This window comes from Pauljensenia sp. C0170B4 (genome assembly GCF_056590235.1).
This window is the reverse complement of record NZ_JBWPVS010000001.1, coordinates 1-115,343: the sequence shown is the minus strand read 5'-3', so window position 1 is coordinate 115,343 and position 115,343 is coordinate 1. Positions and strand designations below refer to the sequence as shown.

Here is a 115,343-nt window from a genome sequence, read left to right as displayed (position 1 = left end):
CATCATCCCAGCAGGTCTCCGATGTGACGGTGGCCGGACGCTACTACTCGGTTCCTTATGGTTCCACGGTTGGCCTACACCTGTGGATGCCGTACATGAACCTTGCTCTTCAGGGTGCGGAAGTCCAGCCCCTGCCGAACGCCAACCTGAATGGCACACGTCAGGTTCAGAACAATGCCAACTCGAACAACCAGAACCAGAATCGCGACGGGAACGCAGGTAACAACGCGAACTCCTCGTCCACTAGTTTGTCCACCGACGGCCAGGTTGACCTCAGTAATATTGATCTTGACAGTTTGAATCTGAAGCCCGGCGAAAGCATCGAGCTTCCTGACGGCACGATTATTGAGCGAGAGAGATAACGATGAGTGAGTTCAACGCGCGCCAGTCGTTGGCTGCGACGGATCCTCGCATCTTGCTCAATGCGTCCCGTCAGCCATCGGTTCTGCCACCCCGCCTGATCGCAGCGGGCCGCGCGTTGGGCCTGGCCACTGCGACGGTCGCGGGCCTGGGGGTCGCTTCGCTTGCCTGGGGTCAGTGCGAGCGACGATGCCCGACGGTGCGGCACTTCTCGATTCCAGTGCCTGCACTGCGCCAGGGCGAAGAGCTGCGCATCCTGCACATCTCCGACCTCCACCTGTATTCCGGTCAGGACTTCCTCGTCGATTTTCTTGACCACGTGGCCCGAACCGAGGATTTCGACATGGTGATGTCGACGGGCGACAACTTCGGCAATGCGACGGGAGCTTCGCTTCTGCGTGAGGCCTACCGGCCGCTGTTGGCTTACCCCGGAGTGTTCGTGCTGGGTTCCAATGACTATTACACGTCGTCGACTTTCCGCCCCTGGACGCACTATCTGCGCCGCGATGCGCACGCCGTTCACGACACGTCCCGCCTGGCGCGTCTGCCGTGGCGCGATTTCGTTCAGGAATTGACGAGGGCGTCCTGGGTTGACCTGTCGAATCGGTACGATCAGCTGACGGTGCGCATGGCGCACGGCGACCGGTCGGTGGCGGTCAATCTGGCAGGTGTTGACGATCCTCACCTTGAACGCGACCGCATGCCGAAGCTGCCGGAAAGATGGGATGATTCGGACACCATCCGCATCGGTGTCACTCACGCACCGTATCGCAGGGTCCTCGATGCGTTCGTTGATCGAGGTGTGGATCTGATCTGCGCGGGACATACTCACGGCGGTCAGATTGGCCTTCCAGGGTGGGGGGCGCTGGTGACGAACTGTGACCTGCCGCAGCGTTACGCCAAGGGTGTGCACACGTGGAGGCATGAGGGCGCGTCTGCTCCCCTGCATGTCAGTGCCGGACTGGGCACCTCACCGTGGGCGCCGGTTCGTATCGCCACGCGCCCCGAGGTGTCCATCCTCCACCTGACCGGCCCGGAAGATGTGACCGAAACTTCAGAGGGATGAGCCACTTAATTTTGTGCACTCTGCTCCCTCGTCGCTATACTTGAACGGTCGCACGGGGTGTGGCGCAGCTTGGTAGCGCGCTTCGTTCGGGACGAAGAGGTCGTGGGTTCAAATCCCGCCACCCCGACCATGTGATGTGTCGGGACATCGTTGACAGTTTGTTGGCGATGTCCCGATCTGTCTGTATACGGCCGCCTTTCAGTACACTGCCGGCGTTTCCACATCTTGCTGGCCTTTCTGCATCTCACCGCCTTTTTGGGGTTAATGCCCGAAATGTGTGTATGGGGTGGGCGTGTCGCGGGGTGTTTAGTGTCCGGCCCAGCCTTTTTGGGTGTGTCATGACCGCAGATCCTTCGGACGGGGATGCCACTGCTGTCCTGCCGCGCGCACCAACACGTGCACATACCCCTAGTTCCAGCCCCGCCTCGTGCACATACCCCTAGATTTAAGCCCTCCGCGTGCACATACCCCTAAAAAGTCTTGTAAAAATGCACAATCCCCTAGATTTAACGCGTGAGGCTCGAGGCCGCCGGAAGCTACTGACGGCTGACCTGCGGAAATAGGTTTTGTCCTTTTGGGGTGCCGACTTTAGCTAGGGGTATGTGCAATATTCGCGTCAAATCTAGGGGAATGTGCATCAAAACAGGGAAGATCTAGGGGTATGTGCAACGCAGGTAGCCAGCACGTATTTCAATCAAGTCGGCGCTTTGTTCCACGACGAGGCATCGACGAAACAGAGGAGGAAGCCTCTGGCACGTGGAGGTGAGTGAGCACCGCGGCGTGGCACAATGGAGCTTTCAGAACTTCTGTTCACTGATCGGAGTGTTATGGACGGCATCACCCAGTATCTTGACTATGTTTTTGATCAGGTTGCCGACAGGGACGCCCCTCAGGTCCAGGCTACGCGCACACAGATCCACGATCAGATGAGCGAACGGGTACAGGCACTGGTTGACTCCGGCGTTGACGAGGATTCGGCACTGTCAACTGTGATCAGCCAGTTCGGCACGCCAGATGAGCTCGCAGCCTCATTCGGGCTTGAAGCGCTGTCACCCTCGACACCGAAACGCGACGTGGTTCCCGAAGAATTCACCGTGGTGGATCTGCAGTGTGCCCAGCGTGTGCTGGACTATCGCCGCGAACGAGGCCAGCGCATTGCCCTGGCGTCAGCTCTGTGTGTCATCGCATTCATCCCGATCATCGTGCTTGAACTGCTCGCAGGCCAGGACGGTGCCGTGACCGTGACACTCGCGTTGAGCATCGGCGGTGCGGCTGTGATTGTGTTCTTCGCCGTTGCGGCATACCTGTTCATTGCGGATCCGCATCGCCGTGAGTTCTCAGAGTGGAAACGGACCCGCTGGATCGCTGATGCCGAGGCTCGTGCGCATGTTCGTGAGCAGCGCGACCGCTTCACCCCTACTTTCAGCACGATGACAGTCAGTGGAGCAACGGGGTGTGTCATCGCCACAGTCCTCATCGTATTGACAGGGTTCATTGACCCCGCCCGACTGCCCTACGCTCTGCCGATCTGTTTTGGCGTGGCAGGTGTGATCCTGACGGTTTCCATCTACGTTCTGGTGCGGGCGCAGTCATTCAGGAATGCGCTCAACCTGATCGTCCCGGATGAATCCTAGATGGCAGATTGCGTATAAGGCTTGTAGTCCCACCGGACGTCGATCACGTCCGCAAACCTTTCAATCATCGCCCAAATCGCGTCGGTGCACATTTCGACCGAATCGATCGCATCCTGACCACCTGAACAGATCGCGATCTGAACAGGCTCGTCAGCGCTTCCTGCACCGAAACGCAGCATGGAGGCTCCGCCTCCGTAGGCACCGAACCCCTCGGGCACGCCCTGAGCGGGAGTTTTGTGCGCGAATCCCTCTCTCAATGCGCGCCGCAGGTCGGCGCACACCGTCTCATCACCGTCCGTGACGGTAATGCAGACAAGCATGTTGAGCAGCTGGTTTTCATTTTCCCGGCCATAACCCCAGTCATAGTCGGGTGTCCACGGTTGAGCTGTCATGACGTGTCCTTTCCGGATGGGGTCGCCCTCGTCGATGCTTGTTTAGTCTACGTCGCCAAGGCTGCGGCGGCGGAAGAAAGCGGCGAGGATTCCGCCGGACAGATTGTGCCATACGGAGAAGACGGCTGCCGGCAAAGCGGATTCGGGAGTGAAGAACTGGGAAGCGAGGCCTGCGGCCAGACCGGAATTTTGCATGCCCACCTCGATGCAGGTGGTGCGGGCAACACGCTCTCCGCCTCCGGTGGCCCGCCCTGCGAAGTATCCCAGCAGGTGTCCGAGGACGTTATGCAGCATCACGACGAGGAGGACGAACAGGCCAGCATGCACAATGCGATCAGCTGACTTACCGACAACAGCGATCAGCACGTATGAGATACCGAGGACAGACACCCACGGCAGGAACGGCAGCACTTTCTGCACGGCGCTTTCTGCCAGGCGTCGAATAATCAGGCCGGCCAGAATCGGCACAAGGACGATCTGCACAATCGTCTTCGCCATCGACCACGCGTCAACAGGCAGGTATTGGCCGGCCAGCCACTGCGTGAGCAGCGGAGTCATGATCGGCGCAAGCAGAGTCGACACGGATGTCATGGCGACGGACAATGCAACATCACCTTTGGCCAGATAGGAAATCACGTTCGACGCAGTGCCGCCCGGCGCGCATCCCACCAGGATGACGCCCACGGCAAGTTCGGGCGGAAGGCTGAATACCTTCGTCAAGACGACGGCCAGTGTGGGCATAATGACGAACTGTGCAATCACACCGACGATGATGGGGAGCGGACGCTTGACGACCAGGACAAAATCGGATGCCGTCAGCGTCAGGCCCATGCCGAACATGATGACGGCGAGCGCAATGTTGACGCCTCCTGCCAGGCGCGCCGCTGGCCCGGGAATCAGCAGTCCCACGATGAAGGCGATAATGATGATGAGCGGGAAAACGGTCGCTGCGCGGCGAGCCGAGCGGTCCTCCGGATTCAGACGTGCCGATGAGTGATCCTGCTGGGAGTCGAGCACGTTGGTAGTGCTCTCATTATTGTGTTCATGGGACATAGATGTACAGTGCTCCACCGCATGCCACAGATGATTCGGCATCTCACCTTTTGGCCGAAGTGTCCATATGGCGACCACGTGCGCCACTTCCGTACACTGATCGTCATGACGAGCCGCCCAACCGACCATCCGCGCATCCGACGCCCGCGTTCTTCTTCGCGCGTGCGCGCACTCATGCGCACCGGCTGGCTGCCTGACCAGCACGGCTCGTGGATGATGGCGCTGCTGCCTTTCCTGGTCGGTGCCACGCGCGGAGGCTGGCGCCCTCTTCACCTGCTGGTTCTGGCTGCGTGGATGGTGGCGTTCATGTTGTTTTCTGCGGGAAGCTGGTGGATCCGCTCCCCCAAGCGTCAGCGTTTCGCAGCGGCCACAGGCACGTGGGCCGTAAGCACCGTCCTCCTGGGCGGAGCGTCGGTCCTGTGCGCCCCGAAACTGCTGTCGTGGGCACCGATTTTCGCACCCCTCATCGCGATCGCGCTGGTGCAGAGTCTGCGACGGCGCCAACGGTCCATACTCGCGCGACTGTCGCAGGTATTTGCTTCTGTGTTCATGTGTCCTGTTGCGGTGGATATCTCGACCGCTTTCCGGCGCACACACTGGTTCCCCTGGCAAGGCGGCGAGCTGTGGCCTCAGGCCTGGTGCGCGTGGGCAGCGTTGGCCGGAGTGCTGGTCGGGTCCGTTCTGCATGTGCGCTGCCTGATCCGCGAGCGCGGAAACCCCACTTGGATTGTCGCCTCAGTGATCTGGCATGCGCTGACTGTCGTCGGGACTGCGTGGGCAGCTGCGGCCGGGCAGCTTCATTGGCTCGTACCCTGCACCTTCGCGCTCGCATTCACGAGGGCGACTTTCATGCCGTGGAAGCATCAGCGCACCACGATCGCCGTGAAATACATCGGGCTGGCCGAACTGGTCGTCATGGTGGCTGTGGGAGCTTCCCTCATGGTGGCGCCTTAGCGGTGGTCTGGCGGCAGGCATCATGAGACGATGTACCTATGAGGTTTCTTGTACGTTCCCTTGCCAATCTGGTCGGAATCTGGGTGTCCACCCTGATCATCAGCTCCGTGAGTTTTGCTCCCGAAGCGTCGGTGTGGAAATCTCTGGGCACGATGATTCTGGTGGCTTTGATTTTCACGGCGGTGAACTCACTGGTTCGCCCACTGGTCAAGGTTGTCACCTTCCCGCTGTATATCCTCACCTTCGGCTTGTTCGCACTGGTCACAAACGCGTTGATGTTCATGCTGACAGGATGGCTCAGTGAGCAGGCGAATCTTGGTTTCACGGTTGGAGGCTTCTGGCCGGCAGTGGGTGCGGGTCTGATCACGGCTGTTATTTCCGCTCTTGTTGTCGCCGCGCTGCCACGCAGGTCAGAGTCGTAGCTATTCATCTGCAAAGATGCGGCGAGTGTTGAACAGCTGCGAGGTTGTCACAGTCTTATCGCTCAGGTGCAGTGACTGTTCGCGATGCCTGGACCATTCGCGCACTTCCGGGGGCGCCGCATACGCTGACGGATCATTCAAGGCGTCGAAGGCTTTGGTGTACGGTTCCAGGCCGTGCGGCGTGATGTCCAGCCCCTCCCCGTCCAGCGGTCCGACCAGGTCGCCGTCAAAGGAAACAGTCACCGCATCGTTGACATCCATGTTGGGGGAGCCGTCAAGAGGCGGGACGATGTCGCGCGTATTCTCCATGAACAGGGTGTGGACGCCCTCGGGCATGACGTAATTTCCTGTCGGAGACCCGGCGGTCAGACTGGAGACGACGGTGTACTTGCGCGTCGTGTCCGGGTCGGCAATGAGCTGCGTATTTGTGATACCCGACTGGGAGTGTCCGACGAATTCAACGGGCTCGTCGGGTGCGATCCCCGCCATGTCCATCGCTTCGAGGGTTGCAGCACTCAGGTCGTTATTATCATGGCCGACCGCCTGCAAGTTGCTGAGCATGTCCTGCGGGTTGGTCTGTCCGGGTGTCCACTTTTGCGTACCGCGCACGACGACTGACCATGATCGCTTTGTCGACCCGTCGGGCTGCGGCGTTTCATGTTTGAGGATCTCAAGCTGGCCGAACGTGTCGCTGCCGCTTTCAAGCTGACTGACGCGGCCCAACAGTTCACTACCACTGCGAGGCGTCGGTACGGTGCGGGGTAGGCGGGGAGTTGGCGCATACCTGTTGGATACGCTCACGTCGCTGGCTCGACTCGACGCATTCACCGCACTTCGCGCCGTCAACCACAGCGGCGGCACACCCGCCAATGCAGCCACACCTGTTTTCGGGATGCTCGGATCAACGACACGGATCTGCGAGGATCGCTGGGGACGCCCCGATCCTCCCGCGTCACTGATTTGCGAGGTGGTGATTTGCAGGCCTGCCAGCGGTCCCGTCGCGCGCTGCCCGACCGTGAAGAAGAGCTGACTGGCAACGCGTGCGGCGTCAACGGTTTGAGTGCGCGGACTGCCCCACCATGCCTGCTGACCGGCATCGGGACGGAAACCGTACAGATCCCTTCTGGTGGACAGGGAATTCACTGTCGTCCCCAACGTCGCCATGTCGAATTCGACACGGTATCCCAGGGTAGGGTCGCTGTGCATCTTGCCGCTGAATTCATTCGCATACCCGTAGACTTGCCCCGCTGTCAGCCCTGTTGTCAGTGGCGAAAGCGGTGTCCACGACACTCGCCCGTCCACCAGCAGCATGCGTGCGGTGACAAAACGCTGGGCATCACCTTCTGCACTGAGATACTTCATTGCCGCTGCGGTCAGGCGGTTACTCAAAGATTCCAGACGCACAACGAGCGCACTCACAGCAGTCATCGCATCCTCCACCGCGCCGATGAGGCGGCCGGAGTCGACCCCCAGCATGACGGCCGAGGACGCCATGAGCTGAATAACCATCAGATTCGCATAACAGTTCTGCGCCGTCTCTTTCGCCATCATCACGCCGAGTGCCGCTCCGATCAGCTCATCTGTGTCAACACTGGTGTGTGCGCTGGTGGTGACAACGGAGTCATAGAAGCCTGGATCTACGCTCTGCTCACTCACGCGTTCCTCCTATCCCCCAACCGGACACATCAATACGGAGTTGCGTGCCGCATCGCCCACAACCTGTTGCGCCCACATCGCATCCGCCACAACGGCGTTGAATTCCCGGCGCGCCAGGTCCGCAGTGGGTCCTTGCCAACTGGGACATTTGATGGCGCTGAGGGTTGCGACAAGCCCATCCATGTCCTCGCTCACGCTCCACAAGCTCCTCAGTACCGCGTCGATTTCGCCACTCATATGCTGCCTCCTTCACATCAATGACGGTGTCACGGTAGCCAGCCTCATCGCCTCGTGCGCATGCCGTTCGGCCGCCTGTGGATTGGCGAGGGGAGGCGCGCGAACCTGTGGAAAACCTCTCCGCTCCACCATTCGCACTTGACCGAATGATTGGATACAGTGTGGTCACCCCACGCGCATGATTTTTCTTCGGGAGATGACCGGATGTACGTCGATCCCACATCCAACACCAACGCTTCGAACCTCAGGTGGATTGCGCCCTACTGCCGCCCCGACGTTCCGCGCGTCCTTGCCGCACTGGTGCTGTTCGTCGTCGACAAGATCCTGATCATGCTGGTCCCGATCCTTGCGGGAATGATCGTGGATCTCGTCATCGTTGACCGCCACCTCGATCAGCTCCTGCCCCTGTGCGGCGCGATGGTGGGTGTGACGCTTGTACGCACCTGCGCCCGCTACGGCTACCAGATGCTGATGGAACGCTTCGGACAGAACTCGATTTACCGCCTGGTGTCCGACCAGTACGAAAAACTGCATTCGCTGGATTTCACGTACTTCAACCACACGCGCACCGGCGACATCATGAACCGCCTGACCGCAGACACCGACGCGATCCGGCACTTCCTGTCGTGGGTGACCTACAACGTGGTCGACTGCGTGTGCCTGTTCATCGGCTCACTGGCCGTCATGTTCACGATCGAATGGCGCCTCGCGCTGGCCCTGCTGGTCATCACCCCGTTCCTGGCCTATTGTGCCCGTCAGCTGGCCAAACATGCGCGCCCCCTCTTCCTGTCGATGCGTGAATCCCTGGCTCGTCTCAATTCGATGGTGGAGGAAAACATCGAAGGCAACCGCGTGGTCCAAGCCTTCGTGCGGGAACCTTACGAGATCCGCAAGCTCGATGAGCACAACGCTGCCGTCGACCCACATGTGTGCCTGGTAGTCGACTGCTCCACAGTTGAGGATCACACGCTGCCCGGACCCGCGCACCGCGCTGATCTCAGCGTCCGTCAACGCGCGGTAGTACCAGCAGATCGGGTGAAATGACGGGTCATTGATGCCGGAGGCTTCAGATTCGGGCGGGTACGGCACGGTGATTGTGCGATCGAAGATCTCAGCCGGATTGTCACGAGGGCGCTCTCAATGCTCGCTCAGGCCGCGATCCTCATCATCGTATGCGAAGAGCCACTGACCGGTGAGGTCGAGCCACTCCTAGCGGCATAGCTGTGGGTGCTGTTGCGCCACAGTGCGCTCCTCGAAAAACAGATGAACAGTGTCTCGTTCTGATTGTACGGTGGGGGCATGGGTACTTTTCGCAAGAGTGATCAGCGACCAGGCAGGATCCTGTACGAGGTGGCCGGTCTCAAGTGGCTGGCTAACACGCCACCCCAGGCTGCGCCCGTTGTGCCGGTGAGCGATTACGGCACGACATGGCTGGAGGAACCCGAGCTGGAAACGACGCGGCCAACCAGGCAGACTGCCGAGGATTTTGGTCGCGCACTGGCCCACACACATGCGGCCGGCGCACCGAATCTGGGTGCGCCGCCACCGGCCAAAGAGGACGCTCAGGGATGGATGGGTCTGACACCCCTGCCGCTCCTGTCCAAAGTCGAAGCACCTACGTCATGGGGCGAGTTTTACGCCGAATATCGAATCCGCCCGTACCTCAAAGCCAAAGCCTTCACCGCAGATGAGCGCGCCACACTCGAAGCTTTGTGCACCAGGCTTGAAAGCGGCGCCCTCGACCATGACCAGCCGAAACTGGTCACAACGCCTGCGGCCCGCACGCACGGGGACCTGTGGTCGGGCAACGTGATGTGGACCCCGAACGGTGCGACGCTGATCGACCCGGCTGCTCAGGGCGGTCATGCGGAGGAAGACCTGGCGGCACTTGCCGTATTCGGCGCGCCCTTCGTGGAGCGGATCTGGGCGGCTTACGACGAGGAATCGCCCCTTGCTGACGGCTGGCGCGAACGCATTTCACTGCATCAGCTGCATATGCTCGTCGTACACTGCGAGCTGTTCGGACGCTCCTACGTGCCCGAAACGCTCGCGATCGCGCGGCACTGGGTGGGTTAAGCCGTCAATCCGTCCAGAGCGGCATCAAACTCGGCGTCGATCTCATTGTTGCGCCGATAGGTTGCCATCGACACTGCGACGCTGACCAGAAGGTTGAACACGAATCCGGGGACGATTTCGTACAGGTCGAAGATGCCGCCTGACAGGTTGCCCCACACGGCCACGGTCACGGCTCCGACGATGATGCCGGCGCATGCGCCTTGCCAGGTGAGTTTGCGCCAGTACAGGCACAGAATCACGATCGGTCCGAATGATGCACCAAAACCTGCCCACGCGAAGGCCACCAGGCCGAGGATCGTGTCCGAGGGACTCCACGCCAGCACCGCTGCCAGTACGGACACGGCGGCCACGGCCAGGCGTCCCAGTAGCACGCCGTTGGTTTCCGACAGGTCTCGTTTGGACAGTGCCTTGTAGATATCCTCCACGATTGCCGAGGATGTGACCAGCAGCTGCGATGAAATTGTTGACATGATCGCCGCCAGAATGGCGGCCAGCATGAACCCGGCGATCAGGGGGTGGAACATCAGCTGTCCCAGCGTGATGAAGACGGATTCGGGATTCGGCAGCTGTGATTCGTCGTGCTGGTAGTAGGCGACACCTGCCAGAGCAGTCATACCTGCGCCGATGACTGCCAGAGCCATCCAGCCGATGCCGATGCGACGCGCAGCCTTTGCTTCTGCGGCTGAGCGCAGCGCCATGAAACGCACGATGATGTGGGGTTGACCGAAGTAGCCCAACCCCCATGCCAGTGCGGAGATAATGCCTATCACGGCCGTCGTGCTCAGCGTCCCGCCCGATGGATGCAAAATGGTGGGATCCACGCGATTGATGGTCTGCACCATCGGGCTGAAGCCGCCGACGTGAATAATCGCCACGGTCGGTACCAGAATGAGCGCACCCACCATCATGAGGCCCTGAACAACGTCCGTCCACGATACTGCAAGGAAGCCGCCCACCAGGGTGTAGAGCACGACGATCCCGGCCACCAGTGTCATGCCCAGGCGGTAATCCATACCGAAGGATGATTCAAAAAACGAGCCGCCGGCTACCATGCCTGATGACACGTAGAAGGTGAAGAACACCATGATGACCAGGCCGGCGACGATGCGGATCACGTTGTGAGGGTCTTTGAGGCGCGAGGACACGAACGACGGCACAGTGATCGAGTTGGAGGAAACCTGACTGTATGACCTGAGCCGAGGAGCTGTGTACTTCCAGTTCAGCCATGCGCCGATCGTCAGGCCAACCGCGATCCAGCCGTTGATCAGACCTGTCGCGTAGATTGCGCCAGGCAAACCCATCAGCAGCCAGCCCGACATGTCGGATGCGCCGGCCGACAACGCTGCCACACCTGGGGACAGCGACCTGCCACCCAACATGTAGTCGTCAAGATTGCTCGTCCGGTTGTAGGCCAGCAGGCCGAGCATAATCATGACGACGAAATACACAATCATCGCGATAGCCTGATACGTCATTTCACTCATTATGGCCCCCTTCGGTCTCGAGGGAAAAGAACAGCATCAGGCTACGTGATGATGTGAGGTAGTCGTCTCCTAGAAGGCTCCCAGTGGGATGGCGATAACGATGACGCACAGCAACGCGACCACCGACAGGATCGTTTCCATCAGCGACCACGTTTTGAACGTCTCACCCACCGTCATGCCGAAGTATTCCTTGACCAGCCAGAATCCAGCGTCGTTAACGTGTGAGAGGAACACGGATCCGGCGCCGATGGCAAGCACCAGCAGTGCAGCGGCAACGGGAGAAATGTCGGCTGCCATAGGTGCCATGATGCCGCCAGCGGTGATCGTGGCAACTGTGGCCGAACCCGTGGCCAGACGCACGGCGACTGCCACCAGCCAGCCGGCGATCAGGATCGGCATTCCCATCTGCTCAATCCACTGGGCGATGACCTCGGCAATACCGGATTCGACCAGCGTTTCCTTGAAACCGCCGCCCGCACCGACAATGAGGAGGATGGATGCGACCGGGGCCAGCGAGGAGCCCACGATGTTGGTGACTTCCTGTGTGGTGCGACCGCTCATGCGCCCCAGAACGACAATCGCATACAGCACGGTCAGCAGCAGCGCCACGATCGGTTCACCGACGAATGTCAGCAGTTTGAAGATGATGGAGTCCTCGTGCCCCATCATCACCATTTCGACCACGGTGCGCAGCAGCATCAAGATCACGGGCATCAAAACCACGGAGATTGCCACACCGAATGATGGGCGGTGCCCTTCGCGCTTTTCGGTTTCAGAGGCATCGCCCAGGACACTGGTGGCTTCGCGCGGCACCCACTTGACCATCACTTTCGCCGCCAGTGGGCCGGAAAAGATGACTGTGGGCACAGCGACGAGGAGGCCCAGGCCGAGTGTGATGCCGATATTCGCATTCAGTGCGTCAATCGCGATGAGTGGCCCGGGGTGCGGAGGCACGAGTCCGTGCAGTGCCGACAGGCCAGCCAGTGCAGGAATCCCGACCGCTACGACCGGCAGTTTGGCGCGGCGCGCAACGAGCATGACCACTGGGATCAGCAGCACGATGCCGACTTCAAAGAACAGCGGGATACCGACGACGAAGGCGACCAGTGCCATAGCCCACGGCAAGCGGTGCGGAGCTGTCTTTTCAAGGACAGTGTCAACGATCTGGTCAGCGCCGCCTGAGTCGATCAGGAGCTTGCCGATGATGGCGCCAAATGCGATCAGGACGCCCACGCCACCGACGGTGGATCCGACGCCCTTGGTAAATGCGGTGAACGTGTCGGTCAGCGGGATGCCTGCAATCAATGCGAGGACAGCGGATCCGAGTGTCAGCGCGAGGAATGGGTGCATTTTGCGCCAGACAATCAGCACGATGATCGTGGCGATACCGGCCAGTGCCGCTACCAGCAGCTGCGCCACACTGTCCGTGTGTTGCACACCGTCCGCGGCTCCTGCCATGGGGATGAGAATCTGATTCATCGGTTTGGCCCCTTAATCAATCAGACCCTGCTCGCGCAGGGCATTCACTGTGGCATTGAAAGTCTCGTCGATATCTCCCAGCGCTGAGATCACTATGCCGTCCTCGTCACTTTCGAGGTCTTCGAGCGTGGCAAACTGTGAAGGCAGCATATTGGGCTTCATGAAGTGGTCACGGGTCGCCATGCGCTCTCGGATGACATCTTCCGGCACTGTCAGATGCACGAAAAAGACGCGTCCTTGCGATTCGCGCAGCAGGTCACGATAGCTGCGTTTCAACGCGGAGCAGGTGACGATCGTGGATTGTCCCTTACTGGCGTGATCGCTCATCCAGTCGCGTATCGTACGCAGCCACGGCCAACGGTCCTCATCGGTCAGCGGTGTGCCCGCACTCATCTTGTCGATATTCGCCTGGGGGTGGAAATCATCCGCCTCGGCTGCTGGCCATTTCAGGAAGTCGGCCATCTGCTGAGCTGCAGTGGTCTTTCCGCATCCGGCAACTCCCATGAACACCAGGTGCACTGCCTCGTTACTCATCTTCCTCCACCCCATTGTCTGTGAACAATCGTTCAGAACTAGCCTACTGATTCTACTGTTCTTGCAACGATTAAACGTGTGTATTGCGGGCAATACGTCGATTCGGTGCGATTGCGTAGAATAAGGCCATGAGCGATACGTGGTCAACTCTTTTCAATCCGGAATCCGGCTATACCGACCTTGCGGTGGACACACCCCTGTCCCCTCTGGATGGGCGCTACCGCGCAGCCGTCGCCCCTCTGGCAAACACGCTGTCTGAGGCAGCGTTGAACCGTGCGCGCGTCCATGTGGAAGTTGAATGGCTCATCTACCTGATGGACCACGAGGTTCTGCCCGGCGCTCCCACACTGACCGATGCGGAACGCGCCTATCTGCGCCGCCTGGCCGTCGATTTTGGGCCGGAAGACATTCATCGTCTCGCCCGCATCGAAGCTGAAACGCGCCACGATGTCAAAGCGGTCGAATACCTGATCAAAGAGCACTTGGATCAGGCGCCAGACGAGCTGGGAGATTCCACCTGTCTGCCGGACCTGCACGAAGTGGTCCACATTTTCTGCACCTCCGAAGACATCAACAACCTCGCGTACGCGCTGACTGTCGCCGCGGCTGTCACACACACGTGGCTACCGGCAGCCCGCCAGCTCATTGAGTCACTGCGTGCCGTTACGCGCGACGGTGCCGACGCGCCGATGCTGGCACACACCCACGGTCAGCCCGCCACTCCCGTGACAATGGGCAAGGAAATGGCGGTCTTCATTCACCGCCTGAACCGTCAGATCGACCGCATTGAGAAAACCGAATACCTCGGGAAGATCAATGGTGCGACCGGCACGTGGGCGGCACACATGGTGGCCGTTCCCGATGCCGACTGGCCGGCGCTGGCTCAGGGATTCGTCGAGTTCCTCGGCTTGACATGGAACCCGCTGACCACGCAGATCGAATCGCACGACTGGCAGGCCGAGCTGTACTCGGACGTCGCCCGTTTCAACCGCATCGCGCACAACCTGGCGACGGATTGCTGGTCGTACATTTCGATGGGCTACTTCCACCAGAACCTTGCTGCCCAGGGGTCTACCGGCTCGTCCACCATGCCCCACAAGGTCAACCCGATCCGCTTTGAAAACGCCGAAGCGAACCTGGAGATTTCGTGCGCGCTCTTCGACACGTTGGCGGCCACACTGGTGACATCGCGCATGCAGCGCGACCTGACGGATTCAACCACGCAGCGCAATATCGGTGTCGCTTTCGGACATTCGCTGCTGGCACTGGATAATCTGGTGCGCGGCCTGGCCGGACTGGACATCAACCGTGAGCGCATGGCTGCTGACCTGGATCAGAACTGGGCTGTGCTGGGTGAAGCCGTCCAGCAGGCGATGCGCGCTGCTTCCATTGCGGGCGCAACCGGCATGACCAACCCGTATGAGCGCCTCAAGGAGCTCACCCGCGGGCACACAGTCGGCGCCGACGAAATGCGCACATTCATCGCCGGCCTGGGATTGCCAGGTGAGGTCGAACAGCGCCTCCTGGACCTGACCCCCGCCACCTACATTGGCCAGTCCGAAAAGATGGCGGGCTGGGAGTAGTCCGCCCACGGTTTACGGCCGCCAGGCCGGGTCAGCGTCGGGTGCGCCGAAACGCGCATACAGGGCCGAGGGTGTCGCGGTTTCCTCGCTGAATCCAACACTGGTGACGTCGCATCGCACTTCGCCTGCTGAATCCGTGACGCAGGCGCGCACCGCCACGGGAGCCAGCTCCGGGTTGTCCCATGCGCACCGCACCGCATCCTCGAGCTGTTGGCGCGCCTGATCTTCACTGTCGTCATCACACACGATGCGCATGTCAATCAGAGGTGAACGGCCGAACCCTTCGTGCACACGCACATCCAACGACAGGTGCGCTCCCATCATGTCCGGCATGCGCTCAGTCAGCCACTGCTGCACGCGCTCCCCTCGACCCGCCCGTTTCGGCGGTTTAAGAACATCCAGCGCGGCGCTGACCCCCCGCGCTCCGGCGGTGAGCACACTGATCAGCACAGGGTTGTCGATCTGTGGCAGACGGCCGCGTCGCCCTCGTCCATGCCCCTTATTGACGGGGGTGGGTGAGCCTTTTCCTTTACGCCTGCGCATGTGTCCTCCTCAACGCTGAAAAGTCGATCAATGGGTTGGGCTGCCACTGCCAGTCACTGCCCACCAGGTCAGATTCGGGTGCGTCGAGCACGACGTACTGGTCCCACGTCGACTCTTCGACGGTTTCGAGTACGTCCTGCCACACCTCATGGAATGTGGTGTGCACGGATTCCCCCTCGCGCGGCAGGAATTCCTGCAGGCGGTCCACGCATTCCGAGGGGTAGCCGTGTCGCACGACGCTGGCTCGCCGCTCCAGCAGACGCACCGTGTCGGTGTAGATCGTCGATGAATGCGCGTAGTACAGGGGTGACTGGCGCGGCCGCACCAGGGTTCGGTGGATCGTCACCCGCTGGTCGGGGGTCAGTGCGGGTGTGCCGTCCAGGGCTGGAATCACGTCCTGGTCGTGAGCAATCGACACCATCGTCACATCGGGGCGAATTTTGATGCGCCGGCATGGTGATCCCATCGTCATCACGCCGCTCACGCGCATACCCGCCTCATCCGGGTCCATCGACGCCAGGGCTGCTGCCACCATGCCGCCCTGAGAGTGGCCGCAGATCAAGACGCGTTCGGCCGGCCAGTCATCCTGGTCCACGCCGCTGCGTCGCATCGCTTCATGCACCGCCTTGACCGCTCCGATCCGCACGGCTGAAGGCAGGAAGAGGACTTCGCGGATATTCGATTCCGTGTCGGCAGGGTTCGGAGTCGATGTCGGGTCAAGGTGCATGGTGCCGGGGATGGCCACGATCCAGCGTCGCGCGTCGCCCTCGCCCACGCGCACCACCTTGACCATCTGCCCCATCGACCCGCAGTAGTACATGTCGTCGATGTCGGCGGCGATGTCACCCAGTGACGAGGGTGGCTGCGTTCTGCGCAGTTGCGGTGTGGGGTGGCCGGGCGGAACGGTCGGCGTACCGTCGTCACTATCGAGGATCACCGCAGTGTGAACCGCTCCGCCACGAAAACATCCGGTCGCTGTGCCAACAGTCAGTGCGATCACCATCAACGCTTCATATCCGCGACGCGGAACCAATGGCAGCATGGCGCGCGCTCGGCCGTCGCAGTCGGTGTGCGTGGCGATCCGCGCCTTCAGATACAGTCGGCCAGCGTCGGCCACGCGGCGCGCAGCAGCGGCTCCTGCCCGCACCAAAAGCGTGTCCAGGCCCGGTTCATCGAAGAAGATCCGCTGGAAGCGTTCAAGTATTTCCGACCCCATGCGCTCGGAGGCGACCCTCAGCACTTTCTGTGCATCCTTCGGCACGAAGCGCGCATCGGAGAGCAAGTCGGCACCGGCTGCCAGAGCAATGGCCGGAATCATCGGCACGAGTTTCATGCGCACGTAGGTCGGCGGATAAGACTGCGGCACACGTTTGAGTGGATACCACCTGTCTTCGCTGCGACCCATATGTGTAGTCTGGCACGTCCCATTTATTGATGCCTGCCGAATCGTACAATGGGGTCAGGCTACGAATTCAAGGAGAATCATGCTCATTCTGATCGATCACGCCAATATTGACCTCATTCGTGAGACTCTCGATTACCTTCCCATCGACGGCGTGACTACGAACCCCACCATTCTGGCGAACGAGGGAGGCGACCCGCTGGAGGTTCTCCGTAAAATCCACTCGGTTTTGCCGGAAGGCTCGCAGCTGCACGTGCAGGTCGTGTCCCATGATCGCGAATCCATGGTGGCCGAGGGGCGCGCGCTGCGCTCGGAGTTCGGCAAGCACCTGCATGTCAAGATTCCGGTCACCCATGAAGGCTTCGCCGCGATCAACATGCTGGCCTCGGAGGGTATCCCGGTCACGGCAACGGGCGTCCACTCCACCCTGCAGGGCTTCATGGCTGCTCAGGCCGGTGCGCGCTATGTTGCGCCGTATGTGAACAGGATGGATAACTTCGGTATCAACGGTGTGCGTGTAGCAACCGAAATTCATCAGATCCTGCGCACCCATCACCTGCATGCGGATGTGCTGGCCGCTTCCTTCAAGAACTCCGATCAGGTGCTGCGCCTGGTTGAGGCCGGTATCGGCGCGATCACTGCCGCTCCGTCCGTGCTGGCTGCGTTGGTGGCCAACCCGATCACGGATGTGGCGATCGCCGCTCAGGATGCTGATTTTGCCCGCCAGGTCGGCGGCGAGGAGACCTTCAGTGATCTGATTGCTCTGGCTCACCAGCGTGACCAGCAGTCGCTCAAGGTCGCGCAGCCTGAGCTGTAACCTTTTTCCTTCACGCGCGCCGTGACCGTCAGTGGTCGTGGCGCGCGTTTTACTATCGGCGCACCCCTTGACACTAATACCCCCTAGGGGTATTCTCGTGCTGGTAGACCTGAGAGGAGACCTCAATGCGCGGATACTCGGCATCAACCCAGCAGTACCTCACCCGGCTTCGCCGTATCGAAGGTCAGGTGCGCGGCGTCCAGCGCATGGTCGAGGAGCAGGACTACTGCATTGACGTACTCACGCAGATATCTGCCATTCAAAGCGCCCTTGATTCAGTCGCCCTCGGCCTCGTTCACGACCATCTGGGCCACTGCGTCCTCGACGCCGCCAAGCACTCTCACGAAGCTGGCGAAGAAAAAATCACCGAAGCGATCAACGCAATCGCACGGCTCGTCAAATCCTGAAAGGACTCATCATGGCACTCGATCGAACTGTTGAACTCTATGTCGACGGCATGACCTGTTCCCACTGCGTCGCATCCGTCACCGAAGAACTCAAAGAGGTCGAAGGCGTATCCAACGTGGAGGTCATTCTCAAGGCCAACAAGACCTCACTGATCACCGTTCACACGCAGACCGGCGTAGACGACGACGCCCTCAAAGACGCCATCAGCGAGGCCGGATACACACTGACTGAAATCAAGCGAGACTTCTAAGGAGCTATATGCACAGCGCGCTGGATCGCGCACAAGACCTCAGGCGCCGCCTCATCGTCACCGCGCCGCCCACACTGGTCGTTGCCACCGTTTCGATGTTCCACAGCCTGCATTTTCCGGGCTGGCAATGGATGGTGGCCATCCTGTCACTACCTGTCGTCACATGGGGCGCGTGGCCTTTCCACCGCTCAGCCATTCAGGGTCTGCGCCACGGCACCACAACAATGGACACACTGGTCTCCCTGGGCGTGACCGCTTCAACTGCGTGGAGCCTGTGGGCACTGCTGTGGGGCGGCGAATCCGCGATGCTCTATTTCGAGGGCGCCTGCGTGATCGTCCTGTTCCTGCTGATCGGGCGCTATGCGGAGGCGCGCACCAAGCATCGGGCCGGCGACGCGCTGCGCTCACTGCTCTCAATGGGCACCACCACAGCGCACCGCATTCTGCCTGACGGTACGCGCGAAGACGTCGACAGCACCGACCTGCAGGTCGGAGACATTTTCGAGGTTCGCCCCGGCGAATCCATCGCAACCGATGGACGCATCATCTCAGGCGAATCCGCCATTGACACGTCGATGCTGACCGGTGAATCCGTTCCGCGAGATGTTGCTCCCGGTGACGATGTAGCAGGTGCCACGATCAACACGTGGGGCGCTCTGGAAGTGGAAGCCCGCCGAGTTGGATCCGACACCGCGTTGGCCAAAATCGGTCGCATGGTCAGCGAAGCTCAGGCCACGAAGGCACCGATCCAGCGCCTGGCCGACACGATCAGTTCGGTTTTCGTGCCGGTCGTGCTTGCGATTTCCGCGGCAACACTGATCGGCTGGCTCATCTTTTCTGGCGACGTTCAGACCGCGGCCACCGCCGCCGTTGCCGTGCTCGTGGTGGCCTGCCCGTGCGCGCTGGGACTGGCCACACCCACCGCCCTGCTGGTCGGATCAGGGCGCGCCTCCCAGCTGGGCATCGTGATCCGCTCAGCTGAAATCCTCGAAGAAACCCGCAAGATCGACACGATTGTGCTGGACAAGACCGGCACGGTCACAACCGGCAACCTGGCCGTCGAACACGTCGAGTCAAGCGATCCCGACGTCACGCTCGCCCTCGCAGCCGGTATCGAGGCACGCTCTGAACACCCGATGGCGCGCTCAATCGTGCGCGCCACACAGTCCCGCTCACTCACGCCCGTTGCGACTCGCCGCTTCGTCAACCATTCCGGCATGGGTGTCTCAGCTCTGATCGACGGCGGTTTGGCTCTGGTGGGCAGGCCCGAGTGGTTCACGGGGCTGGGTATCAGTATTCCCGAGGACATCGTGCGCACTGCCCGATCGCGTTGCGCAACGCCCGTCGTGGTGGCCAGCGTTCCAGGGTGGGATGAGTCGCCCTCGACAATCCACGCCGACGAAAGCGACGCTGAGAGCCCGGTCCGTGTCGACATGGCGGTGGGCGGCATGACGTGCGCGTCGTGTGTGAATCGTGTGGAACGCAAGCTCGGCAAGCTTGAGGGGGTGGAGGCACACGTGAACCTGGCGACCGAAAGCGCGTCGATTCTGCTCACCCGCGACCACGGTGACGATGAGTTGGTGCACGTTGTGGAAGCTGCCGGGTACCAGGCGCGTGTGCGCTCGCGCGCCAGTGAGACTGCCGAGCCGTCTGCACCGAGTATGGGCCGCCAGCTGGACGCACCGCTGACCGGGGCGCAGGTGCATGGTGTGATCGTATTGCGCGACCAGGTGAAGGACTCGTCAGCTGAGGCAATCGGCCTGTTCCGCAACTTGGATATTGAGCCGATCCTGCTGACCGGCGACAATCAGGGTGCCGCTGACGTGGTAGCCGACCAGGTCGGAATTACCCATGTGATTGCTGATGTGCTGCCTGACGACAAGCGCGACGTTGTCAAGCGCCTGCAGGATGAGGGACGCGTTGTGGCGATGGTGGGTGATGGCGTCAATGACGCTGCGGCGCTCGCTCAGGCGGGACATCGCGGGCTGGGTATGGCGATGGGATCGGGAACAGATGTGGCGATCCAGGTTGCTGACATCACGTTGGTGTCCTCGGATCTGCGCGCAGCTGCCACGGCAATTGACCTGTCGCGTCGCACCCTTCGCGTCATTCGGCAGAACCTGGTGTGGGCTTTCGGCTATAACGTGGCGGCAATTCCGCTGGCTGTCGCAGGACTGCTCAACCCGATGATCGCAGCCGGCGCGATGGCGTTGTCATCGGTGTGCGTGGTGACTAATTCTCTTCGTCTGCGTCGGATTTCTCCGCTGGGGTCTCGTCAGCGCGATGCGGATACGGGTCACCCAGCTTAAACGCGCGGCTCTCGGAGCGCCTCAAAGGCGAACGCGTCAGCACGCGTGGCCCGCGTTCAGTCAGCGCCACCAGCGTATCGATCAGCTGCTGTGGTTTGTTGAGTTCACCGAGGGTGCGATCTCCACCCAAGTGGACGAATGCGCACGGCAGTTCCACCATGGTGAACCCCTGCATCAGCAGGTCGATGGTCATGGCGGGTTCCAGCCCGTACCCGTTGGCGAAAGGCATGATGGCTGTCAGCGCTTCGCGCGTGATGCAGCGATTTTCGGACATGGGCGATTCAGGTGCCCACCCTGTTGCGCGCCGGATGGCTCGTCGCGCTATCCGTGCGGCGGGCAGGCGGCGACTGGATTTCTCACTGGCGCAGGCACAGTCCGCCATCCCGGTCATCACTGCTTCGACCAGCACGGCGGCTTCGACGGCTGATTCGCCCAGGTCGGATGAGAGGAAGAGCAGGAGGCGCGGTGGCCAGTCGGCGCGGTCACGCATCGCTGCGACTTTCACGCCTGTCTCCATCGCGGATGCGCGTCCACGCGGCACTGAGTGTCGAACAACGACGGCACCTGCCATTCGCGCGTGCGCGCCTGTTTCGTCAGTGGAGCCGTCATCGACGACTATGAGCAAATCGACTGCGGGAATGGCGCGGCAGGATCGGACTGTGGAGGCAATGTCATGAGCATCGTCGTGCGCCCAGATGATCGCGGCAACGCGTTGGGGTCCCGAATCGTTCACGCCCACAACTTTACTCCGACTTTGCCTCTCCTTGCAGGGCTAGCGAATGGTGACCTGCCGGGACACGAGCCCCTGTTTGGCTCGACGCTCATCATGTGTCAGAGCTTCGGTCGCATTGAGCGCGTCCTCAAGCTTGCTGATGAAGGTTGTCGCTGGCGCGGAGACGTCCTCGGCACTGATGCTCTCGGCCAGTTCGAACACGGGGATGGCCAGCCCGCAGGCGCGGAAGGCGCCAACAAAGCGGGAACCCTCCCCCACGTGGGCATCTCCGGCCACCTGCATACGTGCCAGCGCGGTAAAGAGCTTGTTTTCGTCCTCGTCGGTCACGTAGCGCACGAAGTTGCGGTTCATTTCGCACCAATACATGCCGGGCGCTCCCGGGACTTCCTGCGTGGGGATCAGTTCGTTGCGTGTCTGCTCCATCGTGGAGCGGATGTCCTCGGACATTTCTTCGGTCGGGTCGAACCAGAATGAGAAATCGTCGCACAGTTCCATTGGCTCGGCGCTTTCCAGCAGTTCCTGCAGCCTGGGTGCGGGGTCACGCACGTCAAAGGCAACGATACCTTCGTCTTTCGCGTCGAGGGCGGCTTGCAACGCGCCACCCACATCGTGAGACAGGTCGCCGGAATGGAAGCGTGTCTGCATGCCCACCATGATTCGGCCGTCACCGCGCACCATGGCTCCCTGCCCGTCTGGCAGCAGTGAGACGATGTCGAATTCAACGCCGTCCTTCGTGCGGGCGTTCATGCATGCACATGGAATGATTTCCCTCATGGCAACCAGGTCGCTTTCACATGAGAGCCCTTCAAAGGGTCGTTCCACGAAGCGGATCGGCGGACGGTACGTGCTGCGTCCGGGTTGTACTTTTTTACGACGGCTTGCTTTACCCATACGCACAACAATACTGGCTAACAGTGTGCGAGCGCATGTGCCATTGCATCGTGTTCCGCTCTGGTCACCGTGAGTTTCCACTTGGCTTTCACCGCGATCTGCCGCGTCACGTATTCGCAGCGGAAACTGCGGTCAGGTGGCAGCCACTGATCAGCTGAAGCATCCATCTTGTCCTGGTTGGCCTGTCCGTCAACTGCCAGCAGGTTGTCCGGGTCGTTGGCGAAGGCCTGCCTGCGGGCTGTGTCCCATTGCCAGGCTCCCGATCTCCATGCGTCGGCAAGTGCGACGACATGATCGATCTGCACCAGTGTCGACGTGTCCTGACCTCGCTGAAATTCGACGACCTTGCCCGTGTAGGGTTCTGCCAGTGTTCCGCTGAGCACCACACAGTCGCGGGTATGCGGCTTAAATGTGGGTCGGGCGAGGTCACGGGCCAGAATGTCGTTACGAGTGTCGCACCCGTTATGGTCCTCATCGGCCCACTTCTGACCAAACTGGTCCCGGTTGTAGTCAGGGGCGCCCTCGTCACTGCGTACGATCAGTGTGCGCAGTTGGTCACCGGCGGGACCGGCGGGAGCTTCGACTCGTGGGGCGGGTATGAACAGCCACAACACCCACGCCAGCAACGCAATGACTGCCAGCGCGATGATGAAATCGCCGATGCTGATTCGCCCACGCACCTACTCATTATGAGCATCACGTCGGCATCTGCCCGACTTATCCACAGGGCTAGCGCCGCGCCAGCTTTTCGCGGATCCAGTAGATCCCCATGATGATCAGCATCAAGCCGAGCATCGAGATTAACTGCGGGCGCGCAGAGGGGCTCAGAGCCATGAGCACGCCCATCACCGCCAGGCCAGCCAGAGCCAGATACCCCGTCCACGGCCAGCCGGGCATGCGGATCGGCAGATCATGATTTTCGCGCAGAAGCGGACGCAGACGAATCTGCGAAATGATGATGAAGACCCACGCAATGAGCAGCACCATGCCGATCGCGTTGATCAGGATCCCCAGGATCGCTTCCGGCAGCCACCAGTTCAGACCGACTGACACCAGGGCGAGGATGACTGACAGGCTGACGGCTCGGCGCGGGGTTCGCCCTCGTGCAATATCACCGACTGCAGTTTCTTCCGCCATGACAGCCTCAAGATCACGTTTCGAATCGCCGGTCACGACATGGGCGAGGGCGTCCGGCGAATCCGATGCGGTTGCCGACCCGCCCAGCAGCCACGGTGAGCCCATACCTCGGGCACACAGTGAGTAGGCCATGCGCGACGACGAGTAAACGTTGGCTGAGAAAGCACTGACCAAAGCCACGAACACGATGATTTCCATGATGCGGCCGACAGCTGGGATACCCGCCATGTTCAGCACCGTTGCGAACGGGTTGAGCACCATGTCAGGCGAGTTCCACGGCAGCAGGCAGATCAGCAGAATCACTGATCCGACGTAGAACACCAGGATGCGCCACAGTACTGAGCGAATCGCCTTGCTCATGGCGCGCTGAGGGTCTTCCGCTTCGGCAGCCGCAATCGTCACGATTTCAATGCCGCCGAACGATGTGATGATGGCGAGCAAACCGGTTGCGATACCCGCCATACCCAAAGGCGCGAACCCACCGTTGCCAAGGACCGTTTCCATCACCGGGGCGGTCTTGCCGGGAATGAAGCCGATCAGCAAACCGACGCCGATCAGCAGGAACATAATGATGGCTGCGACTTTGATTCCGGCCAGCCACGCTTCAACCTCACCGAAGTCACCGGCTGCCAGCAGGTTCACGCCGCCCAACACCACCACGATGACGAGGGCGACGACCCACTGCGGCACTGCCGGGAACCACTGCACGAAGATCTGCGCGGCACCGGTGATTTCCATGCCGAGCACCATGATCAGCATGAACCAGTACATCCAGCCGACCGTGAACCCGGCCCACCGTCCGATGCCGGCTTCCGCGTAAGTTGAGAACGACCCGGTCGACGGCAGCGCGGCGGACAGTTCCGCCAGCGAGTACATCACAGTGATCGCGATGAGCGCTGCAATCAGGTACGACACAAGAACGGCCGGTCCGGCCGATGCGATGGCCTGCCCGGTCCCCAGAAAGAACCCAGCACCGATCGCTGAGCCAAGAGCAATCATTGACAGGTGGCGCGTTTTGAACCGGCGCGGTTTTCTGGTTTCAGTCATAGTCATGATTCTCACACTTTCCGTTCGTGCGCTGTCATGCGCGCTCAAGTGGTGAGATCAGCGACGGGTCGTTATTCTTCACCGACCCGACTTCCCGGCCCACACGACGCGGCAACAGGTGTGGCTCGGGAACAGCGTCAATCAGTGAACGCACCTCATCCGGACGGTCCAGGTGCGGGTCAAGCCACGCGCCCCACAATTCCTTGGGCACGATCAGCGGCGTGCGGTCATGAATAGTGCCGAGAGCGTCCGGTGCGCTGCGTGTCAGGATCGCGCATGTCCAGCTGTCACAGATGCCTGCAAAGGCCATGAGGGGGTCGCCCTCGTCGGCGGACAGAAACCAGGGCTGCTTGCCTTGCCATTCGTAGTATCCGTTCGCGGGAACGAGGCAGCGGTGGTGCCGGACGGGCCCGCGGAAGGAAGGTTTTTCCGTGACTGTTTCAGCACGTGCGTTGATCATGGGGCGAAAACCAGGTTTGGCCCAACTTGGCACAAGCCCCCATGTCGCATCGGTCATCACGCGGACACGCTGGTCGGCGTAGTGCTCCATGATGACGCGGATCGGCTGGGTGGGCGCAATGTTGTAGGACGGAACGGTAAGCCCCAGCAGCTGGTCGAGTTCGAAGAGGTCCTGCATGTCGTCGTCGTTACCGAACAGGACGAACCGTCCGCACATTATTGCTCCTTATCGAGTTCTTCACGAATCTGGTTGAGCGCGTCGGTCGCTGCCTGAGCTGCAGCTTCAGCGGTCACGGCGGCGGTTTCCACGCGGTTGCGGCCCCACAGGTGCGCAAGCGACCATTCCGAGTTGCGAGGCAGCTGCCATGAGCGCTGGAAAGCAAGGAATGTGAATGCTGACCCGACTATGATTGCGGTCGCCATTCCGATGGTGTCGAGGTGCCAGTTCCAGAAGGCCACCATGATCGCGGAGGACACCAGTGCAGGCGTGGCGTACAGGTTGTTTCCTCCGAACACCATCGGCGTGTTTCCCGCTGCGATGTCACGGATCATGCCGCCGCCGATTGCGGTGGTCATCCCGAGGATCAGTGCCGGCATGATGCCGAACCCTGCTTCGAGTGTTTTCGCGGCTCCGGTTGCTGCCCAGCAGCCCAGTACCGTCCCGTCAGCAAAGGCGAGGGCGATCTGCCAGCGCCGTGAATCAAACGTGAACATGTAGGCGATGATGGCTCCAACCAGCGCCGCTGCCAGATAGAACGGGTCAGTGAGCGCTGCCGGTGGGCCCACCTGCAGCATGACGTCACGCAGAATACCGCCGGCCAGTGCAGACATCACGGCGAGGACGCCGAACCCGACGATGTCGAACCTTTTCATGCGTGCCAGGCGGCCACCCAGTACGCCGTTGAGCACCACGCCGATCAGGTCGATGGCGCGAAAAATGTCGGGAAGCGCATCGTTGAGCGAATGGAGCACAGAAGTCACATCGTCGATTTTAAAGTGCTGTTGTACCGAACAACCAGCCCAGAGCGTATGTCACGGCGGCTGCTCCAAATCCGATTGCCAGCTGTCTGAATGCGCGAGGCATGGGGTCCTGACCAGAAAGCACACCCACCATTCCGCCGGTCATCAGCAGCGCAATTCCCACCAGCGCGGCGGCAATAATGACAGCGAGCAGGCCATCGGCTGCGAAAATATACGGAATCAGCGGGATGAACGCGCCAGCGGCAAAGAAGATGAAGGAGCTGATTGCGGCGCGCCACGGTGTCCCCACTTCTTCACCGGCACCGCCAGAGTCGTTGCCACTCAGCGCTGTGCGCACGGCGATCGGTCCGGATTGGCCTGATGGATGGGCGGCGACTTGCTGGAAGACGCGGTGCGCGTGTTCGGCTGCATCCTCAGGCGTTTCGCCGCGAGCGCGGAACACCAGCGCCAGTTCGTTCGCATCCACGTCGAGGGCGGGCACTGACTGGTGGGCCTGCGAGTCGGGCCGGGATGCGTCGAGCAGTTCACGCTGACTGGACACGCTGACCCATTCCCCTGCTGCCATTGAGAGGGCGCCGGCGAGCAGGCCGGAGATGCCGGTGACGAGGACAATCCTGGAGCTCACGCCGGTTGCCGCAATGCCCAGGATCAACGCCAGATTGGACACGAGGCCGTCGTTGGCACCGAACACTGCCGCGCGGAACGTGCCGGCCAGAGACTGGCGCGATCGTGCGGTCAGGCCTCGGATCACTTCGCCGTGTATGTGTTCGTCGGCTGCCATCTGCGCGGTCGCGTCGTCGTCCCGGTCGTACGCCGTGCGTTGTTCGGATCGTTGAGCCATCGCGAGAACGAAGATTGTTCCGAACATGCGTGCGAGAAATGCGCGTGCCCGGGCGCGAAACGAAGGCCTGGGTTCAGGGTAGGCATGAGGGCCAAGCAGGTCGAGCCAGTGTTTTTCGTGACGTTCTTCCGCGTCTGCCAGTGCGTTCAGCACCTGGCTGTCGCCGTCTTTTCGTCGAGCGGCGAGATGGCGGTAGGTCGCCTGTTCCATGCGTTCTTCAGCCAGGTACCTGCGCCACCGGCGTATCTGTTCGCGGGTCGGAGTGTGTTCAGACGTCACGGTGACTACAGTGGCACTCCCACCGGCGCGTTGTCCACGAGCGTCGTCGAAAGAGGACGTTCGGGCGTCCGGAATTATTCTTCTTCCACCTCAACGTCGACATATTCGTAGGTACTGGTCGGTGTGCCGAAAAGGCGTTCCTTCACAGCATCGGCAACTTTGTCGGTCACACGTTCGCCGCCGGTGCGCACCGCTTCGGATACCCGCTGGCCGGCATTGTCGAGGGGACGCGACACGAAGGGCTGTTCACGAAGCTTGTGCGCTGCGGCTTTGATTTTCTCGTAGCGTTCACGTCCGGCTCGTGTTCCGAGGACGTACCCCACTCCCAGGCCGAGGGCGAGTCCAATTTTCATTCCCATTGACGATCTCCTCTCGCGTCGACACCCAGTGTATTTTCCTTATGGCGAATTGTCTCACGCTTTTGCCACAGAACTGACAAAAATAGCTAGGTTGGAAGGTATGAGTGAGGTCTTGATTGAAACACCCCGCGGGCTCAGCCTGTCGGGTTCGTTCGTCAACCCTGTGGACAGCACTGACTGTGCCGTGCTGTTTTCTCACTCGTTCCTGTCCGATCGTCACTCCGGCGGGCACTTCGATCGCCTCGCCGGGCACTACCGCACGGCGGGGTATGCGACGCTGGCATTTGACTATTCGGGACATGGGCTGTCTGACGATGACATCATCACTCTTGACTCTCACGCGGAGGATCTGCGTGCCGCATCAGGCTGGCTGGCTGACCAGGGTTTCCATCGCCAACTGATCCACGCGCACTCCTACGGCGCCACCGTCGCCATGAACGCTGCTCCACCTGCAGCGACAACTATGGTGCTGTCCGGGGCGGTACTGGGTCCCGTGTCGTATGACTGGCAGGCTATTTTTTCTTCCGAGCAGCTTGATGAACTGGAGCGTCACGGCGTTACAACCATCCCTGACGATTCACCCGGCCCTCGCCAGAACTTCACGATTTCCAGGCAGACTCTGGTGGATCTGTCGCTGGTCGACACGAAAGCGACAGTGGATCACCTGACCATGCCGGTTCTGATCATTCACGATGCCGACGATGAGGAGATCGGCCTGGTGGAAATGACTGAGGAAGTCATGCCGGAGCTGCCGCTGGGAAGTTCCGTCCAGGTCATTCACGGCTCGCATTTCGGCGCAGGTGAAGATGCTCAAACGCTTGTGGATCTGTCGCTTGAGTGGTCACGCACGCACGTTCCGATTCGTCGATAGTCGGCAGGCCTATTCGCGCTGAGGTCGGCGGTGTCCGCGGTATCGACTCTTGCCGTGGGTGACGCTGTAGCGGTACCCCAGCGGAGATGTCCACTCGTATATTCCCGGTCGGTGCTGAGTCAGGTGCCAGCGTGAATGCGTCTTGGCGCGGTGCACGGTACGTGAGAGCGGACCGAGATTGCCGAGGTGGGTCTGGCCCTGTGGTCCGTGCGGATCATACGGAACGGTATGGTCAAGGTCGCATGCCGAGGAGCGCATCGTGGAGTACGGGAAGACTTCGACGGGCTCGCGAATATGCATCGCATGGCGCATCAAGGGCGGTGGGTCATGTCGGTCGACCGCACGGTTGCTGTTGAGGTCAAGGACGGGACGCACTGTGACGTGGCAGTGAGCCAGCAGGTCGGAAAGAGCCTGCGCCGGGATCGTGCCGCACCTGTCACCGTGTACCAGTCGCGGCGACGCAGCGTTGATATGCAGGTGAAGCGTGGCAGGCGGGCGGGTGCGATCAAGCGCCTTACCAGTGGCGCCTTCCAGGCGCGCAAGCGCATAGGCGGGCGTCGCCAGAATTCCCAGGGCGCGGGACTTGCGCTCGTCCAGAGATTCGTCGGGGTGTTCGCTCACGAGCGTGCGCGCCAAAGCGTTGACCGTTCCTTCCAGAAGCTGCGCGTCGGTCACGCTCAAGGTGGCATCGAGATACACCAGATCCGTCGAGCTCTCACGGTCGAAGGCGACTCGGCGGTGCGACTTCTTCAAGTCGAAGCATCGTTCGATGCGTTCGGTGTCAACCTCGGCAATCAGCTCGTTGATGTGCCGGATGGTGCGCTCTTTGCTCCACGTGCCGATGTCACCGATTCGGCGATCAACTTCCTTGCACACGTCCAGCGACAAACTGGTGGTGCGCATCGTGATAGCGCGCGCTTTCCACACGGGCACGTCCAGATCCAGTATGCGCTGCCACAGGCGCGGCATGCGGAAACGCAGGTCAAGCAGGTCTGAAATAAGGTTCAGCGCCACGTGCGGGGAGCACCCCAGAGCAGCTGCCACCTCCAGGTGAGCGAACTCGGCAATCAGGGGTGTACCCGCGCCACTGCGAATGACACGCTCTTCATCTGCAGGAGCTGCGCGGCTGACAGCCAGGACAGCGTCGACGACAAGGCGGGCACGATCAGCTTCGGCCTGTTTCCAGCGCGTATCCGCCTCACGCAGGGCATCGATGCGAGCTATGGCATCGTCCTGCGCGAGCTGCAGAACACTTACTTCGTCGAACATGTGTTCTATTGTGGCAGCACCCACTGGCATCTGCGTTCCACACACAGCCAACAACCATCCTGATTTAAGTGATGTACGTCACATTGTCGACCGGCGTCACGACCCCACCACTACCCGTTACCAGCTACCAGCGATCGACCACGCGAATATCGCGCTCCTCCAGTGCTTCCAGCCATTGTGAGTCAACGACGAGCCGCGCCTCCCACTGCCGCTTGGCATCATCAACACCGGGATGCACAAACACTTCACTGACTCCGACAGGCACATCATCCAGCATCGCAATATAACTGTCCCGCAGCTGCTCGTAGCTGGCGAGGTCTTGATACGGCGTCGTATTGGTGAGCATCACGTCCGGCAGAGCCACTCCCAGGCGGTCTGCTGCTGCCACGGCTTGCGCATGAAGGGCACGCATGGGCGAGTCGCCCTCGGCAAAAAACTGTGTGGGGAAGGTGCGCGGCATGCGGAAAGCCAACGAAAAGTGGGTGCAGAATTCGAGCGCGGCGGGGAGCGCCTCGGGCGTATACAGTGCGCCGCAATGCGAATCAAGCCGTATGACGTCCATCCCGCAGTCAGTCAAGCGCGAATGCTGTTCGCGCAGCTCATCGGCGATCTCACCTCCGGTTGCTTCGTGATGCAGGCCGACGCTGCTCAGTCCGGCGTCTCGCAGCATGTTCAGCTGCGCGGGCAGGTCGTCAGAATTGGCGAGGGCGGTCACGGCACTGACACGGCCGCTGGCGACAAGGTCGCACACGATGCGCGAGGACGCGGGGTTCATGCCAAAGTCATCAGCGGTAATGACGATGCGACGCTCGGCACTCATGCTTCGTCGGCTTCCGGAAGGCGAATGAAGCGCGAGATCAGCGTGCCGATCAGCATGATTACCAGCGGATAGATGGCCATGTAGACGCGCCACGCCATCGCCGGGTCAGGGCCGGGCACCTCCCCGGAACGATATCCGAAGAACCAGCCCAGCGACAGCAACGCAATGGAGGTCGGGATCGCATTGAGACGGCCGAGCACGCCGAATGCCGACAGGAAGATCCCTTCGCGATGGATGCCAGTCTTGCGGGCATCCTCGTCAAGAACGCGGGCGAAGATCAGGTCGTTGGTGGCGAGCATACCGGACCAGCCGAACGCCACGCAGATTCCGCACAGGATGCCGGTGATGAGGTTGTGGGCAAAGAACAGTGGCACAAAGGTCAGTGCGCATACCGGCAGGGCCAGGCGCCATGTCCACGCCGCGCCGCGTCTGCGCACGATCGAGGTCCAGATGGCGAGTGATCCCAGTGACGTGAAGATGACGACACCTTGCATGATGGTGGCTTCCAACGCGCCGCCACCCAGCGCGTAGTCCACGTAGAACTGCAGACCACCCATGAGCATCGCCATCGACGCGCCATACAGTGCTGAGACCACGCCGATCGTCCAGAAGTAGCGGTTGGTGACGATGTCGCGGATGGATCGCAGGAACGTCGGGCGTTTTTCTTCGACGTCGCCGTGGCGTTCGTGGATCCCCAGCGCCATGAAGATGATGACTGCAGCGGCGATAACACCGTAGATGACGGCGAGGCGCTCGTATCCCACGGTCGGATCAGCACACGCTGCATCCCTGACGTCACATCCCAGGATGTTGCGGGCCAGCAGTGGGGTAAGGCCGAGGGAGAAGATCATGGCGACCAACTGGAATCCCTGTCGCAGCGAATTGGCGAGGGCGCGTCGCTTTTCCTGCGGGAACAGTTCCGGCAGCAGCGACCCGTAGGCCGCGTTGATCATGGAATCGGCCGCTTCGGACAAGATGGCGAACGTGGCGAACCAGGCGACCAGCGATGTTGTCTTCGCCGCGACGACGGCGTCAGGCACCCAGAACAGTGCGATCATGCCGATCAGCAGCACCAGTGCGCCGACGATGAGGTAGGGACGGCGCCTGCCCCAACGGGAGCGCGTGCGGTCGGAGAAATAGCCGAAGATCGGGTTATCGATGGCGTCAATAATCCCGTAGACCGTGTAGACGGCGGCGTAGATGGCAGCATCCATACCGAGGACCGACACGTAGAAATACAGCATCGACCCTTTGATGACATTGATCGGAATCGATGTGCCAAACATGCCGATGGCGAAACGCCACGGCGGCGTCTGTCGACGCTCAGGTGAGATGGCGGTCACAGCAGCATCGTAGCACGCCTCATTATGCATACATTTTACGTTTGAGGATGATTCATGATCCATTCCCTCTTCAAATACATCAATAATGATGGATAATAGAGAGGAACACATCACAATTCGAGCCAAAGGAGCCTCATGTTCGATGAAAGTTCACGCACCCGCCGCCAGGTGTCACGCGTACTGCGCGACTGGCTCACCCCGGGTGTCACGATCGAACGAGCAGATCTGACCCTTACCGCATGGGAAGTGCCCGACGAACCCGTCCCCTTCGACGAGGCAGTCACACAGGAATACTCCGACATCAGCCTGCCCTACGCATGGTCGCACCCCTGGGGCACGACATGGTTCCACGTCAGCGGGCGCGTACCGCAGGAATGGGACCCTGCATCCGACCAGCGCCGCCACGAAATCATCGTTGACCTGGGATTTTCCGACGCCGGCCCCGGTTTCCAGGCAGAAGGCGCAGCATATCGGCCAGACGGCACGATGATTAAGGCGCTCGAACCACTCAACCGTTACATTCCGATCGAGGCAGCGCCCGGTGAAGAATTCGAGCTCTACATCGAAGCGGCCGCCAACCCGAATGTCATCGAAGGTGACTGGGTGACACCACCGACGATGGGCTCGAAAGAAACAGCCGGCACAGAGTCGATCTACACAATGACTACGTGCGAACTGCGCGCCATCGACACCACGGTTGAAGCACTCCAGGCTGACCTGACCGTGCTGAACGACCTCGTGACCGTCGTCGACTCACCCAGGCGCGAACAGATCATCCGCGGACTTGACCGCGCGTTGGACGCCCTCGACTATGACGATCTTTCGGGCAGCGCACACGAGGCGAGGCAGATGCTCAGCGATGTTTTGAGCGCTCCGGCCTCCGCGTCAGCGACCACCGCATACGCGATCGGACATGCGCATATCGATTCGGCATGGCTGTGGCCGCTGCGAGAGACGCGACGCAAAGTAGCGCGCACGTGGTCGAATGTCCTGCACCTGATGGACGTCGACCCCGACGTCATGTTCGCCGCCTCCTCAGCCCAGCAGTATCAGTGGCTGCGTGACGAGCACCCTGACGTGTTCGAGCGCCTGCGTCAGCGCGTTGCCGAAGGCAGGTGGGTAGTCGTCGGAGGCCAGTGGATCGAATCCGACCCGTACATGATCGGCGGGGAGGCAATGGTTCGACAGTTCCTGGAAGGCCAGCGATTCTTCCAGCGCGAATTCGGCGTCATGCCCGAACACGTGTGGCTGCCGGACTCCTTCGGATACTCGGCAGCACTGCCGACCATCGCACGGCACATGGGTATGAAATGGATGCTCACGCAGAAGCTGTCGTGGAATGAGACGAACACGTTCCCGCATCACACACTGTGGTGGGAAGGAATCGACGGGTCGCGTATCTTCACGCACTTTCCACCCGTTGACACCTACAACTCGACGCTCAGCCCGACCGACCTGCATCACGCTGAAAGCACATTCCGCGACAGCGGCGGAGCATCCAGGACGCTGGTGCCGTTCGGCTACGGTGACGGTGGCGGCGGCCCGACCAGGGAAATGCTGGCCAACGCGCACAGGCAAAAAGACCTGGAAGGCTCCCCGCGCGTGCGCATCGCCTCACCGACCGACTTTTTTGCCGACGCGCAGACCGAATATCCCGATGCGCCGACGTGGGTGGGCGAACTGTACCTGGAGAACCATCGCGGCGTGCTCACCTCGCAGGCGCGCACCAAGCGTGGGAACCGACGCTGCGAGCATCTGCTGCGCGAGGCCGAATACTGGTGGACGCAGGCAGCGGTGCGCACCGGTGCCGACTACCCCTACGATGAGCTGCACGAGATCTGGCAGGAAGTCCTCCTGCTGCAATTCCATGACATCCTGCCCGGATCCTCAATCGCGTGGGTCCACCGCGAAGCTGAAGAAACCTTCGAGCGCCTCATGGAGCGCCTCAACACCCTGATCAATGACGCGCTCAGCATTGTTGCCGGCAACGGTGAGACCCCGCTCACCGCGAACGCCTCGTCCGCCGAGCAGCGTGGCGTGGGTGCCGGAGTGATCGCACATGTCAGCGCGCAGGCTCCCTCGTCCATCACCATTGACGAGGGCGACGACGGCTGGCAGATCTCGAACGGCGTGCTGAACGTACATGTCACGCGGGACGGTTTGATTGACTCGTTGGTGGATGCGCGCCGTAATCGTGAGGTTGTGCCGGCAGGACAGGTGCTCGGCAGACTCAACGCGTACCGCGACATTCCGGTGGACTGGGATGCGTGGAATATCGACGGTGATTACCGTCGCCACCCGAACCCGATTGACTCGGTGGACGCTCTGGATGTGCGTGAAGAAGACGGTGCTGCCGTCGTGACGTGTGAGCGGTCCTGGGGCACGTCGACGTTCGTTCAGACGATGCGCATCGCGCCCGATTCTGCGACGGTTGATTTCACGACTGAAGTCGAGTGGCATGAGCGCCGGCGGATGCTCAAACTGGAGTTGCCGGTGGACGTGTTGACCACAACCGCCCAATCCGAAATTCAGTGCGGACATATCACGCGCCCCATTCACGAGAACACGTCGTGGGAGCACGCGCGCTTTGAAACTGTGGGACTGCGGTGGGTGCGCGTGGCAGAAGATGATTTCGGCGTGGCCGTGGCCAACGACCGCACCTATGGGCACTCGTTCGTACGCATGCGCAGCGACGAGGGCAGGCCGTTCGTACAGATCGGTGAGTCACTGCTGCGCGCGCCGATGGCTCCGGATCCGGATGCCGATCAGGGCCACCACGTCCTGCGCACCTCCCTGACCGTCGGAGCTGAGATTGACGATGCGATCGCGCAAGGACAGCGCATGAACCTGCCGGTGCGCGAAGTGCGAGGCGACCATGACGTGCCGGCACTGGTGACACTGGACAGCGGGCATGCCCTGATTGAGGCAGTCAAGCTGGCTGATGACGAATCCGGTGACGTGATCGTTCGCTTCCATGAAACAAGAGGCGGGCGCACCACGGCGCGATTCAGTGTCGATATTCCCCACCTCGCGTCAATTCACCTGGTGGATGGACTGGAGCGCGAGTGCGAGGACGAGGCTGACCTTCGCGCCGATGAAAGCGGCTTCGACGTTGATCTCAAGCCATTCGAACTGGTGACAGTTCGTATGCATCGCAACTAACTAGGAGTAGAAAATGAGAAAGAAGTATGCGGCAACCGCAATCCTGTGCAGTGCAGCGCTGTTGGGGATGGCTGCATGTTCCGGTGGAAGTCAATCTGGACAAAGTGGTTCAGCTGGAAATGGCGATCCCAACACACTGACCATCGCGTATCAGAAGACTGCTGCCTTCCACCAGCTTGAAAACATGCTGGAAAAAGCGAAGACCGAATTTGAAGCGTCCCATGAGGGCATTACTGTCAACATGCAGCCTATTGAGGCTGATCAAGATCAGTACTTCACCAAGCTCGCGTTGATGAACGGCTCGCCTTCGACCGCACCTGATGTCATCTATGAGGACACATTCCAGGTCATGCCGGACGCTGAAGCGGGGTACCTGTACCCGATGGATGAGTTCCTCGATCAGTGGGAGGACTGGGATCAGTTCGACAAATCCGCGCAACAGGCCGGTGTCGCAACCGACGGAAAGACGTATGGAGTCTCCTTGGGAACAGATACACGCGCACTCTACTTCCACAAGGACGTCTTCAAAGAAGCCGGATTACCCGAGGACTGGCAGCCGAAGAACTGGAATGAGATTCTTGACGCGGCTAGGACGATTAAACAAAAAACTGACGCCATTCCGCTGGCGATTTACGGCGGCAAAGCTGCTGGTGAAGCATCAACCATGCAGGGCTTTGAAATGCTGCTGTACGGCACAGATGACACGCTGTATGACGAAGAGTCCCAAAAATGGATCACCGGGTCGAAAGGATTCCGCGATGCTCTGGGATTCTATAAGACAGTGACTGACGAAGAACTCGGATTGCCACTCGATATTGCGTTAGAATCTTCCGTTGGAGACAAGACATCGCATGAGCTCCTACCCGCAGGCAAGGTTGGTATCGTCATGGACGGTTCGTGGGTACCGGGAAGCTGGATCGAAGGCGAACAAGAGTGGGACGAGTGGGCCGATAAGATCGGCTTTGCGAAGATGCCGACTCAGAATGGTCAGAAACCAGGATTCACGTCCATGTCGGGTGGATGGCTCTTGTCCATCGGCGCGTCGACCGCCAACCCGCAGGCAGCGTTCGACTTCATTTCCATCGCCACAAATATGGAAAACTCCAAGCTCTATGACACCACCGAGTCTCAAATTGCCGTGCGCCGGGATGTTCAGGAAGACCCAGAGTATTTGAACTACAACGAGTCTTTCGAGTTCTTCTCCGGTCTGGTGCAGTACACGCATTTCAGGCCGGCAACACCGGACTACTCCCAGATTTCTTCGAATATCCAAGTGGCAACCGAGTCGATGGTCACCGGCGAAGCCACTCCGGAGCAAGCTGCTGAGCAGTACGACCAAACATTGATCGGCATCGTCGGAGAAGAAAACACACAGGCAGCTCAATGAGTACTGGTCATTTAGAACGTGAGACTGTCCGGGCAGGCGCATCGTTGGGACAAACCCGATCGACTGCCCGGCGTCTCGCCGAGTTCGGCGCGCTGGCACCGGCACTGCTGCTGATGGCAGTTTTTCTGGCCGGACCAATCGCCTATTCACTGTACGGATCCCTGACAAACCAAGCCATGACGGGAATTCGCGCGGCTGAGCCACAGTTCGTGGGACTGGATAACTACAAGGCTCTTCTGGGCGCGCCTGAATTCTGGAAGTCAGTGCTGCTGACAGTCGTATTCGTCCTTGCCTCCGCAGTTATCGGCCAGAACGTCCTGGGCATGTCGCTTGCACTGCTGATGCGACGCGTCCCCAGATGGGTGGCGACATGTGTGGGCACCATTGTCATTATCGCGTGGGTTCTGCCTGAAATTGTCGCCGCGTTTGCCTTGTACGCATTCTTCCAGAAAGACGGAATGCTCAACTCCTTCCTGGAGATGATCGGCCTCCATGGCCCCTCGTGGCTCATTGGCTTCCCGATGCTGTCGGTCATCATCGCCAACATCTGGCGCGGAACAGCTTTTTCCATGATGGTGTATGCGGCAGCTCTTTCGAACGTGCCAGCTGATGTGCAGGAAGCCGCCATGATCGACGGGGCAGGCGGATGGCAGAGACTGATCCACGTGACAATACCGATTATCAAGGGATCGATTTCAACCAACCTTCTGCTCACCACGTTGCAGACTCTAGGTGTCTTCACACTGATCTGGGTCATGACAGGTGGCGGGCCCGGGACCCAGTCATCAACTCTTCCTGTTCTGGCGTTCCAGCGCGCATTCAAGTTCTCCCAGGTCGGATACGGCACCGCAATCGCCACCGTGACCCTGATCCTCGGTGCCCTGTTTGCGCTGGTCTACATCAAGGTCCTCAAACCGGAGGTGGACTGACATGGCGCCCTCTGTTGCACAACCGAAACAATCCTCAACAAAACTGTGGGCGTCGGTCGCCCTGCTGGTCGTCAGCATCGCGTTCCTGGTGCCTCTGGCCTGGCTGCTGGTGTCCGCAGTGCATCCATCTCCAGGAGTGTCACTCTCCATCCCGTCGTCAGTGACAATGGAGCATTTTTCTGAAGTAGCCGACTGGGATCTCACGTTCCGTCCGCTGCTCAATTCCATGATCCTGTCACTGGGCACGGCACTGCTGACCGTGGCCGCCGGAGCGCTTGCCGCATACCCGCTGTCACGCTACAAGTCGCGATTCAAGCGCTCCCTCATGTACACCATCCTGTTCGGCACCTGCCTGCCGATCACCGCAATGATGGTGCCGGTGTATTCACTGTTCGTCCGGATGGATCTGCTGGATTCTCACGGTGCCATCATCTTGTTCATGGCGGCAACGTCACTGCCGATGGCCGTGTGGATGCTAAAGAACTTCATGGACGCTGTGCCTGTGTCACTGGAGGAGGCAGCCTGGGTTGACGGATCATCTGCGATGGGCACGTTGTGGCGAATCGTTCTGCCGCTCATGCGTCCCGGACTGGTCGTTGTGTTCATCTTCGTGTTCACCATGACATGGGGGAACTTCTTCGTTCCCTTCGTGCTGATATTCGATTCAGCCAAGCAGCCCGCAGCCGTCGCAATCTTCAACTTTTTCGGAGCATACGGCACCGTTGCCTACGGGAAACTTGCAGCATTCTCACTGATGTATGCAGCCCCCGTGCTGGCACTGTATGCCATCTCCCAGAAAGTCTCGGGCGGCTCATTCGCAATGGCTGGAGCAGTCAAAGGCTAATCGACATAGACTGGGCCGGTGCCCCGACGACCACGTAAACATTCAGCGTTCAAGCCGTTCACACCTGAACAGCTTGCGCAGCGCGTCGCCGCCATTCCGGTGATCACATACCCGGATTTGCCGGTAAGCGACAGGCGCGACGAGATCGCCGCTGCGATTCGGGATCACCAGGTTGTCGTGGTGGCCGGGGAAACCGGCTCAGGCAAGACGACCCAGCTCCCGAAGATCTGTCTGCAGCTGGGGCGCGGTGTGACCGGCATGATCGGACACACTCAGCCCCGACGCCTCGCCGCACACACTGTTGCTGAACGTATCGCCCACGAACTGGGGCAGAAAGTGGGGCGCGAAGCCGGCCAGGTTGTGGGCTACCAGGTTCGTTTCACTGACGAGGTCGGCCCGACGACGCTGGTGAAACTCATGACGGACGGCATTTTGCTGGCTGAGATCCAGTCGGATCCACTGCTGCGCCGTTACGACACTCTGATTATCGACGAAGCTCATGAGCGTTCCCTCAACATCGATTTCATCCTGGGGTACCTCTCCCGCCTGCTTCCTGCGCGCCCTGATCTGAAGGTCATCATCACCTCCGCCACGATCGATTCGCAGCGCTTTGCCCGTCACTTCGGCACACCGGAGGACCCCGCACCTGTCATCGAGGTGACCGGACGTACCTACCCGGTCGACATACGCTACGAACCGCTTTTTGACGACGAGGGTGACCACATCGACCAGGATGAAGGTATCTGCCGCGCTGTCGACGAGCTGCGTACGGAAGGCCCCGGCGACATTTTGGTGTTCCTGCCCGGTGAGCGCGACATTCGTGACACGCAGCAGGCGCTGGCTGACCATCTAGGAAGCATTTCTGACATTGACATCCTGCCGCTGTATGCGCGGCTCACATCGGCCGAACAGCACCGAATCTTTGAACGTCATTCGCGTCGCAGAATTGTCCTGGCCACGAACGTTGCCGAAACGTCACTGACTGTGCCGGGGATCCGATACGTCATCGACCCGGGTCTGGCGCGCATTTCCCGCTACTCGAACCGCACGAAGGTGCAGCGCCTGCCCATCGAACCGATCTCGCAGGCTTCAGCGAACCAGCGGGCAGGACGCTGTGGTCGCGTCGCCAACGGCGTGGCGATCAGGCTGTATTCCGAGGATGACTTCGACGCGCGCCCCGAGTACACCGAGCCGGAGATTCTGCGTACCTCACTTGCCAGCGTCATCTTGCAGATGGTGTCACTGGGGTTGGGTGACGTGCAGCGCTTCCCGTTCATCGACCCTCCCGCGCAGCGTGCCGTTCGGGATGGCCTGCAGCTTCTGGTGGAAATCGGGGCACTGACCGCTGACCACGGGCTGACGGCGATCGGCCGCTCCCTGGCGCATTTGCCGATCGATCCGCGGCTGGGCCGCATTCTCATTGAAGGTGACCGTAACGGATGCGGCTCCGATGTCCTTGTCATCGTGGCGGCCCTGTCGATCCAGGATGTCCGCGAGCGCCCTCTGGACTTTCAGCAGGCTGCCGACCAGGCGCATGCGCGCTTCGTGGATCCGCATTCAGATTTCATCACCTACCTGAACATCTGGCGCTACCTCAACGTGCAGTCACGTGACCTGTCCGGCTCCGCTTTCCGCCGCATGTGCCGCGCAGAGTTTCTGCACTATCTGCGTTTTCGTGAATGGCGTGACGTGGTCGGGCAGTTGCGGGACATGGCGCGCCCCCTCGGCCTGGATACTCACCGCATCGGCATTCCCAGCCCGAAAGAAGTGGCGTTTGCTGCCAACAGTGGCGGAATCGCAAACGCCGCTGCGCGCGCAGCCGTTGCCTACACGCGTTCAACGTCCTCACCTGATGCTGACGAAATCCACCGCTCGCTTCTGGTTGGCTTACTGTCAAACCTGGGCAACTGGGATCCGGCGAAGAAGGAGTATGCGGGCACTCGCGGCACACGATTCACCATCTGGCCCGGCTCCGGCCTGACCCGCAGCCACCCCGAATGGGTGATGACGGCGGAGCTGGTCGAAACTTCGCGCCTGTTCGCCCGCACGGTGGCGCGCATCAAACCCGAGTGGATCGAGCCTCTGGCCGGCCCTCTGCTCACCCGCGTCTATTCCGAACCATACTGGTCATCAGGCAAGGGCGCTGCGATGATCCACCAGAAAACCATGCTGTACGGGTTGACGCTGGAAGCTGACCGTACGGTCCTGCTCGGCAGGCTCGACATCACGATGGACGAGGGTGGCCCACGCCGTTCCCGAGTAGCGCGTCCGGGAACACTGGCTGGTATTGCGCAGGGTCTGCGCGGCCATGAGGGGCCAAGCGTGTTCGCTGACGCACTGTCGGACGCCCTGGGAGAAACGACCGTTGAGGAGGACTCCCCCGTCAGCGTGGAAGAGGTTGAGCCGCTGACTGCACGCCAGTTGGCGCGCGAAATGTTTATCCGCCATGCGCTGGTGCGTGGCGAATGGCGTGAGCACCACCGTTTCATGGCACAGAATCGTGACCTGCTGGAGCAGGCTCATGAGGTGGAGCAGCGTTCACGCACGAGCGGACTCGTTGCAGGCGAAGACTCCCTCGTCAATTTCTTTGACGACCTGCTGCCTGAGGGCATCATCTCTGCCCGCCACTTTGACCGGTGGTGGGCCAAAAAGCGCCGCTCGAAGCCTGACCTGCTGACGTACCCGCCACAGCTGCTGTTGCCGCGCGGCTCGGGAACGGATGCCGACGCATTTCCTGACACGTGGAACGAGGGCGACCTGGAGTTTCCCCTGTCCTACGAGTTTCACCCCGGTGCCGCCCGTGACGGCGTGACGGCGACGATTCGTGTAGAAGAGCTTCCGCGCGTGACGGGACGCGGCATGGACTGGCTGGTGCCTGGGTTGCTGGACGAACTGGTGATTGAGACGATCCGTGCGCTGCCTAAAGCGAAACGGCGTCTGCTGGCTCCGGCTCCGGAAGTGGGAGTGGATGTGGCTCAATGGATTCGTTCACGCATCGGCGGGGACGATGAAGTCGTGAGCGTTGAAGTGGACGAGCCTGAGGATCCTCGTTCCCTGAACGCCGCGATGGATCGCCTGGCCGAGTGGGGGGCGACCAGCGGATCAGTCAGGCGCAACAGGACGGCATCTGCGCAGTTGCAGCCAGAGCCAGACCATGCCCCGGTCGTGAAGCGCTCGGCCGGCATTGATCCCGATCCCGCCAGGCGTCCGCCTTTTGAGGAGGTGTTCGCTGATGCGGTGCGTCAGATTCGTGGCGTTGACCTGGGTGCAAAGGATCTGGCTCATGCGCGTGAGAATGTTCCCTCCCATGTTGTGATGACGCTGCGAGTAGTGGATCAGGATGGTCGTGAGCTGGGTTCGGGTCCGTCATTGACGTACCTGCAGCGCACGTTGGCACGCACAGCCGACGATGCCGTGCGCACCGCTGTTCGCGGGGCTGTGGCCGAAGCGTTTGCACGGGCGGCTGCACCCTCGCCTGCGCTGACACCGGAACCTGTCACGGAGTTTCCCGACGATGTGCCCTGGTCGGTGGAGCCAGATGCGACGCAGGTGGCATTGCGCGGTTTCCCGGCGCTTGTTTCTGACAAAGATGAGGTGCGTCTGCAGATCGTGGCGAATCCCGATGAGGCGAACCGTCTGCACCGCGTGGGGGTGGCGAGGCTATTGGTGCGCGAAGTTCAGCTGGCGACTGCGCGGGTAACGACCCGGTGGAGTGGCCGGCAGGCAATGATGCTGGCTGCCTCCCCGTATGAGTCGACGCAGGCGCTGGTTTCTGACGCGCAGTGGGCCTCCGCGTTGAGCCTGGTGGACCAGCTTTCCGGTGATGACGGGCCGGCAGCGATCCGCAGCCGCACCCGTTTCGACAGCCTGGTTGCGCAGGCCCGCGACCGGCATGAAGACCGTGTTTACGAGATCCTTCAGCATGTGATCCGCACGCTTGAGGCTTCCAGCGAGGTGGCGGACAGTGTGCGTACTCATCAGCACGCGTCACTGAATGAAGTTCGCCAGGAGGTGCGTGATACGACTGAGGCGCTGGTCTTCCCCGGTTTCATTTCAGCCACACCGTTTGAGGTTCTGCCTCACCTGGCCAGGTATGTGCGTGCCGGTGCCGTGCGCCTTGACCGTGCGGCGCGAGGGCGACCCATGCTCGATCAGGACGCGCAGAATGCGCACGTGATCGGTGATGTTGAAGACGCCATTGAGCAGGCGCAACACGCATTGGATGAGCATCCGTTCAATGCGAAGCGGGCGCGCACGATCAGCGAGGCGCGCTGGTTGCTCGAAGAGCTGCGCGTCTCACTGTTCGCTCAGCAGCTGGGCACTCCGCGGAAAGTTTCAGCCAAGAGGATCTACTCCCTGCTCAGGCACTGACTGGCCATACGTGCGCCAGGCGCACTGATCCGCGTGACTGCTCGACCGACACTGTGATGCTGGCCAGTTCGACCGGATCGAACGAAATGATGCGCTGGTAGCCCACTGAGTTCGCGCCGCCTAGATCGACGATGGAGCCATCTGGCCGGGTTCCACGCACCGAGACTCGATCGATGCGCTGGCCTTCAGCGATGGCTTCACGGATAATGACGGCGCTAACAGTCGTGGACCGGTCGAAGCTGATGGTCAGCGTGGGCGCTGAGTCTCCCTCGTCCGGCTGCCAGTACGGGGCGGTCAGCAGGGCGGGAATGAGGGGGTCGTACGAGTCATCGAACGGGGTGCCCGCCTGGGCGGTGAGCGTGTCAGGCACGGTTGACGTGGACGCGTCCACGGTGACGGTGCTGATGCGGCGCGCGTAGAAGTCGCGCACCAAATCTCCCAGCCCCTTCAACGAATCGATGTCGGGTTGGGCCAGGACGCCCTTGCGGGTGGGTGGCACGTTGAGCAGCAGCGAGCAGTTCCCGCCGACGCTGCCGCGCCAGATGGCGAACAGTTCATCAGGGGTGCGCACGTGCTCATCTTCGGCGGCGTGGTGGAACCATCCGGTTCGGATCGACGTGTCCACTTCGGCCGGGTACCACACGAGCGGCCCGTCGTAATTGGCGAGGGCGGCTCGCGATCCGAGGTCCTCGTCGGTGGATTTCACTTCGCGTGAGAATGTGCCGTCATCTGCTTTTTGAGAGTGTTCCTGTGTGCGTTCGGCGGACTGGAGTTCTGCTGGAAGGACGCTCCATTCTGCCGGCCTGGCAACGCCGGCCTCGTTCCCGCACCAGCGCACATCGGGTCCGCAGATGTTGATGACTGCTTCGGGCTGCAGGGCGCGGATCAGGGTGAAATATCGTTCCCAGTCGTAGTACTGGACCTTGCCGTTCTCTCCTTCACCGTTGGCGCCGTCGAACCAGACGGAGAAGATCGGGCCGTAGTTGGTGAGCAGCTCGGTGAGCTGGTTGATGAAGAAGTCGTCGTAGGCGACGCCTTGCCCGTAGGTGGCTTCGGTGCGATCCCACGGGGACAGGTAGACGCCGAATTTGAGGCCGAAGCGGCGGGCTGATTCGCTGGCTTGTGCGACGATGTCACCCTGGTAGGGGCTGGAGGCGACGCTGTGGTCAGTGTAGGCGCTGGGCCATAGGCAGAAACCGTCGTGGTGTTTGCAGGTGAGGATCACGCCTGTCATTCCGGCGTCCTTGAGGGCGCGCATCCACTGATCGGTGTCAACGTTGCCGGGGGTGAAGAGTGCAGGATCTTCGTGCCCCTCGCCCCATTCGCGGTCTGTCATCGTGTTCATGCCGAAGTGGATGAAGGCGTACATTTCCATCTCCTGCCAGCGGAGCTGACGGAATGATGGTCGAACATTGGACAGATAATTCAGTGCGTCACCCGCATGCATGATGGAAAGTCCTTTTCTTTGTATCTGACAGCAGCGATTAAATGTTACATAACACTCACTAACTTGTGATAGTTTGGCACCCTTTCTGATGTAGATTGTTATGAGGTTCTTTTCCGGCCAGCTGACAGTAAATGTCAATGACCCGGAGACTTGGATTCTGACGAATTGAGGATGCCGATGTTGTCACGCTATTTGGCGGAGCACCCTCACATCCTTTCTTTCAACTCAAAGAGGATCAACTATGTCAACGACAAATAGGCGAAAGCGCAGGTCAGCCGAGCTTCAGCGCAATCAAAGCATCTTCGGTATTGCGTGCGCACTCCCGACGGCCATCCTGTTCACTGTCTTCATCGTCGTTCCGACGATCAACATTTTCAGAATGTCACTCTACAAATGGAGCGGTTTTTCTGGTGTTCCCGAATTCGTTGGGCTGAACAACTTCAAGATTTTGTTGGGTGACATGAATTTCGTCCACTCGCTACAAAACACCCTTCTACTACTTGTTGTCGTGACATGTATCACGATGCCCGTTGCCGTGATCTTTGCTGCAATGCTGATTCAAACGAAGATTCTCGGAGCAAATCTGCTCCGCTTCGTGATGTATATTCCGTCGATTCTATCGGCAGTTGTCATCGCAGCAATGTTCTCCGTCATTTACGACCAGGCTGATACTGGCCTAGTAAACGGTACCTTGCACATCCTGCGTCTTGACTGGCTTAAGCAAGTCTGGCTCGGCGACCACAAGATCGTCATTTTCTCAATCGCATTCGCAATGGTATGGCAGTCCTTTGGCTACTACATGGTGATGTATATGGCGTCCATGACTGGCATCGATAAGAGCCTGTACGAGGCAGCATCATTGGACGGAGCCGGCCAGATCCGCACCCTGGTGAGCGTGACGGTGCCACTGATCTGGAGCAACATCCGAACGACATTGATTTTCTTCATCCTAGGGTCGGTCAATCTGAGTTTCGTCCTTGTTAAGGCAATGACTGACGGCGGTCCAGATAACGCATCCCAAGTCATTCTGGGATACATGTACGACCAGGCCTATACAAACTCCTCATACGGTTACGGCATGGCGATCGGAGTAGTGATCTTCCTGTTTAGCTTCATCTTGTCATTGATCGTCAGCCGCGCGACCAAACGCGAACCAATTGAGCTGTGAGGGAAGAAAAATGACACCAACAGTTTCAGTTTCTCCAAAGAAGCCTTCTGTCAAGAAGATGCGCAAAGCCTCAGGAAGTGTTGCCGACAGGTGGACTCCGCATCGCATCTTCAACCAAGTCATTCTCGTCTTGGTTTCCCTGACGATCATCATCCCGACGATCTGGGTTTTCCTTGCCTCCTTCAAGCAGAGAGACGAGTTTTACGGAAACCCGTGGTCCCTACCTCGCAGCCTTTACCTACAGAACTACGTCGACGCCTTCACCGACGCCAGAATCGGCGACTTTTTCTTGAATTCTCTGTTCGTCACTGCTCTGGCAATGGTGCTAGTTGTCGCTATCGCGCTGCCTTGCGCTTACGTACTGGCACGATTCGACTTCCCTGGCCGCAGGATCTTGCAGATGGCCATCCAAGGCGGACTGTTCATTAACGTGAACTATATTATCGTCCCAATCTTCCTGATGCTGGTCGGATTCGACTCATCGGTATACCAGTGGTTCCCCAACGGCCTGTTCATTAACAACCTCGTGGTACTTGCCATTGTGTACGCCTCAACTTCACTGCCCTTCACAGTGTTCCTGCTCCAGGACTTCTTCGCGCGCATCCCTGAAGATTACGAAGAAGCTGCCTTGCTTGATGGCGCCAACCAGTTCACCGTCATGGTTCGCATTTTCTTCCCCATGGCGACACCAGCCATATCCATGGCAATGCTCTTCAACTTCCTGAGCTTCTGGAATGACTACATCATTTCAATGACGCTGATGACCGATTCATCCAGCCGCACCGTCCAGGTCGGTCTGCTCAACCTGATGGCAACGCAACGGGCAGCCACCAATTACGGCCGCCTGTACGCAGGCATGGTCATCGTGATCGTTCCAGTGATCATTTTCTATTCACTCGTTCAAAAGCGTCTACTCAACGTCACCAATGCTGGAGGTATCAAGGGATGAGCGACCGCGCACTACGAATTATCGGCATGATCGGTGCCGCTTTGATCTTCATATTCTTCGTTGCACTGGTCGTCATCGGTCAACGTACAACCAGCTGGGGTAGCCTCGGCATCCAGCTAATCGGACTGGCTGGCGTCCTCGGCATGCTCGCTTTCTACAACCATCAATACCGCTAACTAGAAAGAGGTAATCGTGAAACATCACACCAAACGCACTTTGTTGTGCGCGGGAACCTGCCTTGCGTTGACGGCAACGCTAGGCGCATGCGGCGCCGGCGGATCTCAAAGCGCATCAGACGGCAAATCGACGTTGAACCTGGCGTTCTTCGATGGCGGAAACGGCCCTGAACCCTACCAGGAGGTCGTGGCAGCCTACAAGGAACTGTTCCCTGACGTGGAAGTCAACCTTGTGACGTCAACGGAAATCGAAGACGAAATCATGCCTGGCATGAAAGCGGGCAGGTACCCGGACTTGGTCCAGCGTGGCCTGAATGCAAAGGCCGGGCTCGTTGAAACCATGCTCGGTGACAACGCAATTGCCGATGTCACCGATGTCCTGTCGATGCAAATTCCCGGCGAGGAAGTCACCGTTGGCGAAAAGCTGATCGACGGCATCATCGGACCCTACACGAACCCAAATGGCGACGATCGTACCTTCCTGCTGCCGACGTTCTACTCACCTGCCGGATTGGTCTACAACAAGACCCTGCTGGAAGAGAACGGCTGGGAAGTTCCGCAAACATGGGATGAAATGTTCGAACTAGGCAAGAAGTCCAAGGAAAAAGGTATCTCGGTCTTCACCTACGCAACCTCAGGCTACTTCGATTCGCTCGTGGGTGCCTTGCTCGCAGACGCTGGCGGCGAACAGCTCTTCCAGGACGTGATGTTCTATAAGAAGGACGTGTGGAAGTCGGACGAGGCCCGCAAAGTCCTCGACACGATCGGCAAGATCGTCAGCCCCGATTACCTGCACCCGGACACACTGGGATACGCAAACGTGCAGGACTCAAAGAAGAATCAGCAGACGGTTCTCAATGGTGATGCAGTGTTCATGCCCAACGGAACTTGGATCCGCAACGAAATGAAGGACGCCCCGAAGACTGAAAACTTCAAGTGGGCGCTCTCACCCGCTCCCGGTTTTACTCCCGACGAGCGCTACCTGACGGTACTGATGGACGCACTGTGGACGCCAACTCAGGCAAAGAACCCTGAAGAAGCTAAGCGTTTCATGGCATTCATGTACTCCGACAAGGCTGCCGAAATCTTCGCCAAGATTGGTCAAGCTCAGCCCATCAAGGGCATTACCGACAAGCTCGAACCAGAACTCGCTGAGTTGTATGGTGCTTTCGACCAGGAAGGCGTCAAGATTATTCCCGGCACCTCCTTCAGCCAGAATGCAAGCGTTGAAGGTGTCAGTATCAAGGATGACCTGTACTCAACGATCGACTCAATTGCCTCGGGCAAGAAGACCGTTGACGAGTGGCAGAAAAAGCTCAACGACGATTCGAACGCTCTGAATGAGGCGATGCCCAAAGATCAGAAGTAACCTGTCCAGGTGACTGATGATCTGAGCTGGGTGCTTAAAGAAGCACAAACCCTGCTCACTTCGCACGGCGTGCATGGTTGGACCGTTCAGTTCGACCATGCACGCCGTCGTGCTGGACAGTGCAACCACACGGCGCATACCCTGTCGTTTTCTCGGCCGTTGATGACACTGTATCCCCCAGATGAAATTCGAGACGTCATCGCTCACGAAGTGGCTCACGCTCTGGCAGGCGCCAGCCACCATCACGACGATGTGTGGAAGAAGGCGGCTCGCAACCTGGGGGCGCGACCCGAGGCGCGCTTGTCTGCGGCCTTACCTGCTCCTGAGGCGCCGTGGATCGGAACCTGTCCGCGCTGCGGAGCACGCAGGTATTTATATTCCGTACCCAGGCGCGTGTCATCATGCGCGTCATGTTCACCACACTTTGATGTCGCCTTGATCTGGCAGTGGGAACACCTCGGCCACCCTCGTACCCCACCGGGGCGCTACCTGCGCGAACTGCGCTCACTGACACGCCGATCTTCACGACGTTAAATCATCCTCGTCATTACTCCTGGCGCAACATCGTCCACTACCATGGGAATCACTGCCGATCGGCGCACAGGAAGGAAGCGGATCATGGCGAAGAAATTACAGCGCGTGGGAATCCTTACCGCAGGGGGCGACAGCCCTGGGCTTAACGCAGCAATCCGCGGGTTCGGCAAAGCGGCCATCGGGCATTACGGAATGGAACTGATCGGCTTCCGCGACGGCATCCGCGGCATGGCGGAAAACCGCACCATTCCCATCGATTCACGCTTCCTCTCCGGGATCCTGACCGTCGGCGGCACGATCCTTGGAACTTCGCGCGACAAGCCGCACAAGATGAACGTCAATGGCAAAACCGTTGACATGACGGACACGATCCTGGCGAACTGCGAGAAGAACAAACTGGACTGTGTCGTGTTCATCGGCGGTGGCGGAACTGCGAAGAATGCGAACCGGCTGGCCAAAGCAGGTCTGAATGTCATTCACCTGCCCAAGACCATTGACAACGACATCGCGCACACCGACACAAGTTTCGGATTCTCCACTGCACTGGGTATCGCGACCGACGCGATTGATCGTCTGCATTCAACGGCTCACTCCCACCACCGCATCATCGTGGTGGAAATTATGGGTCACAAAGCAGGGTGGCTGGCACTGGGAGCCGGCATCGCCGGCGGCGCCGACATCATCCTGATCCCCGAAATCGCCTATTCCATTGACTCCATCGCCGCATCGATTCGCAAACGTGCCGAGGCCGGGCATTCGTTCTCGGTCGTCGCAATTGCCGAGGGCGCCCGTGACACTCAGGACACCGCTGACCTCGAAGCTGCTGAAGCACTGCTGTCTGCTGCAGACAGCCCGGAAGCAAAGTCGGCAGCCAAGATGCATAAGCAGTCCCTGGAACTGGCGCATCGCGGCAACGCATTCAAACTGGCCGAAGAACTTGAAGCGGCCACCGGCCTGGAGTCCCGCGTGACGGTGCTGGGGTATGTGCAGCGCGGCGGCACGCCGAATGCTGAAGACCGCATGCTTGGCACGTTGCTCGGCGGGGCTGGCGCAGATCTCGTGGCCAAGAAAAAATACGGCATCACCGTGGCAGCACAGGGACAGGCGGCTGTGCCGGTGCCGTTGAAGGACGTGGCCGGCACGCTCAAGACTGTTCCTCTGGATCACCCGTGGATCACTGCTGCACGCCACGTCGGAACCGGAATGGGCGACTAGAAGGATTATTCGTGACACTTCCTTTCGATGACGGAGCCACCACTACCGACGGACGACCAGCTGACCTGCAGCCAGATCGCGAAACCCTCACGTGGCAGGGGTTCGGTGACGCCTCGCGCGCACTCACCCAGAGCATTGTGGATTCAGGCTGGATGCCGGAGCTGATTGTCGCGATTGCACGCGGAGGACTGCTGCCCGCCGGTGCGATTTCCTACGCCATCGGCGTCAAGGCGATGGGCACGATGAATGTCGAGTTCTACACCGGGGTGGGTCAGACTCTGACTGAACCGCAATTGTTGCCCCCCTTGATGGATGTTTCGGCGATGGACGGCAAACGCGTCCTGGTGGTCGACGATGTTGCCGATTCCGGCAGCACCCTGAAGATGGTGATGGACATGATCAACGCTCACGGTCTGTCACTGGATGGTCATACCACTGTCAAGGCAGAGGCCCGCAGCGCGGTGATCTATAAGAAGCCTCGCTCCGTGATCGAACCGGACTACATGTGGCGTGAGACTGATAAGTGGATCAATTTCCCCTGGTCAACATTGCCGGTGATCCAGCGCAGTCAGGACAATGACACCAAGCGCGTCTGAATCAGTTGCTCGCCAGATCGTTGACCGCATCGCCGCTCACCCCCGCCTGCGCCTGCTGGGAATAACCGGCCCGCCCGGCACTGGTAAGTCCACGGTGTGTGCCCTGGTGGCACGAGGGTTGGATGAGCGCGGCATCGAGGTCGCGGGAATTGTTCCGATGGATGGTTTCCACCTGTCGAATGCAGTGCTGCACGCGTTGGGCCGGGCTGACCGCAAGGGCGCTCCCGACACCTTTGATGTTGATGGGTATTGTGAAATCCTGCGCCGCGTTCGGCGTGCCGAAGGAACCGTTTTCGCCCCCGAATATCGCCGCGACATGCATGAGCCGATTGCTGCGAGCGTCGCAATTGCCCCTCGGGGGATCGTGTTGACAGAGGGGAACTATCTGGGCGTGGATCTGCCGAGATGGCGTGACGTTCGCGGCCTGCTCGATGAGCTCGTTTTCATCGACACTGATCGCACCGAGCTGGTGCGACGCCTGGTGGAGCGGCATAAGCAGCACGGACGGCGTACCGACGAGGCGGCGCACTGGGTGCGAACGGTGGACAGCGACAATATTGACCTGGTGTGTGCGGCTGCGGGCCGCGCAGATTTTACTGTGCGAGCGTAGAGTCAACCAGCCACTGCACGATCGCTGCGGTGGCAGCGCCCTGCGCCCAACGGTCAAAACTGCCGGAGCGCTGATGGACGCGGATGTGCGGGTCATCGGGCCGGGAAAATGACGTCAGTTCACGCTGGAAATTGTCCGCCCACGGTGTCTCCAGCAGGCACACACCTTCCCCGTCCAGAACAACATCACGCACGAGGGCGGCTGATGCCACTGTCTGCACATAGACCGCAAGGTTCGTGGCAAATTCCCTGATGGCACGCTGGCTGGCCTGGTCACCGTCTTGAGCCAAAGCGATGAGTTCGTCAGCCGAGGCGGGGCGGCCGTCATCGTCGACAATGGCGCGACCCGAGCGCGCCCGAGATATCACTGCGGGAACCGTCAAGGCGCCGTTGGCGCACCCGATATGACCGTACTGACATACTCCATGCGCTCCGGCCAAGGGGATATGAGCCGTCATACCTAGGCCCCGCAGCGGCGAACGCACAGCTCGCAGGCCGTGCACCATACCGTGTCCGATTCCGGCGCCAACCGTGACGATGAGGAAGTCCTCGCATTCCCGACCCAGACCGAACCACAGTTCCAGCATCGTCAGGCCTGACACGTCGTTGATGACTGTCAGTGGAATTGCCAGGTCGAGCTCACGGGCCAGGTCAATATTGTCCCATCCGAGGAAACGGCTGGACCGCACAACCGTTCCGTCCACCTGTCCGCCCAGCGAAATTGCTGCTGCAGTTGCGCCGGGGGCCACAGTGTTGATCAGGTGGCGAATTTCAGCAGCGCACTCGGACACATCGGTCGAGGGAATCGGCTGAGTCAGAGCATCCAGGATCTCGGCATGGGTATTGGTGTGCACAACGTGGATGTCGGAACCAGTCAGGTTGATTCCGACAAAGGTCTGCTTATCGGCAGGAACTTCAAGGAGTTGGGTGGGCCGACCCATACCGGTAGGTGACATACCCGACGAGGTTTCGTGCACCAGTGAACGCGAGACGAGGGGGCGCACCAGCCGCGTCAGCGTTGCCGGCGACAGCTCAAGGCTGCGTGCAATATCGGCTCGCGCAACAGGGCCTTTCGTCAGGATATGCGCAGCGGTTGCCAGCGATGAGTCGTCGAATAAACGAGCCACTGTGACAGTCTCCTCGAAATATATGCGTCATTGTCTTGTATTCACTGTACATTCACGCTACTATTTTTCACATCGAAAGTTAGTGGGCGATGCCGCCCAACTTCACACTAACTCGATGGAGGGATTCACGTGACGCACCTACCGTCAACACTTCACCTCATCAACGGGGGAACATCAGTCTTTATTCGCACATCAGACAAGGCACTTCCTCAAGTCCTTTACTGGGGAGCTACCCTACCCGCTCTCTCCAGCGAGAGCGCTGCCGACTTCTCTGACTCTCAGTACTCTGCTGTCGTGTCAGGAATGGCCGACACTCCACCACTCTTTTCTTTAATTCCGCAACAAAGTGACGGCTGGCTCGGAACACCCGGCTTGGTTGGATCACGAAACGGGCTATCCCAATTTTCTTCTTTTGTGACCCACACGATTGACCAAACACCTTCGTCAATGATCGCCTATGCACACGATGACGAGGCAAACATCGATTTGAGTATCGAACTCGAAATTACCGATGAAGGCCTACTCCGAACGCGTGCGATTCTAACGAATGCTGGCGAGGACGGTTATAACCTAGACTCTCTCCTTCTTGCACTCCCCACTCCGGCTACGGAAACGTATGTTATCGATCAAAGTGGCCATCACTTGCGCGAGCGTAATACCGACATACACGAATTCACTATCGGTTCACATCAGCGCGAGATTCGTGTGGCACGAGCGCACACAGTTTCCAGCATTCACGGGACGTGCCAGAAAGCCACTTCTTGGCAACGCGGACTCGTCCACTATATCCACGTCGCATGGTCCGGAAACACACGGACGATCGCTGAGCGCGATACGCAAGGTTATCAAGGACTCATGGGGGGCGAGTTACTTTACCCAGGCGAAGTTAGCTTGGCACATGGGGAAAGTTACACTACTCCTTGGCTCTTCGGCACCTGGGGTGAAGGCCTCGATCAAGCAGCATCTCGTTTCCATAAATTTGTCCGAGACCGCTCCGCACACCCGACTACGCCGCGCCCTGTTACGCTCAACGCGTGGGAAGCCGTGTACTTCAATCAAAACTTGCCACACCTACTTGAATTGGTCGCAGAAGCAGCAAAAGTTGGAGCTGAACGTTTCGTCCTCGACGACGGGTGGTTTTCCGGCAGGCGCGATGACACGACCAGCCTCGGTGACTGGACCGTTTCCGAGGAGGTGTGGCCTGACGGTTTGGCACCGCTGGCAGACGCGGTCCACGATGCTGGCATGCAATTCGGACTGTGGTTCGAGCCTGAAATGATCAGCCCTGACTCCGACGTAGCACGTGCTCATCCGGACTGGATCCTTTCGCCGCGCACTCACCAGCCAAGAGAAGCCCGCCAGCAGCAGGTCATCGATCTGACAAATCCGGAAGCTTACGAATATGTAAAGTCACAGATACTTGCCGTACTCGATTCAACAACGATCGACTACATTAAGTGGGACTTTAACCGTGACGTCTACGAGGCTGTTTCACCTCGCACCGGCAAACCCGCTTACCATGAACGGACACTGGCAACCTACCGCTTGATGGACGAGTTGACCAAGATCCATTCCACGCTCGAAATTGAATCCTGTGCAGGAGGCGGCGGACGTATAGATCTAGGTGTATTGGAACACACCGTTCGGATTTGGGGATCAGACTGCACGGATCCAATCGAACGCTTGCAAATCGAGGCCGGCACTTCCTTACTATTGCCGCCAGAATTGGTTGGCTCACATGTTGCATCGACCGTTTCGCACCAAACCGGTCGAACGCTCAACCTGCCTCTGCGCGCATCGAACGCCATGTTCTCTCACATGGGAATTGAATGGGATCTACCGAACGCCGACCCGACCGAACTTGAGGAGCTGGCAAAGTGGGTGACGTTGCACAAGCAGCTTCGACCATTACTGCATTCGGGTCGGGTTGTCCATGCCGATCATCCTGACTCAGGCTACTGGGTTCACGGCGTAGTTGCTCAGGACGGCGCTGACGCAGTCTTTGCTTTAACCCGAGTACGGACTTCAGCGCAGCGACCCACACCTCCGCTGCGCTTGCCTGGCCTTGTCGAAGACGTGACCTACGCATTGCGAGAACTCCTGCCTGAAGGCATCGGCTCAGCTATTGGAGATGGCCACGGGTCAGTGCCGTGGTGGGAACGAGGGTTAATGTTACCCGGCGCGGTTCTTACTCACGCTGGCATTCGCTTCCCCGATTTGAACCCTATGCAGACGGTTCTACTCAGAGTTCAGAGCGCTCAGTAGAAGCCACTTTAAATGCGTACCAAAACCGAATGTCTCGATTACGATTCCTTGCGGCTTTCGATTCGTGATTGGAATGAAGAAGCAAGCATCTTAGACCTGCCTGGAAATTCTCTACGATGCAGCAGATCAAAATACCATTCTCGTACGTTCTGCCAACTAATCTCTCGAGGCGTTTCCTAACCAAGAAAGGATGAACATAAAGGAATCGAAACTTCTTAAACCTTGGATCAATATTCTTCCCTGAAGAATTAAAGGCGTCTAACTCAAAGAGTGGGAATCTCTGCACCTAACGTTCTCAGGGCACGGTCGATCTACCGAAAAAATCACCATGTTCTTGGATTGATAATTCGAGAATGCTTAACAAAGGAAATACAATGAGACATCGAAGTCTACTATTAGCTTCAACATTAGGCACTTGCCTTGCGCTTACAGCGTGTACCGGTGGAGGAAATGGCGGTGGAGGGCAAAGCTCCGAAAGTGGTTCGACAGGCGCAACGCCTGAGGGGACAATTGAATTCCAAACAAATCTCGGCCTGAACGTTCCCATTCTCGAAGTCTTACAGGAGATCACCGACGAGTACGAGGCTTCTCACGAAGGCGTATCAATTGAGCTCGTGCCAACGACGAGTAGCTATGAGGCTGACCTTAAGGTACGGCTAGCGAGCAATGATCCACCAGACATCTGGTCGACCCACGGCTGGTCTCTGCAGAGATATAGCGATTTCCTCGTACCACTTGACGATCAGCCTTGGGCAGCCAATTTCAATCCAGCACTTGATGACGCCATGCGCGATTCAGAGGGACATTTCTATGCGCTGCCGGCAAATACCGACGTTGCGGGCATTGTCTACAATAAGGATGTCCTGGATAAGGCAGGAATTGATCCTAAGTCAATCGAAACATGGGAGCAGTTCGACGCGGCTCTCGCTGCAATTAAGGATCTGGGTGTAATCCCGATTTCAGCATCCGGAAAAGATGACTACTTCGCAGGCAATATTGCAGACTTCATGGCGTCTGGATTTTACAGTGAAGAAAACCGCGAAGCACTCAAGAGCGGGGAATTCCCCTCAGAGCCCTATACAGTGCTGCTCGAGCACATAAAGAAGTGGGCTGACGCTGGCTATTTCAATCCAGACTATTCATCAGCACCGATGGACGACATTGCTCGAGCTCTCGGACAAGGTGAGACAGCGTTCGTGTTCGTTCAGAACAACGTTGTTGGAACTGCACTTACATACAATCCTGAGGCCCATCTCGGATATATGCCGGTGCCAAATGACAACGGTTCAAAGTACCTCCTCGGTGGTGAAGCCTACGCATATGGCGTTTCCAAGACATCGCCGCACAAGGATCAGGCACTTGACTACCTCGCTTTCATCGCAGAACCGGAGAATGCTGCAAAGCTCGCATCGGCGATTGGCGGCATTCCTGGTCTGACGAACGCCAAGTCAGATCTCGGCCCGCTACAGGAAAGCTACGAGACCTTCGTAGAGCCGAACAAGATCCCTCTCGAACCGTATTTCGATCGTGTTTATCTGCCGAACGGCATGTGGGACACCATGGTTTCGACTGCTGATTCCATCATCTCTCTCCAAGGTGATGTACCGTCAGCTGTCAAACAAATGGAGTCGCAATTCAAGACGCTCTACGGTCAGAACTAAGTTCCGATTGCCGGTGTATTAGTCACTTCGACTAATACACCGGCCAATTCTTTCATTAATTATCGATCTCAAAGAGGAGGATGAGTTGAAACATAAGAAACAGACTTCAAATGTTCCGAGCGTCTTCTCGAAACGTCGAGTCAACCTTCTTTACGTTCCAGCGGTTCTTTTGTTTCTCGTATTCACTATTTACCCCTTAATCAACGGTTTTGCTTTATCTTTCACCGACTGGAATGGGTACAGTGCTGGATATAACAATGTTGGGGCAAAGAACTACCTTAGGCTCTTTACAGACGAGATCTTCCTAAGTGCACTGGTCAATACACTGATCTACGGTTTCGGATCGACGCTGATACAACAAATTTTGGGACTATCACTAGCACTTGCTCTCGACAGGAAATTCCGTGGCCGAACTGTAATGCGGGCTATCGTCTACCTACCAGTCTTAATCTCACCTGTAGTGATGGGCACAATGTACTATCTGCTGTTCGCCTATAACTACGGCGGTCTCAATGACATCATGATCGCTTTCGGACTCGATAGAGTTGCATGGCTGTCGAACCCTCACTTAGCGATTGTCATCATTGTTCTTGTTAACTCAATTCAATTCGTTGGCATATCAATGGTCATCTATCTGGCCGGTCTACAGTCGATCCCTCAGATGTATCTTGAGGCTGCGGCAGTCGACGGCGCTGTGGGTTGGACTCGTTTCCGCTCAATCACCATGCCTCTTCTTCAGCCTGCTTTTGCTACTTCGATCGTCCTTAACCTAATTGGTGGTCTCAAGTTGTTTGACGTTATTCAAGTTCTGACCGGCGGTGGTCCTGGATACTCGACGCATTCAATCTCGACGCTTATTTCTAAGACTTACTTTGACAGTCAGACTGCAGGCTACGCCTCTGCTATGGGAATTGTGCTCTTCATAACGATCGCAGCATTCACTTTCGTTCTTAATTCTTGGTTCAACAACCATCAAGTGGAAGGTGCATGATGAAGAAACGGTGGTCTAACGTTCTCGCGTTCCTAGCGCTTTGCCTGATGTGCATCATTCAGATGGTGCCGCTCTATATTGCTTTCACCACGGCATTCAAGCCTAAGACAGATATGTCTTCTCAATGGATGCCTCCTTCGATGCTATACTTCGAGAATTTTTGTGTAGCTATCGAGCGAGGCCGCATATTAGAGGCTATTTTTTCGAGCTTTATTGTCACATTCGTTTCGACAGTACTGATTTGCCTAATTGGAGCTCTAGCAGCGTATCCACTTGCTAGACGACAGACTACGTTCAACAAGCTGATCTTGAGTGCAATTATCGGCCTAATTATGATCCCGCCACTATCGATTCTTGTTCCTCTGTACTCATTCTTGACTCAAATTGGAGGGACAAATACCTATTGGGGCGCGATTCTCGTCATGGTGACAACACAGATGCCTCTCGCAATCTTCCTATACTCATCTTTCATCCGTGGCCTTCCGATCTCAATTGAAGAAGCGGCGATGATGGACGGTGCAGGACTCATCTCTACTCTAGTTCGAGTTGTTTTCCCCATGCTGAAGCCAGTCACTGCAACTGTCATAATCTTGGTGTCGGTTAATGTGTGGAACGAGTACGCTTTAAGCGTTTACCTCTTGCGCGATCCGTCTGTCCGAACAATTGCTCCCGCAATCTCTGCGTTCTTCGCAAGTTCTGGAGCAGATTTGGGGCCGGCTGCCGCAGCAGCTCTCATTTCAGTTATTCCTGTTGTCATCGCTTACGCGGTACTACAACAGTATTTCATCAAGGGAATGGTGGCCGGTGCAGTGAAGTGAATTCCAATCGTTTCTTCGGCTTATCAGATAACTTCACGACCTTCAAAGATAGCTCTCGGTCAACACGCTGATGAGTTCCAACAGGGACGACGAATAACACGATTCGTCGTCACGCTGGTCGCCCTCGTTCATCATGAGCGAGGGCGACTTGCTGTCTGGGCCACTCATCACGCTATGAGCGTGTTCCTAACCTTTCACTCCGCCAACTTCCACTCCGCGGAAGAAGAACTTCTGAGTCGCTGCAAACAGGACGATAATTGGCAGGAGGGCGATAATCGTTCCGGCAGCCACGACCCTCGGATCAGATCCCAGCGTCTGGTTCGAGGCCAGGTACTGCATTCCAACTGTGAGGGTGTACTTTTCCGGGTCTGACAACACCACGAGTGGCCACAGAAAATCATCCCAGGCGCCAATAAAGCTCATCAGGGCAACGACCGCTGTCATGCCTCGGGCATTGGGCCACACAATGTGGCGTATGCGCTGGACTGTTGTAGCACCGTCGATGGCAGCAGCATCCAGAATATCCTGTGGAATAGCTCGACAGGCCGTGGCCATCAACAAAACGTTGATCGCACCGATCGCTCCGGGCAGGATTACTCCAACAAGTGAATTGGCCGCCCCCAGCGCTTTCACCGTCAAATACTGACTGGTAAATGTTACTTCGCCAGGCAGCAGCAAGGTGGACAAAATGATCGCCATGACAACCGCCTTGCCTTTGAACTTCATGCACGCCAACGCATACCCTGCGAGCAACGAGAAAAAGCAGTTCAGGACAACGACCGACACCGCAACGATCAAAGAGTGCCACGCGTATGAAAACACGGGAATGGTGCGCATGACTTCTCCGTAGTTGCTCAGAGTGAAGTCATGCGGAATCAGACTGGGAGGGAACGAATACAGATCTTCATTCTTCCCCTTGAGAGACGTCGTAAGCTGCCACAGAAACGGGAAAACAGAAATGACGAAGATGACGATCAGGAGGATATAGCGAATCGTCAGTCCTGAGATCTGGCGCGTTTTCTTTGATGTCATTGTGACACCTTCTCTTTTTCGGACCTCTTATCGCCGCGTTCAATGGAACGGCGCACTTTTCGCGAGAGCCTGTGGATTCTGATCGCTTCGCGGATCTCCTGTCCCTGATTCATCCACCCAACCATTACCAACGGCACAATGGTGAGCAGGAACAAGATCACAGACAATGCCGATGCATAGCCGAGGTTCCCTGCCAGCCCCGAACCGGTCTGTTTGATATGTCCCACCATGGTTTGTGCTTCACCGCCGGGGCCGCCTCCGGAGCCAACAATCGTATAAATCTCCGTGAAAACTCGCATCGCCGACACTGTAATAAGGGCGGATATCAGGAGCATTGCGCCGCGAACACCGGGCACCGTGACAGACCAGAATTTGCGCCACGCTCCTGCACCATCGATCTCTGCAGCTTCGTATAGATCCGGATTGACATTCGACAGTGCAACCAGATAGATCACCATGTAATATCCCAGCCCCTTCCACACCGTCAGAGTGATGGCGACGAAGATGATCCACCATCGGTGAATCAAGAAGTCGACGGTACTGAGCCCGAGAGCATCGAGTGTGGCGTTCACGATTCCGCGAGATTCGAAGAGCCATGCCCAGATAATTGCCACCACAACAGCAGACGCAATGACGGGGAAATAGAAGGTTGTGCGAAAAAAGCCTATTCCCGGAATGTTCCTGTGAACCAACATGGCCAGAAGCAAAGGCAGGAATGTCAGCAGCGGAACGCAGACCAAGGCATAGACAAGGACGTTACCGATGGCGAAGTGAAAGATCTCATCGTTCAGGAGGCGCCTGTATTGATCGAATGCCACGAACGTTGCTGGCTGTAGGGGCTTGGCGTTCGTAAAAGACAGGATGACAGTATTGAGGAAGGGCAACAGTGAGAAGACCAGAACCCAGATAACAGCTGGGGCCAAAAGAATGTACGGCGTGTACCACTTATGCATGCGCATAGAGAGCCACCTTTTTGATTAACGTGATTAGCAGACCGAAGTTCCGGCCCAAAAGCGCGGCGGGCTTTCTGGCCGGAACATTCGGAAAAGATCTCATCGATCAGTTGCTGAGCTCAGCGTTGGCGTTATCCTCTGCTTTCTTCAGTGCTTCCTCGGCAGATATGTCACCACGAACAGCCAGAGCGATCTGCTGGTTGTAGTAGTTACTGATCTTCTCAGTGAGCTGGAATTGCTCAGGTTGGGTCTTGCCGGAAATAGATACAGTCGCCATCTCGGTGGCTTCCTTTTGCAGCGGGTTCTCAATCACAGAGGTAAAGGACTCCGGATTCTCGTTGCCTTCTTTCGTGCCAGGGAAGAAGCCTTGGGCGATCTTCAAGAACTCAACCTGGTTCTCATTGCTGGTCACGTATTGCGCGAATTTCAGTGCCAGCGGCTTGGCCTTCGAGTTGGCTGACACGGACAGTGCCTGGCTGAACAGAGGTGGAATACCGAAACGTGGCGTTGTCTTCGTAGCTTCAAGGATGGAGGGAGCTTCTTTTTCCAGCTCCGACGCAAATCCTCCTGAACCGGTTGTCCAGGCGACTTTGCCTTCCTTGTAGGAAGCAGAGTTGCCTACCCACTCACCGGACAGTGCTTCAGCCGGCATGGCTCCCGCCTTAAATGCTTCGGCGTATTTTTCGACAATCTCCCTAGCCCGATCAGTGGCAAACGTGAACTTCCCATCTTTCATAATCTCAACACCCGACGAGGCGAGCGTCGCCAAGGCAGGCAGATCGGAAACTACTTTCACTTCACCGTTGGTCTTCTTCGCCGCGTCGATCGCCATGTCAAGCATGTCATCGAGTGTTTCAGGCAACGTGCTGACATCAACACCTGCATTTTCAAGCATGGCGGTATTCCACCAGTTCACGTCGGTTCCCAGGTACCACCCATATCCGTATGAGCCGCCTCCTGCATCGTCAAATGTGTACGCTTTCGTCACGCCGTCGACATAAGCGTTGAGGGCTTCAGGATCCGCCTTCGCTAAATCTTCCAACTGTCCAGCCTTGGCCAACTGATAGGCATACTGGGGTGGGAGGTTAATGACGTCGGGTAACTCACCGGAGTTTGCCTGTTGAAGAACCTTGTCTTCGTAGCCGTCACCGGGCTGATCCATCCACTTGATCTTCGTTCCTGGGTTCTCTTTTTCGAAGTCTGCAATGAGCTTTTCGAAATACGGTGTGAATCGGTCATTCTTCAGCGACCATGTCTGAAAAGTGATCTCCCCTTCGACTGGTCCACTCTGAAGCGCATCGTCTCCGGATTCGTTCGTCGTAGTGACCGGACCACCACCAGTGCAGGACGTCAGCCCCATCAGCATTGCCGTACCTGCCAGCATGGCAAGACCGGCTTTATTCCAAGCCTTCATCTGTGTTTTCTCCCTCGAAAATATGATGACATGTGCATTGCGCACAGCAACCAGTATGACACTAGTAGCACGTATCAGGTACATCAGATTAGATCTTCCGTACATTCCGTCAGGCTCACTGATTTCTATATAATTTCTCTAGAGCACAAGGGCTTCGGTACCTGGCGCTGGCCGTTCCTGCTGCACAACAGCAATTGAAGTGAGAGCTAGGATGGTTCGTTCTCCTGTTCTTCAGGTGAGCACACCGCCATTCCCGCATTGTCATACTCCACGCGAGAAAGAGGCTGTCATGAGCAGTATTCGACCGATTGCCTTCGGCGTAAATTACACGCCCCGGGCAGGCTGGTTTCATTCATGGCTCGACTTCGATGCCGATCAGACAGCACGCGACCTCAATGCGATCGCCGCTTTAGGAATGGATCACATCCGCATCTTCCCGCTGTGGCCATTGCTCCAACCCAATCGCACACTGATTCGCCAATCAGCAATCGACGACGTGCGCCGCCTCGTGCAGTTGGCACACGAACGTGGAATGAGCACATGGGTCGATGTCCTGCAGGGACACCTGTCATCTTTTGATTTTCTTCCTTCGTGGACGGTGACCTGGCATCATGATGATCTCTTCACGTCCGAGCGTATTCGCAGCGGACAGGCCGCCCTCGTCAATGAGTTGAGCACACAGTTGGCTGACGAGCCCGGCACGGCCGGCATATGCATTGGAAACGAATTTCCTCAGTTTGCCGCAGCACGCCATCCCGATCACAGCAGGGTCGATACAGACGGAGCGCGTCGCTGGCTCACTGAAATATTCGGGGCAGTTGATCGACGCTGTGCATGCGTGCACTGCTTTGATGATGACCTCTGGTTCGATGCCACTCATCCGTTCATTCCACCATTTGCAACACAGTTCGGCGATCTGACTACCGTTCATTCGTGGGTTTTTGCCCACGTCGGGCCGCGTTACGGCAAGCGGCATCCGGCACTGGAGGTATTCGCGCGCTACCTGGTCGAGCTGGCCTGCGCATGGAACAGATACTGCAACGTGCCTGACCGCGGCGTATGGCTTCAGGAGGTGGGCGCTCCGATCACATGTGTCACGGCTGAGGACGCTGCAGACTTTGCTACCGCAACAATCCGCGGAGTGATCGACGTGCCGGAGTTGACTGGCATCACCTGGTGGTGTTCCCATGATGTGTCCCGCAAACTGGCTGACTTCCCCGAACTGGAGTATTCACTCGGCCTGATCGACAGCGACGGTAAAGTCAAGCCCGTCGGGCGGGCAGTAGCCGAATTTGCTCACGCTGTGCGTTCCGGTGACAATATCGGCACGGCTGGCGCTGACTCAGCTGAGCGTCCCGTACTAGACGTGCCAGCAGACCCCGCATTGCGTCACGAGGCAGGCCCCCAGGGCGACGTCTTCGACACTTTCCAACGCATCTGGACCAGGGATCACGTGTGGCCTCAGCTGCGTGTAAACCACGCGTGATAGTACGCGTAGAAGTTCGCGTTGCCCCAGCTTGAGCACTGGTCGCCGGGATGACCGGCGAGTGCGGCATCGTTGGGCTGGTAAGGCGTGTAGTTATACAGATTTGCTGTGGCCTGATTCTCTACCATCACATCGCTGCCACCGCACGCCTCGTCGGGGTGGAATCGGATGGTGTTGACCTGCCCAGGAATCACGTCGTACATGCCGGGGGCGCCCTCGTAAATTCTGAACTGCCTGGCAGCGTGGAAGACCTGCGTGGCAAAACCTGCATACTGCGGGTCGCACGCCTGTCGGTCGGGGCATGCGTATCCCATCGCGGAGGCGTAACGACTCGGGACCAACTTCACGCCCGAAGCGGTGATCAATCCCTGTTCCTTTTGGAGCATCACCAGCAGCACTTCCGGGTTAATGCCGCAGCTGAGAGCAGTTTTGGAGATAATCGATGCCGGGGTGTCGCCCGTCTGACCCGCAAAACCATCGCAGTACTCGTCGGCGGGGATGTCGGCTGTGTCTTCACGGTAGGAACTCAGGCACGGCGTGCCATCAGGACCGGGTCTGCAGCCATCGTTCCACTGGGTGATGAACGCTGTGATCTGATCCTGCGTCAGTGCGCGGTCATTGAAGAATTCCTCGTCAGAGATGATGTTCGACGGGTCGAAGCCCGAAAAATCCAGCGGCGGTGTCACAGGCCCCGAAGGTGGCGCAGAGTGCGCGGGCGGTTCAAACGTGTCCTTCTTACTGCGGCTAGACAGCGTCGTCGTCACAAGGGCGACCAGCGCGATCACCATGGCGACTGCGAGCACGATGATTCCGATCGACGTCAACGCTGCCCGAGGCGACTGGCTGTCGGAGTGGTGACTATTGCCTGTGCTCACGGATATAGTCAACCACGCCCGGGATAGAGCGTTCGAGAACCTGGAGGGTGTCGACGAAATCCTGATGCCCGCCATACCACGGGTCAGGAAGATCCAGGTCCGAATCTGCCTGCGGATCGAATTCGCGCATCAGGTGGACATCCGGATCCGTTCCAGTGCGTGCAGCCATGCGCTCGATTGCCCGTTCATGGCCGCGAGTCATCGCAATGATCAGGTCCCACTGGCTCAGTTCACTGGGCAGCAGCTGGCGCGCCCGATGGGTGGGGATGCCGTATCCTGCTTCGCGCAGCACACGCTCGGCACGATAATCGATCGGGTTACCCTCCTCCTCATCGGAGATCCCTGCCGAATCCACTCGCACATCAAGGTCCGCGTGCTCAACAGCTTCACGAAGGAGCTGTTCGGCCATTGTGGATCGACAAATGTTTCCGGTACATACCATGACTACTGAAAACGACATGCGACTATTGTGCCTGATACACCTGAGTGCCGCCGATCAGGTCGAGCAGCTCACATACCGCTGCGGCAGAGATGCGCGCGGCCTTGTCGCCGTCCATGTGGAAGTCCTGGCCGGCCTGCGGGCCACACAGGTCGGATACCGCCCGCATGCTGATCCAGGAGGTGCGTGTGCCGAAGCAGACCTGAGCTACACCGGCTGTTTCCATGTCGGTCGCCAGCGCTGCAGGGAAACGAGTGCGAACAGTGTGGACAGTGCGCGCGGTGACAAATGAATCGGCGGAGATGACCTGGCCGGCGCGCACACCCTCGACACGGGCGGCACATGCCGCAGCGTGCTGCCCTGCAGTGTATTTAGGAGGCATCTGCGGAATCTGGCCGGGTGCGTACCCGAATTCTGTGGCATCGGCACTGGAATACACGGTGCTGGTACCGACGATGACGTCACCCACCTGGGCTTCCTCATCCAGGCCACCGCATGTTCCGGCAACAACGACTAACGCAGTCGCCGGGTCCTCGACGAATGTGAGTGCGCGGGCTGTGGCGCTCGCAGCATTCGCCAGGCCGATACCGGATTCGACCACCACGACGTCGTGGCCGCGCAGTGTCCCTCGCGTAAAGACCTGCTGGTGAGTGTCAGCATGGCCGATAATGTGGCGGGTGGCGCCTGGCTCAAGCTGGTCGACAAACGGTGCTGCTTCCATCGCCATGGCGCACTGGATAAAGATCATCACGCACGTATTATCGCCGGCCTGCAATCCTGCCGCCACCTTTGGATATACGTGTGTCCTACACTGGAAATGTCAGGGACAACGGAAAAATCTCCAAGTTTAAGATCAGAGGGAGCCACAGATGACGTTACCCGCGCACAGCGATCTTGCACCCACATACTCACGCTCACCGAAATCCGAGCCACGCAATGTGATCGTGCATTTCGGAATGGGAAACTTTCATCGAGCTCACCAGGCCGCCTACCTTGATGAACTGTTGCGTCAGCATGATGATGACGTGCCGGAGTGGGGCATCTGCGGTGTAGGCGTGCTGGAGCGAGACCGACGTATGCACGATGCTCTGCATGCGCAGGACTGCATGTACACTCTGGTCCTCAAAGCACCCGATGGCTCGTACGATGCGCGCGTGATCGGCTCGATCATGGATCATATGCTGGCGGTAGACGATACTCAGGCAGTGCTCGACGTGCTTGCAGCTCCCTCGACTCGCATTGTGTCGCTGACGATCACCGAGGGAGGCTACCCGATCGATGATGCGACCGGTGAATTCGCCCCGGATGACGCTGCGCGTGAGGACGGTCAGTCACCTCAGTCGCCTCACACGCCATTCGGATTGATCGTCGAGGCACTCAGGGAGCGCCGCGAGCGCGCAATTGAACCGTTCACCGTACTGTCGTGCGACAACCTGCCGGGCAACGGTCACATTGCGCACGATTCAGCCTGTGGGCAGGCAGCACTGTCGGATCAGGAGCTGGCGCAGTGGATCGACGACAATGTTGCGTTCCCGAACTGCATGGTCGACCGGATCACGCCCGTGACCACTGACGAAGATCGCGAACTGGTCGAACAGCAGTGGGGGATCGAAGATGCGTGGCCGGTTGGCGCTGAACCGTTCATTCAGTGGGTTATTGAAGACAAGTTCCCGGCAGGCCGCCCGCAGTGGGAAGAAGTCGGCGCCCAGATGGTCACGGACGTGGTGCCCTACGAGCTGATGAAGCTCCGCCTGCTCAACGCCGCCCACCAGATGCTCGCACACTGGGGCCGCCTGTTGGGAATGACCTACGCACATGAGGCCGCTGAAGATCCGGACATTGAAGCTGTGACGCGCGCCTACCTGGAGCGTGAAGCACTGCCGACCCTGCGTCCCGTGCCGGGCATCGACCTCGACCAGTATGTCGATACGCTTTTCGAGCGTTTCACCAATCACGCCATTGCTGACACGCTGAATCGTCTGGCCGAAGACGCATCGGACCGCGTGCCCAAATTCGTTCTGCCGGCTCTGCGCGGATGCATCGAGCAGGGTCGCCCGGTTGATCTGGGTGCGGCGATGTGTGCGGCGTGGGCGCTCACACTGGAAGGCAACGACGAGGACGGCGCGCCGATCACCATCAACGACCAGTATCGGGATCGCCTGATCTCGCTGGCGCAGCAGCAAAAGGCCGGAAATGCGCGCGCTTTGCTGAGCGATGCCCGCCTGTTCGGCGAGCTGAAATCAACCAGTGAGTTCGCGGATCGCTTCGAACACTGGCTGCACGCAATTCGGCGCGACGGTGCCCGCGCCGTGATGCGCGAGCTGATTACTCAGGCGAACTGACGCTTAGCGGGCTGCTGCTTCACCGGCAGCACACGCAACTCCGATGATTCCGGCGAGGTTACCCAACTTCGCCGGAATGATCGGTGTCTTCAGGTCCAGCAACGGCAGGAACTTGTCGTGATTTTCCGACACGCCGCCCCCTACGACAAACAGGTCGGGCGAAAAGAGCATTTCGACATGCGAGTAGTAGCGCTGGAGACGCTCTGCCCACTGCTCCCACGTCAGGTTGTACACCGTCTTCTGGCGGGCTGACGCGTGTGACTCGGCGTCACGCCCGTCAATTTCAAGGTGTCCCAGCTCGGTGTTGGGAACCAGTGTGCCGTCAATGAACATGCCGGATCCGATGCCCGTTCCCTGCGTGGTGACAATGACAACGCCTCCTACGCCGGCGCCTGCACCAAAGCGAACCTCTGCCAGGCCGGCTGCGTCGGCATCGTTAATGACGACGGTGGGCCGTCCCAGCTGAGTGGAGAATCGTTCCTCGGCGTTGATGCCAACCCATTCCTGGTCAAGGTTCGCCATGAAGGGGATCACGCCGTGTTTGATCGGTGCGGGGAAAGAAATGCCGACGGGCACGTCGTCTGCAACGTCAAACTGGTCGATCAGTTGTTGGCATGCGGCGATGACGTGGTCCGGGGTGGCCGGAGCAGGTGTGGGGATTGTGATGGGGTCGCGCAGGACGCGCCCGATCTTCAGGTCAACGAGTGACCCCTTGACGCCTGATCCACCAATGTCGATTCCAAATGCCTGGGTAGCCATGGGACCTGCTCCGCTCTTCATGCCACGATTGTTTACTTACCGATCTTACTATTCCACCACGTCGCCCTCAGTGCGAACATCTTCAAACGCGTTATGCCTCATTCGTGCAGAACTCGGCAGCCACGTGGTGCGGTTTCATGCGCAGCGCACTCACCCGCACAGAGCCAGTACGCGGCGGTCTGCTCCTTCCAGGCGGAACGGCCCAAAGCGGCGCGGCGCGGCAATGCGTTGATTCTGGTCGGTGACACAGATGCGCTCCCCTAAACGGTCGACCATAACGGTACCGACCGCATCGACAGCGATAATCCCGTCTTCATCCAGTCGAATCATTGTCGGAATATCGAACAGGATCGGACGTGCTTCATTTTCGCTGACCATCCGTGCCGCCGCTGTGATGGTAGTACGTCCCGCTTTCATCGCGTCGATCAGCGCCTCGGGCGTACATTCTTCAGCTGCCAGCCATGTGGTCGGCATACCGGGGCGCAGCGGTGTGGAGTAATGATGGAAGTCTCCTCCGCCCATCACCACCACATCGTGTTTCCAGCGGGCATGCCACGCCAGGATCGAGGTGTCAGTCGGGCGCAGGTACCAGCTTCCGTGATACAGCTCCGCGCCTGGTGGTTCCGTCTCCAGTGGATGCAGCCACGAGCAGTCATCGGACACCGGGTGATTAATGGACATGAATGCGTCACGCTCAGCAGCTTCGTCCACCCACCGTTGCGCCGGTTGGCGAAAATCGATAAAGCCGACCTGGCCCCACGCGTTGGCGTGCCCGCGGTGCGTTGTCATCTCCTGACCGGGAATCAGCGTAATTCCGTGGCGAGCACTGACAGCCGCCAGGTGGGGATGGTGGCTCACTGTGTTGTGATCCGTGCAGCCGAGGTAGTCAAGGCCGGAGGCGACGCCCTCGTTCGCGAGTTGCCACAGCGACAATTGCCCGTCGGAATGCAGGCAGTGATTATGCGGGTCACCTGCGTACCACGTCAGTCCGGGCGGGGCAGGCAGTCCGCGTTCACTGCCGCGCACCTCACGGTGGATCGGCTCATCGGCCGGTCCGTGGTCAATGGATCCGCTGGCGGGTGTGCGCACGCACACCGTCACGTCGCACCCGTGCGAAGGGACAGTATGAAGTCCGAGGACGACTGCCCACGTGCCCGACTCCAGGTCACCGGGAATGTAGCCCGGCGTGGCGTCGCTACGGGCAATGATGAAGCTGGTGCGCGCACCCCCGGACCATCCGCGCCAGCCCTGCGGCGATTCGCAGCCCATGTCGATACCAGCGCCGCCTTCGCGCGAAAAACTCAGTGTCGCTTCGATGGAGTCGAACCCATCAACCTCGAACTCGACGCGCGGGTAACGGTTGGCGGCCTGATCCGCCAGGGTCACGCGGAAGGTGCGTTCAACAAGTGTGCGTTGAACAGGTGCCATCACTGATCACCTCCGCCAATTCGATGACCTGTTTGAGGATCGAAGACAAGCACCTTTGAGACAGGGAATGCGAACCAGCATTCCTGGTCGACATGGGGAAGCGGACTCTCGGGCACAACTGCCTGGAATCGGTCATCTCCGCAGCGTGCGGTCAGGAGGGCCGAGGCGCCTAGATTCTCCACAGTCGCAATCCTGGCGCGCAGCGCTCCGGGCGTTTCCGTTTGCGACCACGTAACGTATTCGGGACGGATTCCCCATATGACGGGTCGCGGGTCGCTGCCGGGCACGTCAATGCTGATAACCGATGCGGCCAGCGGAATATGGATCCCGAATGCATCCAGCATCGTTACTCCGTTCTCAACCTTGAGCGTCCCAGCATTCAGGTTCATCGGATGCGATCCAATAAAGGACGCCACAAAAGCATTCTCTGGCGAGTGAAACACCTCGCGGGGCGTTCCTACCTGTTGGATCTTCCCGTCCTTCATCACTGCAATACGATCTGCCAAAGCGAGCGCTTCAGCCTGATCATGCGTAACGAACACCGAAGTCAGACCAAGCTCACGCTGAAGCTCCTTCAGGAAGGATCGCGCCTCAAGACGTAACCGAGCGTCGAGGTTTGACAGCGGTTCGTCCAGCAGCAGGACGTCAGGACGGGTGGCGATCGCACGGGCCAGAGCGACACGCTGCTGCTGTCCGCCTGATAGCTGGGCGGGTCTGCGTTCAAGCAAATGCTCCAGTGAAAGTCGTTTACCAGTTGTTTCGGCCGCTTCGCGGCGAACCTCTCGTGAGGCCCGGCGGACCTTAAGCGGGTAGGAGATATTGTCGGAAATATTCATATGCGGGAACAGTGCGTAGTCCTGGAAGACCATCGCTACGCCTCGATCACCCGGCTCCACCTCCGTCATGTCGTCGCCGTTGATTTCAAGTGAGCCCCCGGTAAGTTGCTCGAGACCTGCTATGAGGCGAAGTAAAGTGGTCTTGCCGCAACCCGACGGGCCAAGCAGCGCGAAAAATTCACCCTCATGAATGTTCATGGAAACTGAGTCCACGGCACGCACCCCGTTCGGGAATTCTTTGACCAGCTGGCGCATTGAAACGGTCTCAGTCATGATTTGATTCCTCCGTAGAAGCGAAAACCGAAACGACGGTTCACAAAGAAATAGATCAGCAACACCGGCAACGCGAAAACCAGTGCGAATACGGACAGGAGCCGCAGATCCACCTGCCCCGCCTCCGTGTAGAAGGTGTACATCACTACTGCTGCTGGCTGCTTGCTGGGATCACGCAACAGGATGAACGGAACAAGGAAGTTACCCCACACCTGCACAACCGTCCAGATTGCCACGAATGCTATACCGGGCCGGGCAATGGGGATCACAACGTCCCACAGGATACGTGCAGGACCTGCGCCGGCCAATCGCGCGGATTCTTCATAAGACTTAGGGACAGAGTCCATGAAGTCTTTCAGAATGAAAATGACGGTAGGCAGCATGCCTCCGGTGAGAACCAGGATGACACCTGTGTGTGTATCGATCAGCCCAATGGCATTCATCAGCTGAAAGGTGGGAACCATGGCGGCAGTGCCCGTCACGATGGATGAAAGCAGAAGCATGCCGTAGAGCAATCCGTCTCGCATGGGAATGCGCACCCGTGAAAGTGCGTATGACGCAAGGGTGCCTCCAACGACTGTCAGCAGCATCGTCCCACCGGCAATGATCAGGGAATTGACGATTGACGCAAACGCATACGGATTGTCAGCCAGACGATGAAAGTTGGCCAAAGACCATTCGGGCATCTTCAACGCCATCGTCGGGTTCTCATCGAAAGGTGCGATGAAAAGCCACGTCAGTGGAAGTGCAAAGAACACTCCAATGAACCCAAGCAGAATTGAAAAAACGATTCTGTGCAGGACATGTCGACCATGTGCGCCTATGGACGTCGTGCTCATGGAGTCTTCTTTCCGCGTCCCACCCGCATATAGATCAGGGCAATGATGAGGTTGATCACCAGCATGAGTACTGACAGTGCTGCTCCCAAGCCCAGCTTTCCGCCCGGAATTGCTGTTTTGTAGATATATACCGAAAGGATTTCCGTCTTGCGACCCGGGCCTCCGGCGGTCAGGAGGAAGGGCGTAAATGTATTGAATGTCCACAACGTGATCATCAGGGTATTCGTGAGAATATGGCCACGAATGGTAGGAATCACCACGTCATTGAGCTGACGGAAAGGTGACGCACCAGCCATCCTGGCACTTTCCAGCAGCGAGGGAGCCACCGATGACAGAGCGGACGAGAAAAGCTGCATCGAGAACGCCGTTCCACACCAGATGTTGAAAATGATGATGACGGTGAGCGGATGGTCAATGAGCCAAGCGGTGTTCGGGGTGTGCACAAGCGCATTCAGTGTTCCGCCACGCCGGTCAAGCAGAGCGAGCCACACGAATGCGCCGACTGACCCTGGGATAACCCACGCGGCAAGGACGACGGATTCCAAGAGTGTGCGGGCCCACCCTGCAATGCGCCGCGTACTCCACGCGAGGAAGAAACCGGTTACCGTTTGCCCCACCACGCCCGAAAGAGCGACAAAAACAACACTGAGACGCACCGAGTTCCAAAATGAGGGATCTTTCAGTGCGTGAAAATAGTTATCCAGCGCAACAAACTGTGTGTTCGCTGCGGCGCTGCCTGTCAGCCTGAAGTTCGTCATGCCTAGCACAATCGTCCAGACAGCCGGAAACAGGAGGAACAACGCGATAAGCACGAGCGCCGGAATGACGAATGCGCTAGCTCGGGCTTTCCCGAGCCCCGCAACGTCATCGGCACGTACGCGGCGACGTTTCATGGTGTCAGTTCGCACTCGCGACCGCTTCGGCTCCGACGATTCCTTCAAGCGTGGACACATACGTGGCAAGGGCATCGTCAATGGACACGCCTGCGACAACGTCCTCAGTGAGCTGCTGGATGGCGACAGAAACCTCCGGGTACTCAGCTACGCCTGGACGATAGGACGTAATCGGCAGAACGTTTTCCGAAACATAGGTGAGCATGGGTTCGTTGGGCAGGAGCTTTTCATTAACATCGAGCCGCGGAGAGATTGACAACGTGCCTTTTGCCCGCACCTCGAAAGCCTCCGGTGAGCTCATAAACGTCAATAATTCCCATGCTTCTTCAGGGTGCGCACTGGCAGGATTGAGAACCCTGGCGACACCACCTGACATTGAAACGAAGTCCTGCGAGCGCACGCCCTTTCCTGGCTGCATCGCCGGAATCAGCGTGTAGCCGACAACTTCCTCACGGTTCTCAATCGGAGCTGTTCCCACACCTTCAGCCGGGTTGATCACTGACCGCCACAGGTAATCGCCTTCAAGAAGAATACCGATCTTACCGGCCGCAAATTCAGCGAAGGAATTATCACGCCCAGCGCTCTCCTGCTGCAGGATCGGGTCACCAAGTTCTTCATCAACATAGATGGTCTTGTAAAGGTTCACAACTGCGCGCATCCCAGGGGTATCGCCGCGCCATTTGCCATTTTCCCACAGCTGCTCCCCGGTTCCCACCAGCATTGGGAGGAAGCCCTGCATTGTGGTTGCTTCACCCATTGCCGTACCGGCATTGAGCTGGATCGGTGTGATTCCATCCAGTTTTTTCAGTTGGCGTGCCGCATCGAGAACGTCATCCCACGACTTCGGTTCCCACGGTTCAGGAAGCCCAGCCTTAGCGAAGAGCTCCCTGTTGTAGTAAAGGACGCGGCCATCAGCGCCCACCGGAACACCATACAGATCATCGTTGAAGGACGCGGCATTTTGAACAGCTTCAGGGATCTGCTCCCAGCCATCCCACTGGCTAACCGCATCTCCTACAACCTCTTTCAGCGGCTTAATGTAGCCTGCCTCCGCGAATTCCCCGATCCAGATTCCGTCCAGTCCGACCACGTCAGCGCTCTTGCCTGATTCAAAGTCAAGCGCAATCTTGGTTTTGTAGTCTTCATCGCCAACCCCCTGCGGGATGAACGTCACCGTCACATCTTTACCCGCCTGAGCCTGAGCTTTTTCGAATTCGGGAATAACCCAGTCCTGAATCCATTCGGCTTCAGCCGCTCCCTTGCCTCCGGCAATCGAGTTGGCAGTGATCGACAGCGAAATGGCTCCCCCATCTTCGCCCGAGGATTGCCCCGCATCCGGCTGATCGCTTTCGCCGCCTGAACCCGATGAACATGCGGTGATGAAAGTACACGTTGCTGCAGTTAACAAAGCTGTGTGAACAAGACGATTGTGACGCTTCATGATGTGAAAACCTCTTTTACGCGTGAGCTGTATTGGTACAAATTCTGATTGTCAGATTGTCAGATGGTGTTCACTGTCTGATCCGAAGGGGCCGCCGCGTCAAAAGAACAGGCACGCGGCGAGCTGTTCTTCGAGTCACACCCAGTCTTATTCGCACTCACCTACTTGTCAACCAGGATGCGACATTCATCCGAAACATCTCGTCGCGTGCCGTCAGCACATGGTGTGCTCAGTTTCTGTTCGGCATATCCTCCATGCGCGTGCGTCGCGAACGTGGCGTATACCTGCGGTCCAGAACGACGGCTGCCGCGCCGATGGCGCCGGCATCCTCGTCCATAATCGACTCCATGATCTGCACGTCACGGTGACGCTGAGTTGCAGACTCCGCCAGCAGATCCTCCACAGCTTTCTGGTAGTAGGGCTGCAGTTCCTTGAAATACGGACCGCCCAGCACGATCAGGTCAGCATCAATGAGTTCTACTGCCCCCACCGTCAGAGTTGCGATACGCTGCGCAGCTGCCTGGAGGATGTCGCGTGCTTCCTGGTTGCCATTTTCGGCCTTGTCACACACCTGGTGCAGAGCTTCGCGCACAGCGTGGTGGTCGGCGCGCGGCGGAAGATCACCGTCGATGGCACCCTTTCCGTGAGCCCGCTCTACAAGCAGAGCAGGATCGTTGTCGAGGCCACCGTCGCTATCCTCTTCGAACATGCCCAGCGTCTTCAGGATTGTGCCCACTTCACCGGAGTTACCGGACGCTCCGGCAAGCGGCTCACCATCGACCGCCAGGCCAAGTCCGATTCCGGCACCCAAGTATACGAAGACCATCGTTGAATCCAAGATGTCGCCACCGCGCACCCAGCATTCACCGATCGATGCCGAAATCGTGTCTTTGACAACCGGAATGGGCTTTTCAGCTCCCAGCCCTTCCGCCAGCAGTGCACCCAGCGGCGCGTCCTGCCATTCAGGAAGCCAGACGGATTCCCTAAGCGATCCGTTCGCCACGTCAACAACTCCAGGCACTGCCATGCACACGCCGACAATTCTGTCTTCCGGCACACCGGTTCGTTCCACCAGCTCCCGGATCCTTCCGGCAGTCTGCTTCATCGCCTCAACCGGATCAGCCAGGGTTGGCTCATCGGAATCGCTGGAGGCAACGACACGGCCTTTCATGTCGAGCATAACCAGGCTGGTCACCGCCGGATCGACGTGAACGCCGATCGAGTAGGCAGCTTCCGGGACCAGATCAACGATGACGTGGGGACGCCCTCGTCCACGAAAGTCCGTGCCGATTTCCCTGAGGACGTCGATGGACAGCAGGTGACGAACGATTGCCGACACTGTTTGAACCGACAGCTGGGTGCTTGCGGCAATATCACGCTGGCTCGCAGGTCCCAGACGTCTTAAAGCATTTAGGACAACTTTTTCGTTATATTGACCAACTTCTACCAGACTGGTCCCGATTCTCATCTTCCCCTCCGTTAGAGTATTGAGCGACCATCCGCAACGGTGGCAGCAACAAACATAATCACCTACTACTTTACGCAACTTGAAGTCCAATTAGGCGGCACAATAGGCCTATGCACAGGATTAACGACCATTATTTCAACGGAGGGCAGGCAGTTGTCGCTCAGGGAGGGGCTGAAGAGCCTACCCCTGCGTCACTCCTGGCCGGCGCCGTCAGTGCAGCGGACGCGCCGCATCCCCTGTCGGTCTTCGATCTATTTCGCATTGGGATTGGGCCTTCCTCGTCCCACACGGTTGGCCCGATGCGCGCGGGGCTGGCCTTTGCCACCGAGCTGGAGTACACCGACACTGCACCCGAACGAATCACAGTGGACCTGTACGGGTCGCTGGCAGCAACTGGACGAGGCCACAACACCGACCGAGCCACCTTGTTGGGACTGGCCGGCTACGACCCGGAAACCGTGAACATCACCACCGTCGAATCGCTCTTCCCCACGGTCAGCCGCACAGGAATTTTGCCCGTGGGCGCCCACCGCTCCGTGTTCTTCGACATCGCGCGCGATATTCGTTTCGAACCTGAAACGATCCTGCCGTACCACGTCAACGCGCTGACCATCACGGCGTGGGCAGACCAGATGTATCGGCGCATTGCGCGCAGGCGCACCTTCTACTCCATCGGCGGCGGTTTCGTCATGATGCAAACCAACGATGACACCGCCCATCCGGAGGTGACATCCCTCGTAGCTCCCGATGCTGCCGACATTCACGGATGTCAGGCTCCCTATCCCTTTGCATCAGCCCGCGAGCTGCTGGATCAGTGCGCATCCCAGCAGCTGTCCATCGCAGATCTCGTCTACGCCAATGAGCGGTCGATGCGTCCAACCGAAATGGTCGACGGGTACATTGACCGCATCGCCGCGACGATGTTCAGCTGCATCGAAGCGGGAATCAGCGCGACCGGGATCCTGCCGGGCGGACTCGATGTGCGTCGACGCGCCCACACATTGTTCACTCAACTGTGCGCCCAAGGTAACCGCCCTCAGCATGGCAATTCTGCAGCACCATCGTGGGCCGAGCGACCTGACGATCCGATGCGCGCAATCGACTGGGTCAACCTGTTTGCACTGGCTGTCAATGAGGAAAATGCGTCAGGTCACCAGATCGTCACTGCTCCGACGAACGGAGCAGCCGGCGTCATCCCCGCCGTGCTCGGATACCTTGTGTCGTATTGCCCTGAGGCGGGGGCCACCACGTTTACGCCCAGCGTCGACTCATCTCTGTTCGCCAGTGATGACGAGGGCGGCTCGGGTATGCGCCGCACCCGAGCCATACGCCAATTCTTGCTCGCAGCCACGGCCATCGGCGCGCTGATCAAGACGAATGCGTCAATCGCTGGTGCCGAAGTGGGATGCCAGGGCGAAGTGGGATCAGCATCTGCGATGGCTGCAGCCGGACTGGCTCAGGCTCTGGGTGGTTCACCACTCCAGGTGGAAAATGCGGCGGAGATCGCCATGGAGCATTCTTTAGGGTTGACGTGCGATCCTGTGGGAGGTTTGGTGCAGGTTCCATGCATTGAACGCAACGCGATTGCCGCCGTCAAAGCGATCAACGCAGCCCGTATGGCACTATGGGGCGACGGGAGGCACACAGTGAGCCTCGATGCCGTGATCGAAACGATGCGCCAAACCGGTAACGACATGTTGTCGAAATACAAAGAGACGTCAGCTGGCGGATTAGCCGTCAACGTCGTGGAATGCTGAATGAGAAGGTGACGAAATGGCTCCACCACCGAAGCGATACTGGGGCGTGGCGAAAGGCGCGACCCTGATCCTCGGCATCGTCATCATTGCGTTGTCACTTCTTGGCGAGGGAACATGGCGCCTGCGCATGGCACCCACCATATTTGAAACCCGGCACCTGTTCATCGCCGTCGCCGTCTTCTTCGTGGCGACCTGTGCGCACGGCATTTCCCTGTCATATGTACGGGGTCTGTGGCAGCACATGGTGGCGTGGTCTGTCGGCGCCATCGCCGCAATCGGCATGATCATCGCACTGGCTCACATCGTGGATCAGCGCGTGCCCGATGAACTCAGCGTCCTGGTTCCGCGTCTCGGTATCCTCGTCGTCGGTGTCATCATCGTATGCATCGGGTTGTGGCGCGAGACTGACGCCCTCCACGAGCACAATGATCACAGGGAAAACAACTGGTATGTCCGTACCTCGCGGGTTCTGCGAGCCGCCCACTTCTGGACCCCGGAGGAAGCCGAGGCGCAGGTGCGTCTGGCACGTGCCGACCTGCAACACGCCCAGTCGCACCTGACTGAACCGGGTGAGGCCGACGACCTGGATCCGTGGGAGTATTTCGGCACGCCTGAGGAGTATGCCGCGCGTTTGACGTCACGCCCGGAAGTGACATCGAATCCCCTGCGCACTGCCCGCTGGTACTACCTGATGACGGCTCTCGTTCTGGACGGCTGGGCCACGTATCGCACATTCGTCCATCCGATGAACTGGCTCACCGTGGTGTTACACCTGCTGGCCCTGGTCGCGGTCTTCCTGTTCGTATGGGCATCCATCACGTTGCATCAAAGTGGCCGCTAGGCGCCCTCGACAATGAAAGGAGGGACGCATGAGTGAGGTGAAAGCCCTAGGAGCCGGACGTTTCGCGCCCTCTCCGTCGGGGGATCTGCATGTGGGTAATCTGCGCACCGCGGTGCTGGCGTGGCTGTGGGCGAAGGCAACGGGCCGGCGTTTCAAGTTACGCATCGAGGATCTGGACCGGGTGCGCTCAGGAGCAGCTGACTCGCAGATCGCTGACCTGACGGCGCTGGGTCTGATGTGGGATGCGCCAGTCATGTATCAGTCAACCCGCCTGGATGTGCACCGCCGCGCGATCGACTACCTGGTGGAGCAGGGGCTGGTCTTCGAGTGCTACTGTTCGCGCCGCGATATTCGTGAGGCTGCGTCGGCTCCCCACCGTCCGCCCGGCCACTATCCCGGGACGTGCCTGAACCTCAGTGATGCGGAACGAGGGCGACGCCGAGCGGCCCTGGCTGAATCCGTCAGGCGTCCGGCGCTGCGGCTGCGCGCCCCGATGGATGAGTGGACCATTCACGATGAGCTTTACGGTGAGGTGCGCGCTCCGGTCGATCATTTTGTCATTCAGCGCTCCGACGGTACGCCCGCTTATAACCTGGCGGTCGTACTGGACGATGCGGCGCAGGGTGTGGATCAGGTGACGCGTGGTGACGACCTGCTCAGTCAGGCGCCGGCGCAGGGAGCGCTGGCCGACATGCTTGGAATCGACCAGGTGAATTTTGTCCATGTCCCGTTGGCGCTCGCCGCAGGCACCGGTCAGCGCCTGGCGAAGCGCGATGGCGCGGTGACGCTGTCGGATCTGCGCAAGCTGGGGTGGACGGTTAGCGACGTCATTGAGTGGATCGGTGAATCACTGGGGGTTCGCGGTGCGCGTTCGATCAATGATCTTTCTGACGCGTTGGATCTGTCGGCGCTTCGCGCCTTGCCGCGAGAGCCCTGGATGGTGACGCCGCCCTCGCAAATAAAGCAAAACCCCGACCGGTGGATCGCACCGAGCGGGGCCGCTGCGCGCTCGAAGGGACTCGAACCCCCAACCTTCTGATCCGTAGTCAGATGCTCTATCCATTGAGCTACGAGCGCAGTGCCGTTTGGCTGAACTTAACTTTAGACCGTCAGGCGCCTGATCTTCAAATCGAATTGGTGTCAACGTCGCCACATTCACAGTGTGGACACCACTGGTGCGTCGGCGGGTGGTGCGGGCTACTATCAACCCATGACACACGGGCATTCACCAATTCGCGTAGCAATTAACGGGTATGGCAACCTTGGCAAGGCCGTTGAGCAGGCAGTTCAGGCCGCTGAGGATATGGAGCTGGTCGCAGTGTTTACACGACGCGATCCCGCAACGATCAAGCCACAATTCTGCGAAGCTGTCGCTGTGAGTGATGCGCCTCAGTGGCGTGACAAAGTTGACGTGTGTGTGCTGTGTGGCGGATCCGCTACGGATCTGGCAGATCAGGGTCCAGAGTTTGCCGCACTGTTCAATACGGTTGATTCTTTCGACACTCATGCGAAGATTCCCGAGTATTTTGCTGCCGTTGATGCTGCCGCTGATGCCGAGGGGCACCTCAGCGTGATTTCAACCGGCTGGGATCCCGGTCTGTTCTCACTGGCCCGTATTATCGCCCAGTCCGCTCTGCCGGATGGGAAGACCTACACGTTCTGGGGTCGTGGCGTTTCGCAGGGCCATTCCGATGCTATCCGGCGGATCGAGGGTGTCGAAACCGCTATCCAGTACACGGTGCCGGTCGAAGAAAACAGCAAGCGGATTCGTGCCGGAGAGGAACTCGAGCTGACCACGCGTGAGCAGCACACCCGCGAGTGTTTCGTTGTAGCGGCCGATGGGGCTGACCGCGAACGCATCGAACGCGAGATCGTCACGATGCCGAACTACTTTGCTGACTACGACACCACGGTCCACTTCATCAGCCGTGAAGAGTTCGACCGTGATCACACAGGCATGCCGCACGGCGGAGAGGTGATTCGCAGCGGTCACACGGCCGGTGGTGCGCGCCAGGTTGTCTCCTTCGGCCTGACGCTTGAATCAAACCCGCAGTTCACGGGTGCTTTCGCGACGGCTACTGCCCGCGCGGTTGCCCGACTGGCCCGCGAGGGACGAACTGGTGCGATGACCGTCTTCGATATTGCGCCCGCCTACTATTCACCGCTGAGCGCCGAGGAGCTGCGCTCCCAGCTTCTGTAACCTAGCGTGGGCGTGGGTGAGCGACACCGTTAAGACGACAGTGCGGCGGTAAGTTCGACCAGGCTCGGGCATGTTGCCGGGCCGCGCCGCGTCACTGACAGTGCCGCCGCCACGTTCGCGACGCGCACCGCTTCATTAAGCTCGCTTCCGCGTGCCAGCATCGCGCAGACCACGCCGCAATGCGTGTCCCCCGCACCGTTCGTGTCAATGGCATCAACCGCATGCGGCGCGATGGTCTCGACTCGGCCGCCCGCCGCAACGAACGCACCCTTGCCGCCTTGACGCACAATGACGGGCGCGTCCACTGTTTCAGACAAAGACAGCGCAAGCTGTGAGGCATCGTCCGTTTCGTCAATCTCGACACCGAGCGTGCCCGCAACAATGCGTGATTCGCGGGCATTGAGTGACCAGATCGGATACACAGATGCCACAGTTTCCAACGTGTCGCGGTCGATGTCAGCCACCATCGTGGAGGGGTCGAACACGATCGCGGGTTTCTCATCGGAATCAGCCGACTGCTTAACCGTGTGCGTGCGCAGCCGTTCAATCAGCCGCAGCAGCGCGGCCTTAGGAGCTTCATCAACCAGCGAATACCCCGTCATATAGACAACGTCCCCCACACCCAGTCGAATATCGTCGTAGGCGTCCAGTGGAGTGTTGAGTTCAGCGCCGCGGGTCGAAACAAAGGTGCGTTCAGCGTTGCGATCCGTCATCGCCACACAGATTCCGGTGTCCATCGTCGTGTCGCGATACCCGCTGGCAACGATTTTTTCGCGTACCAAACGTTCGCGCGCAATATCGGCCAACGGCCCGACTCCCAGTCCGCCGGCGTATTCAGCGATGATGCCCATCTGACGCACGGCGTACATGACGTTGAAACCGCCGCCCACTTCAAGCCCGTATCCGTCAGCAAAGATCTCCGTGGACGGTTGTGGAATGTGGTCGATATTCATGGTCAGGTCGACGACGACCTGACCGGTGTGGATGACGCGACCCACCTGCTGCGTTGTCATGGCGATCCTGCTCCTAGTTGTCCAGCGATGCCTGGCGCGAGTGTTCGTCAATGAGTGCCAGTTCGTCCTCACTGAATGCCGCATTGTCGAGGGCGCTCACCGAATCAGCCAACTGAGCAGCCGATGAGGCACCGACCAGAACCGTGGTGACGCGCTCATCTTTGAGCAACCATGCGAGCGCCATCTGCGCCAGTGACTGTCCACGCTGGGAAGCCAGCTCATTCAAAGCCCGCAGATGGCTGACTCGATCCTCGGTCAGTACATCGGTGTGGAGGAAGCGTTGTTCACACATACGCGATCCGACAGGGACACCCTCGTCACCCAAATACTTGTCGGTCAGGAGGCCCTGAGCAAGGGGCGAAAAGACGGCCATGCCGAGTCCCTTTTCACCGCAGGTGTCCATGAGGCCGGATTCGACCGAACGATCCAGCATGGAATAGCGGGGCTGATGGACGATCAGCGGCAGGTGTACCTCCGCTGCCAGGGCAACGGCGCGTTCGGTGTCGGCCGGGGAATACGACGAGATGCCGGCGTACAGAGCCTTACCCGAGCGCACAGCTTGTTCAAGGGCGCCGATCGTTTCCTCCAGCGGCGTGGTCGAATCGAAGCAGTGTGAGTAGAAGATGTCCACGTAGTCCAGACGCATGCGGCGCAGTGACTGATCCAGGGAGGCGAGAACGTATTTGCGACCACCGCCGCCTTTCCCGTAGGGACCGTCCCACATGTCGTAGCCGGCCTTGGTGGAGATGACCAGTTCGTCGCGGTAGGGGCGCAGGTCGTGGTCCATGTGGTATCCGAAATTCTTTTCGGCAGAGCCATACGGTACGCCGTAGTTATTGGCGAGGTCGAAGTGGGTGATCCCCAGATCGAAGGCCGTGCGAATAATCTCCCGCTGCACACTGATGGGGTGGTCATCACCGAAGTTATGCCACAGACCCAGTGAGATGGCAGGCAAGTCCAGTCCAGATGCACCGCAGCGCCGGTAGTGCGCACCTGGCCCACTGTATCGGTCAGGGTCCGGTGCCCACGGGCGATCGATCTGCTGTGGTGCGATAGGAGTTTCTGATATGTGCGTGTTCACCATTGGACTGCCTTCATTCTTTTCTCGCTCTGAGCAGTTTGTTCGTCTTCAGTATGGCCCACTGCGTGTGCATCAGCGAACCACTGCCGCGATGATCACGTTAACACCAACTGGTCAATCAGACTTTCAATGTGCGCGCAATAACGTACACTGGTGAGGAATTCGCACAGGGATGACCCTGACGACTAATGAAGATTCGACACGATGACGACTGTCGGAACTGGGAGTATGACGTGACTTTGACAGATCAGGAAGCACAATCTTCGCACGAACAACAACGCGCAGATATTGACGCTGCACACACGGCGCTGGGAATTGAACTGGGTTCCACCCGCATTAAAGCTGTTCTTATCGACTCGCACTTCCAGGTGATTGCCCAGGGTGGATTCGAATGGGAAAACAAGCTGGTTGACGGATTGTGGTCCTATGGGCTGGCCGACGTGGAACGAGGCGTGCAGACCGCCTACCGCGCGCTAGCCGACACCGTGAAGAAGGAATTCGACGTCACGCTGACTCGCGTCGGCGCGATCGGCATTTCCGCCATGATGCATGGCTACCTGGCCTTCGATGCCGATGGCAAACAGCTGGTGCCGTTCCGGACGTGGCGCAACACAAACACGGGGCCTGCCAGCGAAAAGCTCACTGAACTGTTCGACTTCAACATTCCGCTGCGCTGGTCGATTGCTCATCTGTACCAGTCGATTCTCAACGAGGAACCGCACGTCACGGACGTGGCGAAGATTCAGACCCTCGCGTGCTACGTCCACGAACGTCTCACGGGTCGTCACGTGCTGGGCGTGGGCGACGCCTCGGGCATGTTCCCCATCGATTCCACCACCGTTGACTACGACCAGGAGCGACTGCAGCAGTTCCGCGACCTCGTCGCAGAAAAGGGCTTCCAGTGGGACGTTGCAGACCTGCTGCCCACAGTTCTGGCAGCGGGCGACGATGCAGGTGAACTTACCGCCGAGGGCGCACGCTTCCTCGACCCCAGCGGTAACCTCGAAGCAGGAATCGCGATGTGTCCGCCTGAAGGCGATGCAGGCACCGGCATGGTGGCTACGAACGCTGTCGCACCGCGCACCGGCAACGTTTCGGCCGGCACGTCCATCTTCGCGATGGTCGTCCTTGAGAAAGCCCTGAAGAAGGTGCACATTGAGCTTGACCCTGTCACAACGCCCGACGGCTCCCCGGTTGCGATGGTGCACTCCAACAACGGTTCCAGTGAGCTGGATGCGTGGGTGAAGATCTTCCGCGAGTTCGCTGAAATTGCCGGCGTCGATATTCCCAAGCCACGCGTTTACGACCTGCTGTACGAGCATGGCCTGACCGGCGATCCCGACGGCGGTGGCCTGGTCGCCTTCAACTTCCTGTCCGGCGAACCGATCGTCGGCGTGGAAACCGGTCGACCCATGTTCGTCAACCCGCCTGCCTCCACATTCAACCTGGCAAACTTCATGCGCACACAGCTCATGACGCCGTTCGCCGTGCTGCGCCTGGGCATGAACATTCTGACTGAGGACGAGGGTGTCCAGGTGGACCGCTTGTTCGCTCACGGTGGCCTGTTCAAGACACCGATCGTCGCGCAGCAGTTGATGGCTGGCGCTTTGGGTGTGCCCGTTGCGGTTGGAAAGAGCGCCGCCGAAGGTGGAGCATGGGGCATCGCAATCCTGGCGAAGTTCCGCGCAGACCGTGCCAATGGGGATGCTCAGTCCCTGCCGGATTATCTTGCCGAACGCGTCTTTGCCGACACCGAATCCTCGGTCATTGATCCTGTCGCCCGCGATGAAGAAGGTTTCGAGCGCTTCCTGACCCGCTACCAGGCGGCCATCAGTGTTCAGCAGGAAGCCGGCCGGGCACTCTCCACTCACTCGCAGCACGAATCAAATGACTGATTCAAAGGACTCGCGTCCCAATATCGTCCTGATTTGTGTCGATCAGTGGCGGGGTGACTGCCTCTCCAGTCTGGGCCATCCGGATGTTCAGACCCCCTACCTGGACCGTTTGGCTGGGATGGGCGCACAGATGTCGCGTACGTATTCCGCGGCTCCAACATGCGTGCCGGCGCGCATGTCACTCATGACGGGCATGAGCCCTCAGTCGCACCGACGCGTCGGCTACCAGGACGGCGTCACATTCGACGTGGCTCCCACCTTGCCGCAGTGTCTGAAAGAGGCCGGTTACCAGACGCAGGCGATCGGGAAAATGCACTACTGGCCCGAACGCACGCGAATCGGATTTGATGACGTCCAGTTGCACGACGGCTACCTGCATGTCTCACGCGATCGCACACGCGATGTGGCGTGGTACGACGACTATCTGCCGTGGCTGCGCGACCAGGAGGGCGCAAACGCTGTCGAGGATTACATTGATTCCGGCTTGGAATGCAATTCCATCGTTGCCCGTCCGTGGGACAAGGCAGAACGTCTCCATCCGACGAACTGGGTTGTCAGCGAGGCGATCCGCTGGATGTACCGGCGCGATCCTGACTGTCCATTCTTCCTGTACCTGTCGTTCCACCGCCCGCACGCGCCCCTCGACCCGCCTGCATGGGCGTTCGAGCAGTACGATTCGGCCGAGTTGACTGATCCTCCCGTGGGCGACTGGGCTGATGAGCTCATGGAAGATGAGCAGCGCGCCTGGGATCCGACAGCACTTGCAGCCGTCTATCATCCGCGGTCCGTGCATCGCGCGCGTGCCGGTTACTTCGGACATATGACCCATATCGACACTCAGGTGTCACGATTCCTGCAGGCTCTGTTTGAATTCGGCGTTGACTCCAACACGTATGTGGTCTTTATTTCCGATCACGGCGACATGATGGGCGACCACCATCTGTGGCGCAAGGGATACCCCTACGAAGGGTCCGCTCACGTGCCATTCCTCGTGAGAGGTCCCGGCATCCCTGCAGGAGCGCGCGTCGACCAGCTGACCGAACTTCGCGATCTGATGCCCACCTTGTTGGATCTGGCTGGCGTACCCGTGCCTGAGGGCGTGGATGGACGGTCACTGGCACCGTTCCTGCGTGGACAGGATGCGTCGTGGCGCACCTACATCCACGGTGAGCACACGTTATTCGGCCAGTCACTGCAATGGATTGTCTACGAGCATTTCAAGTATGTGTGGTACTCATCGTGGGGCACCGAACAGCTTTTCGACCTGGCCGACGACCCGCACGAGCTTCACAACCTTGCTTCAGATCCGCACTACGAGTCAGCGTTGAAGAAAGCGCGCGGCTACCTCATTGCCGAACTCGAAGGTCGTGAGGAAGGTTTTGTTGACGAGGGAGACCTGGTGACTGGGCGACCTGTTCACGCCGTCCTGACTCAGCCCCATCCGCCGCTGGATGAGGGCCGGTAGGCGGCTAGCGTGGCGAGCTCGGTGACGATGACTCGTCGAGCAGTGCGCGCAGCCACGTGAGCTGCTTGCCCCCCTTCACCATTTGTCCACCTTCGTGCTGATTGAAGGGGTAGACGACGATTTCGGGGGCGTCCCCGGTCTGCGATGCATCAGTCCTGCCCCACCAGTTGCGCGCCGCAAACACGGTCGAAGGTGGGCAGGTCATATCCATCTCCTCTGTTGAAAACAGAGCCGGCGTGTCGGCAGTGACTCTCTTCGCCAGGTTCACTGCGTCGAAGTAGGACAGCGTGGTGAACACCGTGGCCACCTTGTGGCGCATGATCGACAGGTAGCGGGAAATTTCCTCGTAGGGTTCCTGTCCCGTCATGCCCACGGCGCGTTCCAAGTGGCACAGGAACGGCACGTCCGGCATGGCTGTGAAACCCGGTGGTTCAGTGCGGTCGCTGCAATTGGGAGGCCGCCCTGGCTTCCTCCGGCAGTGATGATCCGGTCCAGGCGTCGCTATGCGGCGCTGACACTTGCCGACAAAGTTTGTCGCTGAGGGGTTCCTACAGGTTGAGCTGGATGGCTCGTCCCGGCACTGCGTCGATCAGCTCGCGCGTGTAGTCCTGCTTGGGGTGATCGAACAGTTCGTCGGACGGTGCCGCCTCGACGAGCTTGCCGTGCTCCATCACCACCACGTCATCAGCGATCTGACGCACCACCGCCAGGTCGTGCGTGATGAACAGGTAGGACAGCGAGAACTGTGCCTGCAGGTCATTGAGCAGGTGCAGGATTTGGTTCTGCACCAGCACGTCGAGGGCAGAGACAGCCTCGTCCAGCACAATCACTTCAGGCTTCAGTGCCAGGGCGCGAGCCACGGCGACGCGCTGACGCTGCCCACCGGACAGTTCGTTCGGATAGCGCCGCATGACCGAGCGCGGCAGAGCGACCAGGTCAAGCAGTTCCTGGGCCCGTGCGATGCGCTCCTTCTTGTTTCCGATCTTGTGAACCTTCAGTGGTTCCTCGATAATGCGGAAGATCGAGTACATCGGGTCCAGTGACCCATAGGGATTCTGGAAGACAACCTGGAGCTTGCGGCGCAACTCAAACAGCTCTTTGGATGAGAATTGCGACGTGTCCTGCCCTTTGAAGAACACCTTGCCTTCGGTGGGAGTGAGCAAGTTGAGCACCATGTTGGCCACAGTAGACTTACCGGAACCGGATTCACCCACCAATGCCAGGGTTGTGCCCTTGCGCAATCCGAACGTGACGTCGTCAACGGCGCGCAGTTCCTTGGCTTCGCCGCGCGCACCGCGCACGTCAAAGACTTTCGTCAGATGTTCGACGCGCACGATCTCCTCGGTGGAGGACGCACCTGCTCCTGTACCGGTGAGTTCTTCGTCCGTCACTTTCACGCCGCGGGCGTGGGCGGACTCGATACGTGCCGATGCGAGCGAGGGGGCCGCCGACACCAGTCGCTTCGTGTACGGATGCTGCGGGTGCTGCAGGATCTCCAGCGCAGGGCCGGATTCCACGATGCGTCCGCGGTGCATGACAACCAGCTGCTCGGCGCGTTCAGCCGCCAGGCCAAGGTCGTGAGTAATGAACAGGACGGCTGTGCCCAGCTCACGAGTCATTGTGCCCAGGTGGTCAAGGATGCGGCGCTGAACTGTCACATCCAACGCGGAGGTCGGTTCGTCGGCAATGAGCAGCTTCGGGCGGGCAGCCAGACCGATCGCGATCAGGACGCGCTGGCGCATACCGCCGGAAAATTCGTGTGGGAACTGCTTGGTCCTCTTGCCGCCACCGGCAAGTCCGGCCTCTTCAAGCAGGTCTGCCACGCGCTGACCCACCTGCGAGGTGGGGACCACGTTGTTGGCCCGCAGAGCCTCACCGACCTGCTTGCCGATACGGGTCACAGGGTTGAGGTTCGTCATCGGGTCCTGTGGGACCAGACCAATACCGGATCCACGCAGCTTCACCCACTCTTTAGTGGACAGATGCGTGGTGTCCTTGCCGTCAAATTCAATGCTTCCGCCTGTGACTTCACCGGTGCCGGGCAGCAGGCCGATGATCGCAGAGGCAGTCGTTGACTTGCCGGAACCGGACTCACCCACAATTGCCACGGTCTGGCCGGGGTAGATCGTCAGGTTGACTCCGCGCACGGCGGGAACTTTGCCGGTGGACGTGGTGAACGTGACTTCAAGGTCTTTGAGCTTGAGCAGCGGTTCAGCGTCATCTGGGTGGATGTCGCCTTGGTCTCGTGAATGCTCATTGACCACTTCTGGCGCATCGGACATGACAGTGCGGGTAACCAGCTTTTCGAGGCGTTCGTCTGTCAGCTCAGCGTCGGTCGAGTCACCCTCGTCAACGTCGGGCATAAAGCGGTTGTCACCCGAGTCGGAACTGGCCGGGTTGGGTGTGACCGGTCGCGACGCGGCGAACGTGGGGTCGTCGGGGTCAGGTGTCAGATCTGGATTACGTGGAGTTGTCACTTCTTACGCGCCTTCGGATCGAGGGCGTCACGCACGGCGTCGCCCATCATGATGAAGCTCAAAACGGTCAGTGCCAGCGCGATAGCCGGGTAGAACAGAACCATGGGCTGAACGCGCAGGGATGCTTGTGCCATCGAAATGTCGCCGCCCCAGGACACCACGGACGACGGTAGACCGATACCCATGAATGACAGGGAGGCTTCGGCAACGATGAATGTTCCCAGTGCCACGGTTGCGTAGACGATCACCGGTGCCATTGCGTTCGGCAGGATGTGGCTGACCACGATATGCCAGCTCGATGCGCCGGTCGCGCGCGCTGCCGTCACGAATTCCTCGTTCTTGGTGGACATGACGGCGCCGCGAGTGATGCGCGCAATCTGCGTCCACCCGAAGCATGCCAGCACCAGGACGACCATCCACACATTGCGGTTGTCGCGGAACATCTGCATGAACACGATTGCGGCAAGGAGCAGCGGAACCGCGAAGAAGATGTCGATAATGCGGGAGATCACAGCGTCAACCCAGCCACCGAGGTATCCGGCGAGGGCGCCCAGCGATCCGCCGATCAGGACGACGGCGATGGTCGTGAAGACACCGACCGTCACTGAGGCGCGAGCACCGTAGATGACGCGCGCGTAGATATCGCAGCCCTGTCGTTCGAAGCCGAAGGGGTGCCCGGGACCGGCTGGTTCAAGTGAATTGCCCAGTTCGCAAAAACGCGGGTCCTGTGAGGTGAACAGCTGCGGCACGAAGGCCATGAGGAGCGCGATGAAGATGATGATGGCTGCCACCCAGAACATGGGGCGCTTGCGCAGCTGTTTCCACGCTTCACCCCACATGGATGAGGGTGCTGAATCGTCAGCTACGGCGTCGACGGCACCCAGGCCGGTCTCGTCAATTTCAGAGACGTAGTGCTGCTGTCCATGGCGAGTGCGCTCAATGGACGCGGAAGGAATCAGATTCTCACTCATAGCGGATCCTCGGGTCGAGCCAGGCGTACAGAAGGTCAACGATCAGGTTCGCGATGATGTAGACAAGCACGAGCACAGTCGTGAAGGACACCACCGTTGCCGGCTCGCCCTTGATGACTGCCTGCCACAGCGTGCCGCCTACACCGTTGATGTTGAAAATGCCTTCTGTGATGATGGCGCCACCCATGAGGGCGCCGAGGTCACCGCCGAGGAAAGTCACGACGGGGATCAGTGAGTTGCGCAGAATGTGGCGGCGCATGACCTGTCCGTTCGACAGGCCTTTTGCCCGCGCAGTGCGCACGAAGTCGGCCGCGGTGTGCTCAGACACTGACTGGCGCGTCAATCGCAAGACATAAGCCAGCGATTGAGCGCCCAGCACTATCGCTGGCATCAAAAGATTGGTGATCGTGGTTTTACTGCCCACCGTGGGCGGCAGAATGCCCCATTTTACGCCGACCAGGAACTGGAGTACGAAGCCGATAACGAAGGTCGGTACCGAGATGACCACGAGTGACAGAACCAGAACCGTTGAGTCGAAGAAGCCGCCACGACGCATGCCGGCGATGACACCGAAACCCACACCGAGGATCGCTTCGAAAAGCAGCGCCATCACTGCAAGCTTGATGGTGATGGGGAAGGCTCCCGCCATTACTTCGGCAACTGGACGACCCGAGAAGGTGGTTCCAAAATCGAGAGTGAAGACGCCTTTGAGGTACAGCAGGTACTGCATGTACAAAGGCTTGTCGAGGTTGTATTCCGCACGGATACGCGCCTGTACTTCCGGGTTGAGGCCACGGTCGCCTCCCAGGGCGGCAACGGGATCACCAGGCATCAGGTACACCATTGCGAAAATCAGGAACGTGGCTCCGAAGAAGACCGGGATGATCTGGAGGAGCCGTCGTCCGATATATCGGGACATTGGGTATTTCCTTCGGGGTGGACAGGACATGCTCGCCCCTCTGATTGCTCAGAATCGCGTGCATGTGTGCTACAGGATCACGGAGCTGACGCCTCGCGATCGTTTCGGCCACTCACCTTTTGCCGTGAGACCTGCCAACGTCGAATGTTCAACATCGTGCAAACTTCACGCCAAAATATGCAAGCTTCGCTTGGTGAGCGTATCACTAATTCTTTTAGTCTTGGGAGCCGAGTCGACTCTTGAGCGACATTCGTGTCACTTTTGCACTGTATGACCCATCACATCAGAGACATGTTTGTGCAGGTCACTCGGTTGGACGTGAACATAGTTCTGTGGCGAACAGGGCATTCCTGGTCGCCACAGAACTATGTAGTGCTGATCTATACGGAGCAGATCACTGCTTGGTGATCAGGTAGTACATCGGAACGCTGTGCCAGTCGAATTTCACGTTGTCCACGTTCTCCGACCAGCCGCCGACCACGTTCGAGTACCACAGCGGGATTGCCGGCAGATCCTGGAAGAGGATCTCCTGGGCCTGATCCAGCAGCTTGTTGGACTCTTCCAGCGAGCTTGCGCCCGAGGACTTGGACAGCAGTTCATCGAATGCAGGGTTCGAGTAATTGCCGTCGTTCGCACTTGCGCCGGTGGCGTAAATCGGTGCCAGGAAGTTGTACTTACCGGGGTAGTCAGCCTGCCATCCGGCTCGCATGGCTCCCTTGATGGCGCCGTTGGTGACGTCGTCACGCAGTGACTTGAAGTCCGGGTAGGGGTTGCCTTCCGCTTCGATTCCGAGGGTGTTCTTGATGGAGTTGACCGTTGCGTCAACCCAGCCTTGGTGACCGCCGTCAGAGTTGTAAGCAATGGTGAACTTGCCTTCGAACGGAGCGATGGCCTCAGCCTGTGCCCACAGTTCCTTCGCCTTGTCGGCATCGTAGGTCAGAACCTCGCTGCCGGGGATCGAGTCGTTGAAGCCGTCAACGACTGGTGAGGTGAAGTCCTTGGCAGGGGTGCGGGTACCGGAGAAGATCTTCTCGGTGACTTCTTCACGGTTGATCGCGTAGGAGATCGCCTGGCGACGCAGCTTGCCTTCTTCACCGGTGAAGTGCTCAAGGTCGTTCGGAATGGTGAATGCCTGGAAGATAGCAGCAGGCTGGTTCACCGAGCGCCCGTTGAGCTCGCTTTCGTAGGTCTGGAATGCGTTTTCAGGGATGGCGTCCAGCACGTCGAGGTTGTTGCCCACGAGGTCCTGGTAGGCCGCATCCTGCTTGGCGTAGAAGGTGAAGTGGAGTCCGCCGTTCTGCGGCACACGCTCACCCTTGTACTCGGGGTTCGGGACCAGTGAGAAGCCTTCGTTGTGAACCCATGCGCCTTCACCGTCGGCCATGTAGGGGCCGTTGCCGACCGGGTTCTCGCCGCCGGCTTCCGGATCAGCAAGCGTTGAATCGGGCAGCGGGTAGAAAGCCGAGTAGCCCAGACGCTGTTCGAAGTCAGCTTCTGGCTGCTTGAGCTTGATGGTGAAGGTGGTGTCGTCCACGACCTCGAGGCCGGTCAGATCGCCGTTGCCTTCCTCATCGGCACCTTCGATGGGTGCGAAGAAGTAAGCGGAGAGCATGGCCTCTTTTGCACCGAGCTTCCATGCCTCAACGAAGTTCTTGGCCTTCAGATCGGAGCCGTCAGAGAACTTCAGGCCTTCCTTCAGTTTGACGGTGTAGGTCTGATGGTCGTCAGTTTCGATGGACTCGGCCATTTCCATGTGGCTTGCGCCTGTCTCATCGTAGTAAGTCAGTCCGGCGAACAGCACGTCAAGAAGACGGCCACCGCCCGTTTCGTTCGTGTTCGCAGGGATCAGCGGGTTCTGAGGTTCAGATCCGTTGACCTCGACAATGCCACCTGATGCTGCGGCACCGCTTTCACCACCGTTTCCTGATTGGTCGCCGCTGCCGCCGCCGCATGCGGTCAGTGCAAGGGCGAGGGCGGCCGGAACCGCCAGCCATGTTCTCTTAATCCTCATGGGATGCCTCCTGATTTTTATGCAGGTGCTTCTGGGCCGCTGTGTCACATACACAGGACACGGATGCCAGATGTCACAGACACTATCGATCAATCTGCCTCAAAGCGTTGAGAGTTCACCATGTGGAAGCTACAATTTGGTCACGAATTATCACGAAATGATCAAGAACTCGTCTTCATCATTGGAAACAAGCCGAAAGCTCACGTGGTGTCGTCGCGTCACTTTGAGACAAACCCTCATCTTTGCCTCAACTAATTGTGTCTGACTTCACACACTTTGGTCAAGACTTCGCCATAGGACCGTCACCAATTGATTTGTGACTACCCTTGAGTGCATGAAACCCAGCGCTGCAGGTCACGTCATCACGTGCGGAGAGGCACACGCGACGGCACTCCGCACACCGGAGCGTCGCATCACGCAACCGCCTGACGCACTACGTATCGGCATCAGCGGCGGAATCGGTTCCGGTAAGTCGGCGGTGGCGGACATTTTTGCCCGCCACCATGCCACCGTCGCAGATGCCGACCAGATTGCCAGGGAGATCGTCGCACCCGGTTCACCCGCGCTGCACAACATCGCGCAGGCGTTCGGCACGGACATCCTCAACGCCGACGGCTCGTTGAATCGTCCGGCGCTGGCACAGCTCGTTTTTTCTGATCCGGCGCGGCGCACCCGCCTGGAGGCATTCACTCATCCCCGTATTGCTCGCGAGTCGGCGCGCATACTCGCCAGCGCACCGCCCGGCACCTTCGCTGTCTACGACGTTCCTCTGCTGGTCGAGGGTGGCCTGGCATCCACCTTTGACGTCGTCATCATGGTGGATGCTCCGGTGCAGATTCGAGTCGAGCGCCTCGTGAGCCGTGGTCTGACAGCTGACGATGCCCGCGAGCGCATCGATTCTCAGGCAAGTGAGGCTGAGCGACGGGCGGTGAGCGATGTGTGGATCGCGAACACGGGCACGGTCGCTGACCTCAATCAGGTGGTCGACCGACTCATCGACGACTGGCTGACACCACTGCTGTCATAAGCAGGCTCCCCACGCCACCAGATGGCAGTGTGGGGAGCCTGACCAGATCCTTATCTGTCAGTGCGTATGACGGCGTCGTCGCGTCGCCACCATCACGGCACCCAACATGCCGATCACGCTGACCGCTGCAAGCAGACCGCCATCAGCGCCGGTGGCTGACAGGTGACGCCCTCCCGCCGATACGTTTGGCGATGCACCTGGTTGCGCTGATTGACCGTGGCCGTGGTTCTGATCAGTTCCCGGCTCGGTCGGCTGATTTCCCGGCTCGGTCGGCTCACCGACAGGCACCGCTGTGAACGTCAATACCGGTGAGATCACTTCACCACCATTGACATCGCTGACCACCACGTACCAGCTATGTGTCCCCACCGGCACATCTTTCCACGTCGCACTGGCAGTGCCAGGTGTGGTAACACCCCCGGCAGTCCCAATGAGTCGGGTGGACAGCACGTCCGCGGAGAAGGTGTCCGTGCTGAGCACGCGCTGTGAAGGTGTGATTCCCAGCTGCGCATATGAGACATCGAAATGCTGGTACTCATACGGATTGTCGGAGCTGCCCAACAGCCCCTGATCATCGGAATTGTAGCGCTGCAGGGAAGGTGAATACGTGCGTACCATCATGCGCTGGCCATCGTTGTCGAAATGCAGCAAGCGCAGGTAGCCCTGGCCACCCTCGGGAAGTGCCTGGTAGTCGAAGAGCATCGATGTCACGGTGCGCTCCGCTACCCCATCCCCGTCGTCATCGAAGCTGTCCGTGCGAGTGAACGCATCGTGGTAGTGCCCCGACATCACCATCCGCACATTCGGGTTCGTGGCAACGACCTCATCAAGGATGCGCTGAGGGATCGGACCGAGCCCACCGGTGGTCAGCATGAATTCATGCAGGTCGATGATTGCAATACGGTCCGGGTGAGCGGCCAGCACCTGATTCATCCATTCAATTTCCGCGTCCCCTGGTCCCCAGCCCTGGTAGACGGCAATGAAGTCGATACCTCCGGCGGAGAACAGATCGAAGTGTCCGCGGTTGTCCTCATATGAGCCGCCGTACCACGGGTTAGCAGCGAAGCGTGCCTCACCGAAGTTCTTCGAATACTCCGAGTAGTCGTTGGCAAGGTGGCCAACATCGTGATTTCCTGCCAGAACGCCATAAGGGAATCCCGCCTCATCGAGCGTACGATACGCCGGATTGGCACGGTCCCACTGATGCTGCTGGTCGAAGTCGTCGATAATGTCACCTGTGTGGAACAGGTACTGGATATTCATGTTGGCCCGCTGATCCAGCAGGTACTGGTGGATGGCGAGCTGATGTGGGTAGTAGTCGTCGCGCTCGTTGTAGTACTGCGTGTCCGATTCCCAGGCGAGCGTGAAATCGTACGTGGAGCGCGCCTCGTCGTCGGCATGCGCGGGAGTCACGGTGGACTCACGCGTCGTCAGGTTCTTCCCGGCCCACCCGTCGGAATGCTGGATCAGCACGGTAATCACACCATCATGCGCATACGTATCTGTCTTGACGAGGGCGTCCAGGTCAAACTTTTCGTACGCACCATCTGCTGCAGACGCGGCGCGCGTGTTGGCCGAATCCGTGCCTGTGCCAGTGATGTGGCGGTCGACCTCATCCCAGGATCCATCAGCGGCGCGCACGCGCATCGACACCTGAGCGTTCCGTTCAGCCTGTCCGGACCAGTGCACACGCACCGTGGCGCCAGCGTCGCTGTCGCTGACAGGAATCTCGAACAGTTCGTACGGGAAGGCATCATCTGAGGTGACCTGTTTGACCACGTCATCATCTTGGGCAAGCTGCTCGATCTCGTCACTGGTGAGCGGACGAGCTGACTCACGCTCAGCTTGGGCAGCGTCATTCACTGTTCCGGAGGCGGTGCGAATGGTGCTGTTGTCCACGCGTTCACCTTCGTAGAATTTTGCGGTGACCTGGTCGCCTGCTTCATCATCCACGTGGGCGCTCAGTACCACATCGCCGGCTTCCACACGGGCACCGTCACCAGGAGTGAAGGTTGCAACCGTGGGGTCTTCCACGGGCGTCGTGAAGTGGGTGGTGACAGTTGCGGAGTTCCCCAGTTTGTCGACGGCAATGACGGTCAGTTCATGGTTGCCGGCCGGCAATGACGTCGACGAGGTGGTCAGCGGAAGGGTGATGTCCTTGCCGTCGAGTGTTGCGCTGAGTGAATCCAGTCCAATCCCACTGTCAGTGGCGGTGGGATTGACGGTGATGTCACCCTGGAGCAGGGCGCCCTCGTCAATGTGTGTCTCGATGACCGGAGCCGTGTTGTCGACCCGCAGGACGCGTGTGACGTTGTGCTGGGTGCCGTCCACTGTTGCCTGCGCGGTGATAGTGTGCGTGCCGTCTATTGCTGTCGTGGTGTCCCACGCGTGGCGAGCGCCGGTGAACGCGTCGTTAGGAATGTCGAACGTCGCGTCAAAGAAATCGTGCTTGCCTGTGGAATCGCCCATGCGCAGCCATTGTGTGGCATCGGAGTATCCGCGTGGGGTGAGCGTGCGTCCGTCCGGCAGGATCAGTCGCAATGCACGCACATCGAAATCGTCGTTGTTTTCGTTCTCGTCGATCCCGGGTTTGGCTTTGGTACCCGCGTAGATCGAGGCGGTTACGGTCTGTCCGTCCATGTAGACCAGGGGCACGGGCGTTGAAATGGTCGTGATCTCGCTGTAGGTACCCTCATCGAAAATCGTCAGGATGTCGCCATTGGGGGCCAGCACGCCGTTGCGGAAGAACGTGTCAGTCTGCGTGGCTTCGAAGGCGAAGACCGGCTCACCTTCCAGTGAGGCTTCCGTCAGCACGTTCGTGCCATCGATCGTCATCGTGATTGACGAGGGGGCATCGGTCGCCGCAATCAGGTCGGTGGTGCCGGACACCCAGTCATTGTCGGCGTGGTTGATACGCAAGGGGTCAGTGGCTGCTCCCTGGATGGCAACTCGTACGGGAGCGGTGGTTTTGGTGAAGGTTCCGTCCGTGTAGGTCAGCGTGTAGTCGAACCAGCGTTTGCCGGTCATGTCAGCGGCAGGCACCTCGAAGGTGAAGTGCGTGACGTCTTCGCTGTCATGTGTCAAGTTGATCGCGCGCGAATCTTGATCGGCGCTTGACTTCATGTTCAGTGTCACCGTCTTGACGCTGGTGTTGTCCATGATGGTGAAGTCGAATGCCAGTGGCTGGTCGGCGCGAACTGTGGATGGGGTGGCATCTGTCAGCGCCGGTTCCTGTGTGTCTGCGGCCAGCGCGACCAGGGGCCTGGGGAGCTGGGCAGCCATCAGTGTGCCCGGCGATGCCGGGTGAGTGCCAATGCGGCCCTGTGTGGTGAGGTCGTCCATGTTCACGCAGAAATGGAATCCCTTGTTGTATTCGACCTCTTTGCCGTTCATGTTGTAGTAGGCCCGGTTAATGACCGTGCCGGTATTCGTCTGGATCTGCATGCCGCGAGCGCCACCATTGGCCATGCCACCTGAGTAGATTTCCACCAGGTCCTGGCCCATAGTCAGCGACGTACCCCACTGCTTGTTGAAATCGGCTGCGCCCAGATCATTGTTGTTGCCGTTCCTGATCCAGAACACCAGGGTTTTTCCGGGCTGGATCACGACGTTGTCAGGGGTGGAGGGCCACAGTGCCGAGCTCTTCGAATCGGGGTACAGGTAGCTCAGCGTGTAGTTGGAAAAGTCGATGGGCTGGTCGGTGGTGTTGGCAATCTCAATGAACTCAAAGCCATCTGAGCCGGAGACGTTATCTGTGTCGGGTACGAGTTCGGTGATCATCAGAGGTGCTGCCGTGTCAGGTGCGTCCTGTGCGGACGTGGGGTCATCGGGGTCTGGCTGACCTGACTGGTCGCCGGGATCCGGCTGAGAGGTGCGGACGAACTGCTCGTCGCGGACAGTGCCGGGTGTTGCCGTGGCCTGCGACGCCAGCAACGTCATCGACTGGGCGTCTGATACGGCGAATTCTGCGACTTTGTTGGCTCCGACGGATCCGGCCGGGTAATACGACCACGATTCGGTCTGCCCGTCTTTGAGCACCCGGATTCCGCGTTCACCTTTGTTGGCCATACCTGCCTGGCCGGTGACGCGCACAATTCTGGCGGTGTTGCTCATGGACCAGTTGGTGCGAAAATCTGCGTCCGTGCGCGCAAAGGAATCGAGGTTCTTCGCCGTGTAGGACAGCCACATAATGATTGTTTCGCCTGGACTGAGGGTCAGGTTGGCGTCGTCAACCGTCAGTTGTCTGTCCTGAGAGCGGTCATCGGAATCGGCGTAAGTGTAAGCGAAAGAGTACTTCTGTTCAGCAAGGTTGATCGCCGCATTCGTCGTGTTGTGGATTTCGAAGTATTCGTATTCGTCAGAGCCGGTATTGTCGGGCGCAATCTCCGTGATCATGATCGGCGGAACGGTGGCCTCAGCCTGTGCCGGGCCACCGCTCCACGCGCTCGTCATCATCAGAGCTGCCGCCACTCCCATAATGAGGGCGCGAGGTCGAACTGAAAACATGTGTATGTACTCCATCAGTCAGCAAAAATCACTATGACTTCACTGACGCTAATGACGCAGTTCAACCACCCGGTAAACACTGCCTAACGTGTAGGTCTACCGGTGTGTGAGCCTTCTTTCCTTTATTCGAAAACCTTCGCGATCTGGGGACTTTGGTCGATGTAACCCTCCAGCACGCGGCGTGCCACGGCAACGGAATCGACCAATGGGTGGTTGGCCATTGCGCGCCATGCAAGGGTGCTGTCCCCCTGCGTTGCCGCCTCGATCACGAGTTCCTCACACCCCTTGACGGTGGTGATGAGTCCGAGTTCGGGTCCGGTCACAGGCCGCACGTGCTGCGGATGAACTCCGTCGGCGTCGACGCGACAGGGCACTTCAATCACCGCGTCTTCGCGCAATTGCGGCACGATCAGATCACCGTCCGCATCCGAGTTGCCCACACCCAGGATCATGCGTGCGCGTGTGCCGGTGGTCAGCGAGTTCATCAAATCGAAGGCGACCTGCTGGTAGCCACCTGCGGCGATGTCTTCGTCACGACGGTTGGCGCGGTCTTCCTCATCACGGGATTCGGCCATGTAGGTCGCTTCGCGCTCGTCATGGACCCTGGTCCATGCGGCTGCGGCATCGTGGTCGCTCGTTCCGGCGGCTTCGTCATAGAAAGCGCTTTGCTGCTTGTCGAGGAATTCGCCGCGTGTAGCCTTTTCCTGCCTGATCCGGGCGACTGATTCGCGGTTGAGGTAGTAGTAGAAGAGGTATTCGTTGGGCAACATTCCCAGTGCGCGCACCCACTCAAAACCGATTGTGCGTGCCTCTTCGATGTGATCCAACGCGGCATCGTCGGCCAACAGGTCGGGCAGACGATCTGTGCCGTCCAGTTCCAGCGACCGCAGCCACCCCAGGTGGTTCAGGCCCACGTAGTCGAATGTGAGACGAGGATCGTCCTGGTCAACCCAGTGATGATCGATGCCTGCCGCCGCGCTGACACGGCGCACCAGTCCGATCGGCGTATCGCAAATACCAATCACACGGGAGCCCAGTTCGCGCCGCATCGCCTGAGTAATGATTCCGGCAGGATTCGTAAAGTTGATGACCCACGCATCGGGAGCCACCTCGCGCACTGCACGAGCCAGTTCCATCGCGATGGGCAGTGTACGGAACGCATAGGCATAGCCACCCACCCCGACCGTTTCCTGTCCGAGGATTCCTTCGGCCAGCGCAACACGCTCGTCAGTGACACGTCCGGCTGTGCCGCCCACTCGTATGGCTGAAAAGACGAAGTTGGCTCCCGTGAGGGCCTGGCGCAGGTCGGTGGAAGCGGTCAGTGTCGGTGGATGGGCGAAATCCATTCCGCGGATGACCGCCATCATGACGTCGAGCCTGCGCTGATCGATGTCATAGAGGGCCACTTCGTCGACGTTCAGGCCGCTATGAGGCCCCTTGCCCTCGCGTGCTGCTGAAAGAACTTCGATGATCTGCGGGACGCGGAATCCGCCTCCGCCTGCAATTACAAGTTTCATGCGCTGATCACTTTCGTGTTTGTTCCCTCAAGGTCTGCCAGTGAGGGGGTGGTGGATATTTCGGCGGTCGTCACAACACCCGTCAAGTCACTGAGATGGCACACGGTCAGCAGGCCTGATCCCGGAAACTTGTCCGATGACGCGACGGCGAAGGTTTGTTCAGAATGCGCGATGATTGATTTCTTGATGGGCACTTCCATTCCGGTCGAATCCATCAAAGCGCCGGAATGGCGGATACCCGAGGTGCCAACGAATGCGATGTCAGCTCTGATTGCCTCCAGCGCATGTTCAGTGAGGCTGCCGACCAGTGACAGGTAGTTTGTTCGCAACACACCACCCAGTACGACAAGCGTTGCTTCACATTCACCTCGCAGTTCGTCGGCAACTGCCAAAGAAGCGGTCACAACGGTCACGTCGCGATGCCTGAGATGACGGGCCACCATCACACCGGTGGTACCGATGTCAATGAGGACGACCGACTGATCGGGCACGAGGGCTGCAGCTGACCTGCCGATACGATCCTTCTCTTCGGCTGATCGCATAGCAACCGTGGCAAAAGGCAGGTCCTGTGTATCGTGCGGGGATTCGCTCAGGGTTTTAAAGCTGGGTACACCGCCGTGAATTCCGCCGCCGCGCACGCGCGTCAGTGCGCCTTGCTCATCCAGACGGTTCAGGTCGCGCCGAATCGTTGACTCGGAGGTGCCGAAGTGCTGTGCCAGATCGGATACTGACATACTGCCGCGGTCATGTACCAAGTCAAGGATTCTGGCACGACGCTGATAAGCCAACATAGTGCCAATTATAACGAAATTCTTTCAATTGTGAGCAATATTGGTCATTTGCAAGCACAATGCGCCGAAATATCGCTACAGTGTGATGAGAACAAGATCACGTTCAGTTCCACATTGGCAAGGAGGCATCCGTGGGCACTGCGTCGTCAGATGGATCAACCTGCGTCATTGGCCCTGTCTTCCTTGACGTTGTCATGTCGGGACTTGCAGGCCCCCCGCGCCCAGGTGAAGAACAATGGGTATCAGGATGCGCCATCACTGCAGGTGGAGCAGCAAACCAGGCCATCGCTATTGCGCGTTTACTTCAGGCGTCTGACACAGACGATTCCTCCCGTCCACGCCTGGTCACCACTATCGGCCAGGATCGAGCAGGTCATCTGGTGGCCGACATCCTGACCAGTGAAGGGATTGACCTGAGGTGGGCGAGCAGATGTGACCGCCAGAATGTCACGACGTCGCTGGCATTCAACGGTGACCGGGCAATGGTGACCTATGGCTCGGAGAGCGTCTCACTGTTGGCAGATGTCATCCAGGGGGATCACCCGGCCGCCCTCGTCGCTGACATGAATGCGATTAACGCCAACCACGACAGCATTGCTCAGTGGGGTGATGTGTGGGTGCTGGGCGATGTTGGTTGGGACCCAAGCGGGCAGTGGGATATCGACAATCTGCGCGGCCTTGACGTCACCGATGTGTTCACTCCCAACGAGACTGAAGCGATGCGGTACACACGCACCGACAGCGTCGAGGAGGCAGCCCGGGCACTGTCGAAGAAGGTGCCGCTGGTGGTTGTCACCTGCGGGCCGAGGGGAGCTGTCGCCTGCGATGGGACGGAGCTGTTCACGGTTCCGGCCCTGGATATCCCTGTTGTTGACCCGACGGGAGCCGGAGACGTGTTCTCAGCGGGCCTGACCTTCGCTCACCATGCGGGGCTCGCACCGCGCGCCGCAGTTTCCCTGGCAATCGCTGCCAGTAACTACACCGTTCGCTTCCCCGGCGGCTCATCCAGCGCGCCGACCGGCTCCGACCTGCACCACTGGGTCACGAGCCTTTCGCGAGACCTCACCAAGGGACTTGACCTGACTTTTCTTGATGTACTCAACGTTTAAATGACACGACCGAAAGGATGTAACACGATGAAGTATTCTTCTCACGGCTCGGCAATGGTTGCCGGACTGGCGTGCCTGGCACTGATGGCGGGGTGTGCTCCCAGCGGCGGAAACGGAGGCCAGACCAGTGGCGACTCCGGCTCCCAGTCGACGGCAGCATCCGAAGTATCAACCGATATTTCGAACGCCCCCGAACAGACACTGGTGGTGTGGGACCAGGAAGTGCGCGGCGGCCAGAACGAACAGATCGAGCGCCTCAACAAAGCGTTCATGGAGAAGTACCCGAACATCACCATCGAGCGCAACTCCCAGTCCTTTGACGATCTGCAGACCACACTGCGTCTGGCTCTGACCGGCGCGGATGCGCCTGACGTTGTGCAGGCCAACAACTCGCGTTCCATGATGGGCCAGTTCGTCCAAGCTGGACAGATCCAGTGCCTCGACCCGTATGTGGAGGCCTACAAGTGGAACGAAACTTTCGCTGAAGGCATCCTGGCGAACTCTTCGTACTCCTCTGATGCCACCAAGTTCGGTGAAGGCTGCGTCTACGGCCTGCCGCAGGTCGGCGAATCAGTGGGGATCTACTACTCGAAGGCCAAGCTCGCTGACCTCGGTCTGAAGGAGCCCACAACCTGGCAGGAACTGGCCGACCAGCTGCCGACCATCAAGGAAGCCGGTGAAACACCGCTGATGCTCGGTAACGTCGAGAAGTGGCCGGGACTGCACGTCTTCGGCGTCGTGCAGGGCGCACATGTGGACGCAGATACCGTGCGTTCGCTCGGCTTCGGTAACGCAGGTGCTTCGTGGAAGACACCGGAAAACGTTGCTGCCGCCACGCAGATCCAGGAATGGGCCAAGAACGGTTTCTTCAACGACGGCTTCAACGGCGCTGACTACGACAGCACTTGGCAGGATTTCGCCGGCGGCAAGGGCGTGTACCTGATTGCCGGTTCATGGCTCGCACCTGACCTGCTCGAAGCAATGGGTGAAGATGTCGGCTTCATGCTGCCGCCAATGGCCGAAGGAATGGATGCGCCGCAGACCACCGGCGGCACCGGATTGCCGTTCGCCATCACGTCAGCCGCGAAGGATGTCAACGTCGCTGCGGCCTACATCGACTTCCTGACGAACGCCGATGCGATGAAGGTTCTGGCTGAAACCGGAAACGTGCCCGTCAACGATACGGCTACCTACGCCGCCAACGAGAAGGGCGTCGTGGCCGATGTCATGAACGCCTTCGACACGTTGACGAACTCCGGCAACGTTCTGCCGTACCTCGACTACGCCACCCCGACCTTCGATCAGGTTCTTGGTGACGCACTGCAGGGACTGCTTGATTCGCAGATCACCCCTGACCAGTTGGTCGACACTCTGGAGACGGCGTACACCGAATTCACCAACCAATAATGCAGCCGGTCGCCCTCGTTCGTCTTTCATGATCAACGAGGGCGACCCATCCGCCTTTTATATCCGTTCGCGTGTACATTGAGGAGGCTTCGATGACCAACCACACCGGCGGTGCACAGACAGCGACCGCCACCAGTTCACGCTCCGCACGTGGACGCAACAGATCACGCGCACAGTCACGGTGGGCCATGTCGATTGCTCTGCTGGCACTGCCAGTGCTGGTGTACGGCGCATTCATGCTGTACCCCATCGGTCGCGTCATCACCCTGTCGTTCTACAAGTGGGATGGCCTGGGCGTAGGAACATGGGCAGGGTTCAACAACTACGTCACAACATTCACCGACCCCAGGCTGTTGGACGCCTTTTGGCATGCTCTTGTCCTCATCATTTTCTACGCGGTGTTCCCACTGATCATCGGCCTCGTCCTGGCGACACTGCTGACACGCTCAAGCGTGCGCGGGCTCGGATTTTTCCGAACCGTCGTCTTCCTGCCACAGGTCATCGCCATGGTGGTGCTGGCCATTTCGTGGCGTGAAATTTACGCGCCCGACGGGCTGCTCAACCGTGTGCTCCGGGCGATCGGTCTGGGCGGACTTGCCAGGCCGTGGCTCGGTGACTACTCGACGGCGCTGATCGCCGTGGGCCTGATCGGCACATGGGTGTCCACCGGCCTGGTAACCGTCCTGCTCATGTCCGGAATTGCGCGCATCCCGCGCGAATACTACGAGGCAGCCATGCTTGACGGCGCTGGGTGGTTCCGCCGCTTCTGGTCCGTCACTATTCCAAGCGTGCGTGGTGAAATCCTCGTCTCACTGACCCTGACGGTGATCGCAGCGCTGAAGACATTCGATCTGGTCTACATGACGACATCGGGCGGCCCCGGCACATCCACAACCGTGCCGTCCTACGAGGTCTACAACCAGGCGTTCCGACTCGGACAGGTGGGAACGGCCTCGTCACTGGCGGTCGTACTAACACTGGTGATCTTCCTGATCAATCTGACCATCAACCTGTGGGGGGAAAAGGACCAATGAAAACCTCTCCCGCTGAAAAAGTCGTCAGCTACATCGTGTTGATCTTCTTTGCGCTGCAGTCCCTGATCCCCATTCTGTATGTCCTGTTCCTGTCGTTGAGTTCAGAGAAAATCAACGACTCGTCGTGGGGACACATCGAGAACTTTGCAAAAGCGTGGAGCCAGGGTAAGTTCTCGCTGTACATGAAGAACTCGGCGATGATCGCCGTGGTTGTCGTGACGTCGGCACTGGTGCTCTCACTGATGAGCGGCTACGTGCTCGGCATTTTGCGCCCGCCTGGCTCCAACGTTCTGTTCTACGTGTTCCTCCTGGGCATCATGGTGCCGTCCGAAGCGATCATCCTGCCGTTGTTCTACGATCTTCGCACCCTCGGACTCACCGACACGCTCTGGGCGGTGGCGCTGCCGCAGATTGCGCAGTCACTGGCATTCGGCACATTCTGGATGCGCGCGTTTTTCCGCTCAGTTAACCCATCCATCCTGGAGGCTGCCCGGCTTGACGGCGCCGGTGACATCCGAATCCTGTGGTCGATCCTGCTTCCACTGGCACGTCCCGCAATCGTGACTCAGATTGTGCTGACGTTCATGTGGACGTGGAACGACTTCCTGATCCCGCTGGTCATGTCACCGACCGGCAGGATGCGCACCGCCCCGTTGAGTCTGGCATTCTTCCAGGGCCAGTACACCACCGGATCCACGCTCCTGGCAGCCGGAGCGGTTCTTGTTGCGTTGCCTATGGTGATCCTCTTCCTCGCCCTGCAGCGCAGCTTCATTTCCGGAATGACCGAAGGAGCAGTTAAAGGCTGATATTTGATCGTGATTCTTGAAAAGAACTGGAGAATTTGCAATGAAGCACCTACTCAGATCGGTCGCGCTCGCAGGGGCGTGTGCGCTTCTGGTCCCAGGAATGATGTATGCGACGCCGTCCCTCGCGGCACCCTCGTCTGAGGCACCTGAATGGGCATTCGGCCACGCCCAAACCTCGTCAACCAGTGATCCAACAAAACTCGATGTCCTGGGCGTGTGGGCGCACCCCGATGATGACGCGTCCTTCAGTGCACCGTGTGGCGTGTGGGGTGATCTTGCCGATGTACGCTGCGGCATTATGCTGACCACGCGCGGCGAGGGCGGCTCCAATTCAGTCGGCTCCGAAGCCGGGCCGAACCTGGGCCTGCGACGTGAAAACGAAGACCGTGCGGCGCACGTACGTGACGGCACAGTTGATGTGTACTTCCTTGACCGGGTGGACTTCTTCTACAACACGTCCGCGCCGCTGACTCACCAGCTGTGGAACCATGAAGAAACGTTGCGCCGGGCCACACAGGTTGTGCGTGAGACCCGACCCGAAATCCTGGTGACATGGCCCGCCTCCTTCGACGCTGGTCACGGCAACCACCAGGCCGCCTCGATGTTGGCATGGGAGGTGGCGCAGGCAGCTGCTGATCCCAACCGTTTCCCTGAACAGCTCAGCGGACCCAACGCGGTTCAGCCCTGGCAGGTCAAGAAGGTCACCGAATACGTCTTTGACTTTGGCAACACCACCAAGCTGCCTGATCAGGCCAACTGTCTGGCTGGCTACGCCGGAATCGAGGGACGTCCCTACACCGTGGCCGGAACGTGGACAGGATACGAATCTGAGTACACGTGGGTGGAAGGCAACGTGCAGGGACAGCCTGCCGGAACACCCAAGACCTGGGCGCAGGTTGGCGGTGAAAACGCCAAGGCTCACGCCACTCAGGCCCGCCTGATGGAAAAGACCGTTGTCGACAATCGATGTACACGCTTCCTGGTGGGTAGGTCGTGGGTACCGATGCAGGAAAACGGCACCGAAGGTGGCGGCGATGATCGTTCCATCCTCTTCGGCGCATCCCTGCCTGACCCCAGCGGCATGCCACTGGGCACACTGATGTATGGATCACCGGAAGCCCAGATGGTAGCTCCCGGTGAATCGGCCGACGTCACTGTCACGCTCGTGGCTGGCGAGCAGGCAATTCCGGCCGGCACCGTCTCGATTGACGTCCCCGAGGGGTGGACCGTCAGCGACAAACAGGCAATAGGTGAACTGGCGTCCGGTGACTCAACCGATGTCACGTTCACTGTGACCGCCCCTGACTCCAGTGCCCTCGGCACGATGCGTCTGCCGATCCGTTTCGCCTCAGATTCTGCCGAGATGACGGGCTACAACGAAACCCATGTTGACGTGGTGGCCCCGGTCAACGGCCGCTTCACGCGTGCCGGCAACGCCGCCTACTACGATCAGTGGACCGAAGATTACAACGTCTTTGTCTACGGCCAGTCACCGGCGCGGCGCGCTATCGGTGCAGGTGAATCGATCACGGTTCCCGTGACCGTCACAAACCGTTCCAGTGAAGCGCAAAGTGGCACGGTCGAGCTAACGGTTCCGGAAGGATATGCACTCAACCACCCGTCACAATCATTCGAAGGGGTCGCACCGGGTAAGACGGCGACGGTGGAGTTCATTCTCACTCACACTGATCCTGCTGCCGTCGGCAATACGATTGACGAGGTCACAGCCACCACAACCGCTGGAACATCGGTTTCGACCGAGAAGCTCGAACTGAATGTCGTGCCGACGACGGTGATCCCCAAGCTTGCGAAGGCCCCTGCTCTGGATGGTGACGCGTCAGCCTACGGCAGCACACCGATCAGCGTTGCCGCACGGTGGGAAGGCGAGGAGTGCTCATCCGAGGCTGACTGCGGCGGCACGTCACAGGCATGGCTGGGATGGTACGACGATGCGCTGTACGCTCTGGTCGATGTGGTCGACGAGCAGGCCTCAGCGGCGGCACCACCTGACCGCTGCTTCGGTCACTGGCTGGTTGACTCCGTTGAATTCCTGCTCGACCCGCTCGCACCGTCCAACGACACGTCCACCACGTTCAAGCTCGGTGTTTTCCCATTCACTGACGACCCTGACGGCCGGAACGGCAACGGCGCGAACGGCCCATGCTGGTCGCGTGACGCTGACCATCATCAGGGATTCTCCACCGGACCGTTGGCGGAAACTATCGAGGGTGGCCTGAACGCTCCCGGCGTTGAAGTCAAGGCATTTGCCCCTCGTGACGATTCGGGTGCCTACACGGATGGACACTACAAGCTGGAAGTCAAACTGCCGTTGGCAAACCTGCCGGCAGCAATTGGTCCCACGTCCACTGCACCGACCGGAGATCAGGCCGGCAATGCTGTCAACCCGACCTACCTGGGCTTCAACATCACGCCGTACGATTCCGATACGCCTGACTTCGTTGGCCAGACCCGTCTGGCCTGGTCGGCTTTCGGATCTCAGCAGTCTGAGCCGTACCGGTGGGGTCACGCCTACCTGGACGGGTACGAGCCTCCGACGGACCGTTCCCATGAAGCTGGCGCTCCCATCATTCCTGACAGCGCGCTGGACAGTATTGATTCACCTCAAACGGTGTTCCAGTCCGCTACACGAGGCGTGCCGATTGCAGGTCTGATGCCCGCCGCCGATGTCACCGTGGCTCCGAGTATCGATGCCGAGGCCATCCGCGTTCCGCTGTCGGGAACTCAGGCCGGCACGGCGCGCGCCTTCCTGTGGAAAGGGGATCCGTCCTTCATTCCGGTGTGGACGTCCAGCTGCGCGAACTCCGCGCACAACTTCGACGCATGTTCACCTGATGACGGGGCAGCGATGCCGTGGCAGCCGAATATGGGTGGCAGGCTCCTGGCCAGCGTTCAGGCCGACGTGGGGAGCACCGACATGACGATCGAGCTGACCGATGAGATTCACGCAGCACTGGGTACCGACGTTCACCTGCTGGTGTCCTACCGCAACGGTGACACTGTCAACGCGTGGGCCTACCCGCTAGTGGCGAAGAAGGCCGGTGACACGCCTACACCCAAGCCGGATACCGACAAGAAGCCCGGCGATCAGGATGGGCAGCGTGGCGGCGACGCCGATCAGGGCGATCCGAACGCAGCCGGCCGACCAGGTGGCGTCGCACGAACCGGCGCGTCAGGTAGCGCACTCATCATGCTCGCAGCGTTCGGCGTGGCCGGAGCTGCAGGGCTGGCAGCATCGCGGCGGCGACACTAACGCTGATCGCGACGCATTTGAGCAAGGAGGTTGAAGCCGTTCGGCCCGTACCACACGTCGATATCTTCCGGGATGTCATGGAGTGCTTCGGGCCGAAGCGGCGTCAACGTGCCGTGCGAAAGCATTTGCTCAAACTGAGTCAGTGATCGGATGGCGATCCCGGCAACACGTTCCGGATATTTGCGGGCAAAGTCCGCATAGATTTCCGGGTCGTGTTGCCCGTCGTCTCCCACCAGGAACCATCGAACGTTCGGAAGTTCAGTGACCAGGCGCTGCAGTTCGCGCCGTTTGTGTTCACGGCCCGAACGGAACCATGTATTGGCGGACGGCCCCCAGTCAGTCATCAGAAATGCTCCCTCAGGGAAGCCCATCCGCCCCAGGAAGTCCCGCATTGCGGGCAACACGTTCCACGCACCGGTCGACAGGTAGATGACGGGAGCGTGCGGCCGGTTAATCGCCTCAGCGTGCTGGTCACCTTCAGCCAGTTCGTTGAGCAGGCGCATCATTCCCGGCACCGACTGACGTGACGAAAAACGATCGACGAGGGCGTGCCGCAGCGCTATTGCCATACGTGGCAGCATCGACACCAGCACCGTGTCATCCAGGTCAGAGACGACCCCGACCCGCTCATTATCACCGATGATGCGGACTTTAACGGCGACGGGCTGGCCGGCACGAATTCTGCCCGAACGCTTCTCACGCTCAGGCGTGTCTTTCCTGTCGGGCTCACTTGCCGTCAAGACAAGATGCTCAATGTAGGACAGGTGGCCGCCAGCCGTTGAGGAAAGATTCTCCGGCACCAGCTGGTACAGTTCCTTACCTGCAGTGACGAACACCTGCTGGCCTGACGGCATGGTGGGGATGGCATTGATGCGCTGAAGAACTGCCCGTTGTTCGCGTGAAAGCTGAGTGCGCAGTCGGCGGCGCTCCGCAGTGGGCGTGACATCGGTGTGCGTATGTTCGTTGCGCACGTGATGCAGAATCGGAGCGTCGCCCTCGACAATTCCCAGGTGTGCCACGTCGCCGGCGTGCAGAACCTGAATCCACGCGTCATGCCAGCCGGGCGCAAGTCCATGGTTGCTCAGTGTCAGGTCGATGTAGCCTTCCGCGTTTGCGAAGCAGATGACGCGTGCCTTTCCCACGGTGATCAGGGCGGGTTGGCGTGGCACCTGCGCGTCGAAGAACTGTCGCCAGCCGCGCCTTTCGGCCAGCCATCGACGCTGATCATCTGTGCGGCTCATGAGGGCGCGCGCCAGGATGCGCACCTGCGTTGCAGAGCCGTACCCTCCGAATCCGACGACGGAGGGATAGAAACCTCCGAAGGCCAGTGCATGCGCCAAGCCGGTGGAGGCGAATTCGCTCACCGTATTCACTGCGCGCAACAAAGGCGCGAATGTGGCGCGGGCACCCTGGTTCTCGCGGCGGGCATCCCCTGTGTGCAGGCTGTCGGGTTGATCCCCTGTGTCCGGTTTAATCGTCGGATTCACCTTTCGTGTTGTGCTCACTGAGACGCGAATCAGCCTGCGAGGCGAGGGCGCGAACGGTTACCAGCGTACCAATGAGTTCCGCGGTTGCCCTCCGAACGACTGATTCGCCCACTCGTCCTTCGCGCACCGCGCGCACAATCGGAGCCGTGAAAGTGTCATCCGGGGAGGCCGGAGTGATCCAGTTGGTGCCTGCAGGCACCATCATGTCAACCGGGCACGTGTCGTAGGAGGTCCAATCGGTCATGATCATGCCGCGCCAGCCCCACTCGCCTCGGATAATCGTCTCCAGCAGTTCGGTATCTGCAGCGGTGTGACACCCGTTGACGCCGTTGTAACTGGTCATCAGCGTTGCGGCCGGGTGCACGCCGATCGCGACTTCGAAGGATTTCAAGTACAGTTCACGCAGCGCACGCTCCGGAATCAGCGACTGGTTGCGTTTGCGGGAGGCTTCAGCGTTGTTCGCCAGGAAGTGCTTGTAGCAGGCACCCACTCCCCCGCTTTCCAGGCCCTTCGCAAAATGCCCCGCCATCATGCCAGTCAGATACGGATCTTCCGAAAAGTATTCAGGGTGGCGCCCGCACAGGGGGTGGCGATGCAGATTCATGGCCGGTGCCAGGATCACGTCAATCCGGTTGGCGTGGGCTTCCTGGCCGATCACCCGACCGACTTCCTCAGCAAGATCCACGTCAAATGTGGAGGCGAGGACGACCGTCGTCGGCATCCCGATGTTCGGTTTCCTGATGTTGACACCGGAATTGCCGTCGGCCACTACGAATTCAGGCAGGTCAACGCCCGCGACGGTGGCCATGATGCCGGCAGCGCCTGTCCCTTCCATCCCCCAGTCGTCTCGCGAACACACCAGCAGCCGCACACACTGATCCACGTCGAGCTGTCTGGCCAGGTCAGCTGCCGTGGCCCGCCCTGCCGCCACGTCGTCAAATGTGACTGGGGTGTCAGAAGGCAGGGCTTCCTCCAGTCCATCCCGCGAGGGGACATGGCGCACGGGGATAAAACCGGGAGTATCCCTGATTTCGCTGCGCGTGCCCTGAGGCCAGGTGTGGGACGGGTCGCGCCGTGAAAGCGCAGTGACCGGCTCAGGTGCGCGCATTACTGGGTGCCCGTGGGCAAGAACTCGGTCAGCGTCAAGACGGAACTGGCAGGTCTGGCCGGCATCGGCCGCGTCGTGTCCGACAAACAGGGTGTACTCACCTTCCGTCACGATCCAGCTGGACACCTCTTCATCCCATACACTCAGGCGGTCAGCGCCAACGTCCAGGTGCACGACATGTGATTCACCTGGCTCAAGGAGTGGCGTTTTCGCAAATGCCACGAGTTCACGTTCAGGTGTTTCGATCCGCTCATGTGGCTTGCGCACGTAGGCCTGGACGACGTCCCGGCCGGCACGCTCCCCCGTATTCGTCACTGTCACATCGATTTGCGCATGCGGGTGGCCCCCCTCGTCACTGTTGATCGTTGCCGAGGGCGTCAGGTCGAATGTGGTGTAGCTGAGTCCGTAGCCAAATGGGTAGGCCGGCTCGGCGTCGAATGTGGAATAGAAGCGGTAGCCCACATAGATGCCTTCTTCGTACGCCGTGTCGATCCATGTGCGGTGTTCGGCGTTGTAGCGCGTCTTTCCACCTGCACAGTCGTAGAAGTTGACGTCGGCGGGCAGGTCCGCGAGTGCCCGTGGCCACGAATCTGACAGGCGGCCAGAGGGGTTCACTGCACCCGACAGGACGCGTTCGATGGCGGGGCCGGCCAGCATACCTCCCACTCCTGCAAGGATGAGCGCATCGACCGGGTAGGTGTCCATGAAGGACACGTCAATGGGGTACGGAGTGTTCAAGATGACGACGGTGCGGTCGAACAGGTCGCATACAGTGCGCACGAGGGTGTCCTCGGCGCTGTCAAGTCTGAATTCTGCCTCATCTGAGCTGTTGTCCGTGTTTTCTCCGCAGGGGCGGGTGAGCACGATAATGCCGGTGTCGGACAGTGCGCGGGCGCGATCACGCAGGTCACGTGGTGGCAGATCGTTGGTTCCGGTGCGGTAGAAACAGGCCAGTTCCTCGTTGAGAGTGAACGTGTCGGATGCTTCGATGGCATCACGCAGCCGCACCGTGTAACGCGGGTTGATCCTGCCTGCCCCGACGATGGCGGTGCGGAAGGCGTGCACGCCTGCTCCGAACAGGTTGAGTGTGCCCGAAGGCAGCGGCAACGTGTTGCGCCGGTTTTCCAGCAAGACGATTCCTTCTTCGGCGGCGCGCAGGGCGATGGCGTCGTGGTGTGCGAACGCTGGATCGGGGGCAGTGTCGGGCAGGGTGGTCAGCGTGAAGCTGGTCGGTTCCATCACCGTGCCGTTCAGGTCGCGAAATCCCCGGACCGTGACGCGGTGGCAAGTTCCTCGCTGGGTGAGCACGCCGAATACTGTGATCCCCAGGTGGGTCACGCCCCGCATAGCCAGAACGTCAGCCAGCACGTACGGGGTTGGGGAGCCGTCCAGGAAAACATCGCCCGGATGTTCCTTGTCGATCTGCGTGCTAAATGCCAGTGAGACACAGCCTTGAAGGGAGCGTTCCAGCATGAACATCTGGCCGTCGGGATCATCGATATCGACGGTGATTCCCTCGGACGGGATGCGCAGCGTGGGTGCGGACGGTGTTGGAGTAACAGCCATGTCAGGTTCCTTTCACAGGTCAACAGGATCAACAGGATCAACAGGATCAACAGGATCAACAGGATCAACAGGATCTGTCACCAGCTTATCCACGTGCGCTCATGGCGCACACTTTAATGTGGGTCACCCTCACTGTGAGAATCGTTGGAAGTGTGCTCGTCAGGCGTCTGCCCGTTGGAGGCTGGTTCTTGGGAGGCTGGCTCCTCGGGTGAGCTCGAGGCCGTGTCTGAGTCTGCGCCTTCGTCTTTTGGCGAGTCTGCGATCAGTGGTTCGGCTTCAGCGCGCAGCACGTCGCGACGCAACCTGGGCAGTCCGATCAGCATGACCGCGACCATCACCCAGCCAAAGGACACGGTAACGAGGAAGCCGCCGTGAGCGCCGGACGCGTCGATCACGCGGCCACCCAGCGTCGCCCCCACCGACACACCGATATTCATTGCCGTGGACATCCACGTCAATCCCTCAGTGAGCTGTGAGGAGGCTACGACTTTCGACACAATCGCATTGACGTTCGTCATGGTCGGCGCTATTGCCAGTCCCGTCACGAGCATTGCCACGCCAAGGGCAAGCAGGGAGTGCGCCAGCAGGAATGTTGACACACCGATGGCGAGTGCCAAGATTCCGATGGCAAAGAGTTTCCACAGCGCAGTGGTCCAGTGGCGAGCACCGTAGAACAGTGCAGCCGTGAACGACCCCATTGCGAAGAAGCCGAGCAGCACACCGGCGAGTTCCGGGTGAGCGTGCTCTTCAGTGAAGGCCACCACTGCCACGTCGTTCGCACCGAACATGACACCCGCACCGATGAAGGTGAGCACCAGGATGATGATGACAGGGTTGAGCAGGACGGTCGGCTGGCGCACGCCCTTGATTTTCGGTGTCGGGGTCGGCTCGCTGGCGCGCTGCGGAAAGAACCCGATTGAGCCGACGATGATGAAGAACACCGACAAAATCAGACCCGTCCCCGGATGGAGCGCTGTTCCCAGCAGCGTGGCAACGATCGGTCCGATGACAAAGACAACCTCGTCAACTGCAGCTTCAAATGCGTACGCGGTGGTGAGCTGTTTCGGCGTGCGCACCACTTTTGCCCAGCGGGCACGCACCAGTGCACCGGGTGAACCCCACGTTGCGCCGGACAGTCCGGCGAAGATGAACAACACCCACGAAGGGGCGTGCAGGACGGCGGCACCAAACAGTCCGATGGTCGCAAGTGCCGACACCACCAGGGACGGCACCATAATCACAGCCTGGCCGCGTTGATCGACCAGGCGGGCAAGTATCGGGGCGCAGATCGACAAGGAGACGACGGAGATTGCACTGACCGCGCCCGCAAGCGTGTAGTTGCCGTACATGCCTTTGACCAGCAGAATCGTTGAGATTCCCATCAATGACATGGGTGCGCGCAGCACCATACCAGCCAGTGAGAATTTCCATGCCCCTCGGATGCGCAGCAAATCAGCGTAATTCGAGAGCACGATTCACTATCCTAACCGTCTGCAGGCGGGTCAGCACCACCATTTTTGGCCAGATTCGTCACCCAGACGGGTATAGAATCACTGCTCTGCCGGCAAGTTTGCAGGCCGGGCCCGCCTCACCTTCATTCCAATCTTCCGGCAGCGTGCAGCAGCGCCGCATCAAGCCTTACGTGAGTGCTTCGCTCACCACGTCACGCGCAGCGTCCTGAACCTTCGCAAGGTGGTCATCGCCCTTGAACGATTCGGCGTAAATCTTGTACACATCCTCGGTTCCTGACGGGCGGGCAGCAAACCACGCGTAGTCAGTGGTCACCTTCAGGCCGCCGATTGCCGCATCGTTGCCCGGTGCGCGCACCAGTTTCGCGGTAATCGGGTCGCCCGCCAGCTCCGTTGCGCTCACATCGTCAGCAGCCAGGTTCTTCAGCTTGTCTTTCTGCTCCCGGTTCGCGGGCGCATCGACACGCGCGTACGACGAGGCTCCGAAGCGTTCCACCTGCTCAACGTGAATGTGCGAGGGCGACTTGCCTGTCACCGCCATGATTTCCGAGGCGAGCAACGCCAGGATGATGCCATCCTTGTCGGTGGTCCACACGGTGCCGTCTTTACGCAGGAACGAAGCTCCGGCCGATTCTTCACCGCCGAAGCCCACTGACCCGTCCAACAGTCCGGGCACGAAGTACTTGAAGCCCACGGGCACCTCGATCAGCGTGCGATCCAGTGATTGGACGACACGGTCAATAAGGGAGGAGGACACCAGGGTCTTACCGATCGCTGTGGACTCTGACCATCCTGGGCGGTGCGTCAGCAGGTATTCGATGGCGACCGCCAGGTAGTGGTTCGGGTTCATCAGGCCGTCAGCGGTCACAATGCCGTGACGGTCTGAATCTGCATCATTGCCGGTGGCGATGTCGTAGGGGGTGTGCCCGTTGGCATCGGGCGTCATCTGATCACGCAGGGAAGCCATCGCGTAGGGAGATGAACAGTCCATGCGGATCTTGCCGTCCCAGTCCAGCGTCATGAACGACCAGGCCGGGTCGACTTTCGGGTTGACCACCGTCAGGTCCAGATCGTACTGTTCAGCGATTGCCGCCCAGTAGTCCACCGAGGCGCCACCCAGCGGGTCTGCTCCGATGCGGATCTTCGCTTCGCGGATTGCATCCATGTCGATGATCGTGTCGAGCTGGCGCACGTAGTTCGCCAGGAAGTCGAATGTGCCCACACATTCGTGGCTGTACAGGTCAGTGTCGAGGACGCGCGGGATGGAGCGCCATCCTTTTTCAAGGAGCTCGTTGGCTCGCTGCGCGATCCACGAGGTGGCATCCGTGTCAGCCGGGCCACCGTGAGGCGGGTTATACTTGAAGCCACCGTCGCGCGGCGGATTGTGGGATGGGGTGATGACGATGCCGTCAGCCAGTCCGTCACCACTGGTGCGTAGATTTTCGGGCGCACCGTTCGCATTGAGCACGGCCAGGGACAACGCGGGGGTCGGCGTGTAGGAATGACGCTCGTCAACCTTGATCTGCACGCCTGCAGCGGCAAGCACCTCAACGGCAGTTTTCCATGCAGGCTCGGACAGCGCGTGAGTATCGCGCGCAATGAACAGCGGGCCGTTATATCCCTGGCTTTCGCGATACTCCACGATGGCTGCGGTGATCGCGACGATGTGCGCCTCATTGAATGCGCCATCGAGTGAGGATCCACGGTGCCCGGAAGTTCCGAACACGACGCGTTGGTCCGGATTGCTGACATCCGGCTCAATGTCGTAATACGCGGAAAGAAGTTCTTGAACGTCGATCAGGTCTTCTGGTAGGGCAACTGTGCCAGCTCTTTCATGCATGACTCCAGTGTGTCACTGATCGGTGGCACCTGTCGCCCTATTCCAGCTTTCGGCACGTGCCTACTTGGTTGCCGGATCATCTCCATCAGTGGGATTAATAGGCGTTTCCAGGGAGGATTCACCTGAATCAAGGTTCTCATCAGCAGCAACTGCTCCGCCTGCAGCATCGGTTGCATCAGCGGCGGTGGAGTCTGCCTCGTCAGTGTGTGCCGGCGGAACGACCGGCTTGGCTGCGGCAGCCTGCTCAGCCTGCTGGCGACGCGAATGGCGTGCCCACAGCAACGCGGCGATGGCGAGGACAACCAGCAGGAGGCCAATCAGAACGTACGGCAGTACAGTTGCGCCGGTGTTGGCCAAAGGTGACGACGCGTTGAACGTATTGATGACAGTAGGCATCTGAACTCCACTGAGACGGTAGGCTGAGTACTGATACAACCACTCTACGACGAAAAGGCAATGACGCGATAGAGGCTCATCAGTGCCATTGGAGGTTAACGAAGACAATGGGTTGGATTGGTTCAGTTGAACACAATAACTGGCTATCGGCACAAATGCGCGCCCTCCTGGAAGAGGCGAAATGCACGATGGCATCCACCGGGTTTGCTCACCTGACCACGGAGGGGGACGCTGACACGACCCGACCAGTGGAGCTCGCGGTCACCTCGCGCATGACCTACGTGTACTCGTTGGGTATCCTGATGGGAATCCCCGGTTGCCGTCGCTTCGCAGACCACGGGATCCACTGCCTGTCGACACATTTTGTGGATGAGACTCAGGGCGGCTGGTTCACCGGCCTCACACACGACCTGGATGCTGAGGGCAACGCGGTCCCGTGGGAAGGCCCCTACGCCGACATGAAGTCGCAGTTCCATCACGCGTTCCTGATTCTGGCGGCTTCCGCGGCTACAGTCGCCAACAGGCCCGGCGCGCTTGAACTGCTCAACGCTGCACTGCACGATCAGGAGCGGTTCTGGCTGGACAAGAACGGGTTGGTGCACGATTCACTGACCGCTGACCACAAGCCGACCGACCGTCTGCATGCGATGGATTGCCTGCTGCACACCGCCGAGGCTTACCTATCGGCCGCCGAGGCGACAACCGATCCACTGTGGATTGAACGTGCCGAAGTGATCGCGCAGTTCGTCAACGAGCAGGCGTCATCCCACAACTGGCGCCTGCCCGAATACTACGACGCGCAATGGAAACCGCTGGATCATGTCCCCTCCGGTTTTGACGACGGTCGGCGCGTGTACACCGGCTACGTCATTGGCCACTCAATGCAGTGGGCGCGCCTGGCTGTCCATATTCGCGCCGCATTGCGCTCGATGGGCCGCCAGCAGCCGGATTATCTGTTCGAAATGGCGCAGGAGCTTTTCCACCGCGCCCGCGTTGATGGGTGGCGCCGCAACGGAAAGCCAGGTTTCGCACTGACCGTGTCCGCAGATGGTGAACCTGTGGATACGCACCACCTGCAGTGGGTCGCATGCGAAGGTGTGTGCGCTGCACTGGCGATTCGCCGCGCAATGCTCGATGACGGTGTCAACCCTGCAGAGGTGGAGAACTACGAGCACTGTCACCGTTCCTGGCTCGACTTCATCAACGACTACCTGATCTTGTCTCCTGGCAGGTGGATTCGCGCGCTGGATGAGAACAACGAACCGGCTTCCGAGCCGATCGCCTCGCGCCTGGATGTGTACCACGCAATCCAGACATTGTTGATGTCACGCGTGCCGCTGTGGCCGCCGTTTGCCTCGGCAATTTCGCGCGACCTGCTGGATCATCCGGAGGAAGCACCTACGGATCGGCGTTCGTGGAACATTTTCAAGCATCGCTGGTAGGCCGGTTCGACTATCGCGCGCGGCGCGTGATGCGGGTGGGTCACCCTCGTTCGTCATCATCATTGACGAGGGGACCAGCGCGTTGATGGTGCCGTGGTGTTGACATCGTTACGTGTTTCACTGCTGTTTCAGATTTTCATCTGCGCGCCTGA

Annotated in this window: 96 protein-coding genes and 2 tRNA genes (1 of these 98 running past the window's edge); 46 read left to right on the top strand and 52 right to left on the bottom strand. The window is 59.3% G+C overall.

The features are described from left to right. The 4 genes from AC1EJ1_RS00490 to AC1EJ1_RS00475 all read left to right on the top strand — a co-directional run. A protein-coding gene (locus AC1EJ1_RS00490) for a transglycosylase domain-containing protein (protein WP_285015906.1) crosses the window boundary here: on the top strand, positions 1-362 show its end. The gene continues 1,927 nt to the left of window position 1, outside the view; only the last 362 of its 2,289 coding nucleotides appear in the window; its start codon lies beyond the left edge, outside the window; it ends in the stop codon at positions 360-362. Positions 363-364: 2 nt separating this feature from the next. Then, a complete protein-coding gene (locus AC1EJ1_RS00485) occupies positions 365-1,426 on the top strand; it encodes a metallophosphoesterase (RefSeq protein ID WP_285015907.1) in 1,062 nt (353 codons plus the stop codon). A 53-nt stretch (positions 1,427-1,479) separates the two neighbouring features. Next, positions 1,480-1,556 (top strand) — tRNA-Pro (locus AC1EJ1_RS00480). A gap of 658 nt (positions 1,557-2,214) precedes the next feature. Beyond that, on the top strand, positions 2,215-3,060 hold the full coding sequence (locus AC1EJ1_RS00475; protein ID WP_480295156.1) for a hypothetical protein: 846 nt from the start codon (positions 2,215-2,217) through the stop codon (positions 3,058-3,060). On the opposite strand, the gene AC1EJ1_RS00470 is transcribed toward AC1EJ1_RS00475, so the two are convergent. Both AC1EJ1_RS00470 and AC1EJ1_RS00465 read right to left on the bottom strand, forming a co-directional pair. Then, positions 3,057-3,452, bottom strand: a complete 396-nt coding sequence (locus tag AC1EJ1_RS00470; RefSeq protein WP_285015909.1) for a hypothetical protein — start codon at positions 3,450-3,452, stop codon at positions 3,057-3,059. The genes AC1EJ1_RS00475 and AC1EJ1_RS00470 overlap by 4 nt on opposite strands. Positions 3,453-3,494: 42 nt before the next feature. After that, positions 3,495-4,505 carry a bile acid:sodium symporter family protein gene (locus AC1EJ1_RS00465; RefSeq protein ID WP_285015910.1) on the bottom strand — a complete coding sequence of 337 codons (1,011 nt, stop codon included), beginning with the start codon at positions 4,503-4,505 and terminating at the stop codon, positions 3,495-3,497. 105 nt (positions 4,506-4,610) lie between these two features. Here AC1EJ1_RS00465 and AC1EJ1_RS00460 point away from each other — a divergent pair, with 105 nt between their 5' ends. Both AC1EJ1_RS00460 and AC1EJ1_RS00455 read left to right on the top strand, forming a co-directional pair. Continuing rightward, the gene (locus AC1EJ1_RS00460) at positions 4,611-5,459 is read left to right on the top strand and encodes a YwiC-like family protein (protein WP_285015911.1); all 849 of its coding nucleotides are present in this window, start codon (positions 4,611-4,613) and stop codon (positions 5,457-5,459) included. A gap of 38 nt (positions 5,460-5,497) precedes the next feature. Further along, a complete protein-coding gene (locus AC1EJ1_RS00455) occupies positions 5,498-5,881 on the top strand; it encodes a phage holin family protein (protein ID WP_058237488.1) in 384 nt (127 codons plus the stop codon). Here AC1EJ1_RS00455 and AC1EJ1_RS00450 read toward each other — a convergent pair whose 3' ends face one another. Both AC1EJ1_RS00450 and AC1EJ1_RS00445 read right to left on the bottom strand, forming a co-directional pair. Next, complete coding sequence (locus AC1EJ1_RS00450) at positions 5,882-7,537, bottom strand: hypothetical protein (RefSeq protein ID WP_285015913.1); 1,656 nt, start codon at positions 7,535-7,537, stop codon at positions 5,882-5,884. 9 nt (positions 7,538-7,546) lie between these two features. Next, on the bottom strand, positions 7,547-7,774 hold the full coding sequence (locus AC1EJ1_RS00445; protein ID WP_285015914.1) for a hypothetical protein: 228 nt from the start codon (positions 7,772-7,774) through the stop codon (positions 7,547-7,549). Positions 7,775-7,933: 159 nt separating this feature from the next. Here AC1EJ1_RS00445 and AC1EJ1_RS00440 point away from each other — a divergent pair, with 159 nt between their 5' ends. Together AC1EJ1_RS00440 and AC1EJ1_RS00435 are read left to right on the top strand one after the other, a co-directional pair. After that, positions 7,934-8,818: an ABC transporter ATP-binding protein gene (locus tag AC1EJ1_RS00440; protein ID WP_285015915.1), complete on the top strand. Its 885-nt coding sequence runs from the start codon at positions 7,934-7,936 to the stop codon at positions 8,816-8,818. Positions 8,819-9,073: 255 nt separating this feature from the next. Continuing rightward, positions 9,074-9,850, top strand: a complete 777-nt coding sequence (locus tag AC1EJ1_RS00435; protein ID WP_285015916.1) for a fructosamine kinase family protein — start codon at positions 9,074-9,076, stop codon at positions 9,848-9,850. Here the strand turns inward: AC1EJ1_RS00435 and putP are convergent. The 3 genes from putP to AC1EJ1_RS00420 form a co-directional block, all read right to left on the bottom strand. Continuing rightward, a complete protein-coding gene (gene putP, locus AC1EJ1_RS00430; protein ID WP_285015917.1) occupies positions 9,847-11,334 on the bottom strand; it encodes a sodium/proline symporter PutP in 1,488 nt (495 codons plus the stop codon). The genes AC1EJ1_RS00435 and putP overlap by 4 nt on opposite strands. Positions 11,335-11,403: 69 nt before the next feature. Beyond that, positions 11,404-12,813 carry a GntP family permease gene (locus AC1EJ1_RS00425; protein WP_285015918.1) on the bottom strand — a complete coding sequence of 470 codons (1,410 nt, stop codon included), beginning with the start codon at positions 12,811-12,813 and terminating at the stop codon, positions 11,404-11,406. 12 nt (positions 12,814-12,825) lie between these two features. After that, positions 12,826-13,347, bottom strand: coding sequence for a gluconokinase (locus AC1EJ1_RS00420; RefSeq protein WP_285015919.1), 522 nt, complete (start codon positions 13,345-13,347; stop codon positions 12,826-12,828). A 128-nt stretch (positions 13,348-13,475) separates the two neighbouring features. Between AC1EJ1_RS00420 and purB the strand changes: the two genes are divergently transcribed. Further along, complete coding sequence (gene purB, locus AC1EJ1_RS00415) at positions 13,476-14,930, top strand: adenylosuccinate lyase (protein WP_285015920.1); 1,455 nt, start codon at positions 13,476-13,478, stop codon at positions 14,928-14,930. A gap of 12 nt (positions 14,931-14,942) precedes the next feature. Here the strand turns inward: purB and AC1EJ1_RS00410 are convergent, their stop codons facing one another. Further along, positions 14,943-15,473: a hypothetical protein gene (locus tag AC1EJ1_RS00410; RefSeq protein WP_285015921.1), complete on the bottom strand. Its 531-nt coding sequence runs from the start codon at positions 15,471-15,473 to the stop codon at positions 14,943-14,945. Further along, on the bottom strand, positions 15,460-16,878 hold the full coding sequence (locus AC1EJ1_RS00405; RefSeq protein ID WP_480295155.1) for an alpha/beta hydrolase: 1,419 nt from the start codon (positions 16,876-16,878) through the stop codon (positions 15,460-15,462). The genes AC1EJ1_RS00410 and AC1EJ1_RS00405 overlap by 14 nt, the downstream gene beginning before the upstream one ends. Positions 16,879-16,957: 79 nt before the next feature. Between AC1EJ1_RS00405 and AC1EJ1_RS00400 the strand changes: the two genes are divergently transcribed. From AC1EJ1_RS00400 to AC1EJ1_RS00385, 4 genes are all read left to right on the top strand, one after another. Beyond that, entirely contained in the window at positions 16,958-17,692 is a 735-nt protein-coding gene (locus AC1EJ1_RS00400; RefSeq protein WP_285015923.1) for a transaldolase family protein, read from the top strand. A gap of 125 nt (positions 17,693-17,817) precedes the next feature. After that, on the top strand, positions 17,818-18,099 hold the full coding sequence (locus AC1EJ1_RS00395; protein ID WP_058237500.1) for a metal-sensitive transcriptional regulator: 282 nt from the start codon (positions 17,818-17,820) through the stop codon (positions 18,097-18,099). Between the two features lie 11 nt (positions 18,100-18,110). Then, positions 18,111-18,350: a heavy-metal-associated domain-containing protein gene (locus tag AC1EJ1_RS00390; RefSeq protein WP_070725493.1), complete on the top strand. Its 240-nt coding sequence runs from the start codon at positions 18,111-18,113 to the stop codon at positions 18,348-18,350. Positions 18,351-18,358: 8 nt separating this feature from the next. Continuing rightward, the gene (locus AC1EJ1_RS00385) at positions 18,359-20,659 is read left to right on the top strand and encodes a heavy metal translocating P-type ATPase (protein ID WP_480295154.1); all 2,301 of its coding nucleotides are present in this window, start codon (positions 18,359-18,361) and stop codon (positions 20,657-20,659) included. Here AC1EJ1_RS00385 and AC1EJ1_RS00380 read toward each other — a convergent pair. The 8 genes from AC1EJ1_RS00380 to AC1EJ1_RS00345 all read right to left on the bottom strand — a co-directional run bounded on the left by AC1EJ1_RS00380 (position 20,583) and on the right by AC1EJ1_RS00345 (position 27,386). Further along, positions 20,583-21,392, bottom strand: a complete 810-nt coding sequence (locus AC1EJ1_RS00380) for a glycosyltransferase family 2 protein (protein ID WP_480295153.1) — start codon at positions 21,390-21,392, stop codon at positions 20,583-20,585. The two genes, AC1EJ1_RS00385 and AC1EJ1_RS00380, sit on opposite strands and share 77 nt — an antisense overlap. A 39-nt stretch (positions 21,393-21,431) precedes the next feature. Further along, positions 21,432-22,283, bottom strand: coding sequence for a DUF5926 family protein (locus AC1EJ1_RS00375; RefSeq protein WP_480295152.1), 852 nt, complete (start codon positions 22,281-22,283; stop codon positions 21,432-21,434). Between the two features lie 17 nt (positions 22,284-22,300). Beyond that, on the bottom strand, positions 22,301-22,963 hold the full coding sequence (locus AC1EJ1_RS00370) for an HNH endonuclease family protein (RefSeq protein WP_480295151.1): 663 nt from the start codon (positions 22,961-22,963) through the stop codon (positions 22,301-22,303). Between the two features lie 49 nt (positions 22,964-23,012). Beyond that, positions 23,013-24,467, bottom strand: a complete 1,455-nt coding sequence (locus AC1EJ1_RS00365) for an amino acid permease (RefSeq protein WP_227469126.1) — start codon at positions 24,465-24,467, stop codon at positions 23,013-23,015. A gap of 34 nt (positions 24,468-24,501) precedes the next feature. Then, positions 24,502-25,143 (bottom strand): SOS response-associated peptidase, encoded by a 642-nt coding sequence (locus AC1EJ1_RS00360; RefSeq protein ID WP_480295150.1) that lies wholly within the window; start codon positions 25,141-25,143, stop codon positions 24,502-24,504. After that, the gene (locus AC1EJ1_RS00355) at positions 25,143-25,898 is read right to left on the bottom strand and encodes a trimeric intracellular cation channel family protein (RefSeq protein WP_070725480.1); all 756 of its coding nucleotides are present in this window, start codon (positions 25,896-25,898) and stop codon (positions 25,143-25,145) included. Before AC1EJ1_RS00355 ends, AC1EJ1_RS00360 begins: the two co-directional genes overlap by 1 nt. A gap of 19 nt (positions 25,899-25,917) precedes the next feature. Further along, positions 25,918-26,958, bottom strand: coding sequence for a VIT1/CCC1 transporter family protein (locus AC1EJ1_RS00350; protein ID WP_480295287.1), 1,041 nt, complete (start codon positions 26,956-26,958; stop codon positions 25,918-25,920). A gap of 143 nt (positions 26,959-27,101) precedes the next feature. Next, positions 27,102-27,386 (bottom strand): YtxH domain-containing protein, encoded by a 285-nt coding sequence (locus tag AC1EJ1_RS00345; protein ID WP_058237509.1) that lies wholly within the window; start codon positions 27,384-27,386, stop codon positions 27,102-27,104. A 100-nt stretch (positions 27,387-27,486) separates the two neighbouring features. Here AC1EJ1_RS00345 and AC1EJ1_RS00340 point away from each other — a divergent pair, with 100 nt between their 5' ends. Further along, positions 27,487-28,257: an alpha/beta hydrolase gene (locus AC1EJ1_RS00340; protein ID WP_058237510.1), complete on the top strand. Its 771-nt coding sequence runs from the start codon at positions 27,487-27,489 to the stop codon at positions 28,255-28,257. A gap of 9 nt (positions 28,258-28,266) precedes the next feature. Here the strand turns inward: AC1EJ1_RS00340 and AC1EJ1_RS00335 are convergent, their stop codons facing one another. From AC1EJ1_RS00335 to AC1EJ1_RS00325, 3 genes are all read right to left on the bottom strand, one after another. Further along, complete coding sequence (locus AC1EJ1_RS00335) at positions 28,267-29,526, bottom strand: hypothetical protein (protein ID WP_141757251.1); 1,260 nt, start codon at positions 29,524-29,526, stop codon at positions 28,267-28,269. A gap of 124 nt (positions 29,527-29,650) precedes the next feature. Further along, positions 29,651-30,346 carry a ChbG/HpnK family deacetylase gene (locus tag AC1EJ1_RS00330; RefSeq protein ID WP_070725475.1) on the bottom strand — a complete coding sequence of 232 codons (696 nt, stop codon included), beginning with the start codon at positions 30,344-30,346 and terminating at the stop codon, positions 29,651-29,653. Beyond that, positions 30,343-31,689, bottom strand: a complete 1,347-nt coding sequence (locus AC1EJ1_RS00325) for an MFS transporter (RefSeq protein WP_480289107.1) — start codon at positions 31,687-31,689, stop codon at positions 30,343-30,345. Before AC1EJ1_RS00325 ends, AC1EJ1_RS00330 begins: the two co-directional genes overlap by 4 nt. Positions 31,690-31,824: 135 nt before the next feature. On the opposite strand from AC1EJ1_RS00325, the gene AC1EJ1_RS00320 reads away from it, so the two are divergent. Genes AC1EJ1_RS00320 through hrpA form a run of 5 tightly spaced genes read left to right on the top strand, consistent with a single transcriptional unit; the run spans position 31,825 to position 42,382 of the window. After that, positions 31,825-34,851, top strand: a complete 3,027-nt coding sequence (locus tag AC1EJ1_RS00320) for an alpha-mannosidase (RefSeq protein ID WP_070725472.1) — start codon at positions 31,825-31,827, stop codon at positions 34,849-34,851. A 13-nt stretch (positions 34,852-34,864) separates the two neighbouring features. Continuing rightward, on the top strand, positions 34,865-36,238 hold the full coding sequence (locus tag AC1EJ1_RS00315; RefSeq protein WP_070725470.1) for an extracellular solute-binding protein: 1,374 nt from the start codon (positions 34,865-34,867) through the stop codon (positions 36,236-36,238). Then, complete coding sequence (locus tag AC1EJ1_RS00310) at positions 36,235-37,167, top strand: carbohydrate ABC transporter permease (RefSeq protein WP_070725468.1); 933 nt, start codon at positions 36,235-36,237, stop codon at positions 37,165-37,167. Before AC1EJ1_RS00315 ends, AC1EJ1_RS00310 begins: the two co-directional genes overlap by 4 nt. A gap of 1 nt (position 37,168) precedes the next feature. Next, a complete protein-coding gene (locus tag AC1EJ1_RS00305; protein WP_070725466.1) occupies positions 37,169-38,011 on the top strand; it encodes a carbohydrate ABC transporter permease in 843 nt (280 codons plus the stop codon). A gap of 18 nt (positions 38,012-38,029) precedes the next feature. Further along, positions 38,030-42,382 (top strand): ATP-dependent RNA helicase HrpA, encoded by a 4,353-nt coding sequence (gene hrpA, locus AC1EJ1_RS00300; RefSeq protein WP_083314352.1) that lies wholly within the window; start codon positions 38,030-38,032, stop codon positions 42,380-42,382. Here the strand turns inward: hrpA and AC1EJ1_RS00295 are convergent. Further along, complete coding sequence (locus AC1EJ1_RS00295; RefSeq protein ID WP_070725463.1) at positions 42,372-43,829, bottom strand: alpha-L-fucosidase; 1,458 nt, start codon at positions 43,827-43,829, stop codon at positions 42,372-42,374. The genes hrpA and AC1EJ1_RS00295 overlap by 11 nt on opposite strands. Before the next feature lie 241 nt (positions 43,830-44,070). Here AC1EJ1_RS00295 and AC1EJ1_RS00290 point away from each other — a divergent pair, with 241 nt between their 5' ends. The 8 genes from AC1EJ1_RS00290 to AC1EJ1_RS00255 all read left to right on the top strand — a co-directional run bounded on the left by AC1EJ1_RS00290 (position 44,071) and on the right by AC1EJ1_RS00255 (position 50,446). Then, positions 44,071-44,997, top strand: coding sequence for a carbohydrate ABC transporter permease (locus tag AC1EJ1_RS00290; protein WP_480295149.1), 927 nt, complete (start codon positions 44,071-44,073; stop codon positions 44,995-44,997). Between the two features lie 10 nt (positions 44,998-45,007). Continuing rightward, positions 45,008-45,946 (top strand): carbohydrate ABC transporter permease, encoded by a 939-nt coding sequence (locus AC1EJ1_RS00285; protein WP_227469124.1) that lies wholly within the window; start codon positions 45,008-45,010, stop codon positions 45,944-45,946. Continuing rightward, positions 45,943-46,122: a DUF6903 family protein gene (locus AC1EJ1_RS00280; RefSeq protein WP_058237517.1), complete on the top strand. Its 180-nt coding sequence runs from the start codon at positions 45,943-45,945 to the stop codon at positions 46,120-46,122. Before AC1EJ1_RS00285 ends, AC1EJ1_RS00280 begins: the two co-directional genes overlap by 4 nt. A gap of 16 nt (positions 46,123-46,138) precedes the next feature. Continuing rightward, positions 46,139-47,491 (top strand): carbohydrate ABC transporter substrate-binding protein, encoded by a 1,353-nt coding sequence (locus AC1EJ1_RS00275; RefSeq protein WP_070725461.1) that lies wholly within the window; start codon positions 46,139-46,141, stop codon positions 47,489-47,491. A gap of 9 nt (positions 47,492-47,500) precedes the next feature. Continuing rightward, entirely contained in the window at positions 47,501-48,025 is a 525-nt protein-coding gene (locus AC1EJ1_RS00270) for a SprT-like domain-containing protein (RefSeq protein ID WP_227469123.1), read from the top strand. An 84-nt stretch (positions 48,026-48,109) separates the two neighbouring features. Beyond that, on the top strand, positions 48,110-49,240 hold the full coding sequence (locus tag AC1EJ1_RS00265) for a 6-phosphofructokinase (RefSeq protein ID WP_070725521.1): 1,131 nt from the start codon (positions 48,110-48,112) through the stop codon (positions 49,238-49,240). Positions 49,241-49,251: 11 nt separating this feature from the next. Then, complete coding sequence (locus AC1EJ1_RS00260) at positions 49,252-49,836, top strand: phosphoribosyltransferase (protein WP_058237520.1); 585 nt, start codon at positions 49,252-49,254, stop codon at positions 49,834-49,836. Next, the gene (locus tag AC1EJ1_RS00255; RefSeq protein WP_058237521.1) at positions 49,817-50,446 is read left to right on the top strand and encodes a nucleoside/nucleotide kinase family protein; all 630 of its coding nucleotides are present in this window, start codon (positions 49,817-49,819) and stop codon (positions 50,444-50,446) included. The genes AC1EJ1_RS00260 and AC1EJ1_RS00255 overlap by 20 nt, the downstream gene beginning before the upstream one ends. Here AC1EJ1_RS00255 and AC1EJ1_RS00250 read toward each other — a convergent pair. Continuing rightward, positions 50,430-51,572, bottom strand: coding sequence for an ROK family protein (locus AC1EJ1_RS00250; protein WP_227469120.1), 1,143 nt, complete (start codon positions 51,570-51,572; stop codon positions 50,430-50,432). The two genes, AC1EJ1_RS00255 and AC1EJ1_RS00250, sit on opposite strands and share 17 nt — an antisense overlap. A gap of 129 nt (positions 51,573-51,701) precedes the next feature. Between AC1EJ1_RS00250 and AC1EJ1_RS00245 the strand changes: the two genes are divergently transcribed. The 4 genes from AC1EJ1_RS00245 to AC1EJ1_RS00230 all read left to right on the top strand — a co-directional run bounded on the left by AC1EJ1_RS00245 (position 51,702) and on the right by AC1EJ1_RS00230 (position 57,307). Further along, positions 51,702-53,837, top strand: a complete 2,136-nt coding sequence (locus AC1EJ1_RS00245; protein ID WP_285015940.1) for an alpha-galactosidase — start codon at positions 51,702-51,704, stop codon at positions 53,835-53,837. Positions 53,838-54,211: 374 nt separating this feature from the next. Further along, positions 54,212-55,498, top strand: a complete 1,287-nt coding sequence (locus tag AC1EJ1_RS00240) for an ABC transporter substrate-binding protein (RefSeq protein WP_074026222.1) — start codon at positions 54,212-54,214, stop codon at positions 55,496-55,498. An 85-nt stretch (positions 55,499-55,583) separates the two neighbouring features. Next, positions 55,584-56,489 (top strand): carbohydrate ABC transporter permease, encoded by a 906-nt coding sequence (locus AC1EJ1_RS00235; protein ID WP_285015941.1) that lies wholly within the window; start codon positions 55,584-55,586, stop codon positions 56,487-56,489. Further along, the gene (locus tag AC1EJ1_RS00230; RefSeq protein ID WP_285015942.1) at positions 56,486-57,307 is read left to right on the top strand and encodes a carbohydrate ABC transporter permease; all 822 of its coding nucleotides are present in this window, start codon (positions 56,486-56,488) and stop codon (positions 57,305-57,307) included. Before AC1EJ1_RS00235 ends, AC1EJ1_RS00230 begins: the two co-directional genes overlap by 4 nt. Before the next feature lie 42 nt (positions 57,308-57,349). Here AC1EJ1_RS00230 and AC1EJ1_RS00225 read toward each other — a convergent pair whose 3' ends face one another. The 4 genes from AC1EJ1_RS00225 to AC1EJ1_RS00210 all read right to left on the bottom strand — a co-directional run bounded on the left by AC1EJ1_RS00225 (position 57,350) and on the right by AC1EJ1_RS00210 (position 60,706). Next, positions 57,350-57,478 carry a hypothetical protein gene (locus AC1EJ1_RS00225; protein ID WP_480295148.1) on the bottom strand — a complete coding sequence of 43 codons (129 nt, stop codon included), beginning with the start codon at positions 57,476-57,478 and terminating at the stop codon, positions 57,350-57,352. A 15-nt stretch (positions 57,479-57,493) separates the two neighbouring features. After that, positions 57,494-58,339, bottom strand: coding sequence for a carbohydrate ABC transporter permease (locus AC1EJ1_RS00220; RefSeq protein WP_092648950.1), 846 nt, complete (start codon positions 58,337-58,339; stop codon positions 57,494-57,496). Next, positions 58,336-59,298, bottom strand: coding sequence for a carbohydrate ABC transporter permease (locus AC1EJ1_RS00215; protein ID WP_092648951.1), 963 nt, complete (start codon positions 59,296-59,298; stop codon positions 58,336-58,338). The genes AC1EJ1_RS00220 and AC1EJ1_RS00215 overlap by 4 nt, the downstream gene beginning before the upstream one ends. 100 nt (positions 59,299-59,398) lie before the next feature. Beyond that, complete coding sequence (locus tag AC1EJ1_RS00210) at positions 59,399-60,706, bottom strand: ABC transporter substrate-binding protein (protein WP_285015944.1); 1,308 nt, start codon at positions 60,704-60,706, stop codon at positions 59,399-59,401. 289 nt (positions 60,707-60,995) lie between these two features. Here AC1EJ1_RS00210 and AC1EJ1_RS00205 point away from each other — a divergent pair, with 289 nt between their 5' ends. Next, the gene (locus AC1EJ1_RS00205) at positions 60,996-62,192 is read left to right on the top strand and encodes a glycoside hydrolase 5 family protein (protein ID WP_285015945.1); all 1,197 of its coding nucleotides are present in this window, start codon (positions 60,996-60,998) and stop codon (positions 62,190-62,192) included. Here the strand turns inward: AC1EJ1_RS00205 and AC1EJ1_RS00200 are convergent. Genes AC1EJ1_RS00200 through mtnN form a run of 3 tightly spaced genes read right to left on the bottom strand, consistent with a single transcriptional unit; the run spans position 62,168 to position 64,254 of the window. After that, a complete protein-coding gene (locus AC1EJ1_RS00200; RefSeq protein ID WP_285015946.1) occupies positions 62,168-63,067 on the bottom strand; it encodes a hemagglutinin in 900 nt (299 codons plus the stop codon). The two genes, AC1EJ1_RS00205 and AC1EJ1_RS00200, sit on opposite strands and share 25 nt — an antisense overlap. Further along, positions 63,051-63,527 (bottom strand): low molecular weight protein-tyrosine-phosphatase, encoded by a 477-nt coding sequence (locus tag AC1EJ1_RS00195; protein ID WP_285015947.1) that lies wholly within the window; start codon positions 63,525-63,527, stop codon positions 63,051-63,053. The genes AC1EJ1_RS00200 and AC1EJ1_RS00195 overlap by 17 nt, the downstream gene beginning before the upstream one ends. Before the next feature lie 4 nt (positions 63,528-63,531). Further along, entirely contained in the window at positions 63,532-64,254 is a 723-nt protein-coding gene (gene mtnN / locus AC1EJ1_RS00190; protein ID WP_285015980.1) for a 5'-methylthioadenosine/S-adenosylhomocysteine nucleosidase, read from the bottom strand. Between the two features lie 121 nt (positions 64,255-64,375). Between mtnN and AC1EJ1_RS00185 the strand changes: the two genes are divergently transcribed. Beyond that, complete coding sequence (locus tag AC1EJ1_RS00185; protein WP_285015948.1) at positions 64,376-65,848, top strand: mannitol dehydrogenase family protein; 1,473 nt, start codon at positions 64,376-64,378, stop codon at positions 65,846-65,848. 3 nt (positions 65,849-65,851) lie between these two features. Here the strand turns inward: AC1EJ1_RS00185 and ppgK are convergent, their stop codons facing one another. From ppgK to AC1EJ1_RS00150, 7 genes are all read right to left on the bottom strand, one after another. After that, positions 65,852-66,607 carry a polyphosphate--glucose phosphotransferase gene (ppgK, locus tag AC1EJ1_RS00180; RefSeq protein ID WP_285015981.1) on the bottom strand — a complete coding sequence of 252 codons (756 nt, stop codon included), beginning with the start codon at positions 66,605-66,607 and terminating at the stop codon, positions 65,852-65,854. 150 nt (positions 66,608-66,757) lie between these two features. Continuing rightward, the gene (locus AC1EJ1_RS00175; RefSeq protein WP_285015949.1) at positions 66,758-68,035 is read right to left on the bottom strand and encodes a CehA/McbA family metallohydrolase; all 1,278 of its coding nucleotides are present in this window, start codon (positions 68,033-68,035) and stop codon (positions 66,758-66,760) included. Continuing rightward, positions 68,035-69,144 carry an ABC transporter ATP-binding protein gene (locus tag AC1EJ1_RS00170; protein WP_285015950.1) on the bottom strand — a complete coding sequence of 370 codons (1,110 nt, stop codon included), beginning with the start codon at positions 69,142-69,144 and terminating at the stop codon, positions 68,035-68,037. The genes AC1EJ1_RS00175 and AC1EJ1_RS00170 overlap by 1 nt, the downstream gene beginning before the upstream one ends. Beyond that, positions 69,141-69,983, bottom strand: coding sequence for a carbohydrate ABC transporter permease (locus AC1EJ1_RS00165; protein ID WP_092648957.1), 843 nt, complete (start codon positions 69,981-69,983; stop codon positions 69,141-69,143). Before AC1EJ1_RS00165 ends, AC1EJ1_RS00170 begins: the two co-directional genes overlap by 4 nt. After that, positions 69,980-70,876, bottom strand: a complete 897-nt coding sequence (locus AC1EJ1_RS00160) for a carbohydrate ABC transporter permease (RefSeq protein ID WP_285015951.1) — start codon at positions 70,874-70,876, stop codon at positions 69,980-69,982. Before AC1EJ1_RS00160 ends, AC1EJ1_RS00165 begins: the two co-directional genes overlap by 4 nt. A 4-nt stretch (positions 70,877-70,880) precedes the next feature. After that, positions 70,881-72,317: an extracellular solute-binding protein gene (locus AC1EJ1_RS00155; RefSeq protein WP_285015952.1), complete on the bottom strand. Its 1,437-nt coding sequence runs from the start codon at positions 72,315-72,317 to the stop codon at positions 70,881-70,883. A gap of 229 nt (positions 72,318-72,546) precedes the next feature. Further along, positions 72,547-73,785, bottom strand: coding sequence for an ROK family transcriptional regulator (locus AC1EJ1_RS00150; RefSeq protein WP_285015953.1), 1,239 nt, complete (start codon positions 73,783-73,785; stop codon positions 72,547-72,549). Between the two features lie 110 nt (positions 73,786-73,895). Here AC1EJ1_RS00150 and AC1EJ1_RS00145 point away from each other — a divergent pair, with 110 nt between their 5' ends. The 3 genes from AC1EJ1_RS00145 to gluQRS are packed head-to-tail and all read left to right on the top strand — an operon-like array spanning position 73,896 to position 77,422. After that, complete coding sequence (locus AC1EJ1_RS00145; protein ID WP_480295147.1) at positions 73,896-75,542, top strand: L-serine ammonia-lyase; 1,647 nt, start codon at positions 73,896-73,898, stop codon at positions 75,540-75,542. A 16-nt stretch (positions 75,543-75,558) separates the two neighbouring features. Continuing rightward, positions 75,559-76,383 (top strand): hypothetical protein, encoded by an 825-nt coding sequence (locus AC1EJ1_RS00140; protein ID WP_480295146.1) that lies wholly within the window; start codon positions 75,559-75,561, stop codon positions 76,381-76,383. 28 nt (positions 76,384-76,411) lie between these two features. Beyond that, the gene (gene gluQRS, locus AC1EJ1_RS00135; protein ID WP_480295145.1) at positions 76,412-77,422 is read left to right on the top strand and encodes a tRNA glutamyl-Q(34) synthetase GluQRS; all 1,011 of its coding nucleotides are present in this window, start codon (positions 76,412-76,414) and stop codon (positions 77,420-77,422) included. Here gluQRS and AC1EJ1_RS00130 read toward each other — a convergent pair. Then, a tRNA-Arg gene (locus AC1EJ1_RS00130) sits at positions 77,388-77,460 on the bottom strand. The genes gluQRS and AC1EJ1_RS00130 overlap by 35 nt on opposite strands. A gap of 133 nt (positions 77,461-77,593) precedes the next feature. Here AC1EJ1_RS00130 and AC1EJ1_RS00125 point away from each other — a divergent pair. After that, the gene (locus AC1EJ1_RS00125; protein ID WP_480295144.1) at positions 77,594-78,583 is read left to right on the top strand and encodes a diaminopimelate dehydrogenase; all 990 of its coding nucleotides are present in this window, start codon (positions 77,594-77,596) and stop codon (positions 78,581-78,583) included. 29 nt (positions 78,584-78,612) lie between these two features. Here the strand turns inward: AC1EJ1_RS00125 and AC1EJ1_RS00120 are convergent, their stop codons facing one another. Next, complete coding sequence (locus AC1EJ1_RS00120) at positions 78,613-79,596, bottom strand: PfkB family carbohydrate kinase (RefSeq protein WP_480295143.1); 984 nt, start codon at positions 79,594-79,596, stop codon at positions 78,613-78,615. Between the two features lie 13 nt (positions 79,597-79,609). Then, positions 79,610-80,680 carry an L-glyceraldehyde 3-phosphate reductase gene (mgrA, locus tag AC1EJ1_RS00115; RefSeq protein ID WP_480295142.1) on the bottom strand — a complete coding sequence of 357 codons (1,071 nt, stop codon included), beginning with the start codon at positions 80,678-80,680 and terminating at the stop codon, positions 79,610-79,612. 230 nt (positions 80,681-80,910) lie between these two features. Here mgrA and AC1EJ1_RS00110 point away from each other — a divergent pair, with 230 nt between their 5' ends. Both AC1EJ1_RS00110 and AC1EJ1_RS00105 read left to right on the top strand, forming a co-directional pair. Further along, positions 80,911-82,572 (top strand): xylulokinase, encoded by a 1,662-nt coding sequence (locus AC1EJ1_RS00110; RefSeq protein ID WP_480289080.1) that lies wholly within the window; start codon positions 80,911-80,913, stop codon positions 82,570-82,572. Continuing rightward, a complete protein-coding gene (locus AC1EJ1_RS00105) occupies positions 82,565-84,037 on the top strand; it encodes an arylsulfatase (RefSeq protein ID WP_480295141.1) in 1,473 nt (490 codons plus the stop codon). Before AC1EJ1_RS00110 ends, AC1EJ1_RS00105 begins: the two co-directional genes overlap by 8 nt. Before the next feature lie 4 nt (positions 84,038-84,041). On the opposite strand, the gene AC1EJ1_RS00100 is transcribed toward AC1EJ1_RS00105, so the two are convergent. From AC1EJ1_RS00100 to AC1EJ1_RS00080, 5 genes are all read right to left on the bottom strand, one after another. Further along, the gene (locus tag AC1EJ1_RS00100) at positions 84,042-84,449 is read right to left on the bottom strand and encodes an acetylxylan esterase (RefSeq protein WP_480295140.1); all 408 of its coding nucleotides are present in this window, start codon (positions 84,447-84,449) and stop codon (positions 84,042-84,044) included. Between the two features lie 136 nt (positions 84,450-84,585). After that, the gene (locus tag AC1EJ1_RS00095; protein WP_058237928.1) at positions 84,586-86,319 is read right to left on the bottom strand and encodes a dipeptide ABC transporter ATP-binding protein; all 1,734 of its coding nucleotides are present in this window, start codon (positions 86,317-86,319) and stop codon (positions 84,586-84,588) included. A gap of 191 nt (positions 86,320-86,510) precedes the next feature. Then, positions 86,511-87,485 (bottom strand): ABC transporter permease, encoded by a 975-nt coding sequence (locus AC1EJ1_RS00090; RefSeq protein ID WP_058237537.1) that lies wholly within the window; start codon positions 87,483-87,485, stop codon positions 86,511-86,513. Beyond that, complete coding sequence (locus tag AC1EJ1_RS00085) at positions 87,478-88,404, bottom strand: ABC transporter permease (RefSeq protein ID WP_058237538.1); 927 nt, start codon at positions 88,402-88,404, stop codon at positions 87,478-87,480. Before AC1EJ1_RS00085 ends, AC1EJ1_RS00090 begins: the two co-directional genes overlap by 8 nt. A 394-nt stretch (positions 88,405-88,798) precedes the next feature. After that, positions 88,799-90,415: a peptide ABC transporter substrate-binding protein gene (locus AC1EJ1_RS00080; protein ID WP_480295139.1), complete on the bottom strand. Its 1,617-nt coding sequence runs from the start codon at positions 90,413-90,415 to the stop codon at positions 88,799-88,801. Between the two features lie 334 nt (positions 90,416-90,749). Between AC1EJ1_RS00080 and coaE the strand changes: the two genes are divergently transcribed. Beyond that, positions 90,750-91,442 carry a dephospho-CoA kinase gene (gene coaE, locus AC1EJ1_RS00075; RefSeq protein WP_480295138.1) on the top strand — a complete coding sequence of 231 codons (693 nt, stop codon included), beginning with the start codon at positions 90,750-90,752 and terminating at the stop codon, positions 91,440-91,442. A 57-nt stretch (positions 91,443-91,499) separates the two neighbouring features. Here coaE and AC1EJ1_RS00070 read toward each other — a convergent pair whose 3' ends face one another. From AC1EJ1_RS00070 to AC1EJ1_RS00060, 3 genes are all read right to left on the bottom strand, one after another. Next, the gene (locus tag AC1EJ1_RS00070; protein ID WP_480295137.1) at positions 91,500-95,948 is read right to left on the bottom strand and encodes a lamin tail domain-containing protein; all 4,449 of its coding nucleotides are present in this window, start codon (positions 95,946-95,948) and stop codon (positions 91,500-91,502) included. A gap of 122 nt (positions 95,949-96,070) precedes the next feature. Further along, on the bottom strand, positions 96,071-97,465 hold the full coding sequence (locus AC1EJ1_RS00065) for a family 4 glycosyl hydrolase (protein ID WP_480295136.1): 1,395 nt from the start codon (positions 97,463-97,465) through the stop codon (positions 96,071-96,073). After that, the gene (locus AC1EJ1_RS00060) at positions 97,462-98,256 is read right to left on the bottom strand and encodes a DeoR/GlpR family DNA-binding transcription regulator (RefSeq protein ID WP_480295135.1); all 795 of its coding nucleotides are present in this window, start codon (positions 98,254-98,256) and stop codon (positions 97,462-97,464) included. Before AC1EJ1_RS00060 ends, AC1EJ1_RS00065 begins: the two co-directional genes overlap by 4 nt. Before the next feature lie 131 nt (positions 98,257-98,387). Between AC1EJ1_RS00060 and AC1EJ1_RS00055 the strand changes: the two genes are divergently transcribed. The 5 genes from AC1EJ1_RS00055 to AC1EJ1_RS00035 all read left to right on the top strand — a co-directional run bounded on the left by AC1EJ1_RS00055 (position 98,388) and on the right by AC1EJ1_RS00035 (position 105,883). Further along, positions 98,388-99,365, top strand: coding sequence for a carbohydrate kinase family protein (locus tag AC1EJ1_RS00055; protein ID WP_480295134.1), 978 nt, complete (start codon positions 98,388-98,390; stop codon positions 99,363-99,365). A gap of 27 nt (positions 99,366-99,392) precedes the next feature. Next, a complete protein-coding gene (locus AC1EJ1_RS00050; RefSeq protein WP_480295133.1) occupies positions 99,393-100,772 on the top strand; it encodes an ABC transporter substrate-binding protein in 1,380 nt (459 codons plus the stop codon). A 92-nt stretch (positions 100,773-100,864) separates the two neighbouring features. Next, entirely contained in the window at positions 100,865-101,806 is a 942-nt protein-coding gene (locus tag AC1EJ1_RS00045; protein ID WP_480295132.1) for a carbohydrate ABC transporter permease, read from the top strand. Beyond that, positions 101,803-102,612 (top strand): carbohydrate ABC transporter permease, encoded by an 810-nt coding sequence (locus AC1EJ1_RS00040; RefSeq protein WP_058237545.1) that lies wholly within the window; start codon positions 101,803-101,805, stop codon positions 102,610-102,612. Before AC1EJ1_RS00045 ends, AC1EJ1_RS00040 begins: the two co-directional genes overlap by 4 nt. A 40-nt stretch (positions 102,613-102,652) precedes the next feature. Beyond that, positions 102,653-105,883 carry a PIG-L family deacetylase gene (locus AC1EJ1_RS00035; protein ID WP_480295131.1) on the top strand — a complete coding sequence of 1,077 codons (3,231 nt, stop codon included), beginning with the start codon at positions 102,653-102,655 and terminating at the stop codon, positions 105,881-105,883. Here the strand turns inward: AC1EJ1_RS00035 and AC1EJ1_RS00030 are convergent. From AC1EJ1_RS00030 to AC1EJ1_RS00010, 5 genes are all read right to left on the bottom strand, one after another. Continuing rightward, positions 105,880-107,388, bottom strand: coding sequence for an App1 family protein (locus AC1EJ1_RS00030; RefSeq protein ID WP_480295130.1), 1,509 nt, complete (start codon positions 107,386-107,388; stop codon positions 105,880-105,882). The genes AC1EJ1_RS00035 and AC1EJ1_RS00030 overlap by 4 nt on opposite strands. Beyond that, the gene (locus tag AC1EJ1_RS00025; RefSeq protein ID WP_480295129.1) at positions 107,354-110,044 is read right to left on the bottom strand and encodes a beta-glucosidase; all 2,691 of its coding nucleotides are present in this window, start codon (positions 110,042-110,044) and stop codon (positions 107,354-107,356) included. Before AC1EJ1_RS00025 ends, AC1EJ1_RS00030 begins: the two co-directional genes overlap by 35 nt. Before the next feature lie 113 nt (positions 110,045-110,157). Next, positions 110,158-111,516 carry an MFS transporter gene (locus tag AC1EJ1_RS00020; RefSeq protein WP_070725428.1) on the bottom strand — a complete coding sequence of 453 codons (1,359 nt, stop codon included), beginning with the start codon at positions 111,514-111,516 and terminating at the stop codon, positions 110,158-110,160. A 166-nt stretch (positions 111,517-111,682) separates the two neighbouring features. Continuing rightward, the gene (pgm, locus tag AC1EJ1_RS00015; protein ID WP_058237549.1) at positions 111,683-113,353 is read right to left on the bottom strand and encodes a phosphoglucomutase (alpha-D-glucose-1,6-bisphosphate-dependent); all 1,671 of its coding nucleotides are present in this window, start codon (positions 113,351-113,353) and stop codon (positions 111,683-111,685) included. A 60-nt stretch (positions 113,354-113,413) separates the two neighbouring features. Then, the gene (locus AC1EJ1_RS00010) at positions 113,414-113,749 is read right to left on the bottom strand and encodes a hypothetical protein (protein ID WP_285015975.1); all 336 of its coding nucleotides are present in this window, start codon (positions 113,747-113,749) and stop codon (positions 113,414-113,416) included. 107 nt (positions 113,750-113,856) lie between these two features. Between AC1EJ1_RS00010 and AC1EJ1_RS00005 the strand changes: the two genes are divergently transcribed. After that, the gene (locus AC1EJ1_RS00005; protein WP_285015976.1) at positions 113,857-115,191 is read left to right on the top strand and encodes an AGE family epimerase/isomerase; all 1,335 of its coding nucleotides are present in this window, start codon (positions 113,857-113,859) and stop codon (positions 115,189-115,191) included. Positions 115,192-115,343: the final 152 nt, after the last annotated feature.

What these genes read in the sequence shown, in the direction of transcription:
- AC1EJ1_RS00485 (WP_285015907.1), top strand. Translation starts at nt 365, where the DNA reads ATGAGTGAGTTCAACGCGCGCCAGTCGTTGGCTGCGACGGATCCTCGC.
- AC1EJ1_RS00475 (WP_480295156.1), top strand. Translation starts at nt 2,215, where the DNA reads ATGGAGCTTTCAGAACTTCTGTTCACTGATCGGAGTGTTATGGACGGC.
- AC1EJ1_RS00470 (WP_285015909.1), bottom strand. Translation starts at nt 3,452, where the DNA reads ATGACAGCTCAACCGTGGACACCCGACTATGACTGGGGTTATGGCCGG.
- AC1EJ1_RS00465 (WP_285015910.1), bottom strand. Translation starts at nt 4,505, where the DNA reads ATGTCCCATGAACACAATAATGAGAGCACTACCAACGTGCTCGACTCC.
- AC1EJ1_RS00460 (WP_285015911.1), top strand. Translation starts at nt 4,611, where the DNA reads ATGACGAGCCGCCCAACCGACCATCCGCGCATCCGACGCCCGCGTTCT.
- AC1EJ1_RS00455 (WP_058237488.1), top strand. Translation starts at nt 5,498, where the DNA reads ATGAGGTTTCTTGTACGTTCCCTTGCCAATCTGGTCGGAATCTGGGTG.
- AC1EJ1_RS00445 (WP_285015914.1), bottom strand. Translation starts at nt 7,774, where the DNA reads ATGAGTGGCGAAATCGACGCGGTACTGAGGAGCTTGTGGAGCGTGAGC.
- AC1EJ1_RS00435 (WP_285015916.1), top strand. Translation starts at nt 9,074, where the DNA reads ATGGGTACTTTTCGCAAGAGTGATCAGCGACCAGGCAGGATCCTGTAC.
- putP (WP_285015917.1), bottom strand. Translation starts at nt 11,334, where the DNA reads ATGAGTGAAATGACGTATCAGGCTATCGCGATGATTGTGTATTTCGTC.
- AC1EJ1_RS00425 (WP_285015918.1), bottom strand. Translation starts at nt 12,813, where the DNA reads ATGAATCAGATTCTCATCCCCATGGCAGGAGCCGCGGACGGTGTGCAA.
- AC1EJ1_RS00420 (WP_285015919.1), bottom strand. Translation starts at nt 13,347, where the DNA reads ATGAGTAACGAGGCAGTGCACCTGGTGTTCATGGGAGTTGCCGGATGC.
- purB (WP_285015920.1), top strand. Translation starts at nt 13,476, where the DNA reads ATGAGCGATACGTGGTCAACTCTTTTCAATCCGGAATCCGGCTATACC.
- AC1EJ1_RS00410 (WP_285015921.1), bottom strand. Translation starts at nt 15,473, where the DNA reads ATGCGCAGGCGTAAAGGAAAAGGCTCACCCACCCCCGTCAATAAGGGG.
- AC1EJ1_RS00405 (WP_480295155.1), bottom strand. Translation starts at nt 16,878, where the DNA reads ATGGGTCGCAGCGAAGACAGGTGGTATCCACTCAAACGTGTGCCGCAG.
- AC1EJ1_RS00400 (WP_285015923.1), top strand. Translation starts at nt 16,958, where the DNA reads ATGCTCATTCTGATCGATCACGCCAATATTGACCTCATTCGTGAGACT.
- AC1EJ1_RS00395 (WP_058237500.1), top strand. Translation starts at nt 17,818, where the DNA reads ATGCGCGGATACTCGGCATCAACCCAGCAGTACCTCACCCGGCTTCGC.
- AC1EJ1_RS00390 (WP_070725493.1), top strand. Translation starts at nt 18,111, where the DNA reads ATGGCACTCGATCGAACTGTTGAACTCTATGTCGACGGCATGACCTGT.
- AC1EJ1_RS00385 (WP_480295154.1), top strand. Translation starts at nt 18,359, where the DNA reads ATGCACAGCGCGCTGGATCGCGCACAAGACCTCAGGCGCCGCCTCATC.
- AC1EJ1_RS00375 (WP_480295152.1), bottom strand. Translation starts at nt 22,283, where the DNA reads ATGGGTAAAGCAAGCCGTCGTAAAAAAGTACAACCCGGACGCAGCACG.
- AC1EJ1_RS00365 (WP_227469126.1), bottom strand. Translation starts at nt 24,467, where the DNA reads ATGACTGAAACCAGAAAACCGCGCCGGTTCAAAACGCGCCACCTGTCA.
- AC1EJ1_RS00360 (WP_480295150.1), bottom strand. Translation starts at nt 25,143, where the DNA reads ATGTGCGGACGGTTCGTCCTGTTCGGTAACGACGACGACATGCAGGAC.
- AC1EJ1_RS00350 (WP_480295287.1), bottom strand. Translation starts at nt 26,958, where the DNA reads ATGGAACAGGCGACCTACCGCCATCTCGCCGCTCGACGAAAAGACGGC.
- AC1EJ1_RS00345 (WP_058237509.1), bottom strand. Translation starts at nt 27,386, where the DNA reads ATGGGAATGAAAATTGGACTCGCCCTCGGCCTGGGAGTGGGGTACGTC.
- AC1EJ1_RS00340 (WP_058237510.1), top strand. Translation starts at nt 27,487, where the DNA reads ATGAGTGAGGTCTTGATTGAAACACCCCGCGGGCTCAGCCTGTCGGGT.
- AC1EJ1_RS00335 (WP_141757251.1), bottom strand. Translation starts at nt 29,526, where the DNA reads ATGTTCGACGAAGTAAGTGTTCTGCAGCTCGCGCAGGACGATGCCATA.
- AC1EJ1_RS00330 (WP_070725475.1), bottom strand. Translation starts at nt 30,346, where the DNA reads ATGAGTGCCGAGCGTCGCATCGTCATTACCGCTGATGACTTTGGCATG.
- AC1EJ1_RS00320 (WP_070725472.1), top strand. Translation starts at nt 31,825, where the DNA reads ATGTTCGATGAAAGTTCACGCACCCGCCGCCAGGTGTCACGCGTACTG.
- AC1EJ1_RS00315 (WP_070725470.1), top strand. Translation starts at nt 34,865, where the DNA reads ATGAGAAAGAAGTATGCGGCAACCGCAATCCTGTGCAGTGCAGCGCTG.
- AC1EJ1_RS00310 (WP_070725468.1), top strand. Translation starts at nt 36,235, where the DNA reads ATGAGTACTGGTCATTTAGAACGTGAGACTGTCCGGGCAGGCGCATCG.
- AC1EJ1_RS00305 (WP_070725466.1), top strand. Translation starts at nt 37,169, where the DNA reads ATGGCGCCCTCTGTTGCACAACCGAAACAATCCTCAACAAAACTGTGG.
- AC1EJ1_RS00295 (WP_070725463.1), bottom strand. Translation starts at nt 43,829, where the DNA reads ATGCATGCGGGTGACGCACTGAATTATCTGTCCAATGTTCGACCATCA.
- AC1EJ1_RS00290 (WP_480295149.1), top strand. Translation starts at nt 44,071, where the DNA reads ATGTCAACGACAAATAGGCGAAAGCGCAGGTCAGCCGAGCTTCAGCGC.
- AC1EJ1_RS00285 (WP_227469124.1), top strand. Translation starts at nt 45,008, where the DNA reads ATGACACCAACAGTTTCAGTTTCTCCAAAGAAGCCTTCTGTCAAGAAG.
- AC1EJ1_RS00280 (WP_058237517.1), top strand. Translation starts at nt 45,943, where the DNA reads ATGAGCGACCGCGCACTACGAATTATCGGCATGATCGGTGCCGCTTTG.
- AC1EJ1_RS00265 (WP_070725521.1), top strand. Translation starts at nt 48,110, where the DNA reads ATGGCGAAGAAATTACAGCGCGTGGGAATCCTTACCGCAGGGGGCGAC.
- AC1EJ1_RS00255 (WP_058237521.1), top strand. Translation starts at nt 49,817, where the DNA reads ATGACACCAAGCGCGTCTGAATCAGTTGCTCGCCAGATCGTTGACCGC.
- AC1EJ1_RS00240 (WP_074026222.1), top strand. Translation starts at nt 54,212, where the DNA reads ATGAGACATCGAAGTCTACTATTAGCTTCAACATTAGGCACTTGCCTT.
- AC1EJ1_RS00230 (WP_285015942.1), top strand. Translation starts at nt 56,486, where the DNA reads ATGATGAAGAAACGGTGGTCTAACGTTCTCGCGTTCCTAGCGCTTTGC.
- AC1EJ1_RS00220 (WP_092648950.1), bottom strand. Translation starts at nt 58,339, where the DNA reads ATGACATCAAAGAAAACGCGCCAGATCTCAGGACTGACGATTCGCTAT.
- AC1EJ1_RS00215 (WP_092648951.1), bottom strand. Translation starts at nt 59,298, where the DNA reads ATGCGCATGCATAAGTGGTACACGCCGTACATTCTTTTGGCCCCAGCT.
- AC1EJ1_RS00210 (WP_285015944.1), bottom strand. Translation starts at nt 60,706, where the DNA reads ATGAAGGCTTGGAATAAAGCCGGTCTTGCCATGCTGGCAGGTACGGCA.
- AC1EJ1_RS00205 (WP_285015945.1), top strand. Translation starts at nt 60,996, where the DNA reads ATGAGCAGTATTCGACCGATTGCCTTCGGCGTAAATTACACGCCCCGG.
- AC1EJ1_RS00195 (WP_285015947.1), bottom strand. Translation starts at nt 63,527, where the DNA reads ATGTCGTTTTCAGTAGTCATGGTATGTACCGGAAACATTTGTCGATCC.
- mtnN (WP_285015980.1), bottom strand. Translation starts at nt 64,254, where the DNA reads ATGATCTTTATCCAGTGCGCCATGGCGATGGAAGCAGCACCGTTTGTC.
- AC1EJ1_RS00185 (WP_285015948.1), top strand. Translation starts at nt 64,376, where the DNA reads ATGACGTTACCCGCGCACAGCGATCTTGCACCCACATACTCACGCTCA.
- ppgK (WP_285015981.1), bottom strand. Translation starts at nt 66,607, where the DNA reads ATGGCTACCCAGGCATTTGGAATCGACATTGGTGGATCAGGCGTCAAG.
- AC1EJ1_RS00175 (WP_285015949.1), bottom strand. Translation starts at nt 68,035, where the DNA reads ATGGCACCTGTTCAACGCACACTTGTTGAACGCACCTTCCGCGTGACC.
- AC1EJ1_RS00170 (WP_285015950.1), bottom strand. Translation starts at nt 69,144, where the DNA reads ATGACTGAGACCGTTTCAATGCGCCAGCTGGTCAAAGAATTCCCGAAC.
- AC1EJ1_RS00165 (WP_092648957.1), bottom strand. Translation starts at nt 69,983, where the DNA reads ATGAGCACGACGTCCATAGGCGCACATGGTCGACATGTCCTGCACAGA.
- AC1EJ1_RS00160 (WP_285015951.1), bottom strand. Translation starts at nt 70,876, where the DNA reads ATGAAACGTCGCCGCGTACGTGCCGATGACGTTGCGGGGCTCGGGAAA.
- AC1EJ1_RS00155 (WP_285015952.1), bottom strand. Translation starts at nt 72,317, where the DNA reads ATGAAGCGTCACAATCGTCTTGTTCACACAGCTTTGTTAACTGCAGCA.
- AC1EJ1_RS00150 (WP_285015953.1), bottom strand. Translation starts at nt 73,785, where the DNA reads ATGAGAATCGGGACCAGTCTGGTAGAAGTTGGTCAATATAACGAAAAA.
- AC1EJ1_RS00145 (WP_480295147.1), top strand. Translation starts at nt 73,896, where the DNA reads ATGCACAGGATTAACGACCATTATTTCAACGGAGGGCAGGCAGTTGTC.
- AC1EJ1_RS00140 (WP_480295146.1), top strand. Translation starts at nt 75,559, where the DNA reads ATGGCTCCACCACCGAAGCGATACTGGGGCGTGGCGAAAGGCGCGACC.
- gluQRS (WP_480295145.1), top strand. Translation starts at nt 76,412, where the DNA reads ATGAGTGAGGTGAAAGCCCTAGGAGCCGGACGTTTCGCGCCCTCTCCG.
- AC1EJ1_RS00125 (WP_480295144.1), top strand. Translation starts at nt 77,594, where the DNA reads ATGACACACGGGCATTCACCAATTCGCGTAGCAATTAACGGGTATGGC.
- AC1EJ1_RS00120 (WP_480295143.1), bottom strand. Translation starts at nt 79,596, where the DNA reads ATGACAACGCAGCAGGTGGGTCGCGTCATCCACACCGGTCAGGTCGTC.
- mgrA (WP_480295142.1), bottom strand. Translation starts at nt 80,680, where the DNA reads ATGGTGAACACGCACATATCAGAAACTCCTATCGCACCACAGCAGATC.
- AC1EJ1_RS00105 (WP_480295141.1), top strand. Translation starts at nt 82,565, where the DNA reads ATGACTGATTCAAAGGACTCGCGTCCCAATATCGTCCTGATTTGTGTC.
- AC1EJ1_RS00100 (WP_480295140.1), bottom strand. Translation starts at nt 84,449, where the DNA reads ATGCCGGACGTGCCGTTCCTGTGCCACTTGGAACGCGCCGTGGGCATG.
- AC1EJ1_RS00095 (WP_058237928.1), bottom strand. Translation starts at nt 86,319, where the DNA reads ATGTCCGATGCGCCAGAAGTGGTCAATGAGCATTCACGAGACCAAGGC.
- AC1EJ1_RS00090 (WP_058237537.1), bottom strand. Translation starts at nt 87,485, where the DNA reads ATGAGTGAGAATCTGATTCCTTCCGCGTCCATTGAGCGCACTCGCCAT.
- AC1EJ1_RS00085 (WP_058237538.1), bottom strand. Translation starts at nt 88,404, where the DNA reads ATGTCCCGATATATCGGACGACGGCTCCTCCAGATCATCCCGGTCTTC.
- AC1EJ1_RS00080 (WP_480295139.1), bottom strand. Translation starts at nt 90,415, where the DNA reads ATGAGGATTAAGAGAACATGGCTGGCGGTTCCGGCCGCCCTCGCCCTT.
- coaE (WP_480295138.1), top strand. Translation starts at nt 90,750, where the DNA reads ATGAAACCCAGCGCTGCAGGTCACGTCATCACGTGCGGAGAGGCACAC.
- AC1EJ1_RS00070 (WP_480295137.1), bottom strand. Translation starts at nt 95,948, where the DNA reads ATGTTTTCAGTTCGACCTCGCGCCCTCATTATGGGAGTGGCGGCAGCT.
- AC1EJ1_RS00065 (WP_480295136.1), bottom strand. Translation starts at nt 97,465, where the DNA reads ATGAAACTTGTAATTGCAGGCGGAGGCGGATTCCGCGTCCCGCAGATC.
- AC1EJ1_RS00060 (WP_480295135.1), bottom strand. Translation starts at nt 98,256, where the DNA reads ATGTTGGCTTATCAGCGTCGTGCCAGAATCCTTGACTTGGTACATGAC.
- AC1EJ1_RS00050 (WP_480295133.1), top strand. Translation starts at nt 99,393, where the DNA reads ATGAAGTATTCTTCTCACGGCTCGGCAATGGTTGCCGGACTGGCGTGC.
- AC1EJ1_RS00045 (WP_480295132.1), top strand. Translation starts at nt 100,865, where the DNA reads ATGACCAACCACACCGGCGGTGCACAGACAGCGACCGCCACCAGTTCA.
- AC1EJ1_RS00040 (WP_058237545.1), top strand. Translation starts at nt 101,803, where the DNA reads ATGAAAACCTCTCCCGCTGAAAAAGTCGTCAGCTACATCGTGTTGATC.
- AC1EJ1_RS00035 (WP_480295131.1), top strand. Translation starts at nt 102,653, where the DNA reads ATGAAGCACCTACTCAGATCGGTCGCGCTCGCAGGGGCGTGTGCGCTT.
- AC1EJ1_RS00025 (WP_480295129.1), bottom strand. Translation starts at nt 110,044, where the DNA reads ATGGCTGTTACTCCAACACCGTCCGCACCCACGCTGCGCATCCCGTCC.
- pgm (WP_058237549.1), bottom strand. Translation starts at nt 113,353, where the DNA reads ATGCATGAAAGAGCTGGCACAGTTGCCCTACCAGAAGACCTGATCGAC.
- AC1EJ1_RS00010 (WP_285015975.1), bottom strand. Translation starts at nt 113,749, where the DNA reads ATGCCTACTGTCATCAATACGTTCAACGCGTCGTCACCTTTGGCCAAC.
- AC1EJ1_RS00005 (WP_285015976.1), top strand. Translation starts at nt 113,857, where the DNA reads ATGGGTTGGATTGGTTCAGTTGAACACAATAACTGGCTATCGGCACAA.